The 112,931-nt window shown below is 73.8% G+C and carries 102 protein-coding genes, 3 tRNA genes, 1 rRNA gene and 1 other RNA gene (1 of these 107 running past the window's edge); 50 read left to right on the top strand and 57 right to left on the bottom strand.

Translation table 11 applies throughout. From position 1 onward, the window contains the following. The 5 genes from ACFY23_RS14000 to ACFY23_RS13980 all read right to left on the bottom strand — a co-directional run. On the bottom strand, positions 1-509 hold the 5' portion of the coding sequence (locus tag ACFY23_RS14000; RefSeq protein ID WP_350679304.1) for a CoA pyrophosphatase. The gene continues 184 nt to the left of window position 1, outside the view; only the first 509 of its 693 coding nucleotides appear in the window; its start codon is at positions 507-509; its stop codon lies off the left edge, out of view. Positions 510-573: 64 nt separating this feature from the next. After that, positions 574-1,200 carry a TlpA disulfide reductase family protein gene (locus tag ACFY23_RS13995; protein WP_350679387.1) on the bottom strand — a complete coding sequence of 209 codons (627 nt, stop codon included), beginning with the start codon at positions 1,198-1,200 and terminating at the stop codon, positions 574-576. Positions 1,201-1,306: 106 nt separating this feature from the next. Continuing rightward, the gene (nth, locus tag ACFY23_RS13990; RefSeq protein ID WP_350679306.1) at positions 1,307-2,095 is read right to left on the bottom strand and encodes an endonuclease III; all 789 of its coding nucleotides are present in this window, start codon (positions 2,093-2,095) and stop codon (positions 1,307-1,309) included. A gap of 61 nt (positions 2,096-2,156) precedes the next feature. Next, the gene (locus tag ACFY23_RS13985; RefSeq protein WP_350679308.1) at positions 2,157-3,311 is read right to left on the bottom strand and encodes a CapA family protein; all 1,155 of its coding nucleotides are present in this window, start codon (positions 3,309-3,311) and stop codon (positions 2,157-2,159) included. Between the two features lie 56 nt (positions 3,312-3,367). Beyond that, a complete protein-coding gene (locus ACFY23_RS13980) occupies positions 3,368-4,030 on the bottom strand; it encodes an adenosylcobinamide amidohydrolase (protein ID WP_350679310.1) in 663 nt (220 codons plus the stop codon). A 217-nt stretch (positions 4,031-4,247) separates the two neighbouring features. Between ACFY23_RS13980 and ACFY23_RS13975 the strand changes: the two genes are divergently transcribed. Both ACFY23_RS13975 and ACFY23_RS13970 read left to right on the top strand, forming a co-directional pair. After that, entirely contained in the window at positions 4,248-4,925 is a 678-nt protein-coding gene (locus ACFY23_RS13975) for a Crp/Fnr family transcriptional regulator (RefSeq protein ID WP_089003062.1), read from the top strand. Positions 4,926-5,109: 184 nt separating this feature from the next. Then, positions 5,110-5,853, top strand: coding sequence for a metallophosphoesterase family protein (locus tag ACFY23_RS13970; protein WP_350679312.1), 744 nt, complete (start codon positions 5,110-5,112; stop codon positions 5,851-5,853). 51 nt (positions 5,854-5,904) lie between these two features. On the opposite strand, the gene ACFY23_RS13965 is transcribed toward ACFY23_RS13970, so the two are convergent. Then, positions 5,905-6,108 carry a hypothetical protein gene (locus tag ACFY23_RS13965; RefSeq protein WP_350679314.1) on the bottom strand — a complete coding sequence of 68 codons (204 nt, stop codon included), beginning with the start codon at positions 6,106-6,108 and terminating at the stop codon, positions 5,905-5,907. Between the two features lie 173 nt (positions 6,109-6,281). On the opposite strand from ACFY23_RS13965, the gene ACFY23_RS13960 reads away from it, so the two are divergent. The 7 genes from ACFY23_RS13960 (at position 6,282) to ACFY23_RS13930 (ending at position 15,605) form a co-directional block, all read left to right on the top strand. Beyond that, a complete protein-coding gene (locus ACFY23_RS13960; protein WP_350679316.1) occupies positions 6,282-6,887 on the top strand; it encodes a TetR/AcrR family transcriptional regulator in 606 nt (201 codons plus the stop codon). A gap of 38 nt (positions 6,888-6,925) precedes the next feature. Then, the gene (locus tag ACFY23_RS13955; RefSeq protein WP_350679317.1) at positions 6,926-7,756 is read left to right on the top strand and encodes a TIGR03084 family metal-binding protein; all 831 of its coding nucleotides are present in this window, start codon (positions 6,926-6,928) and stop codon (positions 7,754-7,756) included. After that, positions 7,753-9,531, top strand: coding sequence for an acyclic terpene utilization AtuA family protein (locus ACFY23_RS13950; RefSeq protein ID WP_350679318.1), 1,779 nt, complete (start codon positions 7,753-7,755; stop codon positions 9,529-9,531). The genes ACFY23_RS13955 and ACFY23_RS13950 overlap by 4 nt, the downstream gene beginning before the upstream one ends. Beyond that, on the top strand, positions 9,528-10,667 hold the full coding sequence (locus tag ACFY23_RS13945) for an acyl-CoA dehydrogenase family protein (RefSeq protein ID WP_350679319.1): 1,140 nt from the start codon (positions 9,528-9,530) through the stop codon (positions 10,665-10,667). The genes ACFY23_RS13950 and ACFY23_RS13945 overlap by 4 nt, the downstream gene beginning before the upstream one ends. Positions 10,668-10,781: 114 nt before the next feature. Further along, a complete protein-coding gene (locus tag ACFY23_RS13940; RefSeq protein ID WP_350679320.1) occupies positions 10,782-12,383 on the top strand; it encodes a carboxyl transferase domain-containing protein in 1,602 nt (533 codons plus the stop codon). A 71-nt stretch (positions 12,384-12,454) separates the two neighbouring features. Continuing rightward, positions 12,455-14,425: a biotin carboxylase N-terminal domain-containing protein gene (locus ACFY23_RS13935; RefSeq protein WP_350819421.1), complete on the top strand. Its 1,971-nt coding sequence runs from the start codon at positions 12,455-12,457 to the stop codon at positions 14,423-14,425. Between the two features lie 16 nt (positions 14,426-14,441). Further along, positions 14,442-15,605 carry an acyl-CoA dehydrogenase family protein gene (locus ACFY23_RS13930; RefSeq protein ID WP_350679324.1) on the top strand — a complete coding sequence of 388 codons (1,164 nt, stop codon included), beginning with the start codon at positions 14,442-14,444 and terminating at the stop codon, positions 15,603-15,605. 20 nt (positions 15,606-15,625) lie between these two features. Here ACFY23_RS13930 and ACFY23_RS13925 read toward each other — a convergent pair whose 3' ends face one another. After that, positions 15,626-16,444, bottom strand: coding sequence for an alpha/beta hydrolase (locus tag ACFY23_RS13925; protein ID WP_350679326.1), 819 nt, complete (start codon positions 16,442-16,444; stop codon positions 15,626-15,628). Beyond that, positions 16,441-17,025 carry a TetR/AcrR family transcriptional regulator gene (locus ACFY23_RS13920; protein ID WP_350679328.1) on the bottom strand — a complete coding sequence of 195 codons (585 nt, stop codon included), beginning with the start codon at positions 17,023-17,025 and terminating at the stop codon, positions 16,441-16,443. Before ACFY23_RS13920 ends, ACFY23_RS13925 begins: the two co-directional genes overlap by 4 nt. A gap of 384 nt (positions 17,026-17,409) precedes the next feature. Here ACFY23_RS13920 and rsgA point away from each other — a divergent pair, with 384 nt between their 5' ends. Further along, a complete protein-coding gene (gene rsgA / locus ACFY23_RS13915; RefSeq protein ID WP_350679330.1) occupies positions 17,410-18,501 on the top strand; it encodes a ribosome small subunit-dependent GTPase A in 1,092 nt (363 codons plus the stop codon). Then, positions 18,498-19,067, top strand: coding sequence for an N-acetyltransferase (locus ACFY23_RS13910; RefSeq protein ID WP_350679332.1), 570 nt, complete (start codon positions 18,498-18,500; stop codon positions 19,065-19,067). The genes rsgA and ACFY23_RS13910 overlap by 4 nt, the downstream gene beginning before the upstream one ends. Positions 19,068-19,180: 113 nt before the next feature. Here ACFY23_RS13910 and ACFY23_RS13905 read toward each other — a convergent pair whose 3' ends face one another. Together ACFY23_RS13905 and ACFY23_RS13900 are read right to left on the bottom strand one after the other, a co-directional pair. Further along, positions 19,181-20,989, bottom strand: coding sequence for an alpha/beta hydrolase (locus tag ACFY23_RS13905; RefSeq protein ID WP_350679334.1), 1,809 nt, complete (start codon positions 20,987-20,989; stop codon positions 19,181-19,183). 209 nt (positions 20,990-21,198) lie between these two features. Beyond that, positions 21,199-21,654, bottom strand: coding sequence for a hypothetical protein (locus ACFY23_RS13900; RefSeq protein WP_350679336.1), 456 nt, complete (start codon positions 21,652-21,654; stop codon positions 21,199-21,201). A 101-nt stretch (positions 21,655-21,755) separates the two neighbouring features. On the opposite strand from ACFY23_RS13900, the gene ACFY23_RS13895 reads away from it, so the two are divergent. Then, a complete protein-coding gene (locus ACFY23_RS13895; RefSeq protein WP_350679338.1) occupies positions 21,756-22,100 on the top strand; it encodes a hypothetical protein in 345 nt (114 codons plus the stop codon). Here the strand turns inward: ACFY23_RS13895 and ACFY23_RS13890 are convergent. From ACFY23_RS13890 to ACFY23_RS13860, 7 genes are all read right to left on the bottom strand, one after another. Continuing rightward, a complete protein-coding gene (locus ACFY23_RS13890) occupies positions 22,077-23,585 on the bottom strand; it encodes a serine/threonine-protein kinase (RefSeq protein WP_350679340.1) in 1,509 nt (502 codons plus the stop codon). The genes ACFY23_RS13895 and ACFY23_RS13890 overlap by 24 nt on opposite strands. A 30-nt stretch (positions 23,586-23,615) precedes the next feature. After that, entirely contained in the window at positions 23,616-24,086 is a 471-nt protein-coding gene (locus ACFY23_RS13885) for a hypothetical protein (RefSeq protein ID WP_350679342.1), read from the bottom strand. Positions 24,087-24,224: 138 nt separating this feature from the next. Further along, positions 24,225-27,812: an adenylate/guanylate cyclase domain-containing protein gene (locus tag ACFY23_RS13880; RefSeq protein WP_350679344.1), complete on the bottom strand. Its 3,588-nt coding sequence runs from the start codon at positions 27,810-27,812 to the stop codon at positions 24,225-24,227. Next, positions 27,809-28,636: an MBL fold metallo-hydrolase gene (locus tag ACFY23_RS13875; RefSeq protein ID WP_350679346.1), complete on the bottom strand. Its 828-nt coding sequence runs from the start codon at positions 28,634-28,636 to the stop codon at positions 27,809-27,811. Before ACFY23_RS13875 ends, ACFY23_RS13880 begins: the two co-directional genes overlap by 4 nt. A 120-nt stretch (positions 28,637-28,756) precedes the next feature. Next, positions 28,757-29,218 (bottom strand): RidA family protein, encoded by a 462-nt coding sequence (locus ACFY23_RS13870; protein ID WP_350679348.1) that lies wholly within the window; start codon positions 29,216-29,218, stop codon positions 28,757-28,759. A gap of 5 nt (positions 29,219-29,223) precedes the next feature. Further along, entirely contained in the window at positions 29,224-29,379 is a 156-nt protein-coding gene (locus ACFY23_RS13865) for a DUF4177 domain-containing protein (RefSeq protein WP_013736319.1), read from the bottom strand. Positions 29,380-29,425: 46 nt separating this feature from the next. Beyond that, on the bottom strand, positions 29,426-29,914 hold the full coding sequence (locus ACFY23_RS13860) for a hypothetical protein (RefSeq protein ID WP_350679389.1): 489 nt from the start codon (positions 29,912-29,914) through the stop codon (positions 29,426-29,428). 311 nt (positions 29,915-30,225) lie between these two features. Here ACFY23_RS13860 and ACFY23_RS13855 point away from each other — a divergent pair, with 311 nt between their 5' ends. The 3 genes from ACFY23_RS13855 to ACFY23_RS13845 are packed head-to-tail and all read left to right on the top strand — an operon-like array spanning position 30,226 to position 33,083. Continuing rightward, the gene (locus ACFY23_RS13855) at positions 30,226-30,873 is read left to right on the top strand and encodes a hypothetical protein (protein ID WP_350679351.1); all 648 of its coding nucleotides are present in this window, start codon (positions 30,226-30,228) and stop codon (positions 30,871-30,873) included. Between the two features lie 26 nt (positions 30,874-30,899). After that, positions 30,900-31,877, top strand: coding sequence for an ArsA-related P-loop ATPase (locus ACFY23_RS13850; RefSeq protein ID WP_350679353.1), 978 nt, complete (start codon positions 30,900-30,902; stop codon positions 31,875-31,877). Positions 31,878-31,931: 54 nt separating this feature from the next. Continuing rightward, a complete protein-coding gene (locus ACFY23_RS13845) occupies positions 31,932-33,083 on the top strand; it encodes an ArsA-related P-loop ATPase (protein ID WP_350679355.1) in 1,152 nt (383 codons plus the stop codon). A 6-nt stretch (positions 33,084-33,089) separates the two neighbouring features. On the opposite strand, the gene ACFY23_RS13840 is transcribed toward ACFY23_RS13845, so the two are convergent. Next, positions 33,090-33,410 (bottom strand): WhiB family transcriptional regulator, encoded by a 321-nt coding sequence (locus ACFY23_RS13840; RefSeq protein WP_319460489.1) that lies wholly within the window; start codon positions 33,408-33,410, stop codon positions 33,090-33,092. Between the two features lie 403 nt (positions 33,411-33,813). On the opposite strand from ACFY23_RS13840, the gene ACFY23_RS13835 reads away from it, so the two are divergent. Beyond that, on the top strand, positions 33,814-36,249 hold the full coding sequence (locus ACFY23_RS13835) for a penicillin-binding protein (RefSeq protein ID WP_350679357.1): 2,436 nt from the start codon (positions 33,814-33,816) through the stop codon (positions 36,247-36,249). Between the two features lie 85 nt (positions 36,250-36,334). On the opposite strand, the gene ACFY23_RS13830 is transcribed toward ACFY23_RS13835, so the two are convergent. Further along, positions 36,335-36,790 (bottom strand): GatB/YqeY domain-containing protein, encoded by a 456-nt coding sequence (locus tag ACFY23_RS13830; protein WP_350679359.1) that lies wholly within the window; start codon positions 36,788-36,790, stop codon positions 36,335-36,337. A 25-nt stretch (positions 36,791-36,815) separates the two neighbouring features. Here ACFY23_RS13830 and ACFY23_RS13825 point away from each other — a divergent pair, with 25 nt between their 5' ends. The 4 genes from ACFY23_RS13825 (at position 36,816) to mraY (ending at position 39,475) form a co-directional block, all read left to right on the top strand. After that, entirely contained in the window at positions 36,816-37,709 is an 894-nt protein-coding gene (locus ACFY23_RS13825) for a metallophosphoesterase (protein WP_350679361.1), read from the top strand. 162 nt (positions 37,710-37,871) lie between these two features. Next, positions 37,872-37,948: transfer RNA gene (locus tag ACFY23_RS13820), tRNA-Pro, on the top strand. A 254-nt stretch (positions 37,949-38,202) separates the two neighbouring features. Further along, on the top strand, positions 38,203-38,343 hold the full coding sequence (locus ACFY23_RS13815) for a hypothetical protein (RefSeq protein WP_350679363.1): 141 nt from the start codon (positions 38,203-38,205) through the stop codon (positions 38,341-38,343). 28 nt (positions 38,344-38,371) lie between these two features. Continuing rightward, complete coding sequence (gene mraY, locus ACFY23_RS13810; RefSeq protein ID WP_350679365.1) at positions 38,372-39,475, top strand: phospho-N-acetylmuramoyl-pentapeptide-transferase; 1,104 nt, start codon at positions 38,372-38,374, stop codon at positions 39,473-39,475. 202 nt (positions 39,476-39,677) lie between these two features. Here the strand turns inward: mraY and ACFY23_RS13805 are convergent, their stop codons facing one another. Then, positions 39,678-42,590: a hypothetical protein gene (locus ACFY23_RS13805; protein WP_350819420.1), complete on the bottom strand. Its 2,913-nt coding sequence runs from the start codon at positions 42,588-42,590 to the stop codon at positions 39,678-39,680. 265 nt (positions 42,591-42,855) lie between these two features. Continuing rightward, positions 42,856-43,329, bottom strand: a complete 474-nt coding sequence (locus tag ACFY23_RS13800) for a hypothetical protein (RefSeq protein WP_350679369.1) — start codon at positions 43,327-43,329, stop codon at positions 42,856-42,858. Positions 43,330-43,491: 162 nt separating this feature from the next. Here ACFY23_RS13800 and ACFY23_RS13795 point away from each other — a divergent pair, with 162 nt between their 5' ends. Continuing rightward, a complete protein-coding gene (locus ACFY23_RS13795) occupies positions 43,492-44,775 on the top strand; it encodes an MFS transporter (protein WP_350679371.1) in 1,284 nt (427 codons plus the stop codon). Between the two features lie 462 nt (positions 44,776-45,237). On the opposite strand, the gene ACFY23_RS13790 is transcribed toward ACFY23_RS13795, so the two are convergent. After that, on the bottom strand, positions 45,238-46,950 hold the full coding sequence (locus tag ACFY23_RS13790) for a bifunctional metallophosphatase/5'-nucleotidase (RefSeq protein ID WP_350679373.1): 1,713 nt from the start codon (positions 46,948-46,950) through the stop codon (positions 45,238-45,240). A gap of 311 nt (positions 46,951-47,261) precedes the next feature. Between ACFY23_RS13790 and ACFY23_RS13785 the strand changes: the two genes are divergently transcribed. Together ACFY23_RS13785 and ACFY23_RS13780 are read left to right on the top strand one after the other, a co-directional pair. Next, positions 47,262-48,059, top strand: coding sequence for an alpha/beta hydrolase (locus ACFY23_RS13785; RefSeq protein WP_350679375.1), 798 nt, complete (start codon positions 47,262-47,264; stop codon positions 48,057-48,059). Between the two features lie 44 nt (positions 48,060-48,103). Then, positions 48,104-48,733: a hypothetical protein gene (locus ACFY23_RS13780; RefSeq protein ID WP_350679377.1), complete on the top strand. Its 630-nt coding sequence runs from the start codon at positions 48,104-48,106 to the stop codon at positions 48,731-48,733. Between the two features lie 15 nt (positions 48,734-48,748). On the opposite strand, the gene ACFY23_RS13775 is transcribed toward ACFY23_RS13780, so the two are convergent. Next, complete coding sequence (locus tag ACFY23_RS13775; RefSeq protein ID WP_350679379.1) at positions 48,749-49,531, bottom strand: phosphodiesterase; 783 nt, start codon at positions 49,529-49,531, stop codon at positions 48,749-48,751. 217 nt (positions 49,532-49,748) lie between these two features. On the opposite strand from ACFY23_RS13775, the gene ACFY23_RS13770 reads away from it, so the two are divergent. Further along, complete coding sequence (locus ACFY23_RS13770) at positions 49,749-51,170, top strand: diguanylate cyclase (protein ID WP_350679381.1); 1,422 nt, start codon at positions 49,749-49,751, stop codon at positions 51,168-51,170. 10 nt (positions 51,171-51,180) lie between these two features. Here the strand turns inward: ACFY23_RS13770 and ACFY23_RS13765 are convergent, their stop codons facing one another. Continuing rightward, the gene (locus tag ACFY23_RS13765) at positions 51,181-52,242 is read right to left on the bottom strand and encodes an aspartate-semialdehyde dehydrogenase (RefSeq protein WP_350679383.1); all 1,062 of its coding nucleotides are present in this window, start codon (positions 52,240-52,242) and stop codon (positions 51,181-51,183) included. Positions 52,243-52,246: 4 nt separating this feature from the next. Continuing rightward, positions 52,247-53,512 carry an aspartate kinase gene (locus ACFY23_RS13760; protein WP_350679385.1) on the bottom strand — a complete coding sequence of 422 codons (1,266 nt, stop codon included), beginning with the start codon at positions 53,510-53,512 and terminating at the stop codon, positions 52,247-52,249. A gap of 222 nt (positions 53,513-53,734) precedes the next feature. On the opposite strand from ACFY23_RS13760, the gene ACFY23_RS13755 reads away from it, so the two are divergent. The 3 genes from ACFY23_RS13755 (at position 53,735) to leuA (ending at position 57,247) form a co-directional block, all read left to right on the top strand. Then, positions 53,735-54,619, top strand: coding sequence for a hypothetical protein (locus ACFY23_RS13755; RefSeq protein ID WP_350819418.1), 885 nt, complete (start codon positions 53,735-53,737; stop codon positions 54,617-54,619). Between the two features lie 85 nt (positions 54,620-54,704). Further along, a complete protein-coding gene (locus ACFY23_RS13750; RefSeq protein ID WP_350683329.1) occupies positions 54,705-55,256 on the top strand; it encodes a nitroreductase family protein in 552 nt (183 codons plus the stop codon). 239 nt (positions 55,257-55,495) lie between these two features. Continuing rightward, on the top strand, positions 55,496-57,247 hold the full coding sequence (gene leuA, locus ACFY23_RS13745) for a 2-isopropylmalate synthase (protein WP_350683331.1): 1,752 nt from the start codon (positions 55,496-55,498) through the stop codon (positions 57,245-57,247). Positions 57,248-57,299: 52 nt separating this feature from the next. On the opposite strand, the gene ACFY23_RS13740 is transcribed toward leuA, so the two are convergent. Beyond that, complete coding sequence (locus ACFY23_RS13740) at positions 57,300-58,730, bottom strand: MFS transporter (RefSeq protein WP_350683333.1); 1,431 nt, start codon at positions 58,728-58,730, stop codon at positions 57,300-57,302. A 108-nt stretch (positions 58,731-58,838) separates the two neighbouring features. Between ACFY23_RS13740 and ACFY23_RS13735 the strand changes: the two genes are divergently transcribed. Then, positions 58,839-59,501, top strand: a complete 663-nt coding sequence (locus ACFY23_RS13735; protein WP_350683334.1) for an HNH endonuclease family protein — start codon at positions 58,839-58,841, stop codon at positions 59,499-59,501. Then, positions 59,483-59,938 (top strand): hypothetical protein, encoded by a 456-nt coding sequence (locus tag ACFY23_RS13730; protein WP_350683336.1) that lies wholly within the window; start codon positions 59,483-59,485, stop codon positions 59,936-59,938. Before ACFY23_RS13735 ends, ACFY23_RS13730 begins: the two co-directional genes overlap by 19 nt. 86 nt (positions 59,939-60,024) lie before the next feature. Here ACFY23_RS13730 and ACFY23_RS13725 read toward each other — a convergent pair whose 3' ends face one another. The 9 genes from ACFY23_RS13725 to ffs all read right to left on the bottom strand — a co-directional run bounded on the left by ACFY23_RS13725 (position 60,025) and on the right by ffs (position 70,311). After that, positions 60,025-61,128, bottom strand: a complete 1,104-nt coding sequence (locus ACFY23_RS13725; RefSeq protein ID WP_350683338.1) for an oligopeptide/dipeptide ABC transporter ATP-binding protein — start codon at positions 61,126-61,128, stop codon at positions 60,025-60,027. Next, positions 61,125-62,201, bottom strand: coding sequence for an ABC transporter ATP-binding protein (locus tag ACFY23_RS13720; protein WP_350683340.1), 1,077 nt, complete (start codon positions 62,199-62,201; stop codon positions 61,125-61,127). Before ACFY23_RS13720 ends, ACFY23_RS13725 begins: the two co-directional genes overlap by 4 nt. A gap of 68 nt (positions 62,202-62,269) precedes the next feature. Next, entirely contained in the window at positions 62,270-63,238 is a 969-nt protein-coding gene (locus ACFY23_RS13715; protein ID WP_350683342.1) for an ABC transporter permease, read from the bottom strand. After that, positions 63,235-64,239 (bottom strand): ABC transporter permease, encoded by a 1,005-nt coding sequence (locus tag ACFY23_RS13710; protein ID WP_350683344.1) that lies wholly within the window; start codon positions 64,237-64,239, stop codon positions 63,235-63,237. The genes ACFY23_RS13715 and ACFY23_RS13710 overlap by 4 nt, the downstream gene beginning before the upstream one ends. Before the next feature lie 77 nt (positions 64,240-64,316). Continuing rightward, entirely contained in the window at positions 64,317-65,981 is a 1,665-nt protein-coding gene (locus tag ACFY23_RS13705) for an ABC transporter substrate-binding protein (protein WP_350683346.1), read from the bottom strand. A 316-nt stretch (positions 65,982-66,297) separates the two neighbouring features. After that, positions 66,298-66,891, bottom strand: a complete 594-nt coding sequence (gene recR, locus ACFY23_RS13700) for a recombination mediator RecR (protein WP_350683348.1) — start codon at positions 66,889-66,891, stop codon at positions 66,298-66,300. A 7-nt stretch (positions 66,892-66,898) separates the two neighbouring features. Next, on the bottom strand, positions 66,899-67,207 hold the full coding sequence (locus tag ACFY23_RS13695; RefSeq protein WP_350683380.1) for a YbaB/EbfC family nucleoid-associated protein: 309 nt from the start codon (positions 67,205-67,207) through the stop codon (positions 66,899-66,901). Between the two features lie 295 nt (positions 67,208-67,502). Continuing rightward, the gene (locus ACFY23_RS13690; protein ID WP_350683350.1) at positions 67,503-70,112 is read right to left on the bottom strand and encodes a DNA polymerase III subunit gamma and tau; all 2,610 of its coding nucleotides are present in this window, start codon (positions 70,110-70,112) and stop codon (positions 67,503-67,505) included. A gap of 108 nt (positions 70,113-70,220) precedes the next feature. Next, positions 70,221-70,311: signal recognition particle sRNA small type (ffs, locus tag ACFY23_RS13685), an RNA gene on the bottom strand. A gap of 82 nt (positions 70,312-70,393) precedes the next feature. Here ffs and ACFY23_RS13680 point away from each other — a divergent pair. From ACFY23_RS13680 to ACFY23_RS13670, 3 genes are all read left to right on the top strand, one after another. Then, positions 70,394-70,478, top strand: a tRNA-Ser gene (locus ACFY23_RS13680). A 411-nt stretch (positions 70,479-70,889) separates the two neighbouring features. Then, a complete protein-coding gene (locus ACFY23_RS13675; RefSeq protein ID WP_350819416.1) occupies positions 70,890-71,846 on the top strand; it encodes a cyclase family protein in 957 nt (318 codons plus the stop codon). Positions 71,847-71,989: 143 nt separating this feature from the next. Beyond that, a complete protein-coding gene (locus ACFY23_RS13670) occupies positions 71,990-72,775 on the top strand; it encodes a sulfite exporter TauE/SafE family protein (RefSeq protein ID WP_350683354.1) in 786 nt (261 codons plus the stop codon). 106 nt (positions 72,776-72,881) lie between these two features. On the opposite strand, the gene ACFY23_RS13665 is transcribed toward ACFY23_RS13670, so the two are convergent. Further along, positions 72,882-73,271, bottom strand: a complete 390-nt coding sequence (locus tag ACFY23_RS13665) for a hypothetical protein (RefSeq protein ID WP_350683356.1) — start codon at positions 73,269-73,271, stop codon at positions 72,882-72,884. 49 nt (positions 73,272-73,320) lie between these two features. Here ACFY23_RS13665 and ACFY23_RS13660 point away from each other — a divergent pair, with 49 nt between their 5' ends. Next, entirely contained in the window at positions 73,321-74,034 is a 714-nt protein-coding gene (locus tag ACFY23_RS13660) for a helix-turn-helix transcriptional regulator (protein WP_350683382.1), read from the top strand. Here ACFY23_RS13660 and ACFY23_RS13655 read toward each other — a convergent pair. Together ACFY23_RS13655 and ACFY23_RS13650 are read right to left on the bottom strand one after the other, a co-directional pair. Beyond that, positions 73,949-74,524 (bottom strand): YdeI/OmpD-associated family protein, encoded by a 576-nt coding sequence (locus ACFY23_RS13655; protein WP_350683358.1) that lies wholly within the window; start codon positions 74,522-74,524, stop codon positions 73,949-73,951. The genes ACFY23_RS13660 and ACFY23_RS13655 overlap by 86 nt on opposite strands. Positions 74,525-74,526: 2 nt before the next feature. After that, positions 74,527-74,937 carry a VOC family protein gene (locus tag ACFY23_RS13650; RefSeq protein ID WP_350683360.1) on the bottom strand — a complete coding sequence of 137 codons (411 nt, stop codon included), beginning with the start codon at positions 74,935-74,937 and terminating at the stop codon, positions 74,527-74,529. A gap of 61 nt (positions 74,938-74,998) precedes the next feature. Here ACFY23_RS13650 and ACFY23_RS13645 point away from each other — a divergent pair, with 61 nt between their 5' ends. The 5 genes from ACFY23_RS13645 (at position 74,999) to ACFY23_RS13625 (ending at position 78,798) form a co-directional block, all read left to right on the top strand. Beyond that, the gene (locus tag ACFY23_RS13645) at positions 74,999-75,955 is read left to right on the top strand and encodes a YafY family protein (RefSeq protein ID WP_350683362.1); all 957 of its coding nucleotides are present in this window, start codon (positions 74,999-75,001) and stop codon (positions 75,953-75,955) included. 37 nt (positions 75,956-75,992) lie between these two features. Beyond that, entirely contained in the window at positions 75,993-76,805 is an 813-nt protein-coding gene (locus tag ACFY23_RS13640; RefSeq protein ID WP_350683364.1) for a permease-like cell division protein FtsX, read from the top strand. Between the two features lie 127 nt (positions 76,806-76,932). After that, a complete protein-coding gene (locus tag ACFY23_RS13635; protein ID WP_350683366.1) occupies positions 76,933-77,547 on the top strand; it encodes a hypothetical protein in 615 nt (204 codons plus the stop codon). Between the two features lie 32 nt (positions 77,548-77,579). Further along, entirely contained in the window at positions 77,580-78,074 is a 495-nt protein-coding gene (locus ACFY23_RS13630; RefSeq protein ID WP_350683384.1) for a hypothetical protein, read from the top strand. Positions 78,075-78,246: 172 nt separating this feature from the next. Next, on the top strand, positions 78,247-78,798 hold the full coding sequence (locus tag ACFY23_RS13625; protein ID WP_350683368.1) for a hypothetical protein: 552 nt from the start codon (positions 78,247-78,249) through the stop codon (positions 78,796-78,798). 69 nt (positions 78,799-78,867) lie between these two features. Here the strand turns inward: ACFY23_RS13625 and ACFY23_RS13620 are convergent, their stop codons facing one another. Together ACFY23_RS13620 and ACFY23_RS13615 are read right to left on the bottom strand one after the other, a co-directional pair. Next, entirely contained in the window at positions 78,868-79,302 is a 435-nt protein-coding gene (locus ACFY23_RS13620; RefSeq protein ID WP_350683370.1) for a hypothetical protein, read from the bottom strand. A gap of 152 nt (positions 79,303-79,454) precedes the next feature. Then, positions 79,455-79,541: transfer RNA gene (locus ACFY23_RS13615), tRNA-Ser, on the bottom strand. A gap of 75 nt (positions 79,542-79,616) precedes the next feature. On the opposite strand from ACFY23_RS13615, the gene deoD reads away from it, so the two are divergent. From deoD to ACFY23_RS13600, 3 genes are all read left to right on the top strand, one after another. Next, the gene (gene deoD / locus ACFY23_RS13610; RefSeq protein ID WP_350683372.1) at positions 79,617-80,324 is read left to right on the top strand and encodes a purine-nucleoside phosphorylase; all 708 of its coding nucleotides are present in this window, start codon (positions 79,617-79,619) and stop codon (positions 80,322-80,324) included. A 125-nt stretch (positions 80,325-80,449) separates the two neighbouring features. Continuing rightward, positions 80,450-81,088, top strand: a complete 639-nt coding sequence (locus tag ACFY23_RS13605; RefSeq protein WP_350683374.1) for a TetR/AcrR family transcriptional regulator — start codon at positions 80,450-80,452, stop codon at positions 81,086-81,088. After that, positions 81,085-81,552, top strand: coding sequence for a hotdog domain-containing protein (locus ACFY23_RS13600; RefSeq protein WP_350683376.1), 468 nt, complete (start codon positions 81,085-81,087; stop codon positions 81,550-81,552). The genes ACFY23_RS13605 and ACFY23_RS13600 overlap by 4 nt, the downstream gene beginning before the upstream one ends. Positions 81,553-81,664: 112 nt before the next feature. On the opposite strand, the gene ACFY23_RS13595 is transcribed toward ACFY23_RS13600, so the two are convergent. Genes ACFY23_RS13595 through ACFY23_RS13580 form a run of 4 tightly spaced genes read right to left on the bottom strand, consistent with a single transcriptional unit; the run spans position 81,665 to position 85,210 of the window. Then, complete coding sequence (locus ACFY23_RS13595) at positions 81,665-82,909, bottom strand: ABC transporter permease (protein WP_387035946.1); 1,245 nt, start codon at positions 82,907-82,909, stop codon at positions 81,665-81,667. Beyond that, on the bottom strand, positions 82,909-83,607 hold the full coding sequence (locus tag ACFY23_RS13590) for an ABC transporter ATP-binding protein (protein ID WP_350679047.1): 699 nt from the start codon (positions 83,605-83,607) through the stop codon (positions 82,909-82,911). The genes ACFY23_RS13595 and ACFY23_RS13590 overlap by 1 nt, the downstream gene beginning before the upstream one ends. After that, a complete protein-coding gene (locus ACFY23_RS13585; RefSeq protein WP_350679045.1) occupies positions 83,604-84,686 on the bottom strand; it encodes a peptidoglycan-binding protein in 1,083 nt (360 codons plus the stop codon). The genes ACFY23_RS13590 and ACFY23_RS13585 overlap by 4 nt, the downstream gene beginning before the upstream one ends. Further along, positions 84,683-85,210: a hypothetical protein gene (locus tag ACFY23_RS13580; protein ID WP_350679043.1), complete on the bottom strand. Its 528-nt coding sequence runs from the start codon at positions 85,208-85,210 to the stop codon at positions 84,683-84,685. The genes ACFY23_RS13585 and ACFY23_RS13580 overlap by 4 nt, the downstream gene beginning before the upstream one ends. A gap of 159 nt (positions 85,211-85,369) precedes the next feature. Between ACFY23_RS13580 and ACFY23_RS13575 the strand changes: the two genes are divergently transcribed. After that, complete coding sequence (locus ACFY23_RS13575) at positions 85,370-86,026, top strand: response regulator transcription factor (RefSeq protein WP_350679041.1); 657 nt, start codon at positions 85,370-85,372, stop codon at positions 86,024-86,026. Continuing rightward, positions 86,023-87,186: a HAMP domain-containing sensor histidine kinase gene (locus ACFY23_RS13570; protein WP_350679039.1), complete on the top strand. Its 1,164-nt coding sequence runs from the start codon at positions 86,023-86,025 to the stop codon at positions 87,184-87,186. The genes ACFY23_RS13575 and ACFY23_RS13570 overlap by 4 nt, the downstream gene beginning before the upstream one ends. A gap of 20 nt (positions 87,187-87,206) precedes the next feature. Here the strand turns inward: ACFY23_RS13570 and ACFY23_RS13565 are convergent, their stop codons facing one another. The 4 genes from ACFY23_RS13565 to ACFY23_RS13550 all read right to left on the bottom strand — a co-directional run bounded on the left by ACFY23_RS13565 (position 87,207) and on the right by ACFY23_RS13550 (position 89,161). Continuing rightward, positions 87,207-87,659 carry a nucleoside deaminase gene (locus tag ACFY23_RS13565; protein WP_350679082.1) on the bottom strand — a complete coding sequence of 151 codons (453 nt, stop codon included), beginning with the start codon at positions 87,657-87,659 and terminating at the stop codon, positions 87,207-87,209. Between the two features lie 193 nt (positions 87,660-87,852). After that, positions 87,853-88,380, bottom strand: a complete 528-nt coding sequence (locus ACFY23_RS13560) for a tRNA adenosine deaminase-associated protein (RefSeq protein ID WP_350679037.1) — start codon at positions 88,378-88,380, stop codon at positions 87,853-87,855. Positions 88,381-88,494: 114 nt separating this feature from the next. Continuing rightward, positions 88,495-88,662 (bottom strand): hypothetical protein, encoded by a 168-nt coding sequence (locus tag ACFY23_RS13555; RefSeq protein WP_176737346.1) that lies wholly within the window; start codon positions 88,660-88,662, stop codon positions 88,495-88,497. A 112-nt stretch (positions 88,663-88,774) separates the two neighbouring features. Further along, positions 88,775-89,161, bottom strand: a complete 387-nt coding sequence (locus ACFY23_RS13550) for a hypothetical protein (RefSeq protein ID WP_350679034.1) — start codon at positions 89,159-89,161, stop codon at positions 88,775-88,777. Positions 89,162-89,222: 61 nt separating this feature from the next. On the opposite strand from ACFY23_RS13550, the gene ACFY23_RS13545 reads away from it, so the two are divergent. Both ACFY23_RS13545 and ACFY23_RS13540 read left to right on the top strand, forming a co-directional pair. Continuing rightward, on the top strand, positions 89,223-89,972 hold the full coding sequence (locus ACFY23_RS13545) for a peptidoglycan DD-metalloendopeptidase family protein (protein ID WP_350679032.1): 750 nt from the start codon (positions 89,223-89,225) through the stop codon (positions 89,970-89,972). Between the two features lie 60 nt (positions 89,973-90,032). Then, positions 90,033-91,109, top strand: coding sequence for a PHP domain-containing protein (locus tag ACFY23_RS13540; RefSeq protein ID WP_350679030.1), 1,077 nt, complete (start codon positions 90,033-90,035; stop codon positions 91,107-91,109). A gap of 75 nt (positions 91,110-91,184) precedes the next feature. Here ACFY23_RS13540 and ACFY23_RS13535 read toward each other — a convergent pair whose 3' ends face one another. After that, positions 91,185-92,165, bottom strand: a complete 981-nt coding sequence (locus tag ACFY23_RS13535) for a DMT family transporter (RefSeq protein ID WP_350679028.1) — start codon at positions 92,163-92,165, stop codon at positions 91,185-91,187. 236 nt (positions 92,166-92,401) lie between these two features. On the opposite strand from ACFY23_RS13535, the gene ACFY23_RS13530 reads away from it, so the two are divergent. Beyond that, entirely contained in the window at positions 92,402-94,072 is a 1,671-nt protein-coding gene (locus ACFY23_RS13530) for a DUF885 domain-containing protein (protein ID WP_350679026.1), read from the top strand. Positions 94,073-94,129: 57 nt separating this feature from the next. Here ACFY23_RS13530 and ACFY23_RS13525 read toward each other — a convergent pair whose 3' ends face one another. From ACFY23_RS13525 to ACFY23_RS13510, 4 genes are all read right to left on the bottom strand, one after another. Continuing rightward, entirely contained in the window at positions 94,130-95,257 is a 1,128-nt protein-coding gene (locus tag ACFY23_RS13525) for a DUF3068 domain-containing protein (protein WP_350679024.1), read from the bottom strand. A gap of 90 nt (positions 95,258-95,347) precedes the next feature. Further along, on the bottom strand, positions 95,348-96,148 hold the full coding sequence (locus tag ACFY23_RS13520) for a class I SAM-dependent methyltransferase (protein WP_350679022.1): 801 nt from the start codon (positions 96,146-96,148) through the stop codon (positions 95,348-95,350). 73 nt (positions 96,149-96,221) lie between these two features. Then, positions 96,222-100,529 carry an alpha-(1->3)-arabinofuranosyltransferase gene (locus ACFY23_RS13515; protein ID WP_350679020.1) on the bottom strand — a complete coding sequence of 1,436 codons (4,308 nt, stop codon included), beginning with the start codon at positions 100,527-100,529 and terminating at the stop codon, positions 96,222-96,224. After that, complete coding sequence (locus tag ACFY23_RS13510) at positions 100,526-102,163, bottom strand: substrate-binding and VWA domain-containing protein (RefSeq protein WP_350679018.1); 1,638 nt, start codon at positions 102,161-102,163, stop codon at positions 100,526-100,528. The genes ACFY23_RS13515 and ACFY23_RS13510 overlap by 4 nt, the downstream gene beginning before the upstream one ends. Positions 102,164-102,448: 285 nt before the next feature. Here ACFY23_RS13510 and ACFY23_RS13505 point away from each other — a divergent pair, with 285 nt between their 5' ends. Further along, entirely contained in the window at positions 102,449-103,606 is a 1,158-nt protein-coding gene (locus tag ACFY23_RS13505; RefSeq protein WP_350679016.1) for a glycosyltransferase family 4 protein, read from the top strand. A 49-nt stretch (positions 103,607-103,655) separates the two neighbouring features. Here ACFY23_RS13505 and ACFY23_RS13500 read toward each other — a convergent pair whose 3' ends face one another. Then, positions 103,656-103,820 (bottom strand): hypothetical protein, encoded by a 165-nt coding sequence (locus ACFY23_RS13500; protein ID WP_350679014.1) that lies wholly within the window; start codon positions 103,818-103,820, stop codon positions 103,656-103,658. Continuing rightward, positions 103,817-105,535 (bottom strand): hypothetical protein, encoded by a 1,719-nt coding sequence (locus ACFY23_RS13495; protein ID WP_387035935.1) that lies wholly within the window; start codon positions 105,533-105,535, stop codon positions 103,817-103,819. The genes ACFY23_RS13500 and ACFY23_RS13495 overlap by 4 nt, the downstream gene beginning before the upstream one ends. A 132-nt stretch (positions 105,536-105,667) precedes the next feature. Here ACFY23_RS13495 and ACFY23_RS13490 point away from each other — a divergent pair, with 132 nt between their 5' ends. Together ACFY23_RS13490 and ACFY23_RS13485 are read left to right on the top strand one after the other, a co-directional pair. Further along, positions 105,668-107,635 carry a hypothetical protein gene (locus tag ACFY23_RS13490; RefSeq protein WP_350679012.1) on the top strand — a complete coding sequence of 656 codons (1,968 nt, stop codon included), beginning with the start codon at positions 105,668-105,670 and terminating at the stop codon, positions 107,633-107,635. A gap of 83 nt (positions 107,636-107,718) precedes the next feature. Next, positions 107,719-108,930: a polysaccharide biosynthesis protein gene (locus tag ACFY23_RS13485; RefSeq protein WP_350679080.1), complete on the top strand. Its 1,212-nt coding sequence runs from the start codon at positions 107,719-107,721 to the stop codon at positions 108,928-108,930. A 74-nt stretch (positions 108,931-109,004) separates the two neighbouring features. Here the strand turns inward: ACFY23_RS13485 and nudC are convergent, their stop codons facing one another. Next, positions 109,005-109,922: an NAD(+) diphosphatase gene (nudC, locus tag ACFY23_RS13480; RefSeq protein WP_350679010.1), complete on the bottom strand. Its 918-nt coding sequence runs from the start codon at positions 109,920-109,922 to the stop codon at positions 109,005-109,007. Between the two features lie 180 nt (positions 109,923-110,102). Between nudC and ACFY23_RS13475 the strand changes: the two genes are divergently transcribed. Continuing rightward, positions 110,103-111,920, top strand: coding sequence for a VanW family protein (locus ACFY23_RS13475; protein WP_350679008.1), 1,818 nt, complete (start codon positions 110,103-110,105; stop codon positions 111,918-111,920). A 746-nt stretch (positions 111,921-112,666) separates the two neighbouring features. On the opposite strand, the gene rrf is transcribed toward ACFY23_RS13475, so the two are convergent. Further along, positions 112,667-112,783, bottom strand: a 5S ribosomal RNA gene (gene rrf / locus ACFY23_RS13470). Positions 112,784-112,931 lie beyond the last annotated feature (148 nt).

Raw genomic sequence — 112,931 nt, 5'->3', positions numbered from 1 at the left:
GGGCCGATCCAGCCGCTCGGGTGGCGCACCCGCATCCGGTTCTCCGGGTCGACCAGCTCGCTGACCGGCAGCCGGGCCACATGCGCCACCTCGGCCGGCTCCCGGGGGTGCACCGGGTGCGGCGCGTGCCACCAGGCGAGCACGGGGGTGACCACGAAGTCGCTGACCGGGATCCAGAGCTTCGGCAGCTCGGCCAGGACGGTGACGCTGGCCGGGTCGAGACCGACCTCCTCGTTGGCCTCGCGCAGCGCGGTCGCCGGGGCGTCCGCGTCCTCCGGGTCGGCCGCGCCGCCCGGGAAGGCCGGCTGGCCGGCGTGGTTGCGCAGGTTGGCCGCCCGCTGGAGGATCAGCACGTCCGGGCCGGCGCCGGGCTCCTCGCCGAGCAGCACCAGCACGGCGCTCTCCCGCCCGCCGGTCTCCGGGGTGACGAGCCGGGTGAAGTCCTCGCTGCGCGCGCTGCCGAGCCGGGCGAGCAGCGGGTCGAGCCAGCCCGGCGGCTGTCGGCTCACGCCGGCACCCCCGCGCCCCACCGCGCCCGCCGGCGGCGCACTCCGGCCCCTGCCCGCCCGCGGCTCACGCCGGCACCGTCAGGCCGAGGTGCTGCCGGACCAGTTCCGCCAGGCGGGCGTCGTCGAGCGCGCCGGAGGTGTCGACGTGCCGGACGCGGCCCTGCCCGTCGACGAAGACGGTCAGCGGCATGGCGTTGCGGTTGAGCGCCCGCTTGAACGACTCGCCCTGGTCGAACAGGACGGGAAAGCGGATGCCGAAGTCCTCGCCGATGGACTGGGCGGACTCGCGGGCGTCCTGGCTGTTGACCCCGATCACCTGGAGCCGGCCGGCGGCGCGCTCGCTGAGCCGCTGGAAGGCGGGCAGCTCCTCCCGGCAGGGCGGGCACCAGGAAGCCCAGACGTTGACCACCGCCGGGCCGCGCAGGTCCCGGAGCGCGACCGGGGCACCGCCGGTGAAGCACTCCAGGGTCAGCTCGGGCAGCGCCTGCCCCGCGCCCCCGGAGGTCGACACCGGGGCGGCGGACGCGGGCGGGGTGCCGAGCGCCGAGCAGTCCTGGAACGGCGACGGCCGGTTCGCGGCGGCCTCCTGCCGGCCGGTCGGGCCGCGCTCCTCCTCGGTGCCGTCGTCGGCGGTGCACCCGCTTACGGCCAGCAGCACGGGTACGAGCAGGGCGGCGAGTCGGCGGTTCATCGTGGTTCGCGACTGCGGGGCTCGCGACATCGACTCACTCCTCGCGCTCATCGGTTCACCGTGGTTCGCGACTGCGGGGCTCGCAACACCGGCTCACTCCTCGCGCTCACGGTGCCTCCGCCACGACGGCCTGGACGGGCACCAGCTCCGGGTCGGCCCCGGCGGCCACCGCCAGGTCCCGGGCGCGGGGGCCCTTGAGCAGCCTCGCGGCCGCCGCCGGCTCGGTCGGCCCGGTCCCGTACGACGGGCAGAGCTTGGCCAGCGTGCACGTGCCGCAGGCCGGCTTGCGGGCGTGGCAGACCCGCCGGCCGTGGAAGATCACCCGGTGCGACAGCATGGTCCAGTCCCGGCGGGGGAAGAGGGCCCCGATCGCGTGCTCGACCTTCACCGGGTCGGTCTCGGCGGTCAGCCGCCAGCGCCCCGCCAGCCGCCCGAAGTGGGTGTCGACGGTGATCCCGGGCACACCGAAGGCGTTGCCGAGGATGACGTTGGCGGTCTTGCGGCCGATGCCGGGCAGCGTCACCAGGTCGGCGAGCCTGCCGGGGACCCGGCCGTCGTACCGCTCGACGAGGGCCTGGCCGAGCTTGATCAGGGAGTCGGTCTTGTTGCGGTAGAAGCCGGTGGGGCGGATCAGCTCCTCCATCTCCGTCCGGTCCGCCCCGGCGTAGTCGGCGGCGGTCGGGTAGCGGGCGAAGAGCTTCGGGGTGACCTCGTTGACCTTCTTGTCCGTGCACTGCGCGGAGAGGATCGTCGCGACGGCCAGCTCCAGGGGGCTGGAGTGGTCGAGTTCACAGTGCGCGTCGGGGTGGGTCGCGGTCAGCACCCGCCCGATCCGCCGGGCGCGGCGCGTACGCCCGAGGTCGGTCTCGGTGAAGCCGGAGGAGCTGGTGGTCACGCCGGCCAGCCTACGTCGCCGGTGTGACCGGACGCCGGGGCCACGCGCCGCGCCGCCCCGGTCAGCCGCCCTGCGGCGGGCTGATCGCCCCGGAGTCGTCGAACCGGGCGCCGGTCTCCGGGAAGTCGCTGCGGGTGAGCTGCTTCACGAGGCCCAGGCCGCGGTCGTCGCCGTCCATCGTCGGCTTGCCGGCGGAGTTCATGTACGTCGAGACGAACGAGCCCCCGGCCCAGCTGCCGTCCGGCTTCAGCGACACCTTGAGCACCCCGCCCCAGCCGAGCCGGCCGGCGTTGCTCAGCGAGTTGCCCCCGCCGGCGAAGTTGCCCAGGCTGTACGCGATCAGCCGGCCCTTGTAGAACTCCATGCCGCGCAGCACGTGGGGGCCGTGCCCGACGATCAGGTCCGCCCCGGCGTCGATCATCGCCTTGGAGAACTTGACGGGGTCGCCCCGGTTCTCGCCGAGGAACATCTCGGTGCCCGGCCGCACCCGGGTCTTGTCGGCCCCCTCGCCGCCCATGTGCACCTGCACCACGACCACGTCGGCCATGCCGGCCGCCTTGGTGATCACCTGCTTCGCCTCGGCGATGTCGGTGAGGCTGTTGGACCAGACGTACGACGAGAAGCCGGCGACGGCGACCTTGACCCCCTTGACGTCGACCACGGTGATCTGGTCGGGCGCCCCGGTGTGCGCGAGGTCGTACTTCTCCAGCGCCTTCTGGGTGTTCTCGTAGCCCTTAGGGCCGTAGTCGTAGCCGTGGTTGTTGGCCTGGTTGAGCAGGTCGAAGCCGGCGTCGCGCAGGTGCGCCGCGTAGTCCGGCGGGGCGCGGAACTGGAAGCAGCGGGTCGAGTTCGGGCCGCACTTGCCGGTGCCGGTGTCGACGGTCAGCGGCTCCTCCAGGTTGCCCATCACCAGGTCGGCGGCGAGCGCCTTCTCGACCGAGTCGAAGAAGCCCTTGCCGCCGTTGGCGGGCAGCCGGTTCGGCGCGTTGCCCATGATGATGTCGCCGGTCGCGGAGAGCGAGATCGCCTGCTCCGCGGGCTGCGCGGACTGGCTCGGCCGGACCGGGGCGCCGGTGCCGCCGGCACCCGTGCCGGGCTCCCAGACGGGGTCGCCCCCGGATCCGGGCTGGCCGCAGCCGGCGGCGAGCAGGACAGCGAGCAGCGCGCCCAGGGCGAGCGCGACCCGGCGGGGCGGAGGGGAGGCGGCAGCGTACATCGAGCGCGACCTTATCGGGTACGCATCGCCGGGACGAGACCCGATCGGATGGTTGTTCAGCCCGTCGGTCGATCGGACCACGGGACCACGGTGCCCGCCCCGCCGGCCGTCACGGCGGCGTGCACGGCCCGGGCCAGCGGGGCTCCCCAGGTGGAGCGCGGTCCGCCGTACGCCGACTCGGGGCCGTCGAGCGGGCAGAGCACGGTGACCGCGTCGGTCGGGGTGCCGGTGCCCGGCACGCCCAGCTCCGCGATCGCCTGCGCCTTCGCCTCGGTGGCGGTGGCCACCGCGTTGACCAGGGCGGCGTCGCCGAGCCGGGCCGGGACGTACACCACGATGTTGACCGTGCCGACGCGCTGGGCGGGCGCCGCCGGGGCGGGCTCGGCCGCCCACACCGGGGTGCCGAGGCCGACGGTGGCCCAGACCCGCACGCCGGTGTCCGTCCGGGCGACCACCTCGGCGACGTCCACCCCGGTCAGCAGGCCCACCCCGGGCCCGTCGAGGGCGAGCCCGCCGGCCAGTTCGGCCAGGTGGTCGGCGGGGTCGTCCCGGTCGTACGACATGGGTACGGTCGCGTTGACGACCCAGTGCCGGACGCCGATCCCGCCGCCCAGCGGCGCGGAGCTGACCGCGCGCAGCGGGCGGTCGGCGCGCCAGACCAGCAGCGGGACGTCCCGACCGTCCTCCCGACGGGCGGTCAGCACGGGTTCGCTCAGCACGGGGTGACCCTACGGTCCGGCACCCGCCGGCCCGCCGCCACCCGGGACGGGCGCGCGATCCTACTGCTTGCTCACGTCGGGCGGGTTACGCCCAACGATCAAGATTCCAGGGGTGCACCTCTGATTCCAGCTCACGTGCGCCTAGACTGGCCAGGCGCGCGGGATCAGCGGACGGCGGACCCGGCCGACGGACGGCACGCGCAGGTGGAGGTGCGCGATGGACGAGGTACTGGCTCGCAGCGGGATCTTCCAGGGCGTCGACCCGGAGGCTGCCGAGGCGCTCGCCAAGGAGATGGAGACGCTCGAGGTCCGCAAGGGCGAGATCGTCTTCAACGAGGGCGAGCCCGGAGACAGCCTCTACATCCTGCTGTCCGGCAAGATCAAGGTGGGTCGCCGGGCGGCCGACGGCCGGCAGAACCTGATCGCCGTGATGGGCCCGTCGGACATGGTGGGCGAGCTGTCACTCTTCGACCCCGGCCCGCGTACGGCGACGGCCACCGCGGTCACCGACACCCGGCTGGTGCGGCTGCGCAAGCAGGCCCTGCGCCCGTGGCTGAACAACCGGCCGGAGATCGCCGAGCAGCTGCTCCGGGTGCTCGCCCGCCGGCTGCGGCGGACGAACGACTCGCTGGCCGACCTGATCTTCACCGACGTGCCCGGTCGCGTCGCCAAGAACCTGCTCCAGATGGCCGGCCGCTTCGGCACCCGCGACGGCGGCGTGCTCCGGGTGACCCACGACCTCACCCAGGAGGAGATCGCCCAGCTCGTGGGCGCCTCCCGGGAGACCGTCAACAAGGCGCTGGCCGACTTCGCCTCGCGCGGCTGGCTGCGCCTGGACGGCAAGAGCATCATCATCCTCGACCCGGAGCGCCTGGCCCGCCGCGCCCGCGTCTGACCCACCGCGGCCGGGTTGCACCCGGCCGCCTCGGCACCATCGCACCGGTCCGGCCGCACGCCTGCGGCCGGGCCGGTTCGCGTTCCGGGGGCGCTCGGCCGCCGGAGCCCTCGTCTGCCCGTCTGCCCGTCTGCCCGGGGCAGAATCGCTGGACTCCGGCCGGGCCGGTGGGCATGGTGGAGCGATGCTGGACCGTGTCGCCGTCCTCTCCGACATCCACGGGGTGCTGCCCGCGCTGGAGGCCGTGCTGGCCGAGCCGGACGTCGCCGCCGCCGACCTGATCGTGCTCACCGGCGACATCGCCGCCGGACCGCAGCCGGTCGAGGTGCTCGACCTGCTCGCCGGCCTCGGCGACCGGGTCTGCTGGGTGCGCGGCAACGCCGACCGCGAGCTGGTCGAGGCGCGCGCCGGCCGCAAGTCGCCGATCGACGTCTCGAACTGGGCCGCCGAGCAGCTCCGCGCCGACCACCTCGCCCGGCTGGCGGCGTTGCCGCTGACGGTGACCCTGGAGGTCGCCGGCCTGGGTCCGGTGCTCTTCTGCCACGCCACGCCCCGCGACGACGAGGAGGTCGTGCTCGTCGACTCCCGGATGGAGCGCTGGGCGGAGGTGCTCGCCGGGGTGCCGGACGAGGTGGGGACGGTGGTCTGCGGGCACACCCACATGCCGTTCACCCGGCTGGCCGACCGGCGGCTGGTCGTCAACCCCGGCAGCGTCGGGATGCCCTACGGCGGACCCGGCGCTTTCTGGGCGCTGCTCGGGCCCGGGGTGCACCTGCGCCGTACCCGTTTCGACGTGGACGCCGCCTGCGCCCGGGTGGCTGCCGAGTCGGACTTCCCCGACGCCGCCGAGTGGGCGGACGAGTACCTGCGCTCCCGGCACAGCGACGCCGACGCGCTCGCGGTGTTCGCCCCCCGCGACGGCCGCTGACCGGCGCGCCCGGCGGCGCACCTCCGTCGCCGACGTCGCGGTCTGCGTTCCTCAGTTCCGGGGCGCAGAGATGAGACGCGGGTCCATGGCTCCGCTCAGCCAGGCACGCAGGACCCCGTTGAACACCAACCGGTCGGTGAGCGCCACCAGCTGTGGCTGCCACATCCGGTTCGCGACGTTGCCGCCGTGCAGCATCACCAGCGGACGCCCCGCCACGTCCGTCTCGGGACGGTGCACCTCGGGAAAGCCACTCATGCGATCTCCTCCTCGACGGCGTCGAGCCGGGCAGCGCAGAGCCCGACCGCGCTCGGGAGCCTCGGGCGCGTACCGCCGCTCCACCGACGCCGCCCTGGAGTGGGCCAGGCGGAAGGTGCGGTCCGCAAAAAGTCAGTCTTGACTGTTTGTTTCGGCGGCGGCACGCTGTCCCCGTGTCCGTCGCATCGACCCGCGTCCCTCAACAGGAGCGCAGCCGCGCCACCCGGACCCGGCTGTTGGAGGCGACCGTCGAGTGCCTGGTGGAGCACGGCTGGGCAGGCACCACCACCACCGTCGTCGCGGCCCGCGCCGGCGTCTCGCGCGGGGCCCAGCTCCACCACTACCCCACCAAGGCCGCGCTGGTCACCGCCGCCGTCGCACACCTGACCGAACGCCGGGCCGAGGAGCTGCGCACCGAGGCCGAGGCGCTGCCGCCCGGCCCGCAGCGCCTCGACCGGGTGATCGACCTGCTCGGCGCGGCCTTCACCGGCCCGCTCTTCGTCGCCGCCCTCGAGCTGTGGGTCGCCGCGCGCACCGACCGGGAGCTGCGCGAGGCGCTGGTGCCGCTGGAGGCCCGGGTCGGCCGCGAGATGCACCGGCTCACCGTCGCGCTGCTCGACGTGGACGAGCGCCGCCCGGGCGTACGCGAGGCGGTGCAGGCGACGCTGGACCTGCTCCGCGGGCTGGGCGTGGCCAACCTGCTCAGCGACGACTCGTCCCGCCGCACCGCCCTGCTGCACACCTGGAAGCGCCAACTCGCCGCCCTGCTCACGCCCTGACCGCCGCCCTGACCGGCCCGTCCCGCACCGGAGGCACCATGGTCGACCTCAAGGACCTGCTCGCGGATCTGGCCGACGAGGCCGAGCAGCTGGACGGCCTGGTGGGTGGCCTGTCGCCGGGCGACTGGGCACGCCCGACCCCGGCACCCGGCTGGAGCATCGCGCACCAGATCGCCCACCTCGCCTGGACCGACCGGGTGGCGCTGCTCGCCGCCACCGACCCCGAGGCGTTCTTCGCGTCCGTGGCCGCCGCCCCCGACCCGGCCCGGCTCGTCGACGCCGGCGCGGAGGAGTTCCTCGCCCCGCCGGCCGAGCTGCTGCCCCGCTGGCGTGCCGGTCGGGCCGCCCTCGCCGCCGCGCTGGCGGGCGTGCCGGAGGGCGGGAGGCTGCCCTGGTTCGGCACCCGGATGTCGCCCGCCTCGATGGCCACCGCCCGGATCATGGAGACCTGGGCGCACGGTACGGACGTGGCGGACGCGCTCGGCGTCACCCGCGCCGCCACGGCCCGGCTGCGGCACGTCGCGCACCTCGGCTTCCGCACCCTCGGGCACAGCTTCGCCGCCCACGGCCGGCCGGTGCCCGCGGCGCCGGTCCGGGTCGAGCTGGCCGCGCCCGACGGCGACACCTGGGCGTACGGGCCGGCGGATGCCACCGACCGGGTCACCGGCCCGGCGCTCGCCTTCTGCCTGCTGGTCACCCAGCGGCGGCACCGCGTCGACCTGACCCTGTCGGCGACCGGCCCGGTCGCCGACGAGTGGCTGGACGTCGCGCAGGCGTTCGCCGGCCCACCCGGCGCCGGCCGCCCGCCACAGGCCGCCACAGCAGGCGCGACCGAAACCACGGGCGGCGCGGGCCGGGTACCGGCATGAGCGGCGTGCTGCGCGTCGGCAACGCCTCCGGCTTCTACGGCGACCGGTTCAGCGCGTGGCGGGAGATGCTCGACGGCGGCGAACTCGACGTGCTGACCGGGGACTACCTGGCCGAGCTGACCATGCTGATCCTCGGCCGGGACCGGCTGCGTGACCCGTCCCTCGGTTACGCGAAGACCTTCCTGCGCCAGCTCGAGGGATGCCTCGGCAGCGCCCTGGACCGGGGCGTACGGATCGTCACCAACGCCGGCGGGCTGAACCCGGCCGGTCTGGCCGCCGCGATCGGGTCGCTCGCCGACCGGCTCGGCCTGACCGTACGCGTCGGCCACGTCGAGGGCGACGCCCTCCCCCGCCCGGACGCGCTCACGGCCAACGCCTACCTCGGGGCGTACGGCATCGCCGCCTGCCTGGACGGCGGGGCCGACGTGGTGGTCACGGGCCGGGTCAGCGACGCGTCCCTGGTGGTCGGGCCGGCCATCGCCCGGTTCGGCTGGGGGCGCGACGACCTGGACGCGCTGGCCGGGGCGACCGTCGCCGGCCACCTCGTCGAGTGCGGGGCACAGGTGACCGGGGGGAACTTCAGCTTCTTCACCGAGTTGCCCGACGGCGGGCACCGCCCCGGCTTCCCGGTCGCGGAGCTGCACCCGGACGGCTCCTGCGTGATCACCAAGCACCCCGGCACCGGCGGCGCGGTCACCGTGGAGACCGTCACCGCCCAACTGCTGTACGAGGTCGGCGGGCCGGCCTACCTCGGGCCGGACGTGGTGACCCGGCTCGACACGGTCGAGCTGAGCGCCGACGGGCCGGACCGGGTGCGGGTGAGCGGCGTCCGGGGCACCCCGCCGCCGGGGACGCTCAAGGTGGGCGTCAACAACCTCGGTGGCTTCCGCAACTCGATGACCTTCGTCCTCTGTGGGCTCGACATCCCCGCCAAGGCGGCCCTGGTCCGGGGCCAGGTGGAGGAGGCGGTCGGCAAGGAGGGGCTGGAGTTCACCCTGGCCCGCACCGACCACCCCGATGCCACCGACACCGAGGCCGCGAGCGCGCTGCTGCACGTACACCTGCGGGACGGCGACCGGGCGCGGGCCGGGCGGGCCTTCTCGGCGGCCGCGGTGGAACTGGCCCTGGCCTCCTACCCGGGCTGCACGCTGACCACGCTGCCCGGCGACGCGACGCCCTACGGGGTGTTCACCGCCGACACCGTGCCGCAGGACGCGGTGCCGCACGTCGCGGTGCTGCCCTCCGGGGAGCGGCTGCCGGTCCCGCCGCCGCCCCGCACCGCCGGCACGCCCGACGGGCCGGCGCCCGCCACCAATCCGCCGCCGCCCGCGTCGGCCGACCCGGCGGCGGCCGACGACCGACGCGGGGCCGACCCGGGGCGGCCCGCGGCCCCGGCCGACCGCCCGACCCGGCGCGCGCCGCTCGGCGAACTGGTCGGGGCCCGCTCCGGCGACAAGGGCGGCGACGCCAACCTCGGCGTCTGGGCCCGCACCGACGCGACGTGGTCGTGGCTGCGCGGCTGGCTCACCGAGGCCCGCCTGCGCGAGTTGCTGCCGGAGACCGCCCCGCTGGCCGTGGAGCGGTACGAGCTGCCGAACCTGCGGGCGGTCAACTTCGTCGTCCGGGGGCTGCTCGGGCAGGGGGTGGCCGCCTCCACCCGGTTCGACCCCCAGGCCAAGGCGCTCGGCGAGCTGCTCCGCTCCCGGGTCGTCGACCTGCCGGCGGACCTCGCACCCGGGGCGGCCGGCACGACCATCATCCGGGAGGAACCGTGACCATCGTCGACACCCCGGAACGGCGGCAGCTCCGCGAACTGACCCGGGCCTTCGTCACGCGGGAGGTGCTGCCGCACCTCGACGACTGGGAGCGGGCCGGCGAGGTGCCCCGCTCGCTGCACGAGACGGCCGCGAAGATCGGCCTGCTCGGCGTCGGCTTCCCGGAGGCGGTCGGCGGCAGCGGCGGCGACCTGCTCGACTCGATCATCGTCACGGAGGAGGTGATCCGCTCCGGCGGCTCGTCCGGGCTGATCGCCGCGCTGTTCACCCACGGCATCGCGCTGCCGCACATGGTGGCCTCCGGTGACGCCGACCTCGTCGACCGGTACGTCCGCCCCACCCTCGCCGGCACGATGATCGGCGCGCTGGCGATCACCGAACCGGACGGCGGCTCCGACGTACTGGCCATCCGCACCTGCGCCCGCCGGGACGGCGACCACTACGTGGTCAACGGGTCCAAGACCTACATCACCAGCGGCGTCCGCGCCGACTTCGTGACCACCGCCGTCTGCACCGACTTCCCCGGATCCGGGTCGCTCAACCTGCTGGTGATCGAGAAGGGCGCCCCGGGCTTCACCGTTGGGCGGCGGCTGGAGAAGCTGGGCTGGCACTGCTCGGACACGGCCGAGTTGTCCTTCGTGGACGTACGGGTGCCGGTCACCAACCGGATCGGTCCCGAGGACACGGCCTTCCTGGCGATCATGCAGAACTTCGCCAGCGAGCGCCTGTCGCTCGCCACGCAGGCGTACGCCACCGCGCAGCGCTGCGTCGAGCTGGCCACCCGCTGGTGCCGGGACCGGTCCACGTTCGGCCGTCCCCTGGCGAGCCGGCAGCTCGTCCGGCACCGGCTGGCCGAGATGCACACCCGCACCGAGGCGGCGCGGGCGTACGTGCACCAGGTGGCGGCGCGGGTGGCGGCCGGCGAGCCGGTGGTGACCGAGGTGGCGATGGCGAAGAACGTCGCCGTGGCGGCCTGCGCCGAGGTGGTCGACCAGGCGCTCCAACTGCACGGCGGCTTCGGCTACCTGCGCGACGCCGAGGTGGAGCGGCACTACCGGGACGCGCGGATCCTCGGCATCGGCGGCGGCACCACCGAGATCATGAACGAGATCATCGCGAAGGGCATGGGCCTGTGAGTGCGAGGAGTGAGCCGGGTTTGCGAGCCCCGCAGTCACGAACGAAGGACGCTCCGTGAGTGCGAGGAGTGAGCCGGGTTTGCGAGCCCCGCAGTCACGAACGAAGGAGGCTCCGTGACGACTCTGCGGAGCGCGGTCGACCCGTCCTCGCCCGGCCACCGGGCCAACCGGGAAGCCCTGCTGGAGCGCCTCGCCGAGCTGGAGGCCGCCCTCGACCAGGCCCGGGCCGGCGGCGGGGAGAAGTACGTGACCCGCCACCACCGGCGGGGCAAGCTGCTGCCCCGGGAACGGATCGAGCTGCTCCTCGACCGGGACAGCCCGTTCCTGGAGCTGTCCCCGGTGGCGGCGTACGGCACCGACTTCCCCGTCGGCGCGAGCGTGGTGACCGGCATCGGGGTGGTCGAGGGCGTCGAGTGCCTCGTCGTCGCCAACGACCCGACCGTACGCGGCGGCGCGGTGAACCCGTGGTCGCTGGCCAAGACCCGCCGGGCCGGCGAGATCGCCCTGGCCAACCGGCTGCCGATGGTGAACCTGGTCGAGTCGGCCGGCGCCGACCTGCCCACCCAGGCGGAGATCTTCATTCCGGGCGGCCGGGTGTTCCGCGACCTGACCCGGCTCTCCGCGGCGAGGATCCCCACGGTCAGCGTGGTCTTCGGCAACGCGACCGCCGGGGGCGCGTACGTGCCGGGGATGTCCGACCACGTGATCATGATTCGGGACCGGTCGCAGGTCTACCTGGCCGGGCCGCCGCTGGTGAGGATGGCCACCGGCGAGGTCACCGACGACGAGTCCCTCGGCGGGGCGGCGATGCACGCCACCACGTCCGGACTGGCGGACTTCCTGGCCGCCGACGAGCGGGACGGCATCCGGCTGGCCCGGCAGTGCGTACGCCGGCTCAACTGGCGCAAGCAGGGCCCGCCGCCGCGCAACCCGGCCCCGGCGTCCCCGAGATACGACCCCGAGGAGCTGCTCGGCATCGCCAGCGCCGACCTGAAGGTGCCGTTCGACCCGCGCGAGGTGCTGGCCCGGGTGCTGGACGGCAGCGAGTTCGACGAGTTCAAGCCCCACTACGGCACCGCCCTGGTCACCGGTTGGGGCGAGCTGCACGGCTGGCCCGTCGGGGTGCTGGCCAACGCACGGGGCGTGCTGTTCAGCGAGGAGGCGCAGAAGGCGGCGCAGTTCATCCAGCTCGCCAACACCGCCGACACCCCGCTGGTCTTCCTCCAGAACACCACCGGATTCATGGTGGGCACCGAGTACGAGCAGCGCGGCATCATCAAGCACGGCGCCCTGATGATCAACGCGGTGTCGAACTCGACCGTGCCGCACCTGACGGTGAACCTGGGCGCCTCCTACGGCGCCGGCAACTACGGCATGTGCGGCCGGGCGTACGAGCCCAGGTTCCTGTTCACCTGGCCGAACGCCAGGTCGGCGGTGATGGGCCCGGCGCAGCTCGCCGGCGTGCTGTCCATCGTGGCGCGGCAGGCCGCCGCCGCCCGGGGCCGGGACTACGACGAGGAGTCCGACACCGCGATGCGGATGATGGTCGAGCAGCAGATCGAGTCGCAGTCCGGCGCGCTGTTCCTCTCCGGCCGGCTCTACGACGACGGGGTGATCGACCCCCGCGACACCCGTACCGTCCTCGGGCTCTGCCTGTCGGCGGTCCACAACGCACCGGTGCGGGGCGCCGACGGCTTCGGCGTCTTCCGGATGTGACCCCCCGTGAGCGCGAGGAACGCAGCGGAGCGGAGTCCCGCAGTCGCGAACGAAAGGCAGGCGCCGCGCGAATGATCACCCGACTCCTCGTGGCCAACCGGGGCGAGATCGCCCGCCGGGTCTTCGCCACCTGCCGGGCGCTCGGCATCGACACGGTGGCCGTGCACTCCGACGCCGACGCCGACGCGCCGTTCGTCGCCGAGGCCGACCACGCCGTCCGGCTGCCCGGGAAGACGCCCGTCGAGACGTACCTGCGGATCGACCTGGTCCTCGACGCGGCCCGGCGGGCCGGCGCGGACGCCGTCCACCCCGGCTACGGCTTCCTCGCCGAGAACGCCGACTTCGCCCAGGCCGTGACCGACGCGGGGCTGACCTGGGTCGGCCCGCCGGCCAAGGCGATCGCCGCCATGGGCGACAAGGTGGAGGCGAAGGCGCTGCTCGCCGAGGCGGGCGTGCCGATCCTGCCCACCTGGACCGACGCCGACGAGATCACGGACTTCCCGGTGCTGGTCAAGGCGTCGGCCGGCGGCGGCGGGCGCGGCATGCGCGTCGTCCGCGACGCCGCCGACCTCGCCGAGGCCGTCGCCTCCGCGCGCCGCGAGGCGGCGGCGGCGTTCGGCGACGGCACGGTCTTCGTCGAGCGGTACGTCGAGCGGGGACGGCACGTCGAGGTGCAGATCTTCGGCGACCGGCACGGGACGGTGGTCGCCCTCGGCGAGCGGGAGTGCTCGATCCAGCGCCGGCACCAGAAGATCGTCGAGGAGGCCCCGGCGGTCGTCCCGGCCGACCTGCGCCGGCGGCTGCACGAGGCGGCCGTCGCGGCCGGTCGGGCGGTCGACTACGTCGGGGCGGGCACGGTGGAGTTCCTGCTCGCCCCGACCGGCGAGTTCTTCTTCCTGGAGATGAACACCCGCCTCCAGGTCGAACACCCGGTCACCGAGCTGGTCACGGGGCTCGACCTGGTCCGGTTGCAACTGCTGGTCGCCGAGGGCGAGCCGCTTCCGGAGGCGGCGGTGCACCCGATGACGCGCGGCCACGCGATCGAGGTACGCCTCTGCGCCGAGGACCCGGCGCGGGGCTGGCGACCGGCGACCGGCGCCCTGCACCGGTTCGCGGTGCCCGGGGTGGCCGCCGAGTTCGGCCCGCTGCCCGGCCCGGGCCTGCGGCTCGACTCCGGCGTGGTCGACGGCTCGACGGTCGGCGTGCACTACGACTCGATGCTGGCCAAGCTGGTCGCGTGGGGGCAGACCCGCGCCGAGGCGACCCGGGCGCTGGCGGGCGCGCTGGCCCGCGCCGAGCTGCACGGCGTCACCACCAACCGGGACCTGCTGGTGCGGGTGCTGCGCAGCCCCGCGTTCGGCGCGGCGGAGCTGGACACCGGCTTCCTCGACCGGCACCCGGAGGTCTTCGCCCCGCTGCTGCCGGCCGACGGGCTGCCGCTCGCGGCGCTGGCCGCGGCGCTCGCGGGCGCCGCCGGCCGCCGCGCCGCCGCGCCGGTGCTGGCCGGGCTCCCCTCCGGCTGGCGGAACGTGCCGGCGCTCCCCCAGGTCGCCCGCTTCGCCGGCCCCGGCGACGAGGAGATCGAGGTCCGCTACCGGCTGGACCGCGCGGGCACGCTCGCCGAGTGGTCCACGCGCCCCGCGACCGATGCCACGGTCGGCCTGGTCGAGGCCGCGCCCGACCGGGTGCTGCTCGACGTCGACGGCGTGCGGCGGGCGTACCGCGTACGCCGGGTGGGGTCGGCGGTCTTCGTGGACGGCCCGGACGGGGCGGCGGGCCTGGCCGAGCTGCCGCGCTTCCCGGAGCCCACCGCGGAGCTGGCGGCCGGGTCGCTGGTCGCGCCGCTGCCCGGCGCGGTGACCCGGGTGCACGTCGAGGTCGGCCAGCGGGTGGCGGCCGGCGACCTGCTGCTGACCCTGGAAGCGATGAAGCTCGAGCATCCCGTGCTCGCCCCGACCGACGGTGTGGTCGCCGAGCTGCCGGTGCCCGCCGGCGGGCAGGTCGACACGGGCGCCGTGCTGGCCGTGGTCGACCCCGAGTGACCCTGGAGGCCCCGCGATGAACTTCGACCTCACCCCCGAGCAGGACCAGCTCCGCGACGCGGTCCGCGCGCTGGGCCGGCGGTACGGCCACGACTACTTCGTCACCCGGGCCAAGGCCGGCCAGCACACCACCGAGCTGTGGGACGAGGCCGGCCGGCTGGGCTACCTGGGGGTCAACGTGCCCACCGAGTACGGCGGCGGCGGGGGCGGGATCACCGAGCTGGCCATCGTCTGCGAGGAGCTGGCGGCGGCCGGCTGCCCGCTCCTGCTGCTCGTGGTCTCCCCCGCCATCGCCGCCACGGTGATCACCAGGCACGGCACCGAGGAGCAGCGCAAGCGTTACCTGCCCGGCTTCGCCGACGGCTCGCTGAAGGTGGCCTTCGCCATCACCGAGCCGGAGGCCGGGTCGAACTTCCACCGGCTGGGCACGGTGGCCCGCCGCGACGGCGACGACTGGCTCGTCTCCGGCCGCAAGTGCTACATCTCGGGCGTCGACGAGGCGTCGTACGTGCTGGTGGTGGCGCGGACCGGGGGCTCGGCGACCGGGAGGCTGAAACCGGTGCTGTTCATGGTGCCGACCGACGCGCCGGGGCTGACCCGGTCCAAGCTGGACATGGAGATCGTGTCCCCGGAGAACCAGTTCCTGCTCTACCTCGACGACGTGCGGGTGCCCGCCGACGCGCTGGTCGGCGAGTCCCTGGACGCCGGCCTGCCGGCGCTGTTCGCCGGGCTCAACCCGGAGCGGATCACGGTCGCCGCGATGGGCGCCGGCACCGGCCGGTACGCCATCGAGCGGGCCTCGGAGTACGCCGCCGCCCGCACGGTCTGGGGCGGCCGGAGCATCGGCTCGCACCAGGGCGTCGCGCACCCGTTGGCGCACGCGGCCGTGCAGGTCGAGCTGGCCCGGCTGATGATCTACAAGGCGGCCACCCTCTACGACGCCGGCCGGGACCTGGAGGCCGGGGTGGCCGGCAACATGGCCAAGTACGCGGCCGGGGAGGCGGCGGCGCTGGCCGTCGACACCGCCGTCCAGGTGCACGGCGGGGCCGGCATGACCACCGAGTACGGGGTGGCGACGCTGCTCGGCGCGGTGCGGGCCGGCCGCATCGCCCCGGTCAGCCGGGAGATGATCCTCAACTTCGTCGCCCAGCACGTCCTCGGCCAGGACAAGTCGTACTGACCCCGGCATGTCGGGCCGGGCTACGCCGCGACCTCGGCGAGGAACTCGCGCAGCGCGTCGGCCACCAGGTCGGGGGCCGTCATCGTCGCGAAGTGCGACTGGCCTGGCCAGCTGACCCGGCGCGCCGCGGGAAGAGCCGCGGCCAGGGCGTTCATCGTGGTGGGCATCGGCTCCCAGGTGTCGGCGCCCTGCATCAGCAGTGTCGGGACGGTGATGGACGACCAGCGGGCCGCGTCCGGGCTGTCGTCGGCCAGCGCCTCGAGGTCGTGCAGCCAGCCGAGCGCCGAGCGCCGGGCCTCGATCGGGTCGGGCCGTTGGTCGCCCGCTGCGGCCGCGAACGCCGCGACGATCGGGGGCGGCACCCGGGTCACCTCGTTGAGCACCGCGAACATCTCGCCCGCGTCGTCCCGCCCGAAGGCCGCCTGATAGCGGGCGAGCAGCGGCGCGATCGACTCACCGGCCGCGAACAGCGGCGGCTCGAAGACGGCCAGCGAGCGCAGCCGGCCCGGCTCGGCTGCCGCGGCGTGCAGCGCCAGCGTGGCGCCGTAGGAGCCGCCGACCAGGTGCACCGGCTGCCCCGCCGCCTCGGTCACGGCCATCAGGTCGGCGACCTCGTCCTTGAACGACTTGCGGCCGGGCGGGACGTCGCTGGGGCCGTACCCGCGCCGGGCCGGCATCCACAGCTCGTACGACCCGGCGAGCCGCCCGGCGACCGGAGCCCAGGAGTGCAGGCCGCCGCCGGAGCCGTGCAGAAGGACCACGGGGTCGCCCGCGCCCGCCCGCCGGACCACCAGCCGGGTGCCGTCCACCGACCGGACTTCCTGGTCGTTGCTGTTCATGGTTGCGTTCCCTTGGTCGTGGGCCAGTTGTCGAGTGCCGTGTGGACGGCGTCGAGGACGCCGCGCCAGGACGCGTCGAGGTCGCGGGGGTGCCCGAACCCCTCGGCCCGCTCGAGCGTCGCGAACCCGTGGAGCGTGCTGCGCACGAACCGGATCGCATCGGTCAGGGCGGGCTCCTCGAGCCCGTACCCACGCAGCGTCGCGTAGCTCAGCTCGATCATGCGCAGGTGCCCGGCCGAGTTCCTGCCCACCTCGGGCGGCAGTTGGAGTTGGGTCGCGGCGTACTGCCCAGGGTGGGTCACGGCGAACGCCCGGTAGGCGTCGGCGAAGCCGATCAGTGCCTGGCGCCCGGAGCAGCCGGCCACCGCGAGCGCGAGACGGTCGGCGAACGCCGCCGCCGCCCGAACCGCGACCTGGTGCAGCAGCGCCTCCCGGCTGCGGACGTGCCCGTAGATGCTGGCGTCGGCGACCCCGAAGTGGCGGGCGACGGCCGCGACCGTGAGCCGCTCCAGCCCCAGCGAGTCGGCCAGCTCGGCTGCGGCCGCCGAGACGCGCTCGGTGGTCAGACCCTGTCGTGGCACGGCAATCCTTGGGGGACTCGGTTGAACCTAGGAGCCCTAGGATAACAGCCGTCGCCCGGCCGCGTCGGTGGCAACGCCAGGTAGCCGCGGCACCGCGCCTCGGCCGCTCACCCGGGGTCGTCGAACCGCCCGGAAAGGTGTGTCAGCCGGCCGATCGACCGTGGTAGCCTTCGGCCCGACATTGATGCGACACCGGATCGGTGGGGAGAAAGGGGGGTGAGGTTGATGACCGCGAAGGCGGCTGCTGCTGCGTGCAGCGCCCGGACCAATCTCGCGTCCCGGGCCTCGGCCTGACCCAGCTGATTTCCCGTTCGACGGGACGTTCGATCCCGACCGGGTTACGCCGGTGTCTGTCGGGGCCCCTCTTCCGAAGGGTCTCTTCCGTTGTCATCACCATCTTCCGCGCCGATCCCGTCCTCGAACGCGCTGCGTTCGTACGGGTGGGACGAGGCGTACGAACACGCTTTCGCCGAGCACCGGGCCGCCGGCTTGCGGCCCGCCCGCGTCGTGCTGGTCGACCGTGGCCAGGCCACGGTGGTCACCGCCACCGGCTCGGTGCGCGCCACCTGGTCGGCACACGCCGGCCCGGCGCCGGCCCTGCTCCCGTGTACCGGGGACTGGGCCGCCGTCACCACCGCCGCGCAGCCCGAGTTGGCTGCGTTGCTGCCCCGCCGGACCGCCATCGTGCGCTCCACGGCGTCGCGCACCTCCCGCCCGCAGGTCCTGGCCGCGAACGTCGACACGGTCGTCATCGCGGAGTCCGTCGCCACCCCCATCCCCGCGGGCCGGATCGAGCGGATGCTCGCGCTCGCCTGGGACAGCGGGGCGCTCCCGGTCGTCGTCCTGACCAAAGCCGACCTCGCCGAGCGCGACCCCGCCGAGGTACGCGAGGAGGTCGCCGCGCTGGCCCTCGGCGTCGACGTCCTGGTCACAAGCGTCGCCACAGGCGAGGGCCTGGACATCCTCGCCGCGGCGCTGACCGGGACGATCGTGCTGCTCGGGCCCTCCGGCGCGGGCAAGTCCTCGCTCGGCAACGCCCTGCTCGGCGCCGAACTGCTGGCCACCGGAGCGGTCCGCGCCGGTGACGGCAAGGGCCGGCACACCACCGTCCACCGCGAACTGCTTCCACTGCCGAACGGCGGCGTGCTCATCGACACCCCCGGCCTACGCGCGGTTGGCCTGCACGACACCGAAGACGGCATCCAGCAGGTCTTCGCCGAGATCGAGGAACTCGCCCGCGACTGCCGGTTCACCGACTGCCGGCACGTGAGCGAACCCGGTTGTGCGGTACGTGCGGCCATCGACGCGGGCACCCTGTCGCCGCGTCGGCTGGACAGCTACCGCAGACTCCAGCGCGAATCCGCCTGGGCGGCCTCGCGGGACGACGCACGACTGCGCGCGGAACGGGAGAACCACCGCAAGGCGGTCACCCGCCACCTCCGCGCAACCTACAGCTTCCGGGAGCAGCAGTCGTGACCGCCCGGCACACCGAGACGCACCCCCACGAGGAGTCGTACCCCGCCATGACCACCCGCATCTGGCACACCCGACTGGAAGCCGGACCGGACGACCGCGCCGCGATCCGCCGGATCAACCTGTCCGCGTTCCCCAGCCCGCTCGAGGCCGATCTGGTCGACGCGCTGCGCGAGGACCGGCAGGCGTGGCTGCCGTGGTCCTCGTGGCTCGCCGAGGACCCCGACGGCACCCCCGCCGGTTTCGCCCTGCTGACTCGATGCCACGTGGACGACGTACCGGCCCTGGCCCTCGGCCCGTGCGCGGTGCTGCCCGAACAGCAGCGCACGGGCGCCGGATCGGCGGCGATTCGCGCTGCTCTCGACGCCGCCCGGGCGGCGGGCGAGCACCTCGTCCTCGTCCTCGGTCACGCGCCCTACTACCCCCGGTTCGGCTTCACGCCCGCCTCCGGGTACGGAATCCGGCCGCCGTTCGACGTGCCGGACGAGAACATGATGGCGCTGGTACTCGACCCCGGTCGCCCTGTCCCGCGCGGAACCATCCGCTACGCGGCGGCCTTCGGCGTCTGACCTGCACCACCTCCGTCGGGCGCGGGGCGGGCCAACCGCCCCCACCCGACCAGGTCCGATCGGCACGGGCCGGGGTACGGCGGACGCCCGATCGTCCGCCGTACCCCGGGTCCTCAGCGGACGGTCAGCGAACCGACCGCCGGCAGCGGCGCGACCACCGGCGGGAGCCGCTTCGGCTCACCCCGGCCCGGCGCGCCCTCGGCCGCGAGGGCGCCCTTCGACGACTCCGCCCGTCGGGTGGCCGCCGGCTTCTCCGGCAGCTCGGCGAACGGCTGGATGTCGCCGGTGCAGACCGTGCCGTTCGCCGGCAGCGCGCCCCGGATCAGGTACGCGTCGACCGCCCCGGTCACGCAGGCCGAGGTCCCGTACGCGGTGTGCCCCCAGCTGTCGCTGCTCAGCAGGCGGCTGTTCGGCAGCAGCCGGGCCGTGCCCACCGCGCCCTGGTAGTTGGTCGACGGGTCCCAGTAGTTGCCGACCACCAGCACCGGGGCGGCGGTTCGCCGGTTGAACGGGCCCGGGTAGGCGTCCTCGTCGCGCACCGTCCACGTCTGCCGGGCGCAGGGCGAGGTGCCCCAGGTCCAGAGCCGACCGAAGTACGGGTCGCGCTTGTCGGCCTGCGCCGCCAGCGCCGGGAACGAGGCGGCGTCCGCCGGGTGGTAGGCGTCGGTGCAGTCCACCCCGAGGAAGGTCTCCAGCCCGTTGTTGTACGGGAAGTCGTAGCGGCGGGCCTGCTCGCGGGCCTTGGCGGCGAGCCGGGCCACGCCGGCGCGCGCCTGCCGGCGGGCGGCCGTGCCCGACGCCGGGTCGGTGAGCACGAGCAGTTCGGCGGTGAGGCCGACGAGCTGGTCGTAGCCGAAGGGGCTGTAGAGCGCGCCCAGGGTCGAGGAGACGAAGTCGGCGTAGGTGACCCGGACCGAGCCGAGGTCCGGGTCCTCGATCACCACCGGCTTGGCCCGCAGCCGCTTCGCCACCAGCTCGAACGACGCGAGGGGGTCGCCCTCGGCCAGCGGGCAGACCTCGGCGCCGGCCTTGTCGCAGCGCACGAGGATCTCGCGCAGCGCCTTGTACGACCCCTGGGCGCTGCGCAGCCGGTCCTCCTGGGACAGCGTGCGCGCCTTGCCCCGGCCGACCCACGCGTCCGCGTTGAGTACCCCGTCAATCGCCAGGGCACGGACCCGGTCCGGGAACATGTTGGCGTAGTACTGGCCGAGCGCGCTGCCGTAGCTGAACCCGAGAAAGGTGAGCTTCGGGTCGCCGACGGCGCGGCGCAGCACGTCCATGTCGCGGGCGACCTCGGCGGTCGACATCGCGCCGGTGAGCGGCCGGCCCGTGGTGGAGCAGCCCGTGCCGACGGCCTTCGAGGAGGCGACGTACGCCTTCTCCTCGGCCCTCGTCCACGGGAACGCCACGTTGAGCCCGGCGTACGCCCGGGTCTGTTCCTTGACCGACGGGAAGCACTTGACCTGCTGGCTCGCGCCGACGCCGCGCGGATCCACGCCGACGATGTCGAACCGGTCGAGCACCTCGTCTCCGAGGAAGTACGGCGCGGCGAGCGCGACGTCGGTGCCGGAGCCGCCGGGGCCGCCCGGGTTCAGGAAGAGGCTGCCGATCCTCCGCTGCTGGTCGCGGGCCTTCACCCGCAGCACGGCGATCTCGGTCGTCGGGCCGTTCGGCTTGTCGTAGTCCAGCGGGAGCTGGACGGTGGCGCACTCGGCGTAGTCGTAGCAGGCGTACCAGTCGAGGTCGGGCGTGGGCACCCGGTCGACCCGGCGTGCCTCCTCCGGGCTGGTCTGGTCGGACGTGACCGGGCGGCCCCAGCCGGTCAGGGTCGGTGTGGCGGCGGCAGCGGGCGCGACCGCCGATCCGGCGAGCATGACGCCGGCGATTCCCGCGGCGGCGAGGGACCGGGTTCGTCGTGGCATGTGGACCCTTCCGGTGGGCGACAGGACGGTCGGGGCGCGGCCCGACCCTTCGTCACTCTAGGGATCGCGGGCAATGAATACCGCCCGACAGGGGGCCACATATCCGACAATCCGCCGCCCGGTGTAACGAGTTTCCAACGCCCGGCGCTGTTGAAGCCTTGACGCGGCCCCGGTCGCGGCGGCGGACCCCGCCCGCTCCGCCGGCCCGGCTACCCGAGGCCGGCCATCCAGGCAGGTGCCGACGCGTCCACGCCGTCCGGCGCGTAGTCGTCCACCACCCGCCAGCCGTCGGCTCCACGGCGGAGCAGCAGGAAGCCGACGACCTCGCTGGCCGGGGCGCCCACTCCGTAGACCTCGCCGCCGTCCACAGTGGCCATTTTGATCGCGCAGACCGCGTCCGGGTCGGGTTTCGCCCGCTCGCACGGCCCGACGTAGCGGGCCCCCGAGGCGTCCGCGAGATGGCGGGCCACCGCCTGGTCGACGCTGGCGAATCCGCCCCCACCCGGGGACGACGCGCCGACCGCGGACGGCGACGCCACGGGCGCGGACGTGGTCACGGCGGGCGGCGCGGGCGTGGTCGCCGCCTCCGTCGGGCCGTCCGACCCGCAGGCGGCCAGCGCGCCCGACACCAGCACCGCGGCGACGAGCCGGGTAAACCGGGACACCGGCGCTCCTCTCCTCACACGAAACGATCTCCACAGGAGATCATCGCACCGGCGGCGGCGCCCCCGGTTGACAGCGGCCCCGGGGTGGACATGCTGGACGGGTGAGGTTTCCCAGGCCCGACGCGCGGACGAAGGCGGCCGTCGCGGCGCTGGCGGCGGTCTCGCTGCTGGCGACGCTGGTCGTGCGCGGTCGTCAGGATCTCTTCGGCGTGGTCCTGGCGCTGCTCTGCGTCCTGATGGTGATGATCGCGGCGGTGTCGGCGGCGGCGACCCGGCAGGGGGGCGGGCGGCAACGGGCGGTCCCGCCGACCGTCCCTGGGCAGCCGTCGGGCGGCCTGTACGGCATCGACGCGGACACGCTGGAGACGTTGGACGGCCGGGATGCGGTCCGCGCGATGCGCGAGCGCCACCGGGGGCGCGGCTCAGCGACCGGTGAGGGTGGGTGACGCGAGCGCGTCCAGCCCGCGCCCGGCCAGGCAGCGGTACGTCCGGTCGGCGCCGGCCCCGGTCGGGGGCAGCACCTCCAGGTTCCAGCCGTCGGCGTAGCTCATCCCGCTGGTGAGTCGGAAGGTGGTCTCGTTGCAGACCCGGCGCACCGCCGGGGCCTCGCTGACCCGGGCGTGGTCCGCGCCGACCAGGGTGTCGGGGAGCCTGCCCTCGGCGTAGCTCTCCCAGGTGTGGTCGCCGTCGCAGGGGACCCGGGCCGCACTGGCCCGCGCGCCGCGCACCTCCATCGGCCCGAAGCACTCCAGCTCGTCGGCGCAGCCCGCCCCGTCGGGCAACCCGGTGGCCGCGGCGCAGGCGGGCAGGACCCCGCTCGTCGCGGCCACGCCGGCCGTCGGGGACGGGGCCGGGGTGGACGCCGCCCCGGCGAGCCAGGCGCCGGCGCTGGCCGAGGCGGCCAGCGCGACCATGCCGGCGCCGCCGAGGAACCAGCGCCGCCGGCGCCGCCGGCCGGGGGTGGGCACCGTCGGGTGCATGTCCTCCACCGGCGGTCGGGGGGCGGGCCGGGCCGGGCGGCCGGCGGCGTACGGGCCGGAGGCGGCGGAACCGCCGCCGACCGGGTAACCGGGCGCCGGCGCGCCGCTGGCCGGCGGACCGGCCGGGTCGAGTGCCAGGCCGACCAGCAGGTCCCGCAGCTCGACGGCCGACGGGCGCTCCCCCGGGTCGTTGGACATGCCGACCCGGAGCACGTCGATCAGCTCGTCCGGCACGCCGGGCAGGCCGGGGACCGGCTGGTGGAACATCTCCAGCACCGTCACCAGGCTCGGATTGCGCTCGGACTGCCAGCGCGGCGGGCGGCCGTGCATGACCGCGTAGAGGGTCGCGCAGAGGGCGTAGACGTCGACGGCGGGAGACGGCGGCGCGTGGTTGAACATCTCCGGCGGCGCGTACGCCGGGGTGAGCACCTCCAGGGCGACCGAGGCGTCGCGCATCTCGGCCACCACGGCCAGCCCGAAGTCGGCCAGCACCGCCGAGTTGAAGTGCGAGTAGAGGATGTTCGCCGGCTTGACGTCGCGGTGCAGCACGCCGGCCGCGTGCGAGTGGGCGACCGCGTCGGCGATCTTGATGCCGAGGTCGCGGGCCTCGGCCGGCCCGAGCGGCGACGTCCGCATCCGCTCCGCGTACGAGCCGTCGCAGAGCTCCATGATCAGGTATGGGTGCTGGTCGACCGTGACCCCGACGTCGAAGAGGTCCACCACGTGCGGGTGGGACGACATCCGCCCGGCGGCCCGCGCCTCGCGCAGGAACCGGGCCTGGTCCCGCTCGCTGTCCAGGGTGCGATTCTCCACCTTGACCGCGACCTCGCGCCCCACCGAGATCTGGGTCGCCTTGTAGATCGTCGCGTAGCCTCCCCGGGCGAACACCTTCAAATCGGTCAGACCGGGCACGATGGGCAACGGCAGGGCGCCGGGCGGGGTCGCGGTCACAGTCAGAAAATACCCAACGGGACGGGCCGCTCAGTGCACCGCGTCGGGGGCCGGGGCGGCACCAGCGGAAAGAACGCTCCCGCCCCCGCCGGCCACCGGGCCCGCGCGCCGTGCGTCCCACCAGAGCCCGGCGGCGGTCGCCACCGCGCCGAGGCCCTCCCAGGCGGCCACCCCGAAGAACCGGCCGGGCGCGATGCCCGCCAGCACCCCGATGGTGAACACGGTGAACGTGACCAGCCGGAACACCACGGTGAAGCGGTAGAACGGGCGCCACTCGGTCGCGGTGGCAAGCAGGTAGTAGACCCCCATGTTGAACGAGGCCACCGAGGAGGCCAGGAGGAAGGCGCCGGTGTGGTCACCTGCCGCGCGGGTCGCCGGCACCTCGAAGCCGAGCAGGCGCAGCAGCGCCTCGGGCCAGAGCAGCCCGACCGCGCCCATGAGCAGGGCCAACACGCCGAAGACCGCGATCGTCCATCCCGCGGCCGAACGCGGCAACCTCATCCCGGCCCCTCCCAGACCCGGCGCGGTCGACATCGGACCGCCCCTCCGGCCTGACACGCTATCGACCACCCCCGACACGCCACATCACCGGAACCGCCAGACCTGCCCCGGCGCGTGCGCCGCCGACCCGGCCAGCGGTCAGCCGGTGGCGAGGCGGGCGCGGAGAGCGTCGGCGGCGGCGCGCTCGCTGCGCTGCTCGGTCCCGTACGCCAGGCGCACCGCCTCCTCGGCGGCGGCCAGCGCCTCCGCCGGTCGGCCGCACGCGGCCAGCGCCTCGGCGAGCACCATCGCGCCGACCACCTGGCTGCGCACGTCCTCGGCCGGGGCGGCGACCGCCCGCCGGGCCCAGTCCAGCGCCTGCTCGCGCTGGCCGTGGGCGAGCAGCGCGGCGGCGTACCGGGCCATCGTCTGGCGGCGGGAGAAGAGCAGCGAGGGCACGGTGGCGGCGACGGTGGCGACCGGGGCGAGCAGCCCGACCGCGGTGGCGGAGTCGCCCGCGGCCAGCCGGGCGGTGGCCAGCAGCACCCGGGGCGCCACCTGGGCGGGCGCCTGCGGGTTGTGCGGCTCGACGGCGGTCAGCACCGAGCGGGCGGCACGTTCGGCCGTGTCGTAGTCGCCCATGTCCAGCGCCACGAACCCCCGCAGCGTGCCGGCCATCCCGGTCAGCAGCGGGTGCGACGTGCGCTCGGCGTACCCCACCGCGTCGGTGAGCAGGTCGGCCGCGTGTTCCGGCTCGCCCAGCCCGCGCGCCACCACGCCCCGTACGACCAGCGCGAAGCCCTGCCCCCAGTCGTCGGAGGCGGCGGCGAACTCCCGGTACGCGCGGCGGGCCCCCCGGTCGGCCTCGCCCAGCTCGCCCAGCTCGGCGGTGGCGTACGCCTCCACCGCCCGCAGCGTGCCCACCGCCCACCCCTCGCCGACCCGCTCACCGAACGGCAGGAAGACCCGCGCCATCCGGCACGCCTCCCGCAGCCGACCCGCCAGCAGCCGGGCGAACGCGGTGGTGCCGCGCAGCCACGCCCGCCCGTACGGGTCCTTCAGCTCGGCGAAGAGCCGGGCGGCCCGGCCGAGCACCGCGTCCGTCCCGGCGAAGTCGCCCCGGGTGGTGGTGACCCAGGCCAGGTTCTGCAACGACCACGCCTGCCCCCGGCGGTCCTGCGCCTGGAGGCTCACCTGGTACGAGGCGGCGAGCCGGCTGCTCGCCTGCCCCAGCCGCCCGGCGACGAAGTCCGCCATGCCGAGGCGGCGCATCGCCGACGCGCGCAGGGTCGGCAGGCCGCCGTCCGTGGCCACCTGCAACGCCTCCTGCCAGCAGGCCGCCGCCCGCGCCCGGTCGCCCGTGGTCTGGTGGGCCTGCCCGGCGAGCAGCAGCGCGCTGGCCCGGACGGCCGACTCGTCGCCGGCGTTGGCCGCGATCTTCTCGGCGGAGGCGAGCGCGTCGGCGGGCCGTCCGATCTGGAGCAGCGCCCGGGCGTGCACCACCCGGTCGGCCGCCGGCACCCCGTCGCGGGCCAGCTCGGCGGCGCGTTCGGCGTACTCCACGGCGAGCGCGGGCTCGCCCGCCTGCAACGACCGGCGGGCGGCCCCGCCGAGCGCGGCGACGCCCAGCGGCACGACGGTCCGCGCCGGGGCGTCCGGCCGCAGCCGGACCACGTCGGCCAGCGCGGCGGCCCGCTCCACGTGCTGGGCCACGAAGACGTCCCGGGCCGCCTCGGTGAAGCCGCCCGGCGTGCCCGCCCCGGCCGGCGGGTCGGTCGCGGCCCAGCGGGCCAGTGCCGCGTGCCGCTCGGCCAGCTCGGCCTTGCTCACCCCGGCGTACGCGGCCTCCCGCATCAGCGGGGTGGCGAAGGCGTACCCGGTGCGGGTGCGGTGCAGCATCCGGCGTTGCAGCAACTCCTCGACGGCCCGCTCCAGCTCGACGGCAACCACCGCCGCCGGGCGGCCGTCCCGGCCGGCACGCTGCTCGCGCAGCGCCTCCAGTGCCCCGGCCGGCACGGTGTCGCCGACCACGGCCGCGTCCCGCAGCACCGAGCGGGCGTCGACGGGCAGCGCGTCGATACGCGCGGCGAGCACCGCCGCCAGGTCGCGGGAGAGCAGGCGGCTGCCGAGCGAGCCGGGCGCCAGCCGCCAGGCCCCCGGGCTCGGGGCGTTCCGGTCGGCGACGGCGGTCAGCGCGCCCCGCTCCATCAGCAGGGTGACCAACTCGGCCAGGTAGAACGGGTTGCCCTGGGCGGTGGCGAGCAGCCGGTCGGTGTCGGCCTGTGGCAGCTTGCCCCCGCCGAGATAGCTGGTGAGCAGCCGGGCCGCGTCGGCGCCGCGCAGCGGCGGCAGCGCGTGCACCTCGGCCTCCGACACCCGGGTCAGCGCCCCGGCGGTGCGCACCAGCTCCGGCCGGCCGAGCAGCAGCACCAGCACCGGGCCGGTGAGCCGGGACAGGGCGATCCCGAGTGCCCCGATGGTCTCCGCGGTCGCGTCGTGCAGGTCGTCGACGACGACCACCAGGGGCGCCTCCGCGGCGAGGGCGCTGAGCAGGTCCGCGACCGCGTTCGGCACGGCCTCGGCGTCGGCGGGCTGCTGGGCGGTGGCCCATTCGCCCTGGTCGGCCGGGCCGCTGCCGGGCAGTTCGGCGTAGCCGAGCAGGGCCAGCAACTGGTCGGTGGCGACCGGGGCCGGGTCGCCGGACCGGCTGAGCCGCTGGCCGACGCGGCGCAGCCGCTCCTCGACGGCCGGTCGGGTCAGCGCGGTGGCGGCGTCGTTGGGCAGGCCGACCGCCGCCCGGACCAGGTCGGCCAGGGGCGCGAGCCGGCGCCGCTCGCCGAACGCGGCGCAGCGCACCGACAGCACCCGGGCGCCGGTGTGCGCGGCGTACCGGCCGGCGCCCACGTCGTAGCCGGCGGCGAGGCGTTCCACCTCGGCGGCGAACCGGGACTTGCCGAGCCCGGCCTCGGCGGTCATCAGGAGCACCCGGGGCTCGCCGCGGTCGATCACCTCGGCCAGCCGGCCGGCGACCCGGCCGATCTCGGTCTCCCGGCCGACGAACGGGGCCTCGTCGCCGAGGCCGGACCGGGTGCCCGGCGCGTCCAGGAGGCCGAGCAGCTCGTACGCCTCGACCGGCTCGCGCTTGCCCTTGAGCCGCAGCGGCCGCAGCGCGCGCCAGGAGGCGACGTGCCGGGTGGCGGCGGAGGTGCGGGCCCCGGCGTAGACCGCGCCGACGGCGGCGGCGTCGGCCAGCCGGGCGGCGGTGTTCACGGTGTCGCCGATGACCGTGTACTCGATCGCGGCCTGGATGCCGGCGATCACGTCGCCGGTGTTCAGCCCGACCCGCAGGCCGAGCGGCGCGCCGCCGCCCCGCTCGTCGTCGAGCACCCGGCGGACCGCCCGCTGCATGGACAGCGCGGCGCGGACCGCCCGCTCGGCGTCGTCCTCGTGCGCCACCGGCGCGCCGAAGACCGCCATGATCCCGTCGCCGGTGAGCTTGTCGACATGCCCGCCGAACGTCTTGACCGCGCCGGCCAGGGCGGCGAGCACCCGGTCGGTGACCGCGCCGACCCGTTCCGGGTCGAGGTCCTCGGACCAGGAGGTGAAGTCCGACAGGTCGCCGAAGAGCACGGTGACCACGCGGCGCTCGGTCGCCGGCAGCGTCGCGGCGGCCGGCAGCGCGGCCCCGCAGTTGTGGCAGAACCGCGCGCCGGGAACGGCTACGGTTCCGCACACCGGGCAGGTCACGCTTGCTCCAACCCCGCGGTGCCCGCGCCGGATTCCCGCCCGAGGTGTTCCAGCTGGGCCCGCACCGACCACTCGGCCGCCCACCACAGCGACCGGTCGACGTCCGCGTAGACCTTCGCGACCACCTCGGCGGCGGTGGTGGCCCCCTCGGCGACCGCCGCCCGGACCTGGTCGAGCCGGGCCCGGCGGTGGGCGAGGTAGAACTCCGCGGCGGCGGCGCAGTCGGCCAGCGCCGGGCCGTGCCCCGGCAGCGCCGGGATCCCCCGGTACGTCGAGAGCAGCTCCAGGCTGGCCAGGTAGTCCCCGAGGTGCCCGTCGGGGTGGGCGACCACGGTGGTGCCCCGGCCCAGGATGGTGTCGCCGGTGAGCACGACCCGCTCGTCGCCGTGCGCGACGACGAAGCAGACCGAGTCGCCGGTGTGGCCGGGGGTCGGCAGGAGCCGGATGTCCAGGCCGGGGCCGCCGAGGCCCTCGCCGGGCGCGGCCAGCGGCTCCCCGCCGAGGGTGTGCGCCGGGTCGGCGGCGCGCACGGGCACCCCGCCGAGCAGGTCGTGCAGGCGGGGCGAGCCCTCGGTGTGGTCCGGGTGGCCGTGGGTGATCAGCACCAGCCCGATCGGCCCCCGCGCGGCGATCGCCGCCAGGTGCTCCTCGTCGGCCGGGCCAGGGTCGACCACGACGGCGTGCTCCTGGCCGGGGGCGCGCAGCAGCCAGGTGTTGGTGCCGTCGAGCGTCATCGGCCCCGGGTTCGGGGCACGCAGCAGCGTCACCCAACCCGGCAGCTGGTCGGCGAGCGCCGCCGCCGGCGCGGTGAAGTGCCCGGTCATGGCTGCGATCGTACGGCCCCCGCCGCCACTCCCCGCGATCTTGCAGTTTCCGCCCGGGATACGTCCCGCTTCACGGCTTTTGCCGAGGCGGTCGGTGCAAGATCGCGGGGTGGGCGCGGGTCAGGAGACCTCGACGATGACCTCGACCTCGACGGGGGCGTCGAGCGGAAGCTCGGCGACGCCGACGGCGCTGCGCGCGTGGCGGCCGGCCTCACCGAAGACCGCGCCGAACAGGTCGGAGGCGCCGTTGATCACGCCGGGCACGGCGGTGAAGCCGGGGGCGGCGGCGACGAAGCCGGTCACCTTGACGACCTTGACGACGTTCTCCAGGCCGACCAGCGAGTCGATCGCGGCCAGCGCGTTGAGCGCGCACCGCTCGGCCAGGTCCTTCGCCTGCTCGGCGGAGACGCCGGCACCGACCTTGCCGGTGGCGAGCAGCTTCCCCTCGGCCATCGGCAGTTGCCCGGAGACGTAGACGTGCTGCCCGGACTGCACGGCCGGCACGTAGCTGGCCACGGGCGGGACCACCTCGGGCAGCGCGTGCCCGAGCTCGGCGAGCTTCGCGTGGGGACCGTTGCCCATGCCGCTCACGCCTTCGGCCGCTTGAGGTACGCGACGAGCTGCTCCGGGTTCGGGCCGGGAACCACGGAGACGAGTTCCCACCCGTCCTCGCCCCAGTTGTCGAGGATCTGCTTGGTCGCGTGGACCAGCAGCGGGACCGTGGCGTATTCCCACTTCTGCATCGGTGGAGGGCTCCCTCGGATGGAGTACGACTCTTCGAGGCACAGCCTACGGTCCGGCGGCGGGTCGGGGCGCGGGACGCTGCTCCGGGGCGGTGGGCAGTTCCCCGCAGGCGCCACTGTGCTCGTACGGCTGCGGGCAGCGGGACCGGTCCGGCAGCAGCAGGTCGCAGAAGACCCGGTGGCGGTTGTTCTGGTCGTCGGCGGTGGACACGGTCGTCTCGCCCGCGTCCAGTTCCGGCAGGAAGCTCAGCGACGTGGCGACGGTGCCGGCCAGCGCGGTGGCCGACGCCAGGTCGGCGACCCGGATCGGCAGGTGGATGACGTACCCGGGCTCCTCCTCGTCCCGACCGCGCGCGCCGGGCCGGCCGGCCGTGCGCACCACCTCGACGGGATCGGCGAACCGCCGGTACGACCGCTCGTTGATCGGCAGGCCGCCGGCCACGCCCTCGGTCTCGCCGGAGGAGCCGGTCCCGGTTCGCCACGCCCGGTCACCCGCCGGGAACTGTGCTCGGGGGATGTTGTCCACGTCGCGCATGCCTTGCCTCCGGACGTCGTACCTGGTCACGTCATCGCCTTGCGGGCCCGGGCCCCGGTGCCCGGCCTTCCCCCGCGCCGGTGAGAACGTAGGACCGGAGGGAGAGTCCCGCCAACAGGACGCGCACGCCCGGTCACGCCGAGTCACATATGCGACACATCCCTGGTCAGCGACGCGCCCCCACCTGCCGCCCCGCGGAACGCCCGACCGACCGCTACCCTTCCGGTCGGACGGGCGCTCGCCGGCTCGCCGTCAGCTCGATCACGCTCGTCGCCGGGGCAGGCGGCGAGGTCGCACCCCCGGGGGAAGAGATGACCCAACCACCCAGCGGCGGCCCCACCGGATCTCCGGCCGGCCCGGCCGTTCCCGGCGCCGCCGTGCCGCCCGTGCCGGCAGCCGCCCCGGACCCGTCGATCCCGGCCGGGTACCAGCCGCCCGTGCCGGCAGCCGCCCCGGAAACGTCGATCCCGCCGTCCCCGGTCGGGTACCCGTCGTACCAGGCGCCCCCCGCACCGAAGAAGAAGCGCGGCGTGCTGATCGTCGCCATCGCCCTGGCCGTGATCATGCTGCTCTGCGCCGGTGGCGGCGTCGTCGCCTTCCTGACGCTGCGCGACGCCGAGAGCGGCGAGGGCGCCAAGGAACCGGCGGTCGCCGTGGACCAGTTCCTCACCGCCGTCTACAAGGACCGCGACGCGGGCCGGGCGACCGCCCTCGTCTGCTCCTCGTCCCGGGACGAGAAGAAGATCGCCGCCAAGGTCGCCGAGGTGGAGAAGTACGCCTCGGCCCACCAGAACCCCCGGTTCCGGTGGAGCAGCCCGAAGGTGGACAACCAGACCGGCGACCGCGCCACGGTCACCACCAAGGTCACCATGACCACCGCCGACGAGAAGGTCGCCGACCAGGACCTGCGGTTCACCGTGGTGAAGAAGACGGGTTGGTGGGTCTGCGAGGTCGCCTGAGCCCGGCCGCTGGATAGGCTCGACGGGTGCGAGCAGCAGAGCGGCCGGCCGACCCGGCCGGCACCCAGTGGCCGGCCCGCCTCCACGTCGTGACCGGCAAGGGCGGCACCGGCAAGACCAGCGTCGCGGCCGCCCTGGCCCTGACGCTGGCCGCCGGCGGCCGGCGCACGCTGCTGGTGGAGGTCGAGGGGCGGCAGGGCATCGCCCAACTCTTCGACGTCGACCCGCTGCCCTACGAGGAACGGCACCTGACCGACGCGCCGGGCGGCGGCGAGGTGCGGGCCCTCGCGGTGGACGCCGAGGAGGCCCTCCTCGAATACCTGGACATGTTCTACAAGCTCGGCGCGGCGGGCCGCGCCCTGCGCAAGCTCGGGGCGATCGACTTCGCCACCACCATCGCCCCGGGCCTGCGGGACGTCCTGCTGACCGGCAAGGTGAAGGAGGCGACCACCCGCACCGTCGACCAGCGGCGCGCGTACGACGCGGTGGTGCTGGACGCCCCGCCGACCGGGCGGATCGGCCGATTCCTGAACGTCACCGCCGAGACGGCCCGGCTGGCCAAGGTGGGCCCGATCAAGACCCAGAGCGAGGGGGTCGCGGCGCTGCTGCGTTCCCCGATCACCGCCGTGCACGTGGTGACCCTGCTGGAGGAGATGCCGGTCCAGGAGACGGTCGACGCGATCGCCGAGCTGACCTCGTTCGGCTTCCCGGTGGGCCGGGTGATCGTCAACGGCACCCGGCCGCCGCTGCCGGCGGGTCGCGCGGTGAGCCCGGCCGAGCTGGAGCGGGGGCTGCGCGCCGCCGGGCTCCCGGCGGACCGCGACACCGTCGCCGGGCTCACCCTGGAGGCGCGCGACCAGGCGATCCGCCGCGAACTGGAGGATTCGCTGCGGGCCGACCTGGTGGAGCTGGGGCTGCCGCTGACCGAGCTGCCGCTGCTGCCCGACGGGGTGGACCGCGCCGGGCTGGACCGGCTGGCCGAGGCTCTCCTCCGGGCGGATTGACTCACACCTGCCACCGGCACGGGCGCGGCGACCGACCCGGCCCGATACGCTCGATTGGTGCCTTCCGAAGACGCGGCGCCGCAGCTGGACGTCGACCAGATCCTCGCCGATCCCGGCGTGCGGATCGTGGTCTGCTGCGGGGCGGGCGGGGTGGGGAAGACGACCACGGCCGCGGCGCTCGCGCTGCGGGCCGCGGAGCAGCACGGCCGGCGGACGGTGGTGCTCACGATCGACCCGGCCCGCCGGCTGGCCCAGTCACTCGGGCTGACCGAGCTGGACAACACCCCCCGCCAGGTCAAGGGGATCGACGTCGAGGCCAGCGGCGGCGAGCTGCACGCCATGATGCTGGACATGAAGCGCACGTTCGACGACGTGGTGCTCCAGCACACCGACCAGGCGAAGGCGGCGGAGATCTTCGCCAATCCCTTCTACCAGGCGATGAGTTCGACCTTCGCCGGCACGCAGGAATACATGGCGATGGAGAAGCTGGGCCAGTTGCACGCCCGGGGCGAGTGGGACCTGATCGTGGTGGACACCCCGCCGTCCCGCTCGGCGCTGGACTTCCTGGACGCCCCGGCCCGGCTGTCCCGCTTCCTCGACGGGCGGATGCTGCGGCTGCTGCTCGCCCCGGCGCGCACCGGTGGGCGGAGCATGTTCAGCCTGGTCACCGCCTCGTTCGGGATGTTCTCCAAGGTCGTGCAGAAGGTGCTCGGCGCCCAGTTGCTGACCGACCTCTCCGGCTTCGTCGCCGCCCTCGACTCGATGTTCGGCGGGTTCCGGCAGCGCGCCGAGCAGACGTACCGCATCCTCCAGGCGCGGGAGACGGCGTTCCTGCTGGTCGCGGCGCCGGAGCCGGACGCGGTGCGGGAGGCCGCCTACTTCGCGGGCCGGCTGCGCGAGGAGCGGATGCCGCTGGCGGGCCTGGTGCTCAACCGGGTGCACCGGCCGGCCGTGCCCGGCCTCGGCGCGGCGGAGAGCCTGGCCGCCGCGGAGCGGCTGGCCGACCTGGGTGGACACGAGGGCACCGTCGACGTGCTGCGGGCGCACGCGGCCCTGGCCCAGCAGGCGGTACGCGAGCGGCAGGTGGCGGCCCGGTTCACGGAGGCGTTCCCGGCGGTGCCGGCGGTGTCGGTGACGGCACAGCCCGCCGACGTGCACGACGTCGACGGGCTGCGGACGATCGGCGCGGCGATCAGCCGGCCGTGACGGCGCTCAGCCGGCGGCGGTGACCAGGATCTTGTCCTTGCCGGCCTTGTCCTTGGCGTTCTTCTTCATCGCGGCCTCGAACATCTTGCGCCAGCTCGTCACCTGGGGGTGACGGCGCAGCAGCGCGCGGCGTTCGCGTTCGGTCATGCCACCCCACACGCCGAACTCGATCCGGTTGTCCAGCGCGTCGGCCAGGCACTCGTACCGGACTGGGCAGCTCCGGCAGATCCGCTTGGCCACGTTCTGTTCGGCGCCCTGTACGAACAACGCGTCCGGGTCCCCGTTCTGACACGCCGCCAGCGACGGCCAGTCAGTGATCATGCCCATGTGTACTCGTCCCCCCTTGCAGTACCTACCGACCCCGTCGCGGACCAGCCGGCATTCCCCCCGATCGCCCGGCGCGCCTTCCCCAAGGCGGCACGGACGACATGTGGCTCTGTCGCCGCCCCCATCATGCTCTGTAGTCGCCTGATTACGCAACGTTGTCGGCTAAATCCATCATTCCGGACACTCCCGGCTTCCCGGGCTTCGTGACCGCCGGTTACCCGGCCGGAGTCCGTGAAAACGCTGCGGGCCCCCTCGGGAAGGAGGGAGACTCGACGCCGGATTCACGCAACCACCCACCGGGGGTCGTGCGTTTAGCACAACGAGGTCGGCGCGCGCAGGAAATGGGGAAAGTAGCCCCAGCGCCCCTCGTTCCCTACTCGCGTACCCTGTCGAGGTGACCTGGATGCGGAAACGTGACCACAATGTGCTGACCAACGCCGCATCGCTACTCATATGTGGCCTGTTGGCCGGCGTGGTGGTCGCGGCGGCGGCCTTCCCCGCGGTGGCGATGTCCGGTCTTGCCGCCAAGGCCGGCGCCGAGACATTCGGCGCATTGCCCAAGGAACTGACCGTGGCCCGCGCGCCGCAGATCAGCTACCTGTACGCCTCGGACGGCAAGACCCCGCTGGCGACCATGTACGACGAGAACCGTCGCGACGTGAAGCTCAAGGACGTCGCGCCGATCATGCAGAAGGCGATCATCGCCGCCGAGGACCACGACTTCTACAAGCACAACGGCGTGGACCTCAACGGCATCGCCCGGGCGTTCGTCAACAACCAGTCCGGCGCGTCCAGCCAGCAGGGCGCCTCGACGCTGACCATGCAGTACGTCCGGTTGGCCATCGCCTACTCGGCGACCCACCCGGCCGACGTGGTCGCGGCCACCGAGGACACCAGCGCCCGCAAGCTCCGCGAGATGCGCTACGCCATCCAGATCGACAAGGAGCTCTCCAAGGACGAGATCCTGGAGCGCTACCTGAACATCGCCGCCTTCGGCAACGGCGCTTACGGCATCTACGCCGCCAGCCAGGTCTACTTCAACAAGCCGCCGAGCAAGCTCACGATCGAGGAAGCCGCCATGCTCGCCGGCATGGTGAAGGCGCCGAGCACCAACGACCCGACCACCAGGAGCGGCTACGCGGCCGCGGTCGAGCGGCGCGACTACGTCATCAAGAACATGGTCGAGATCGGCGCCATCACCCAGCAGGAAGCGGACGCCGCGATGGCCGTCAAGCTCAAGGTCACCGGCAAGCGGGCGCCCAACGGCTGCGTCTCGACCAACGAGAAGGGCTGGGGCTTCTTCTGCGACTACTTCTACCGCTGGTGGCTGCAGCAGGAGGAGTTCGGCTCGACCTCGTACGACCGTGAGCGGCGGCTGAAGAGCGGCGGCTACAGCATCATCACCACGCTCGACGCGCAGGCGCAGCGGGGCGCCGACAAGGCCGTCCGCAAGGCCAAGAGTGTGAACGCCAAGGAAGCCGCCATGGTGGCGGTGGTCGAGCCCGGCACCGGCCGGGTCCGGGCGCTGGCGGTCAACCGCAACTTCAAGATCGACGACCCGAACAAGCCCGCCAACAAGCCGCACAGCGAGCCGAAGCAGCGCAAGAAGGGCAAGCTCGGCAACTACCCGAACACCGTGAACCCGCTGCTCACCGGCGGCGACGGCATCACGGGCTACCAGGCCGGCTCGACCTTCAAGATCTTCACCATCGTGGCGGCGCTGGAGAAGGGCATCCCGCTCAGCTACACGATCAACGCTCCGCAGGTGTTCAGGTCGGAATACAGGATCCAGCCCGGTCCCGCCGCCTGTCCCGGGACCAACATCTACTGCCCGACCAACTCCGGCAAGAAGGCCGGCGGCGTGCAGAACATGTGGAGCGCCTTCGCCTCCTCCATCAACACCTACTTCGTCCCGCTGCAGCAGCAGGTCGGCGCGGAGAACGTGGTCGACGTGGCCAAGCGGCTCGGCATCCAGTTCCGGGTCGGCAAGGAAAACCAGTGGGCCAACGACAAGGAGGCCGCGCACGACTGGGGCTCGTTCACCCTGGGCGTCACGGACACCACCCCGCTGGAGTTGGCCAACGCCTACGCCACCCTCGCCGCGGACGGCAAGTACTGCGAGCCCATCCCCGTGCAGGAGATCAAGGACCCGGAGGGCAAGAAGCTCGACATCGCCAACCCGCGCTGCGAGAAGCGGGTCAGCACCGACGTCGCCCGCGCCGCCGTGGACGCGGCCCGTTGCCCGGTCGGTGACAACTCCTCCACCAGCAAGTGCGGCGGCACCCGTACGGCCGCGAACGTCAGGGGCATCGTCGACGCGCCGGTGGCCGGCAAGTCCGGCACCACCGACTCGGAGAAGACCGCCTCGCTGGTCGCGATGACCAAGCAGTACGCGGTGGCCGGCATCATGGCCGACCCGGACTGGCCGCAGACCAACGTGAAGATGAAGCACAACCAGCGCGACGGCATCAACCCGCCGGTCTACGAGACGCTGCGTGACGCCATGAAGGGCAAGGAGCGGATCAAATTCACGCCCCCGGGCCAGAAGATCTCCGAGGGCGACCAGCGCCGCATCCCCGACGTCAAGTGCCTGGACGTGGCGCAGGCGAAGTCCCGGATCGAGGCGGAGGGCTTCGAGGCGGTCGTCTCCGACAGCCGGGTCCCGTCGACCTGCGCCCCTGGCAAGGCCGCCGGCACCAGCCCCGACGGCCGGACCATCAAGGGCGGCGTGGTGACCATCCAGATCAGCGCCGGCGGCGGCACCACCACCCCGGGGAACGGGACCGGCAACGGCCAGCCGACCAACCCGGGTCGTCCGCCGGGCCGCAACGGCGGCTGAGCCGCCCCGGACCGACGAAACGGGCGGGCACCCCTCGTGGGGGTGCCCGCCCGTTTCGCGTACGCGGGTCGGCGAGAACGGCGGCTCAGAGGCCGAGCTGCCGGCGTACCTCCGCCGCCACCCGGCCACCCTCGGCCCGGCCGGCCACCGCGGCCTGGGCCGCCTTCATGGCCGGGCCCATCTGCGCCTTGCCGGTGAAGCCGCCCGCGGCGAGCGCCCCCGCCACCAGCTCGGCCAGCTCGGCCTCGGAGAGCTGCTTCGGCAGGTAGCGCTCCAGCACCTCGCCCTCGGCGGTCTCCTTCGTGGCCTGCTCGGTGCGGCCGGCGTCGGCGAAGGCGGTCGCGGCCTCCCGGCGCTTCTTCGCCTCCTTGGTCAGCACCGCGAGCACCTCGTCGTCGGTGAGCTCGCGCTTGGCCTTGCCGGCGACCTCAGCGGTGCCGACGGCGGCGAGCGCCATCCGCAGGGTGGAGGTGGTCAGCTCGTCGCGCGCCTTGAGGGCGGCGCGCATGTCGGCGGTCAGGCGGTCCTTCAGCGTGCTCATGGACGGTGAAACTACCCTGAACGCCATGCGAAAGCGCACACTATTCCGGCTTGCGGCCGGGACCGCCGCGTTGGGCGCGGCGACCCTGGCCTACGCGTCGCTCGTCGAGCGCAACATGTTCACCCTGCGGCGGTACGACGTGCCGGTGCTGCCGGCCGACGCCGAGCCGCTGCGCGTCCTGCACCTGTCCGACCTGCACATGATGCCCGACCAGGGGCGCAAGCAGCGCTGGGTGGCGTCGCTGGCCGCGCTCGACCCCGACCTGGTCGTGGTCACCGGGGACAACATGGCGCACCCCGGCGCCGTGCCCGGCGTGCTGCGCGCCCTCCAGCCGCTGCTCGACTACCCGGGAGCCTTCGTCTTCGGCTCCAACGACTACACCGGGCCGGTCTGGAAGAACCCGTTCACCTACTTCCTGCCCGACCGGGAGTACACCGAGGGCGTGGAGCTGCCGCACGAGGAGCTGCGCGACGTCTTCACCGGCGCCGGCTGGGCGGACCTGAACAACGCCCGCACCACCGTCAAGGCCGGCGGCCGGGCGGTCGAGCTGCTCGGGGTCGACGACCCGCACATCGAGCGGGACGACTACGACTCCGTCGCCGGGCCGGTGTCGCCCGCGGCCGACCTGTCGATCGCGCTGACCCACTCCCCCGAGCCGGCCGTGCTCGACCGGATGGCCGCCGACGGCTTCGGGCTGCTGCTCGCCGGGCACACCCACGGCGGCCAGGTCTGCGTGCCGGGATTCGGGGCGCTGGTCACCAACTGCGGCCTGCCCCGCTCCATGGCGCGCGGCCTGCACCGCTGGCCCGGGTCCGACTCCTGGCTGCACGTCTCCGCCGGGCTCGGCACCCACCCGACCGCGCCGGTCCGGTTCGCCTGCCCGCCGGAGGCGAGCGTGCTCACCCTGATCCCCCGCTGACCCGTACGCCGGCAGGCCGGGCCGGTTCCCCGGCCTGCCGGGACGGGGCTGCCGATCGCCCTGTCGAGCTGCCCCGTCCATCGGACCGGGCGGGCTCCCGGACCACCGGGGGTACCGAGTTTGACCCTCGGGGCGGGTGGGCTACTATTTGTCGGCACGCCTCGGGGTGTGGCGCAGCTTGGTAGCGCGCTTCGTTCGGGACGAAGAGGTCGTCGGTTCGAATCCGGCCACCCCGACCAGAGGTAACAGCAGGTCAAGGCCCCTCCACGGAGGGGCCTTGATTCGTTTTCCAGCGATCGCTGCCCTGCTGAGGCAACGAGAAGGCAGCGAACGACGCGAGCACGCCTGCGATCCCGGTCACGCGTGGACACAAGTTGAACCTCGGGCCTGGCGCCGCAAGACCGTCGTCGGATTCGTGTCGGCGAGTTACGAACCACGGCGCCGTGAGGTCCAGGGCTGCTCCGCCTGCCGTCGGATGGCAAGCTCGTGTCTCGTGATCGATGATTTCGCTGAGGACTATCTGCACGGCCAACTCAGGTCGATACGTCGGGCGCTGATCTGGAAGCTCGAAGCGGCCGGCGGCTCGCATCATGCCGACCTGTCCGACACGCATTGCCCGGTGGGGACGCCGTGAGAAATCCGGATCTCGTGGAGGTTCGCCCGTGAGGGCGGTCATCGTCGCGGCCGCGGTCGCGTTCATCATCTCCCTGTTCGGCACGCCGGTGGCGATTCGCGTCTTCACCGCGCTCAAGGCCGGCCAGCCGATCCGATCCATCGGGCTCGCCAGCAACCAGGGCAAGAAGGGCACGCCCACGATGGGCGGCGTCGTCTTCATCGTGGCGACCGTCTTCGCCTACGTCGCCGGGCACATCGCCCTGACCACCCTGCCCGAGCGGCAGATCGCGCAGGAGGGGCCGACCATGACGGCCCTGGTGCTGCTCGGGCTGTTCGTCTTCTGCGGCGCGGTCGGCTTCTTCGACGACTTCCTCAAGGTGCGCCGGCGCAACTCCGACGGACTGTCCGCCAAAGGCAAGCTGCTCGGCCAGGCGATCGTCGGCGGCGGGTTCGGCATCGCCGCGCTCTACGTGCCGAGCTCCAACGGCCAGACCGTGGCCAGCGAGCACATCTCGCTCATCCGCGACATCAGCTGGCTGGACGTCGGCAAGATCGGCGCGGTCATGGTCTTCGTCTTCGTGATCATGGCGATGTCGAACGGCGTGAACCTCACCGACGGCCTCGACGGCCTGGCCACCGGCGCGTCGATCCTGGTGCTCGGCGCGTACGCGCTGATCGGCTTCTGGCAGTACCGGCACTGGTGCGCCGACGACGCGTACGCCCGCGTGAACGACTACTGCTACCAGGCCCGGGATCCCCTGGAGATCGCCATGATCGCGGCGGCGGCGGCCGCTGCCTGCGTGGGCTTCCTGTGGTGGAACACGTCCCCGGCGCGGATCTTCATGGGTGACGTGGGCTCGCTCGGGCTCGGCGGCCTGATCGGCGGGCTCGCGGTGGCAACCCGCACCACGCTGCTTTCGATCATGATCGGCGGGCTCTTCGTCATCATCACGACGACCTGGGTGATCCAGATCGTCTCGTTCCGGACCACCGGTAGACGTGTCTTCCGGATGGTGCCGTTGCACCACCACTTCGAGTTGGCCGGATGGAGCGAGGTCAATATTGTGGTCCGGTTCTGGATCGTGGCCGGCGTCTGCGTGGCGGTCGGTCTGGGCCTGTTCTACTCGGATTTCTTGGCGGTCGTTGGATAGAAGCCACGCGACAAGCCTGTGTCGTGCCACCGACGGTGATCCGCCGGGCATCCTGGTTCCCCACCGGGGTGCCGTCTGGCAGCAGCATTGCCTGAGCCGGTCGCGGCCAGACCCTCGGTCGCTGTGCCAGCAAGGAGTCAGCAAGAAGCCGCTCGTGCGGTGGGCCGCCCCATCCGAGACGGCCCACCGCATCAAGCGCCTGTCAGGAGACGTTGACCAGGAAGTAGTAGTTCGTCGTGTCGGTCCACACCCCGTCGGCCGTGCGTCCGCGCACCCTCATGGTGTGCGAGCTCGTCGAGGTCGGGGTGTAGCTGGCGGTGGCGACCCCGGCGGCATTCGCCGGCACCATCACCGGCTCGCCGTCATCGACCCTGTACTCGAACTCCACCACACCCGGCCTGCCCTGCGTGAAGGTGAACTCACCCGGCACGCCCACGCCACCGGCCCACTCGCCGGACGGGTAGGTGGCCGACGACACCAGCGGTGCCGTGCCAACCAGGAAGGGGTAGTCCGTCTGTGGGGTGTACTCGCCGGCCGCGGTCCGGCCCCGCACCGAGAAGACGTTCTCGCCGTTGCGCTCCATAATCACCGAGATGTCGGTCACCAGCGCGTCGGGTGTCTTCGGCACACTCTGCCAGGCGCCGCCGTTGAGCTGGTACTCGAACGTCGTCACCTCGCTGATCTCGGTGTAGACACCGAACCTGCCGGTCGCGCCGATCCCGCCACGGGGCGTGTACTCGTCGTAGGCGCTGCTCACGTTCACGCGCGGGTCACGTACGCGGAAGTAGTACCGCCGCTCCGCGCTGGCCGTGCCATCGGCCGTCCGGCTGGTGACCGTCAACAGGGTGTACCCGGAATGCGTCGGCGTGATCTCGATCGTCGCCTTGCCGTCCGCTCCTGCGGCAACGACCTGCTCTTCGCCGCTGTACTCCAGCACGTAGCGGTACTCCACCACTCCGGAGCGGCCCGGGTTGAAGGTGAACCGACCCGGCTGGCCGGGCTGACCGGCGCTGCCGTTCTCGGGGTAGTCGCTGGACGACACCACCGGCGCGTCGCTGACCTCGAACGTGTAGGTCCGCGGTGGCGAGAAGGACCCGTCCAGGAAGCGCGTCCGTACCGTGAGCGTGTTGCTGCCGGAGCGGTCGGGCGCGAGCGTCACGTAAGCCCAGCTGTACTCCGGATCGGCGGTCTGCTCGGGCCCGTCGTTGAGCCGGTAGAGGTAGACGTCCACGTCCGGCATCGCCGTGTCGAAGGTGAACTCGCCGGGGATGCCCACGCCGCCCCACGCGCCGTGCTCGTAGTAGGTGCTGGAGTAGACGGTCGGCTTGGTGTCGATGACGTTGAACTCGTGCTGCGCGATCTCGGAGACGGTGCCGTCGGCACTGATGCTGCGCACGTTCAGCACGTACCAGTTCGGCTCCGTCGGCGTCCATCGCAGCACCGCGGTGCCGTCTGCTCCCGCCTCGATCCGCTGCCAGTCGTCGTAGAGGAACGCGTACTCGTACGCCACCACGCCGGGGCGGCCGGGCCGGAAGGTGAAGCTGCCCGGACGATCGACCACGCCGTCGTGGTCGGGGAACGCGAAGTCGGTCGACTCGATCAACGGGGTGTCGCGGACCCACACGTCCTCCGTGTGCGCGCCGACGAACTCGGTACCGACGTAGCTGCGCACCTGGAGCCTGATGGAACCAGCCTGCGGAAACACCACCGGGACCTCCGTGGTGCCAGCGGCGTTCGCCGGGACCCTGACCTCGTCGCCGTCACCGATCCGGTAGCCGAACTCGGTGACCCCCTCGACGTTCGTCCAGATCGCCAACTGGCTCGGCAGGCCGACACCGCCGACCGTCACCCGCACTCCCGGCGCGGTCGATCGCACGAGGAACTGGTACTCGGTCACCGCGGAGGAGTTCGACGCGCTGTCCACACTCCGCACGCTGAGATACTCGACGAACGAGGTCGGCGTGTATTCGAACGTCACGTCCGCGCCCGGTTCCGGCGCGGGGATGTAGTTGTACGTCTGGCCGAAGCGTCCCCAGTAGTAGCCGACCACGTCCGGCGATCCGTTCGCCTTCAACGTGAACGTGCCCGGAACTCCCGAGCCGCCATGCGGCAGGCCGTCATCCGGGTAAGTGGCCGAGGTGATGACGGGTGCGGCCGGCCGCTCCCCGTCCACCTTCACGTAGCACGGCTCGGCCCACTGCGAGTAGTCGTGACCGTCGTAGGCACGGGCGGTCCAGGCCACCACGGTGCCGTGCGGGTATCGCGACATGTCCCAGCCGACCTTGGAGAGAGTGCTGCCGTAACTCGACCCGAACCGTTCGGAACGCTGGTCCTCATGGCCCACCGGCCAGGCGGCGAACTGCCCGGTGAAATTGAAGTCGTTGCTGTCCGCGTCCGCGCCCCGGAGCATCAGGGTGTGGTTACGCGCCCCCACGGGCTGCGGGTCCTCCTTCGAACCGCACGACCAGGACGGAAACTCGAGCCCGATCTGCGCCACGGTCGGTGCGCGGTTGGCCTCGCTGCGGATCGTCGGGAACGGGCGGAACTTTCGGCCGTGGGAGAGCTTTCCTTCGAAGCCGTGCGGCACGCGGATCTCGACGGTGAGGGTCTGCTCGTCCTGGTTCGCCAGCTTCTGCAACGCGGGCATGATGTCCCACGCCAGGTAGCCGGGGCAGGTGGCCGCACCGCCGGCCTGGACGGTGCCGAGCAGCTCACGTCGGCGCGGCGTCGTCTCCCAGCTCGTGGTCGCCTTGATCGGATCGGTGCGCCAGAGCTCGACCGGCTGGGCCGACCCGCAGTCCGCCGCCGAGCGCTCCGCGATGACCAGGTCCGCCTTGTGGATGACGGCTCCACGGAAGCGCGAGATGTCGAAGGTGAAGTAGGACCGGGACTTGTGCTTGTTGCCATCCGCATCCGTCCAGGCACCGATCGGCGCGTCGCCGGCCGGGTTGACGAACGAGCGGTCGGGCAGATGCGAGTCGGTGTAGGCCCAGCCGGACCTGACGACGTCCCGCTGCTCGTAAGCCTGGGCCGGCATCGCGACGGCGCTGACCAGACCCGCACCAAGCATGATCCCGAGCGCTGCGGCCAGCAATCTTCGTGCGCGCGCGGACAATGCACCTCCCCCGCTGGACGATGGCGTGCCTCGCCATCGAGGTGCCCGAGCATATCGAGGTACGGCTACGTCTCACCGCCCCGATAGCGCGTTGACTCCGACCGTCGACGGCCCCGCCCGCGCATCGCCGGCCGCTCGGCGTAGTCACTGGCCGACCTACCGATCTCGCCCGCGCGAACCGTAGCGGCAACCACCGACAACCGCGGGACGCCCGCCGGTCAGCCGACGTAACGGCCGAACAGCTCGTAACGGAGCTTCGGCGCGCTCAGTCGTGGCGTTCGGTGCGCGCGATCTCGGCGAACGCGGCGGTCAGGTAGCTGTCGAGCGGCCGGCCGGTCGCGGCGAGCAGGTCGGCCACGAGCAGCGGCGCGTGCCGCGCCACGGCCGGCGGGTCGGGCGGGGACTCGTCGCCGTCCGGGTCGTAGACACCCAGGGCGCCAGCCAGCAGGACGAGCACCACGTGCGGGTCGACGTCGGGCCGCCACCGCGCCGCGCCCCGTACGCAACGTTCGAGCACCTGCCGGACGTCGTCGCCGTCCAGGCCGTCCGGGTGACCCTCCTCGAGCAGCAGCCGGACCACCGAGCCGAGGACCAGGCCGGACCGTTCGGCCGCGGCGAGCCGCGCCACCGCCACGTCGTACGCCTCGGGGTCGTGCTCACGCGCGGCGGCGACCGCGTCGACGGCGGCGGTGGCGATCTCGCGGGCGGGCGCGGGCAGGTGTCGCCAGGTCGTGGTCATCCCGACCAGCATCGCAGACGGGCCCGACAGCCAGCCGGCCCCGGCACGGCGGCGCGGCCCGGTCGGCGGGAACGTGGCCTTGGTCACCGGGCGGTGCCAGGCCACGCGGGGCGGGTCGTAAACGGCTCGCGGGCCGTCATACCCGGCGCACAGAATCGCGGCATGCTCAGTCGCGCCCTGCCCCGCCGTCCGGAAGCCCGGCGGATCCTCGTCGGCACCCTGCTGTCGGCGGTCGGGCGCGGCCTCACCCTGCCGTTCCTGTTCATCTACCTGACCGACGTCCGCGGTCTCACCGACGCCCGCGCCGGCCTGGTGATCGGCTGGTACGGCGCGGTCACCCTGGCCCTGTCGCCGCTCGGCGGCACGCTCATCGACCGGTTCGGCGCGCGCCGGGTCGTCATACCGTGCCTGCTCGTCGAGGCGGTCGGCACCGGCTCGCTGGCGCTGGTCGACTCGACCGCCTCGGCCTTCGGGGTGATGACGCTGATCGCGGTCGGCAGCTCGGCCATCTGGTCCGGGCAGAACACCATCCTCGCCTCGCTCACCGACGACGACGAGCGGCAGCGGGTCTTCGGGCTCAACTTCGCCCTGCTCAACCTCGGCATCGGCATCGGCGGCCTGACCTCCGGCGCGATCGTCGACACCGCCCGCCCGGTCACCTTCCAGGCGATCTACGTGCTCGACGCGATCAGCTACCTGATGCCCGCGCTGATCCTGCTGAGCCTGCCGCGGGTGGGTCACCGGCTCGCCGCCGGCCCGACCGGGGACCGGCCGCCGGCCGGCGGCTACCTCACGGTGCTGAAGGACCGGCCGTTCCGGCGGCTGGTCGTCTTCGGCCTGGTCCTGACCACCTGCGGCTACGCGCAGATCGAGGTGGGCTTCGCCGCGTACGCCGTGCGGGTGGTGGAGGTGTCGCCGCGCGTGGTCGCCTGGGCGCTGGCCGGCAACACGGTGATGATCGTGCTCTCCCAGCTGCTGGTCATCCGCCGGATGGAGGGACGCAGCCGGACGGGCGCGCTGGCCGTGGTGGGCGCGGTCTTCGCGACCGCCTGGCTGGTTCTCGGCGCCGCCGGCCTGGTCGGTACCGAGGACGCGCTGCTCGCGGCCCTCGGCGTGGTGGCCTGCTCGGCCATCTTCGGCTTCGGCGAGACGCTGCTGTCGCCGGTGATGCCCGCGCTGACCAACGCGCTCGCCACGGACGAGCTGCGCGGCCGCTACAACGCGATGAGCTCGATGATCTTCGGCATCAGCGGGGTGATCGGCCCGGTGACGGCGGGTCCCCTGATCGGGGCGGCCGACGGCCGGATCTGGGTCGCGGTGGTCGTCGGCGGCTGCCTGGTGGCCTCGCTGCTCGCGCTCTCCCTGCGCCCGCTGCTCACGGCGGTCCAGGACGGCCGCGTGCCGGCCACCCCGCCGGCCGCCGAGCCGGCCCCCGCGCACGCCTGATCCGGCACGCACCCCGCCGACCCGGTCCGGCCCGGTCCAGGGGGTCCGCGGGCTGCGGCGAGCCCCTCGGCGAGCGGACAGCCCTCGGTTCCGTCGGGGCGTCCCAACATCGGGAGCGTGGCCGACGCGCGGGGCGTCCCGGCACGGGGAGGGTGGCCGACGCGCGGGGCGTCCCGGCACCGGGAGCGTGGCGGACGCGTTTCAGAACGGCGATCCGGGGCAGCAGTGTCCGACGACAGTAGTTGACGCGCGGAACCGGGCAACGGCCTGCCGGCACCGGCGGCCCCGCCGCCGGACCCCGCAGCCGAGGCGACGCCCACGGCACCGGCCGGGTCGACGCCGTCGGCGACCGCCGGGCAGTCGCCGACGCCCTGACCCACCGGGGGCGATACGCGAAAGAGTGGCTGTTCGACAAGCGAACAGCCACTCTTTCCGTCGCGGTGGACCGGAGGTCTACCGCCGTCAGGCGGCGGGGGCCTCCGCGGTGGTGCGGATGCGGTCCAGGGCCGGCGCCGAGACCGGGGACTGCGCGCCCAGGTACGCCACGAAGGCGTCCAGGTCGATCATCCCGGTGGCCGCGTTCTTGCCGCCGGTGAGGACGCTGAAGCCGTCGCCGCCGCCGGAGAGGAAGTTGTTCACCGTGACCCGATAGGTGGCACCGGCGTCGACCGCCACACCACCGAAGCTGAGGCTGCCCCGGACCACCCGGGTGCCCGCGCACGGGTCCGCCGTGGTGCCGGTGGTGCCGGCCGGGTCGACGACGTAGCGGACGGTCGACGACGGGTAGAGCGTCCGGCCGGTGACGAACTGCTGCTCCAGCATGCAGTAGAGCTGCGCGCCGGTGAGGTCGAGCGTCACGAGGTTGTTGGCGAACGGCTGCACCGAGAACGCCTCCTCGTAGGTGACCGGGCCGGCGTTCAGGTCTTCGCGTACGCCACCGGGGTTCATGAAGGCGGCTACCGCGCCCTGCTCGTCGTCGGTCGCGGCGAGCTGCGCGTCGGCGATCAGGTTGCCCAGCGGGGACTCGCCCCTCACCGTGCCGAACAGGGTCTCCTGGGTCCGGTCGATCTTCTCGGTGGTCTGCCCGACCTCGCGGCCGGCCACCGGGCCGAGCACCGTCTTGTAGCGGTTGATCAGATCGGTCTGCGCCGGGTCCCTGTCGACGTTCCGGTTGACCACCACGTTCTCGGCCTTGGCGCTGATCACGTCGCCGGTGCGCCGGTCGATGGAGAGGTCGATGTCGGTGACCAGGCGGCCGAAGGAGCTGGCGCTGGTGACCAGCTTGCCGCTGATGTCGCAGTTGTACGCCTGGTGGGTGTGGCCGCTGACGACGACGTCGATCGACGGGTCCATCCGGTTGGCGATGTCCACGATCGGGCCGGAGATGCCCTTGCAGTCGTTGATGCCGCCGGTGGCGTCCTGGGTGCCGCCCTCGTGCAGCAGCACGACGATGGTCTCGACGCCCTTGGCACGCAGCTCGCGGGCGTACCGGTTGGCGGTCGCCGCCTCGTCGGCGAAGGTCAGGCCGGCGACGCCCTGCGGGCTGACGATCTGCGGGGTGCCCTCCAGGGTCATGCCGATGAAGCCGACCTTGACGCCCTGCACCTTGTGGATGGCGTACGGGGCGAGCAGCGGCTGCCCGGTGGCGGTCTTGAACGCGTTCGCCGAGAGGTACTGGAAGCCGGCGCCCTCGTACGGGGTGCCGTCGGCGCAGCCGTCGACGGGGTGGCAGCCGCCGTTCTGGATGCGCAGCAGCTCGTCGGCGCCCTCGTCGAACTCGTGGTTGCCGACGCTGGCGTAGTCGAGCCCGGCCAGCGACAGCGCCTCGATGGTCGGCTCGTCGTGGAACGCGGCGGAGAGCAGCGGGGAGGCGCCGATCAGGTCGCCGGCCGCCACGGTGATGGTGTTCTGCTCCTTGGCGGCGCGCTTGCGCAGCTCGGCGAGCTGGGTGGCGAGGTATTCGGCCCCGCCGGCGGGCTGCCCGGCGATGGTGCCGTTGGTGGTGCCGGTCGGCGGTTCGAGGTTGCCGTGGAAGTCGTTGAGGGCGAGCAGCTTGACGGCGACCGGCTTCGGGCCGGCGTCCGCCTGGTCGGGGGTGGTCGTGACCGCGCCGAACGCGGTCACGGCGAGCGCGGTCAGGCCGATGGTGGCCCGACGCATCCCGGGGATGGACATGGAACTCCTCGTGAGAAGCCGGCGCGGGCGCCCGGGCATTGCTGCACGCCCGTCGGGCCCCGCGCCGTCGGCGGGGTTCGGTCGCGGTGGCGGCGGTGGGGGACCGCCGCCGCGTCGGTGACAGCCTCTCATCGACGGCCGCCGTCGGTCGACCGGGGCGGGCCCGCAGACCTGGGATTACCCCGTCGACCGGGACAGGTCTGGACGGGCGTTTCCGACATGCCCGGCAGGCGATGGCCGGTCGTCGCGGTTGTCGGCGGGCTGGTCTAGAAAGGACCGGACGGACGGCGTACGACGGGAAGGATGATCGGATGAACGGGACCCCGGCGGTGGAGACGGTGCGGTCGGCCGACGGCACCCGGATCGCGTACGAGCGCGCGGGCGACGGGCCACCGATCATCCTGGTCGGCGGGGCCTTCAACGACCGGTCGACGACCCGGGCGCTGGCCGGGGCGCTCGCGCCGGACTTCACCGTCGTCGGCTACGACCGGCGCGGCCGGGGCGACAGCGGCGACACCGCGCCCTACGCGGTCGAGCGGGAGATCGAGGACATCGCCGCGCTGGTCGCCGCGGTCGGCGGCACGGTGCACCTCTACGGCGTCTCGTCCGGCGCGATCCTCGCCGCGCTCGCCACGGCGCACGGGCTGCCGGTCGGCGGGCTCGCCCTGTTCGAGCCGCCGTTCCAGGTCGGCCCGCACGCCGGCTCCCGGCCGGACGTCTCGGCCCGGACGGCCGAGCTGATCGCCGCCGGCGACCGGGCCGGGGCGGTCGAGGCGTTCATGCTCCACGCGGTGGGGCTGCCCGCCGAGGCGGTGGCCGGGATGCGCGGCGAACCGGTGTGGCCCTACCTGGAGTCCCTGGCCCACACCCTCCCGTACGACACGTCGGTCAGCGCCGGCGGCGTGCCGCCGGTCGACCGGCTGGCCACGATCACCGCCCGCACCGTGGTGGTGGACAGCACGGGCAGCCCGCAGTGGTTGCGCGACGGCGCCCGCGCGGCGGCCGAGGCGATTCCGGGCGCCCGCCACGTCAGCCTCGACGGCGGCTACCACGAGGTGCCGGCCGAGACGCTCGCCCCGGTGCTGCGCGACGCCCTGCTCCGCTATTGACGACCGCTGATACACCGGAGTGGGTGAGCTCCGGAGGAGGCAGGGTGTCGGAGGAGCAGAAGAACCGGGCCCTCGAGGCGGCCCTGGCGGACGCGGCGGCGATCCGGGCGACGATCGAACGCAAGGCCAACCACAACCAGGCACTCGTCGGGGTGAACCTGACCGCGGTCGCGGCGATCGCCGGCTTCGTCCTCTCGGAGAAGGCAGACCTGCGGATGTTCCTGCTCCTGCCGGTGCTCAGCACCGCCCTGGGGCTGAGCGTCGTCTCCCAGTACCGGGACATCCGCATCGCCGGTCAGTACATCGAGCAGGTGTTGCGCCCCGCCATCGCGCGCTACACCGGCGAGCCCAGCCTCTTCGGCTGGGAGGTCTTCTACTGGCGGCGCAAGCACGACGGGCACGTGGCGCAGGCGCTCGCCATGGGGGTGATCTTCCCGGGGGTGTCCACCCTCGCCCTGGCGGTCACGCTCCCCGGCATCCGCACGACCGCCGACAAGCTGGCCTGGGCCGTCGGGGCGGCGATGCTCCTGTTGCTGCTCGGCGCGTGGTCCAACCGTCTCCACGAGATGGTCCGCGCCCGTTGGGCCCGGTTCCGCCGCGCCTCGCCCCGCCGGGCGCCCGGCGGGGCGGCCCTGGCCGGCGACGACGGCACCCGCACGCCGACGGCGGTCTGACCGGCGGCCCCGCCCTCAGAATCCGCAGGTCTTGCCGGCGGCGTGGCTGACCTGCACCAGATGGGTGACGCAGCCGCCCCCGGCGACGCGGTGCAGCAGGAAGCCGGTCGGCTCGGTGACCCAGCCGAGCTGCTCGTCGGCGCTCATGGTGAGCGAACTCTGCCGCCAGGTGCTCGGCGCGGTGGTGAGCACCGTGCCGGCGAAGGTCACCGTGACCGGGCGGTGGACGTGCCCGGCGACCACCCGGGCGACGTGCGGGTGCCGGGCGATCACCTCGGCCAGCGCGTCCCCGTCGGTCAGCCGGATGTCGTCGGCGACGGGGATGCCGACCGGCGCCGGCGGGTGGTGCAGGCAGACCACGGCCGGCACCTCCGGCCGGCCGGCCAGCACCCCGTCCAGCCAGCCGAGCTGGTCCTCGCCGAGGCAGCCGGCGCCGTTCCCGGCCGGCATCAGCGAATCCAGCACCACGATCGTCGCCTCGGGGTGGTCGACGTGGTAGTAGGCCGAGAAGCCGCCACCGAGCCACGGCGTGCCGCCGAACGTGTCGAGCAGCGACTCCCGGTCGTCGTGGTTGCCGGCGACCAGGTGCACCGGCAGCGGGAACCGGCCGATGATCTCGCGCAGCGCGACGTACTCGTCGGGACGGCCGTGGTCGACGAGGTCGCCGGTGATGACCACGCAGTCCGGCCGGGGGTTCAGCGCCAGCGCCCGGCCGAGGGCGCGGTGCAGGCCGACGGCCGGTTCGGCGGCGAGCACGCCGGTGGTCACGTGCGGATCACTGAGCTGGGCGATGAGCATCCGTGCCTCCACTCGACCGGGACCCTCACGCTATCGCCGCGAGGCCCGCCGCGCGGCCCGCCCGAACCCACAGGCCGTGTCCACACCCTGTGGATAGCACATGTGTACGAAGGCTGTGGACGATCTTGCTCCCGGGCGGTACATCGCCTCGCTGAGTACCCTTGGTGCGGGCCCGCCCTCCGGCCGGCACCCCTCTCTACCTGGAACGACGTGCCCAGTGGATCACGAGCGAGTCATCCGTGACGTGACGGTCCGCCTCCCCATGGCGTCGACCGCCCTGGAGGCGTGCCAGTGGACCGTCACCGCGCTCGCCCGGCACGCGCCGGCCACCATCTCCGTCCTGCTCCAGGTGCACGACCGGCTCCGCTGCGTCGCGGCGACCGGCTCCTGGCAGGTCTTCTCGACCGTGCCGCCGAAGACCGGGATCGTCGGGCGGGTGTACGCCTCCGGCGAGACCGCCGTCGTGCCCGACGTCGCCGACGACCCCGACTACATCCCGGTGCGCCCCGACGTCACCGCCGAGGTCTGCGTACCGGTGCTGGACCCGGCGGGGCGGCCGATCGGCGTGCTGGACCTCCAGTGGCGCGGGCCGGCCGACCTGGCCCGCTGGGCGGAGATCGCCGAGCGGCTGGCCGCCCGGCTCGGCGCCCGGATCGTGGCGCTCGGCGGGCCGCCCGCGGAGAGCCGCAGCGAGAAACTGCTCCGGCACGCCACCGCGCTGACCTCCGCGTTGACGGATTGGGACCTGTTCGCCGCCGCGATCGCCGCGGCCCGGGACGTCTCCGCCCTCTCCGCCGCCGTGCTGGTGCTCGCCGGGCCGGAGGGCCCCCGCCTGGGTGCGCCCACGGCCGCCCCCGGCGAGTTCGAGTCCCGCATCCGGGCGGAGCTGACCGAGGCGGGCCCGGCCGCGCTGGGCCGGATGATCAGCCGCGCCCACCACCACGGCGTGGGGTACACGCTCGGCGAGGCGGGGCACCCGCCGGTCCCCGACCACCGGCCGCTGTCCCGGGCCGGCGTGCGCACCCTGGTCGCGGTGCCGGTCGGCCCACCCGGCGACGGCGGGGTGCTGCTGGTCGCCGACGAGCGGCTGCTGCGTCCCGACCCGACCACCGTCAGCCTGCTGGAGCTGCTGGCCGGCCAGGCGTGGAGCTGCCTGGACCGGCTGCGTACCCTCGCCCGGCTGCGCGAGCAGGCCAACTCCGACCCGCTGACCGGGCTGCGCCACACCGGCCCGTTCGGCCGGCGCATCGCCGTGGCCACCCCCGGTCGTACGGCCCTGCTGGCGATCGACGTGGACGGCTTCAAGAGCGTCAACGACACGTACGGCCACCAGGCCGGCGACCGGGTGCTGGTCCGGCTGGCCCGGGCCCTGGAGGGGGCGCTGCGGCAGGGCGACGAGCTGTACCGGATCGGCGGCGACGAGTTCGTGGCGGTGATCGAGGTGAACCGCCCCGACGAGGCCGTCCGGATCGCCGAGCGCCTCACCGAGGCGGCACGGCGGATCGGCCGCACGATCAGCGTGGGGGTGGCCCTGCCCCGCCCCGGCGAGTCCCCCGAACTCACCCTCCGCCGCGCCGACCAGGCGCTCTACGCGGTCAAGCGGCACGGCCGCGACGGCGTCCGCCTTGCCGCCGCCTGACCCGGTGGGGTCAGCGGGGGGTCAGTTCCTTGGCGAGGAGTTCGGCGATCTGGGCGGTGTTGAGGGCCGCGCCCTTGCGCAGGTTGTCGCCGGTGACGAAGAAGTCCAGGGCGCGCGGGTCGTCGACGGCGCGGCGGATCCGGCCCACCCAGGACGGGTCGGTGCCGACCGCGTCGATCGGCATCGGGAACTCGCCGGCGCCCGGGTCGTCGACCAGGATCACCCCGGGGGCGTTGCGCAGCACCTCGCGGGCGCCCTCGGCGTCCACCTCGGTGGCGAAGACCGCGTGCACCGCGATGGAGTGGCCGGTCACCACCGGCACCCGTACACAGGTGGCCGAGACCTTGAGGTCGGGCAGCCCGAGGATCTTGCGCGACTCGTTGCGCAGCTTCATCTCCTCGGACGACCAGCCCGCCTCGACCAGCGAGCCGGCCCAGGGCACCACGTTGAGCGCCAGCGGCGCCGGGAACGGGCCCAGCTCGTCGCCGACCGCCTGGCGTACGTCGCCGGGGCGGGAGCCCAGCGCCCGGTCGCCGGCGATCTTGGCGAGCTGGGTGTGCAGGGTGTCCACGCCGGCCTGACCACCGCCGGAGACCGCCTGGTAGGAGGCGAGGACCAGCTCGCGCAGCCCGTACTCGCGGTGCAGCGGGGCGACCGCGACGATCATCGCGAGCGTGGTGCAGTTGGCGTTGGCGATGATCCCCTTCGGCCGGTTGCGCACCTGCTCGGGGTTGATCTCCGGCACCACCAGCGGGACGTCGCGGTCCATCCGGAAGGCGCCGGAGTTGTCCACCACGACGGCGCCCCGGCCCACCGCGACCGGGGCCCACTGGGCGGAGACGTCGTCCGGCACGTCGAACATCGCCACGTCGACGCCGTCGAACGCCTCCGGGGTCAGCGCCTGGACGGTGAGCTCCTCGCCCCGGCAGCGCACCCGCCGCCCGACCGAGCGTTCGGAGGCGAGCAGCCGGATCTCTCCCCAGACGTTCTTGCGCCCGGTGAGCAGCTCGCACATCACGGTGCCGACGGCACCGGTCGCTCCGACCACGGCCAGGGTGGGCAGCGACGACACGGGGCTACCGTCCCGTCCCCGCGTAGACGACGGCCTCGGTGTCGCCGCCGAGGTCGAAGGCCTCGTGGATGGCGCGCACGGCGGCGTCCAGGTCGGTGTCGCGGCAGACCACGGAGACCCGGATCTCCGAGGTGGAGATCATCTCGATGTTCACCCCGGCCGCGCCGAGGGCGGCGAAGAAGCCGGCCGCGACGCCGGGGTGCGAACGCATGCCCGCCCCGATCAGCGACACCTTGCCGACGTGGTCGTCGTAGAGCAGGCCCTTGAACTTGACCGGCTCCTGGATCTTGCTGAGCGCGGCCATGGCCGTCGGGCCGTCGGTCTTGGGCAGGGTGAAGGAGATGTCCGTGCGCCCGGTGCCCTCGGTGGAGACGTTCTGCACGATCATGTCGATGTTGATCTCGGCGCCGGCCACGGTGTCGAAGATCCGCGCGGCGGCGCCCGGCTCGTCGGGCACCCCCACGATCGTGATCTTGGCTTCGCTGCGGTCGTGGGCGACCCCGGTGATCAGTGCTTGCTCCACAGGAAGGTCCTCCATCGATCCGGTGACCATCGTGCCGGTGTTGGTCGAGTATGACGAACGGACGTGGATCGGCAAGCCCGCCCGGCGGGCGTACTCCACGCTGCGCAGGTGCAGGACCTTGGCGCCGCAGGCGGCCAGCTCCAGCATCTCCTCGTAGGTGATCTGCTTGATGTGCCGGGCGTTGGGGACGATCCGCGGGTCGGCGCTGAAGACGCCGTCGACGTCGGTGTAGATCTCGCAGACGTCCGCGTGCAGGGCGGCGGCCAGCGCCACGGCGGTGGTGTCGGAACCGCCCCGGCCGAGCGTCGTGACGTCCTTGGTGTCCTGGGAGACGCCCTGGAAGCCGGCGACGATCACCACCGCGCCCTCGTCGAGCGCGCCCTTGAGCCGGCCCGGCGTGACGTCGATGATCCGCGCCCGGCCGTGCACCGACGTGGTGATCACGCCGGCCTGCGAACCGGTGAACGAGCGGGCCTCGTACCCCAGGTTGTGGATGGCCATGGCGAGCAGCGCCATGGAGATCCGCTCCCCGGCCGTGAGCAGCATGTCCAGCTCGCGGCCCGGCGGCAGCGGGCTGACCTGGTTGGCCAGGTCGAGCAGCTCGTCGGTGGTGTCCCCCATGGCGGAGACCACCACCACGACGTCGTCGCCGGCCTTGCGGGCGGCGACGATCCGCTCGGCCACGCGCTTGATCCGCTCGGCGTTGGCGACGGAGGACCCGCCGTACTTCTGCACCACGAGTGCCACGACGGTGCACTCCCTCCCAGCGACGACCCTGAGCGTGCCGACGCCGCCGGTCGGGGCCGGCGGCGCGTGTCAGACGCCTTCAGGGTATCGGTCGGCCGGCTCGACCGGGTCAGGTGATCCCACGATCCGGCCCGGCCGACGCGGGGGCGTGGCGCGCGACACGCCGGGCGGACGCGGCGGCATGGGTCCACGCGCGGCGTTCCCGGGCCGCAGAATGACCCGGTGCACGCCCACCTGAGTCCGGCCGGCCCCCGCGGGCGCGATGGTCGGCCCGCCCGGGCCGCGGAGGCCGCCGCCACGGAGCACCGCGCCCCCGCCGCCGGTCTCCGCCCCCTGGCGCGGCCGGCCCGACGCCTCGCCGGCCCGCTCGCGCTCGCCCTGCCGGCGCTCCTCGTCGCCTGTACCGCCGACGAGCCGGTCACGCCGCCGACCCCCACGTCGACGCCTGTCCCGGCGGGGCCGGACGCGGCGCGGGACGCGCTGGCCGCGCTCGCCGCGGCGGCGCAGGACCGGCACATGGTCGCCGGCTACACGCTGCGCAGCCCGGACGCCCCGGACCGCACGATCATGGTGACCAGCGCGAACGACGGCACCTGGCGGGTCGACGTCCCGGGCGGCGCGCTCGGCGGCGCGGCGGACGTCTCGTTCGCCGCCACCGCCGACGGGCTGTTCCAGTGCGCCCTACCGTCCGCCGCCCGGCCCGAGCCGGCGAGCTGCGTACGCCTCGGCGACCGGAACGACGCGGTGCCCCGGCGGCTGGACCCCCGGGTGCAGCACCCGTTCACCGACTGGCTGGACGTGCTGACCGACCGGCGGGCCCCGCTCGCCGTGTCACCCGCCCAGCCCCTGCCCGGGGCGTCGGGCACCTGCTACTCGGTCGAGACCACCTCGACCTCGATCAACGCCCCGCTGGACGTGGGCATCTACTGCTACGACGCCGACGGCACGCCCACCGCGGTGCGGACGGCGTTCGGCACCCTCACCCTGGTCGGGCCGCCCGGGCCGGCCCCGGCGACCGTGCAGCTCGCCGGCCCCGTGGTCGACGCCGAGCCACTCGGCACGGCCCCGCCCGAGCCGAGCGGCAGCCCGGGCGCGGGAACGTCCTGACCCAGCGGCACGTTACGGGTGCTTTTCACCACATTCGGACATCCCGTCCATAACTACTGAATCGCCCGTGCGGGACACTCGTCGCATGGTCGACCTCACCCCGCTGCTCGCGTTCCGCTGGAGCCCCCGGTCCTTCGACCCGACGGCGGAGCTGGCCCCCGACCACGCGTCGGCGCTGCTCGAGGCGGCCCGCTGGGCACCCTCGGCCGGCAACGTCCAGCCGTGGCGGTTCGTCCTCGGGCACCGCGACGACGAGACGTTCAAGCGGATCCTGGTGAACCTGCCGGAGCCGGACCAGCGATGGGCCCAGCGCGCCTCCGCCCTGCTGCTGGGCACCCACCTGACCGGGGCCGCCGGGCACCTCTACGACCTGGGCCAGGCGATCGCCCACCTCACCGTGCAGGCCACGGCGCTCGGCCTGCACGTACGCCAACTGCGCGGCCTGGACCCCGCCGGCCTGGCCACCGACCTCGACCTGCCGGCCGGCGTACGGCCGCACGTGGTGGTGGCCGTCGGACAGGTCGGCGACCCGCTCAGCCTGCCCGCCGACCTGCTCGGATCGGAGACCGGCCTGCGCCGCCGCCTCCCCCTGGCCGAGATCCTGCTGACCAGCCGGAATGCGAAGTGCGTCTCATAGTCCGGACCTTCCTTCCCGCGCCTCGTCCCACCACGTAGGGTTACCTGGTCATGTGGCGGGCGTACCTCCTCCTTGGTCGCCGCGACGAGGCCTGAAGGCCGGCACCTCGTCGCGGAGTCGAACCGCGCCGTCCAGCACATCCGAACTTCCCATCGGCACCGCCCGGGCACCGTCGCCCCGGCACCTGGCCGACACCTTCCGATTGCTGACGTCACATGTTTCAAGGGGAGCACTTCGTCATGGCTCAACCCGTCACCGACGCGGAGACCGATCCGATCGCCCGGCAGCGCCCCAGCCGGATGCCGTACCACCGCTACCAGCCCTACCAGCAGCAGTTCCGGATCGACCTGCCGGACCGCACCTGGCCCAGCCGGCACGTCGAGGTGGCCCCGCGCTGGTGCGCGGTGGACCTGCGCGACGGCAACCAGGCGCTCATCGACCCGATGTCGCCGGAGCGCAAGCGGCGGATGTTCCAGCTCCTGGTGCAGATGGGCTACAAGGAGATCGAGGTCGGCTTCCCCTCGGCCAGCCAGACCGACTACGACTTCGTCCGGCAGCTGATCGAGCAGGACCTGATCCCGGAGGACGTCACGATCCAGGTGCTCACCCAGTGCCGGGAGCACCTGATCGACCGCACCTTCGAGGCGTTGCGCGGCGCGCGGCGGGCGATCGTGCACTTCTACAACTCGACCTCCACGCTCCAGCGCCGGGTGGTCTTCGGGCTGGACCGCGACGGCATCGCGGACATCGCCACCCAGGGCGCGCGGCTCTGCCAGAAGTACGCGGAGATCCACACCCCGGACACCGACATCCACTACGAGTACTCGCCCGAGTCGTACACCGGCACGGAGCTGGAGTACGCGCTGGAGGTCTGCGCCAAGGTCATCGAGGTGGTCGACCCGACCCCGGACCGGAAGCTGATCGTCAACCTGCCCGCCACCGTCGAGATGGCGATGCCGAACGTCTACGCCGACTCGATCGAGTGGATGCACCGGCACCTGCCCCGGCGGGACAGCCTGGTGCTGAGCCTGCACCCGCACAACGACCGGGGCACCGGCGTGGCCGCCGCGGAGCTGGGCCTGCTGGCCGGCGCGGACCGGGTCGAGGGCTGCCTGTTCGGCAACGGCGAGCGCACCGGCAACGTCGACCTGGTGACGCTGGGCCTGAACCTGTTCTCCCAGGGCATCGACCCGATGATCGACTTCTCGAACATCGACGAGGTGAAGCGGGCCGTCGAGTACTGCAACCAGCTCCCGGTGCACGAGCGCCACCCGTACGCGGGCGACCTGGTCTACACCGCCTTCTCCGGCTCCCACCAGGACGCGATCAAGAAGGGCTTCGACGCCCTGACGGCGGACGCCGCGGCGGCCGGGGTGCCCGTCGACAACTTCACCTGGGCGGTGCCCTACCTGCCGGTCGACCCGAAGGATCTGGGCCGCACCTACGAGGCGGTCATCCGGGTCAACTCGCAGTCCGGCAAGGGCGGCGTCGCGTACATCATGAAGAGCGAGCACCAGCTCGACCTGCCGCGCCGGCTCCAGATCGAGTTCTCCGGCGTCGTCCAGCAGGTCACCGACCACGACGGCGGCGAGGTCGACCCGGGCACGATGTGGGAGATCTTCGCCGGGCACTACCTGCTCGACCACCAGGCCGACCCGGCGCTCACCCTGGACGGCTACGCCATCGGCACCGCCGAGGGCAAGGTCGAGATCGAGGCCCGCGTCGGCATGGGCGGCGCGGCCCACTCGCTGACCGCGGTCGGCAACGGCCCGATCGACGCGTACGTCAACGCGCTCCAGTCGGTGGGCGTGGCGGTACGGGTGCTCGACTACCACGAGCACGCGCTCTCCTCCGGCGGGGACGCGCAGGCCGCCGCGTACGTGGAGTGCGAGGTCGACGGCCGCACGGTGTGGGGCGTCGGCACCGACGCCAACATCGTCACCGCCTCGATCAAGGCCGTCACGAGCGCCGTCAACCGCGCCCGCGCCTGACGCGTTAGGAAGGGCACCCTGCTAACGCCTGGCGCATAGCAGGGGGCCCTTCCTAACGCCGGGGACGGTGGGTGAGCAGGGCGGCCAACGCCGCGCCGGCCAGCAGCAGGCCGGCGCACCAGAGCATCGCGTCCCGGTAGGCGCCGGTCAGCTCGCCCGCCTGCTCGTAGCCGGTGCCGGAGAGCCCGACCAGCAGCGGGAGCGCCGCCACCGCGAGCAGGCCGCCGGCCCGGGACGCCGCGTTGTTGAAGCCGCTCGCCACGCCGGCGAACCGGTCGTCGACCGCCGCCAGCACCGACGCGGTCAGCGGCGCCACCACCAGGGTCAGCCCGACCCCGAAGAGCGTCACCCCGGGCAGCACGTCCCGCCAGTACGACGCGTCCGGGCCGACGCCCCGCAGCAGCACCAGCCCGGCGGCGGCGACCACCGGCCCGACGGTCAGCGGCAGCCGGGGGCCGATCCGCGCCGACAGCGCGCCGGCGCGCGCCGAGCCGACCAGCAGCAGCACGGTCGTCGGCAGCATCGCCACCCCGGTGAGCAGCGCCGACCAGCCGGCCACGTTCTGCAGGTGGACGGCGAGGAAGAAGGTGAAGCCGCCGAGCGCCGCGTAGACCAGCACGGTGAAGACGTTCAGCACGGTGAAGAGCCGGCTGCCGAAGAGCCCGGTGGGCAGCATCGCGGTGTCGCCACGTCGCCGCTCGACGACCACGAAGGCCACGGCGGCGGCCACCCCGACCAGCGCCGCGACCAGCACCGGCGCCGAGTCGAAGCCGCGCGCCGGGGCGTCGATCAGCGCGTACGTGACGCCGGCCAGGGCGAGCGCGCCGAGCAGCGCGCCGGCCACGTCGAAGCGGCGGCGCCGGCCGGCCTCCCGGCTGCGGGAGGTGGCCTCGTCGCGGCTCTCCGGCACCCAGCGCAGCGCGGCGAGCACCACCAGCACCGCCAGCGGCAGGTTGAGGAAGAAGATCCACCGCCAGGAGAGCGCGTCGATCAGCCAGCCGCCGATGAACGGGCCGAGCGCGGTCGAGACGCCGGACAGCCCCGACCAGGCGCCGATCGCCCGCCCCCGGTCGTCCGGGTGGAAGCTGGCCTGGAGCACCGACAGCGAGCCCGGGGTCAGCAGCGCGCCGCCGGCGCCCTGGAGGAAACGTGCCGCGATCAGCCACTCGGTGCCCTGGGCCAGGCCGCAGAGCAGCGAGGCGGCGGTGAACCAGACCACCCCGAGCAGGAAGACCCGCCGCCGTCCGAAGCGGTCGCCTAGCGCGCCGCCGAGCAGAACGAAGGCGGCGAGCATCAGCAGGTACCCGTTGACCGTCCACTGGAGACCGGCGACGGTGGCGTCGAGTTCCGCGCCGAGCCGGGGCAGCGCCACGTTGACCACCGTGCTGTCCAGGAACACCATGCCGGAGGCGAGGACGGCGGCGAGCAGGGTGCCCCGACCGTGGGCGGTGCCCAGCCGGAGCGCGGGCGCGGATTCGGTCATGGCGTTCAATCTTCCTCGCACCATATGAGGAACGCCACGAAACGCCGAAACCATGCTTGGGTACTGTGCGGGATCGCCGGGAGCCCGCAAGCTGGAGAGGTGTCGTCTGTGCGTACCAGATCAGGACCGCGCGTCGCGGTGACGGCCGCGCTGGCCGCGGCGCTGGCGCTCGGCGCGACCGGCTGCGTCCCGGTCGACGAGCCGGACACCGCCCCGCCGAGCAGCAGCGCCGGCAATCCCGCACAGAAGCTGGCCCAGCTCAGCGTCGCCAGCGCGGGGTCGATGAAGGGCTACAGCCGGGAGCGTTTCCCGCACTGGCGGGACACCGGCAAGAACTGCGACGTGCGGGACAGCGTGCTGAAACGCGACGGGGAGGACATCGAACTCTCCGGCTGCAACGTGGTCGCCGGCCGGTGGGAGAGCGTGTACGACGACCGCGCCCTGACCGACCCGTCCGACGTGGACATCGACCACATGGTGCCGCTGGCGAACGCGTGGCGCTCCGGCGCCGACGAGTGGGACGACGCCAAGCGCGGCGACTTCGCCAACGACATGGACCGACCGCAGCTCATCGCGGTTTCCAAGACCTCCAACCGGGCAAAGGGTGATCAGGACCCGTCCCAGTGGAAGCCGGCGAACCGGTCGTTCTGGTGCCAATACGCCGAGAACTGGGTGACGGTCAAGCACCACTGGCGGCTCACGGTGACCAACGCCGAGAAGGCCGCCCTGGCCGACATGTTGGAGGGCTGCACATGGGCGAGCAAGCCGTGACGGGGTCCGGGGCGACCCCCGCCCCGGAACAGATGCCGGACGCCGCCGGGGAGGACGCGGCGGCGGCCACCGGCAGCGCGCCGGCCGGGCCGACCACGGCCGGCATGACGGCGGACGGCGCGGCCGGTACCCAGACCGCGGTGCCGGGGGCGGGCATGACCGCCGACGCCGGCGGCACGTCGACCGGCGCCCAGGAGCGTACGGCCGACATCGTGCCCGGCCCGGGCGGCGTGATGACCGACGAGGTGGGCGTGGTCACCGGCGAGCTGACCCTGCGCACCGGCTACGCCGACGGCCAGGTGACGCTGTCGGTGCAGTACCGGGACGCCGACGAGTGGTACGCGGTCACCGGCAGCAAGGCCACGCTGGCCGACCCGGCCGGGCTGGACGCGGTGCACGACATCGCGGTTGCCCTGCTGCACCGCCCCGAGGGCTGACCGCACCGCCACCGAGGAGGCTCCCGGTCCGGAGGCCGCTCGCGTCCGGGCGCGGCCCCTCGGTGGGGCCGCGCCCGGGACGCGGGTCAGACGTACGAGCCGGGCTCGCTGGGGGCGGAGACGGCGCGGGGCTCCTCGCCCTCGTCCATCGGGCGGGTGATCTGCACGCTGACCTTGTGCGGCCGCAGCTCGCCGCTGGCGATCCGCTCGGCGAAGTGGCAGGCGACCCGGCTCCCGCCGATCTCCCGCAGCACCGGCCGCTCGTCGGCGCAGCGGGTCGGCTGCGCCCACGGGCAGCGGGTGTGGAACCGGCAGCCGGCCGGCGGGTTGGCCGGCGAGGGCAGGTCGCCGGCGAGCAGGATGCGCTCCCGCCGGTCCTCCACGTCCGGGTCGGGCACCGGCACCGCCGACATCAGCGCCCGCGTGTAGGGGTGCAGCGGCTCGGTGTAGAGCCGGTCGCTCGGCGCCTCCTCGACCAGCGCGCCGAGATACATCACGCCGACCGTGTCGGAGATGTGCCGCACCACGGCGAGGTCGTGCGCGATCACCAGATAGGTCAGGCCGAGGTTGTCCTGCAACTCGTCGAGCAGGTTCACCACCTGGGCCTGGATCGACACGTCGAGCGCGGACACCGGCTCGTCGGCGACGATCAGGTCGGGCCCGAGCACCAGCGCCCGGGCGATGCCGATGCGCTGCCGCTGGCCGCCCGAGAACTCGTGCGGGTAGCGCGAGAGCGCCCAGCGGGGCAGGCCGACCTTGTCCAGCGTCTCGCTGATGATCCGCCGCCGTTCGTCACGGTTGCCGCCGATGCCGTGGGTCTGCAACCCCTCGGTGAGGATCGACTCGACGTTCTGCCGGGGGTCCAGGCTCGACATCGGGTCCTGGAAGATCATCTGCATCCGGCGGCGCATCGACCGCAGCTTGCCCGCCGGCAGCTTCGTCAGCTCGACGCCGTCGAAGACGACCTCGCCGCCGGTGGGCGGGGTGAGCTGGAGCAGCGCCCGGCCGAGCGTCGACTTGCCACACCCGGACTCGCCCACCAGGCCGTACGTCCTGCCGCGCGCGATGCGCAGGTCGACCCCGTCGACCGCCTTCACGTGCCCGACCGTGCGGTCGAAGATCACCCCCCGCCGGATCGGGAAGTGCACCTTCAGGTCGCGGACCTCGACGAGGATGTCGCTCTCGGTCACGGCTTCTCCTCCTCGCGCGGGGCGGGCACCGGGCCCGCGGTCGCCTCCGCCGCCGGGGCCTCTGCCGCCGGGGTGGTGGCCTGCGGGGGCACGGTGCCCGGCAGTGGCGCCGGGTTGACGCAGCGGTAGCTGCGCCCGTCGTGGGCGTGCACCAGTGCGGGCGGCTCGCCCACGCACTCGTCGACCCGCCGGGCGCAGCGCGGCGCGAACGCGCAGCCGTCCGGCCAGGGCAGCACGTCGCGGACCGAGCCGGGGATCGGGTTCAGCCGCTCCCCGCGCCCGGCGTCCAGACGGGGCACCGAGCCGAGCAGCCCCACGGTGTACGGGTGCCGGGGCTCGCGGAACAGCGGACGACGGCGGGCCGTCTCCACCACCCGGCCGGCGTAGAGCACGTTGATGGTGTCGCACATGCCGGCCACCACGCCCAGGTCGTGCGTGATCATGACGAGCGCGGTGCCGGAGTCGCGGACCAACTCCTTGAGCAGCTCCAGGATCTGCGCCTGGATGGTGACGTCCAGCGCCGTGGTCGGCTCGTCCGCGATCAGCAGCCGGGGCTTGCAGGCCACCGCCATCGCGATGAGGGCGCGCTGCCGCATGCCGCCGGAGAGCTGGTGCGGGTATTCCTTCAACCGCCGCTTCGGGTCGGGGATGCCGACCCGGTCCAGCAGCGTCGCCGCCTCCTTCTCGGCCGCCGCGCCCTTCATCCCCCGGTGGCGCGCGAGCACCTCGGTCACCTGCAAGCCGATCGGGATGACCGGGTTCAGGGAGGACAGCGGGTCCTGGAAGATCATCGCGACGTCGCGCCCGCGGATGTCCCGCCGGGACCGGTCGTCGAGCTGGAGCAGGTCGGTGCCGTCGAAGACCGCCTTGCCGCCGACACGCATGCCCGGCTGCTTGGGCAGCAGGCCCATGATCGCCAGCGAGGTGACGCTCTTGCCACAGCCGGACTCACCGACCAGGCCGACCACCTCGCCGGCGTCGACGGAGAAGGAGACCCCGTCGACGGCGTGCACGGTGCGCTGACCGCGCCGGGCGAAGGTGACGGAAAGGTCGTCCACTTCGAGCAGTGCCATCATCGACCTTCCGTTCGCGACTGCGGGGCTCGCAAGCTCACTCCTCGCGCTTCACACATTGAGGTGACCTACTTCCGCAGCTTCGGGTCGAGGGCCTCGCGCATCGCCTCACCGAGCAGGGTGAAGCCGAGCGCGGTGATGATGATCGCGACCGCCGGGTAGATCGCCAGCCCCGGCCGGATGCCAAGGTACGGCTGCGCGTCGGCGAGCATCACGCCCCACTCCGGCACGGCGGTGTCGGGGTTGCCGAGGCCGAGGAAGGAGAGCGCGGCGGCCTCGATGATCGCGGTGGCCAGGGTCAGCGTGGCCTGCACGATCACCGGGGCGAGCGAGTTCGGCACCACGTGGGTGATGGCGATCTTCGACTTCTTCACGCCCAGCGAGGTGGCCGCCAGCACGTAGTCGCTGTTGGCCTGGGAGATCATCGAGCCACGCAGCAGCCGGGCGAAGACCGGCACGGACACCACGCCGACCGCGATCATCACGGTGATCAGGCTCGCCCCGAGCAGGGCGGCGATGCTCACCGCCAGCAGCAGGCTGGGCAGCGCCAGCATCATGTCGATGACCCGCATGAGCGCGGTGTCGACGGCCCGGCCCCACCGGCCGCCCAGCCCGGCCGCCGCGCCGGCGACCCCACCGATCAGGGCGCCGACCGCCAGACCGATCAGCGTGGAGACCACGCCGACGAGCAGGGTCTGCCGGGCGCCGACGATCATCCGGCTGAACACGTCGCGGCCCTGGTGGTCGTAGCCGAACCAGTGGTCGGCGGAGGAGCCGGGGATGAGGCCCTGGCCCGACTTGACCACGCCCTCGCGGATGCCGATCGCGTCGGTCGGCCCGTACGGGACGAAGAACGGCCCGACCACCGCGACCAGGACGAAGAGCACCAGGATGACCGCGCCGATGATCGCCGCGGGGTTGCGCCGCAGCCGGCGGAACGCCTCCTGCCAGAGGCTGACGCCACGCTCGTCGTCGCGGGCCGCCAGCTCGGCGAGCCGGTCGATCTTTTCCTTCTTCTTGCCGGTGGTGATCGTCATCGGACCCTCACCCTCGGGTCGATCAGGCTGTAGGAGAGGTCGACCAGGAGGTTAACGAGCACGTACACCACCGCGATGATCATGATGAAGCCCATCAGCACCGGGTAGTCCCGCTGGCCGATGGCGTCGTAGATGAACGCCCCGATGCCGCTGAAGGCGAAGACGGTCTCGGTCAGCACCGCGCCGGAGAGCAGGCCGCCCGTGAGCAGGCCGATCGAGGTGACCACCGGCAGCATCGCGTTGCGCAGCACGTGCCGGCGGCGGACGGTCGGCTCGGTGAGGCCCTTCGCCTCGGCGGTGCGGACGAAGTCCTCGTTGAGCACCTCCAGCACGCTGGCCCGGGTGATCCGGACGATGATCGCGAGCGGGATGCTGGCCAGCGCGACGCCCGGCAGCACGAGGTGCCAGATCGCGTCGGCGGCGGCGTCCCACTCCCGGGTCATCAGCCCGTCGAGGATGAAGAAGTTGGTGATCCGGGTGGCGCCGAGCGTCGGGTCCTGCCGGCCGCTGGACGGGAACCAGCCGAGGTTCTCCGAGAAGATCGCCTTGAGCACGTAGGCCAGGAAGAAGACCGGGATGCAGATGCCGATCAGCGAGCCGCCGACGGAGAGGTGGTCGAGCAGCCGGCCGCGCCGGCGGGCGGCCAGGTAGCCGAGCGGGATGCCGAGCCCGATCGCGATCACCAGCGCCATGACGGTCAGCTCGACGGTGCCCGGGAAGCGCTCCAGGAACTCCGTGGTCACCGCGCGCTTGGTGGAGGTCGAGGTGCCGAGGTCGAGGCGGAGCAGCCGCCGCACGAAACGGCCGTACTGCACCAGGATCGGCTCGTCGAGGCCCATGTTGCGCCGGATCGCGGCACGCATCTCGGGCGTCCCGCGCTCGCCGAGGATGGCGGTCTCGGGGCCGCCGGGCAGTCGACGGAGCCAGATGAAGAGCAGGAGGGAGAGCCCGAACAGCGTGGGTATCAGCTGGAGCAGGCGTCTGACGATGAACCGGAACACGGTGGCCTCGAAAGGGGTACGGAGGGCCGCGGGCGGACGCTGTCGAAACAGCGCCCGCCCGCGGTCGGAGCGTCAGGTCAGGACTTGAACTCGGCCGTTTCAAGCCGCTCGTCGGTGAGCGGGCTGGCCTTGACCCCGGTCACGTCCTTGCCGAACACGATCGCCGGCGGCGAGTGCGACACCGGGACGCCGGGCAGGAACTCCATGATGGCCTTGTTGAGGGCCTTGTACTTCTCCACCCGGGCCGCCTGGTCGGCGGTGGTGTCGGCGTCCTTGAACTGGTCGAACAGGGCCTTGTTGGTGAAGCCCCACTCGTCCTTCGGCCGGTCGAAGAAGGTGCCGATGAAGTTGTAGGCGTCGCCGTAGTCACCGGTCCAGCCGAGGAAGTGGATGTCGTGCTTGCTGCCGGAGGTGGTGGCGTTGAGGTAGTCCGGGCTCCACTTGAGCGGGATGGCCTGGACGTTGATGCCGACCGCCTTGAGGTCCGCCGAGAGCAGCTCGAAGATGTCCTTCGGGTTCGGCATGTAGGGGCGGGTGACCTCGGTCGGGTAGTGGAACTTCAGGGTCAGGTTCGTCGCGCCGGCCTCGGCCAGCAGCTGCTTGGCCTTCTCCGGGTTGTACTCGTACTTGGCGACGTCGCCGTTCCAGCCCTCGACCGTGTCCGGCATGAAGTTCTCGGCGACCTTGGCGCCCGGGGGCAGCTTCGAGTCGACCAGCGCCTGCCGGTTCAGGGCGTGCGCGATGGCCTGCCGGACCTTGAGGTCGGCGAGCTTCGGGTTGCCCTTCTGGTTGATGGCCAGGTAGAGCACGTTGAACGCCGGGCGGGTCAGGACGTTGAAGCCCTCGCCCTTCAGCGGCTCGACGTCGGCCGGGCCGACCAGGTCGTAGCCCTGGATGTCGCCGGAGCGCAGCGCCTGCTTGCGCGCGTTCTCGTCCGAGATGGTCTTGAAGATGAGGGTCTTCAGCTTGGCCTTGTCGCCGGCGTAGTCCTCGTTGCGCTCCAGGGTCAGCGTCTTGTTGGCGACGTCCCAGGACTTGAACTTGAACGGCCCGGTGCCGGTCGGGTGCTCCATCGCGTACGCCGGGTACTTGATGTCCTCGGCGGTGCCGCCCACGTTGCTGGCGTCGTACTTCTCCAGCGCGGTCGGGCTGTGGATGGAGAACGACGGCAGCATCAGCGCGGCCGGGATCTTGCTGGAGACCCGGGTGAAGGCCAGGTCCACAGTGGTGGCGTCCTTGACGGTGCAGGACTTGAAGAGGCTCGGCGGCAGCTCCGCGTCCTCGTTCTTGGCGAAGCCGCCCATGACGTCCTGCCAGTACGCCGTCACGTCCGGGCTCTGCATGAGGCCCTTGGCGTTGTACCAGCGGTCGAAGTTCTTGCAGACCGCCTCGGCGTTGAAGTCGGTGCCGTCGTGGAACTTCACGCCGGAACGCAGCTTGAAGGTCCACGTCGTGCCGGCGGCGTCCGGAGTCCAGGACTCGGCCAGACCGGGGGTGATCTTCGTGCCCCCCTCCTCCGGCGTGACCAGCGTCTCGAAGATGCTGCGTGCGACGCGCAGCGACTCACCGTCGCTGGCGAAGCTCGGGTCGAGCACCTTCGGGTCTCCGGCTACGCCGAAGACGAGGGTGTCCTTCTTGCTACCGCTGGAACTGTCATCGCGGTTGCTCTCGGCGCAGCCTGCTACCGCGAGGGCCGCGACCGCGACGGCCGCGATAGCGACCTTCGGCCTGGATGCACGCATGGTGCTTCACCTCGTCCTTGGGGTTACGGACAACGTGGTGACAGGGGTCACCGATGGGCGTGACCTTAGCCCTCGTTCGGACCGCCGGGAAACCGTCGTCGAACTGGTTGGTACCGGATCGTGTCTTAACCGGTACGCCCCGCCCCTGAGACCCGCGGCAGACCGCCATCAATGGAGCGATATGCCCGGTTCGACCGATGCAAATTTGTTACATGGATTGACGCTCGCTCCGTCCACATGTCAGAACCACAGTGGAGCCGGAGGCGCGTACGACGGTGGCCGGCACCGGGATCCGGTGCCGGCCACGATCGCCGGATCAGACGGCGCGACGCCCCTCGAAGGCGCGGCCGAGGGTGATCTCGTCGGCGTACTCCAGGTCGCCGCCGACGGGCAGGCCGCTCGCCAGCCGGGTCACCGCGATGCCCATGGGCTTGACCATCAGCGCCAGGTAGGTGGCGGTGGCCTCGCCCTCGGTGTTCGGGTCCGTGGCCAGGATCAGCTCCCGCACCGCGCCCCCGCCCAGGCGGGTCATCAGCTCGCGGATGCGCAGGTTGTCGGGCCCGATCCCCTCCAGCGGGTTGATCGCCCCGCCGAGCACGTGGTAGCGGCCCCGGAACTCACCGGTCCGCTCGATCGCGACCACGTCCTTGGGCTCCTCGACCACGCAGAGCACCTCGTCGGTGCGGCGCGGGTCACGGCAGATCCGGCACTGGTCGGACTCGGCCACGTTGTAGCAACTGGTGCAGAACCGCACCAGCTCCTTGACCTTGCGCAGCGCGCCGGCCAGCCGGTTGACGTCGGCCGGGTCGGCCGACAGGACGTGGAACGCGATCCGCTGCGCGCTCTTCGGGCCGACGCCCGGCAGCCGCCCCAGCTCGTCGATCAGGTCCTGGATGGCGCCCTCGTACATCTGCCGCTCAGAAACCGGGCAGGCCGAGGCCGCCCATGCCGCCGGTGACCGGGCCCATCTTCTTCTCGGTCAGCTCGCGGGCCGCCTCGGCGGCGTTGTGCACGGCCGCGACGACCAGGTCCTCCAGGGTCTCCACGTCCTCCGGGTCGACCGCCTTGGGGTCGATCTTGATCGCCTTGAGCTCCCCGGTGCCGGCGACGGTCGCGGTCACCAGGCCGCCCCCGGCGGTGCCGGTCAGCTCGGCCTCGGCCAGCTCGGCCTGGGCCTTGGCGATCTGCTGCTGCATCTTCTGCGCCTGCTTCAGCATCTGCTGCATGTTCGGCTGTCCACCTGGGCGCACGGATGGCTCCTTCTCGCACTCGTCTGCTCGGCCGCCGCTCAGCCTATCCGCTGGGAGCGGCCCTGCCCCGCCCGGTGCTTCCCCGCCGGGCGGGTCCCGGGGGACGATCACGGGGTCGACCGGAGGGAGCCGGCGGATGTCCCGGGGAACATGCCGCGGCGGCCATGGAACGGCAGGCGCGGGCCGGCGCGACCATGGACGCCGGCCTCTACGCCGGCCTGCTGACGCGCGCCGCCGGTGACGTCCGGGCCAGCGTGTGCGGTGTGGTGCCCTATCGGGCGTCGACCTCGTCGATCTTCTCCGCGCCGAACGCCTCGCGCAGCAGCCGTACCGCCTGCTCCTCGCTGGACTCCCGCGCGGCCCGCTCGTCGAGCACCTCGTCCAGCGGCTCGTCGCCCGGGTCGAAGCCCTCGTAGGTCGGGCTCGCCGGCTGGGCGCCGCCGGGGCGTCCCCCGCCGCCGCGCACCGGCCCGTCGAAGTCCGGGTCGTACGGCGGCTCGCCGGCCCAGTCGGCGTCCGCGGTCTTCCGGGCCGCCTGGGCCGGACGCGGACCGCGTCCCGCCGCGGCCGCCCGCGCCGCCGCGATCGCGCTGCTCACCGGGGGGCCCGCGGGCGCGGTCTGCTGCGGCGGCGCCGAGGGACCGGCCGGCTTCGGTACGGCCGGCGCGGCAGTCGCCGCCACGCCGCCCATCGGCGCGCTGCCCGTCGCCGCGCCCGCCGTCGTGGTGGCCGACGTGCCGCCCGGCCGGGCCGGTTCCGGCCAGTCGTCGGCGTCCCCGGCCGCGCCACCCGGGCGTGCCGGTTCGGGCCAGTCCTCGCCCCCGCCGGCCGCGCCACCGGGCCGGGCCGGTTCGGGCCAGTCCTCGGCGTCGTCGGCGGAAGCGCCGCCGCCCCGCGCCGCACCCGCACCGGAGGCCGGACGAGTCGCCCCGCCCTGGCCGCCACCACGCGGCCCACCGGTCGCGCCATCGGGCCCGCCGGCTGCGCCGCTCGGGCCGCCCGGGGCCTGGTGGGCGGGGACGGCCGGCGGCAGGGAGGCCGGAGCCGTCGGCGGCGGGGAGGCCGGGCGGGCCGGGGCGGCGGGACGGGACGGGCCGCCGAGCGACGCGCCACCCCGCTCGCCGGCCACCTCGCAGCGGATCTGCCAGCGGCCGCCGAACTCCTCGTACAGCGCCTCGGCCAGCACCGAGGTGTGGTTGCCCATCATCTGCGCGAGCACCGGCGACTTGACGGTCAGCACCAGGGTGTCGCCGTCCACGTCGCGGACCACCGCGTCGCGCATCAGCGCGGCGGCCGGCTTCTTGATCCGGTTGACCTTGGCGACGATGTCCGGCCAGACCCGGCGCACCGCGACAGCGTCCAGCGTGCCCGTCGGAGCCGCGCCGGGGCGGGGCGGCTCCGGGGTGGCCGGGTCGGGCATCACCGCCGACGGCGGCACCGGACGGCGGGCGGAAGCATCGGCGGGCGGGCCACCGGCGGGCGCACCCACCGGGTCCGCGGCACCCGGGACTGCCTCCGCCGACCGGGAACCGGTGGCGGCCCCAGCCGCGACGCGGGCGGCGGCGAGACCGGACGGAGCGCCGGCAGCCGCCGGCGGGCCGGCGGTCCCCGGGTCGGGCGCGGCGGCAGCCGCGGTCGCGGCGGGAGTGTCAGGGCGTACCGGAGGGGCGGAGGTGACCGGCGCGGGGCCGGCGGCGGCCGACGGCGTGTCGGTGCCGACGAGGGTGAGCCGGCGCTCCATGCGCTCCAGGCGCTGGAGCAGGCCGCCGGTGGTGTCGTCGGCGCCGGGCAGCAGCATCCGGGCGCAGATCAGCTCCAGCAGCAGCCGGGGGGCGGTGGTGCCGCGCATCTCCACCAGGCCGTTGTGCACGATGTCGGCGCAGCGGGACAGGGTGCCCGGGCCGAGCCGCTGGGCCTGGGCGGCCATCCGCTCGATCTGGTCGGTCGGGCCGTCGATCAGGCCCTTGGCGGCGGCGTCCGGCACCTGCTGGAGCACGATCAGGTCGCGCAGCCGTTCCAGCAGGTCGGAGGCGAACCGGCGCGGGTCGTGCCCGGCCTCCGCCACCCGGTCGACGGTGGCGTACGCGGCCGCCCCGTCCCCGGCCGCCAGCGCGTCGCACATCTCGTCGATCAGGGCGGCGTCGGTGACGCCGAGCAGCGCGGCGGCCCGGGAGTAGGTGACCCCCTCCGGCCCGGCGCCGGCGATGAGCTGGTCGAGCACGGAGAGGCTGTCCCGGGCGCTGCCGCCGCCCGCGCGCACCACCAGCGGGAAGACCGCCGGCTCGACGGAGACCCCCTCGGCCTCGCAGAGCTGCTCCAGGTAGGGCCGGAGCACCTTCGGCGGAATGAGCCGGAACGGGTAGTGGTGGGTCCGCGACTTGATCGTGCCGAGGACCTTCTCCGGCTCGGTCGTCGCGAAGATGAACTTGAGGTACTCCGGGGGCTCCTCGACCAACTTGAGCAGGGCGTTGAAGCCGGCCGACGAGACCATGTGCGCCTCGTCGATGACGAAGATCCTGAAACGGCTCTTGGCGGGCGAGAAGATCGCCTTCTCGCGCAACTCGCGGGCGTCGTCGACGCCGCCGTGGCTGGCCGCGTCGATCTCGATGACGTCCATCGAGCCGGGGCCGTCGGTGGCCAGCGAGCGGCAGGACTCGCACTGCCCGCACGGCTCCGGGGTGGGACCCTGCTCACAGTTGAGCGAGCGGGCCAGGATCCGGGCGCTGGAGGTCTTGCCGCAGCCACGGGGGCCGGAGAAGAGGTACGCGTGGTTGAGCCGCCCGCTGCGCAGCGCCTGCGACAGCGGCTCGGTGACGTGCTCCTGCCCGATGACCTCGGCGAAGGTGCGTGGCCGGTACTTGCGGTAGAGCGCCAGTGCCACTCGTCCCGCCTCCTCTCGACCGAGCCATTCTGCGCCGGTCCGTCGCGGGTGACCACCCACCCCGCCGGTGACCTGACCCGCAGGGACGTTACCGGCGCCCGGAGACAGAAAGGCCCCCCGTGCACCCGTCAGAGCCCGCTTATCCTTGCTGCCTTCCGGCCCTGGGGAGGTTCACGAGATGCACGCCGCACGGGGGGTACCGCCAAGCCTACCCGACGTTGCGTCGATCTTCAGGGGGTGGTGGGGTGGCCCACCCGCCGGAGACCTGTATCCTCGTCTGCGGAGGATTCGCCTAGAGGCCTAGGGCGCACGCTTGGAAAGCGTGTTGGGTTAACACCCTCACGAGTTCGAATCTCGTATCCTCCGCTCATCTGAGCAGCACGAACACGAGGGACGGCCCCCACCGGGGATCCGTCCCTCGCGTCGTCTGTATGACTGTTCGTCCCGATCCTCGTCTCCTTCGCCGGTTCAAGGCCCCGCCGCCGACGGTCGGGGTGTGCGGGGCGCCTCGTCCGATTTCCTCCGGCCGGTCGCGTGGGGCAGCGCGGAGACGTAGCCGCGGCATGTCCGTCCGCGCGGTCGACGAAGTGGTCGAGCAGCTCCCGGTGCACGAAGATGTGGCCGTCGCCGACCTAACGGAGGAACAGGCACAGCGGCTGACCGCGAGGGCGGCGAACACGATGGTCAGATGCGCGTCGACCGAGGCATGTCAAGGAGAGGGCGGGATACCCTGCCTGCGGTGCCTCGAACCGCGTGACCCGAGGAGTCGATGCTGGGATGACGGCAGGGCGACCGATCCCCACACAGGACGACGTGCTCGGGTATTTCAACACGCTGTCGAACTGGGGTCGGTGGGGCGACGACGACGAGCTCGGGACTCTGAACCACATCACCGACGACGTCCGGCTGGCGGCGGCGCGGGCCGTGCGCCACGGCAGGAGCGTGTCGTGCGCCTGGGAGGTTGCCGCACCGGAAGAGATGGAGCGGTCGACGACGACGTGCCCGTGCGCCGCCGACATGCCGGGTGCCGAGGACATGCCGGCGCCCGGATTCCGCGCCGACCGGCGGTGGGGCTTTTCGTCCGAGCGGCTGGGCATCACGTTCCACGGCAACACCGTCACCCACGTCGATTCGCCGTGTCACATCTTCTGGGACGGCACGATGTACAACGGGCGGTCGCACTCGTTGGTCGACTCGGCGACGGGATCGGGGTGGGCGGCCGTCACGGCGGCGGCGAACGGGATCGTCACACGTGGTGTCCTGCTGGACATTGCGAGGGTCCGTGATGTGCCGTGGTTGGAACCGGGGCAGGCCGTGTTTCCCGACGATCTGGAGGAGGCCGAGCGTCGCCAGGGTGTGCGGGTGCGATCCGGCGATGCGGTACTCCTGCGGACCGGCTATGGCCGCGTCCGGCACGAGGCCGGTGCGGCCAGCGGTTTCACGCAGGCCGGCTGGCACGCGTCCTGCCTGCCGTGGCTGCATGAACGGGAGGTCGCGCTGATCGGCGCTGACACCCCCCAGGACGTTCAGCCGTCGGGGTACGAAGACGTGTTGATGCCGGTTCACGCCGTGAGCCTCGTCGCGATGGGTCTGTGGCTGCTCGACAACTGCGACCTGGAGGTGTGCGCGGCGACGGCTGCCGAGCTCGGCCAGTGGGACTTCCACCTCGCAGTCGCGCCGGTCCGCTTCGCCGGTACGTCCGGCAGCCCGGTCAACCCGATCGCCACATTCTGACCCTGGGTCGGGAGGTGATCTCCGACGCAGGCCGGCCGACCGGCGATGCCCGGCCCCTACGCTGGCAGCCGCATTCGACAGCGAGGTAACCGGGCGGCGGCGACCTGAGGGCGACGACCGGCCCGGAGAAGGCGCGGACACAGATGAACACGATGCTGAACGCCACCGAGATGCTGGCCGTACTGGCCGCCGGGGTCGCGGCCGGCGCCATCAACGCGGTGGTGGGCTCGGGCACGCTGGTGACCTTCCCGGTCCTGCTCTCCCTGGGCTTTCCGCCGGTGGTGGCGAACGTGTCGAACACGGTCGGGCTGGTGCCGGGGTCGTTCTCCGGGGCGTACGCCTATCGGAAGGATCTGGCGGGGCACGGCCGGCTGCTGGCGCGGCTGGGCGTCGCCGGCGTGCTCGGCGGGGTCACCGGGGGCGTACTGCTGCTGCGCCTGCCGCCGGGAGCGTTCCGCGCCATCGTGCCGGCGCTGATCGGGCTGGCGCTGGTGCTGGTGGTGGTGCAGCCGCAACTGGCCCGGGCGCTGGCCCGCCGGCAGGGCCGGGACGGCGGCGACCCGTCCGCCGGGGTCCGGCACGCCGGGCCGCTCCTGCTCCTCGGCGTGTTCGGCACCGGGGTGTACGGCGGGTACTTCGGCGCCGCCCAGGGCGTGCTGCTGCTGGGGCTGCTCGGGGTGCTGCTCTCCACCGACCTGCGCTGGGTCAACGGGGTCAAGAACGTGCTCGCCGGGCTGGTGAACGGGGTCGCGGCGGTCCTGTTCGTCGCCCTGGGCACGGTGGCGTGGCAGCCGGCCCTGCTGATCGCCGCGGGTTCCGTGGTGGGTGGCCTGATCGGCGGCCGCTGGGGACGCCGGCTGCCGCCGGTGGCGCTGCGCGCCGCGATCGTGGTCGTCGGGCTCGCCGCCCTGGTCAACCTGCTGTCCTGAGCGGCGCCGGCCGGTGCCGACCAGCGCGCCCGGGGCCGGCGATACAACGCGGCTGCGACGGCGGGGGTGCTGGCAGTGGCGGCGAGTTGACGCAGGTGCGGCGTCGTCAGCCGCGTGCGCGGGCCCAGGAGATGAAGCGGTCGGCCAGCTCGGCGGGGTTCACGTCGTGGTCCAGCCCGGCGAGTTGCTCGGCGGCCTCGGCCTGGAGGGTCGCCAGGTAGACGGTCAGCGCGGCCCGGTCGTGCCGGTACTCGCCGAGCAGCCGCAGCTTCGCCGCCGAGCAGGGCCAGGCGATGCCGCATGCCCGACAGCGCCAGGTGGGCCGGGCCGGGACGTGCTCGCGGCGTCGATTCATCGCGACGACGCCCCCGCCGCCCCCGGCCGCCCCCGTGCCGACGGAGACCGGCCCGGCCGCATCGGCGGCGACCGGAACCGGGCCGGCCGGCTCGGCAACCACCGGGACCGACCCGGCCGGCTCGGGGCCGGTGGAGAGCACCCTGGCCCGGTCGACGCGGACGAAGGCGAAGCGCGCGCGGGCGCGGAGGGTGCCGTCCGGGGTGACCTCCGAATCCCTCGCCGAGAAGGTCGGGGTCGACCCGAAGACGGTCGGCCGCTGGCTGACCGAGGATCGCATCCCGCACCCCCGACATCGGTTGGCGGCGGCGGAGGCCCTCCACCGGGACGTGTCGGACATCTGGCCGGACACTTCGAGACGTCGTGACCCGATCTGGTTTCGTCCGTGGCAGGAGATCGAGCGCGAGGCGGTGTCGCTGCGGTCGTACGAGTCGGTGGTGCTGCCCGGGCTGCTCCGGACCGAGGCGTACGCCCGGGCCGTGCTGACCGGCGGCGGCCTGTTCCCCCGGGGCGACGTCGAGCGGCACCTGGCGGCCCGGCTCGCCCGGCAGGGCATCCTCCGGCAGGACGAGCCGCCGCAGTTCACGGCCGTCGTCGACGAGGCGGCGCTGCGCCGCCCGGTCGGCGGCCCGGCCACCATGCGCGAGCAGCTCCGGGCCCTGGTCACCGCCTGCGCCGAGCCGCACGTCCGGCGGCGTGGCGCGTGTTCGTCGACCGGATCACCGAGCGCCCCTGACCCAGGCGGCGGCGACCGAGCGGCGGCGACCCGGGTCGGTATCCGGGGCCGCGGGAAGCTCTCCGCGGCCCCGGACGACCCGGTCACCCCGCCGGCGCCGGCGTGGCCTCCAGGGTCGCCAGCGCCCGCCGCAGCGCGCCGGCCCGCCCCGCCGGCGTGCGCGCCTTGAGCAGCGGCAGGAAGATCCCGTACCGGTCGCTGCGGCTGAGCGCCTCGAACGCCTCGCGGGCACGGTCGCGGTCCGCGAGCGCGGCGACGAGCTCCTCGGGTACGGCGGCGCTGCGCTGCGGGGCGTACGCCGTCACCCATCGGCCGTCGGCCTTCGCGGCCTCGACCTGCGCGCGGCCGGCGGGGCGCATCCGGCCGGCCGCCTCCAGAGCCGCGACGCGGTCGACGTTGACCCGCGACCACGGGCTGCCGGGCCGACGCGGCGAATAGCGCTGGAGGAAGTGCGTCTCGTCCAGGCGACGGCGGTGGCTGTCGATCCAGCCGTGGCAGATGGCGACGTCGCCGGCCTGGTCGGCGGTCATGCCGACCGCACCTGAGCCCTTCTTGGCGATGGTCAGCCAGGCGGCGGTTCGGGTCGCGCCGTGCTCGGCGAGCCAACGGTCCCACTCGTCGATGTCCGCACAGTGGATGGTCTCGTCCTCGTCCACCATGGTCAGCCCTGCCCGGCGAGGGTCTCGACGTAGTGCGGGTTGTACATGACGCCCAGCAGGTTGCCGAACGGGTCGACCACGGTGGCGGTCACGAAGCCGCTGCCGCGATCCTGCGGCGGCTCGTGCGCGGTGGCGCCCAGGGCGAGCAGCCGCGCGAACATGCCGTGCACGTCGTCGACGTGCCAGTACAGGACGACGCCGCCCGGTCCGGACGCCGCGCCCGGCGGCCGGTAGCGGCTGTCGATGAGGCCCAGTTCGTCCTGGTGGTCGCCGAGGCGCCATTCCGCGTAGCCGTCGCGCAGGAAGTACGGCTCGAAGCCGATGAGTTCGGTGTACCAGCCCTTCGCCGCCTGCCAGTCCGCCGCCCAGTAGCTGACGTTGGCCATGCCGCGCAGTCTCGGTGTCTCCGTCATGACCCCACGCTAGGACGGGTTGAGGAACATAAGGTTCCTCAACCTCGGGCAGAATCGAAAAATGCTGGAAACCTCGGTACGGCTCCTGCGGCTCCTCTCGCTCCTCCAGCAGCGGCGTGACTGGTCCGGCGCCGACCTGGCGGCCCGGCTGGCGGTCACCACGCGGACGATCCGCAACGACGTCGACCGGCTCCGGCAGCTCGGCTACCAGGTGGACTCGACCACCGGCCCGGCCGGCGGCTACCGGCTCGGCGCCGGCACCGCGCTGCCGCCGCTGCTGCTCGACGACGACGAGGCGGTGGCGGTCGCGGTCGGCTTGCGGGCGGCCGCGGCGGGCTCGGTCACCGGCATCGAGGACGTGTCGCTGCGGGCGCTGACCAAGCTGGAGCGGACCCTGCCGGCACGGCTGCGCCCGCGCGTCGACGCCCTGCGCGCCACCACGGTCTCGGCGGCCGGCGGCGGGCCGACCGTCGACGCCGACACGCTGTCCACCGTCGCCGCCGCGGCGCACCGACACGAACGGCTGCGGTTCGAGTACGCCGGCCACGACGGGCGTGCCAGCGTGCGCGACGTCGAGCCGCACACCCTCGTCTACACCGGCCGCCGCTGGTACCTGCTGGCCTGGGACACCGACCGGCGGGACTGGCGCACCTTCCGGGCCGACCGGGTGCGCCCGCTGCCGCCGACCGGGCCACGGTTCGTGCCGCGCGAACCGCCGGGCGGCGACGCCGCGGCGCACGTGCTGCGCGGCGTCCGCTCGCTGGTCTGGCCGTACCGGGCGCGCATCCGGTTCCAGGCGCCGGCCGCCGTGGTGGCCGAGCGGAGCACCCCCACCTCCGGCGAGATCATCCCGCTCGACGACGCGACGTGCGAGCTGGTCACCGGCACCGACTCGCTGCACGACCTGGCCACGTACCTGAGCAAGTTCGACGTCCCGTTCACGGTTCTGGATCCCCCCGAACTCCGCGACCTCCTCCGCACCCTCGCGACCCGCTACCTGGCCGCCCTCCCCGACTGACCCCACGGCGGGGCGCGGGTTCGTTAGGGTGCTCGGAATGCGTAGATCGGCTGCCGCACTGGCAGTGCTCCTGGTTGCTGCCGCGCAGTTGTCCGCCTGCACTCGAGAGGTGCCGCCGGAGGACCGGCCGGAGAACCTGCTGGTAAGCGTGTTCCTCGACGCCGACGCCACCCCGGCGCAGAGCAAGGCCGTCGAGGACCGGCTGCGGGCGGTGCCCGACATCGTCGACCTCAGCTTCGTCAGCCGGCAGGCGGCGTACGAGAAAATCAAGGCGGACACGGCGGACCGGCCCGATCTGTTGGAGTCCGTCAAGCCCGAGCACATGCCGGAGTCCTGGGCGCTCACGGTGGCGAGCCGTCCCGCCTTCGAGCGCCTCTACCGCGGGCCGCTCCGCGGCGACCTGCGGCAGCTCGACGGCGTCGACTCGGTCGTCTTCCGGGGCAAGAAGGCGCAGGCGTCGGTGGCCGAATGCGTCATGACGACCCGGACGATGGCGAATCCGGCACCCCAGCTCGACATCGCCGTCTTCCTCACCATGGACACCTCCGGGGAGGAGAAGCAGGCGATCGAGTCGCGGCTGCGGGCCGTGCCCGGCGCGAGCGACGTCCGGCTCCGCAGCCGCGAGGAGGGGTACGAGATCCTCAAGAAGACGTACCGGGACATCGCCCCCGGCATCGCGGCCTCGGCCGGCCCGGAGGACCTGCCAGAGGTGCTGGTGCTGACGATGGTCGACCGTCCGGCGGTCTTCCGGGCCAACGACGACCGGGTCGACGAGCAGATCTGCCGGATGGCCGGCGTCGACCGGGTCATCGTCCCGCCCAAGCCACTGGCCAGCCGCGCCACCTCGTGACCGGGGTCGGCACTCGTGACCGGGTGGCCGGCGGCGGGCGGGCGGGTACCGTGCGGATGATCGGCGGCGGAGCCGGATCCGTCGTACACATGTTCCATCCACAGGCTGTGGACGGCGGAGGGCTCCGATGGCTTACCAGCTCAGCGCGGTCGTCGCGGACGCCGAGCTGCTCCGCGAGCAGACCGCCGACCTCGACCACGCGGTCCTCGGCGAGCTGCGCCAGGACTTCGCGCTGCTGCCGGTCACCCCGCAACTGGTCGAGGAACTGACCGGGGCGCTGCCCGACTTCTCCGTGGCGGAACGGTCGCCGGCGGAGCCGTTCCACCTGGTGCTCTCGGCCGCCCTCGCCGGGGTCCTCGCGGGCTGGTCGCGGTCGGGTCCGGTGGCGTACCTGGAGGCGGAGTTCGCCGGTGGCGCCGGCTACCAGTCGGCGGTGGTGTGGCTCGGCGGCGGGGTGAGCTGGGGGCCGCGCGTCGACCGCCTCTTCGACGGGCCGCGGTCGGAGTGGCCGCTCAACGCCGCGCTCGCCCGGCTCGGCGCGGAGCCCGGCGCGTGGATCGATCCGTTCGCCGAGCTGGGCCTGCACGTCGAGCGGAGCACCGCCGGGTGGCTGGCGCACGGCCGCCGGCGGCTGAGCGCCGACTACTGGGACGAGCTGGCCGAGGAGTGGGAAAACCGGCAATCTGAGGACGAGCAGCAACCTGAGCGCCCCGGGCCCGTTGGGGACTGGGGGATTCCATGAAATTGCGACAATTCGCCTTCATCGCGGCGCTGCTGACGGCTGCCTCGATCGCGGGCAGTGGTGCGCGCCCGCCGCTGCCCGAAGTGGACGGTCGGCCCGCCGGGGCCGTCGACGTGGTCGGCCTGCACGGGCTCGGCAACGTCGAGTTCGGCGACACCGAGGACGAGCTGACCCGGCGCGGCATCCTGCGTACCGACGTCGACGCCTGCGGCCCGTCCCTCGCCGGGCACGACACGACCAGCCCGATCTTCGTCGAGGACCGGCTCGTGCTGCTCTGGCTCGGCGACGCGACGCGCACCCCGGAGGGCGTTACCGCCGGCAGCCCGGTCGACGAGGTCTGGAGCCGCTACCCGTCGGTGCGCGAGCTGGCGGCTCCACACGGGACACACCGGTTCGACGGGCTGCTCGCCCGGCAGGGCGATCGCGCGTACCTGTTCCTGCACGACGGGCGCGCGGTCCGCAAAATCATCGTCGGGTACGCCGAGTGGGCCCAGCGCCTCTTCGAGGAGGGCCACAGCCCCTGCTGAACACCCGCACCTCGGACACGGACCGGCCGGGCGTTTCCACGATGCGTCACCCGATTCGGGGCATCCTGGCACTCGCCGCCACGACCCTCTTCGTGCGGACCTCCCGGGCACAGACCGGGCCGCCCGTGACCCTCACGGATTGGGCCGTGGAGTGCCGGGTAACCGGCCGTCCATGGCGCGGTACACGAAGCCCGAGCTCAGAGAGCAGCTCAAGGAAGAGATCATGGCTTCCGACAAGGGCGGCAGGCCGGGGCAGTGGTCGGCGCGCAAGTCGCAACGGCTCACCAAGGAGTACCAGAAACGCGGCGGGGGCTACGAGGGCCCGAAGGACGAGCGGCAGAAGTCCCTGCAACGTTGGGGCGGCGAGCACTGGCAGACCAGGGAGGGCGACACCCGGGCGCGTCACGGCGACGAGACGAGTCGTTACCTGCCCGAAAAGGCCTGGGAGCAGCTCTCCGACGAGGATCGGCGCGCGACCGACGCCAAGAAGCGGAAGGCGTCGAAGTCCGGCAGGCAGTACGTCGCCAACACCGAGCCGGCGAAGCGGGCGCGCCGGGACGCCACGTCGGTCGGGCGGCTGTCGGAGCTGCCGGTCGCCGAGGCGGCCAAGCTCGTCCGGGGCCTCGACACGGGCCAGCTCAGGGCGGCACTGCGGAACGAACGCGACGGCAAGGGTCGCAAGACGCTCATCCAGCGGCTGGAGTCGGAACTCGATCGGCGCTGACCGACGAATGGCGGCATGCATCCGCGGACCGTGGGCGCCCGGCGACTTGCCAGGTCCGGTCGGTTCCCGCTACGTCCGGCGCCGGTTGGCGATCGCGTGGACCAGGATGGCCACCCAGCCGATCGCGGCAAGCGCGCCGGCCACGGCGAGCCCGGTGAAGAGCAGCCAACTGCTGCCGCCCTGGGCGGCGAAGACACCCCTGCGGGCGCCGGTGTCGCGGGCAGCCACGGTGGCCCCCGAGGTCAACCCTTCCGGCCCGTCGTAGACGATGACGTCGTTACGCGGCGTCCCGCCCCCGTCCGGGACGAAGTCGCCGTGCCAGGTGCAGTTGCGGCCGCACTTCTCGTAACGCGCGGTGAATGTGCCCGCCGTGCCGTCACCGGACTTCGCCTGCCAGGCCGGAGCGACGTCGGGCACGGCGAGGGCCAGTCCGAGGAGGGCGAGGAGAGGAAGCCCGGCCCAGAGCAGGAACTTCATCCCCCAGCCAGCTGTCCCATTCGCCACGAGCACACCGTAACGAGATCGGTCCAGCGGCCTCTGCTCCGGGACACCCCGACGGAAAAGCCGAAACCGGCCCCTTGAGCACCAACTGGGACCACAAGCGGAACGCCCGCCCGATCCTCGCGGATCGACCGGGCGTTCTCGCTTGTCACGAGCGGTGGCGGCGGGATTTGAACCCGCGGAGGGCGTAAACCCTCACACGCTTTCGAGGCGTGCTCCTTAGGCCACTCGGACACGCCACCGCCGACGAGGGTACAGGACCGCGGGTCTGGATGCCGAACCGGTATCCCCGCCTCCGGCCTGGCAGGATCTTCGCCATGAGTACGCACATCGGCGCGAAGCCGGGAGAGATCGCCGAGCGGGTCCTGATGCCGGGCGACCCGCTGCGGGCCAAGTGGATCGCGGAGACCTACCTCGAGGACGCCAAGTGCTACTCGACGGTCCGGGGCATGCTGGGCTTCACCGGCCGCTGGAACGGCGTGGAGGTCTCCGTCCAGGGCTCCGGCATGGGCATGCCCTCCGCCTCCATCTACGCCCACGAGCTGGTCAACGAGTACGGCGTGAAGAGCCTGATCCGGGTCGGCTCCTGTGGCGCCCTGACCGAGGACCTGCGGCTGCGCGACGTGATCGCCGCGATCGGCTCCTCCACCGACTCGAACATGAACCGGATGCGCTTCGACGGGCTGATCGACTACGCCCCGGTCGCGGACTTCGGGCTGCTGCGTACGTCGGTCGAGGTGGCCGACCGGCGCGGCATCGCCATGCGGGTGGGCCCGATCCTGGCGGCGGACGCCTTCTACACCGACCGCCCGGACCTCTACGACACCCTCGCCGACTACGGCGTGCTGGCGGTGGAGATGGAGTCGGCGGCGCTCTACACCATCGCGGCCCGGTTCAAGGCCCGCGCGCTGACCCTGCTGACGGTCAGCGACCACATCAAGACGGGCGAGAAGACGACCTCCGAGGAGCGCGAGCAGACCTTCAGCCAGATGGTCGAGATCGCCCTGGACACGATCGTCGCCTGATCCCCTCTCCTTCGGCACCCGCCGCCCCGTCGTCCCCTGGACGGCGGGGCGGCGTCGTTTGAGCGTGACCACCGTCACGCGGCAAAACTATACGACCGGTCGTGCTTATTTATTAGCCTCTGCCCATGACACTCGACGGACGGGTCGCGCGGGGCGACCGGACCCGCACGGCCGCGCTGGACGCCGCCGTGGTGCTGGCCACCGAGGTCGGCCTGCACGGGCTCTCCCTCGCCCAGCTCGCCGACACGCTCGGGGTCAGCAAGTCCGGGCTGTTCGCGCACTGGCGCTCCAAGGAGGCGCTCCAGCTCGCCACCATCGACCGGGCCGTGGAGCAGTGGCAGGAGCGGATCGTCGCCCCGGCCCTGCGCGCCCCCGGCGGCGTACGGCGGCTCTGGGCGTTGCACCAGGCCCGGATCGACTTCTACGCCGCCCGGGTGCTCCCCGGCGGCTGCTTCTTCGCCAGCACCGACTTCGAGTACAACGCCCGCCCCGGCCCCGTCCGGGACCGGCTCGCCGAGGTGTTCGGCCGCTGGGCCGCGTTCCTCGAACGGCTCGTCCGGGAGGCCGTCGACGCCGGCGAGCTGCCCGCCGACACCGACGTCCCGCAGTTGGCGTACGAAATCGACGCGCTCGGGATCACCGCCGCGCTGCGCTCCCGGCTGCTGGACCCCGACACCGCCTACCGGCACGCCCGCGAGGGCCTGCTGAACCGCCTACGGGCGCTGTGCCCCGACCCCACCCTGCTACCGGAAGGCCGCTCATGAGCCACGCCATCGCCGACCAGCCCGCCGTCGAGTTCGGTCACGTCGAGCCCGTCCCGGTGCACTTCGACGACCTCGACGCCCTCGGCCTCCTGCACAACGCCCGGTACGCGGTGCTGCTGGAACGGGCGCTGACGGCGTACTGGGCCGCCCGCGGCGTCTCGTTCCAGGGCGCGCAGCGCAGCGCCCCCGACGTGTTCCACGCGGTACGCGAGTTCACCATCACCTACCGCGCCCCCATCACCGGCACCGGGCCCGTGGCGGTGCACTTCTGGCTCGAACACTTCGGCACCAGCAGCGCCGAGTACGCCTACCAGTTCCGATCTGTCGACGGCCGGGTGGTGCACGCCGAGGGCCGGCGGGCGATCGTCCGGCTCGACCCGGCCACTCTGCGCCCGGCGCCGTGGACCGAGACCGCGAGGGCGGTGGCCGCCACCCTGCTCCGCCCCGCCCCGAGCCCCGCCTGACGCGGTTCGGGTGCGTCCGCCGGTCGCGCGGGCGACCACGGACGCACCCGAACCGTCAGGCCAGCGCCTCGGGAGCGAGCCGGGCGCCGCCACCACGGCCGCACCCGAACCGTCAGGCCAGCGCCTCCGTGGGGGCGAGCCGGGCGGCGCGGACGGCCGGATACAGGCCGGCGCCACCGCCGATCACCAGAGTCGCGGCCACGCCACCGACCACCGCCCAGGCCGGCACCACGGTCGGCCACCCCTGGGAGAGCGCGTAGCCGGCGGTGACCAGGATGCCGAGCAGCACCCCGCCCGCCCCGCCCAACGCGGAGAGCAACAGCGACTCGGCCAGGAACTGGGTACGAACCTGCCCCCGGGTGGCGCCCAGCGAGCGCCGCAGCCCGATCTCGGCGCGCCGCTCCAGCACCGAGATGACCATGGTGTTGGCCACCCCGACCCCGCCGACCAGCAACGCCACCGCGCCGAGGCCGAGCAGCAGGCCGGTGAACGCCTCGTCGGTGGCCTCCGCGGCCGCCAGCGCTTCCGACGGCCTGGACACCTCCACCTCGTTCGGCGCCTCCGGGTTCGCGGTCGCGCCGAGCACCGACCGGACCGCCTCCACCGACGCCTCCCGCGACCGGGTGTAGACGGTCGTCGGGTGCCCGTCGAAGCCCAGGTACGTCTCTGCGGCCGGCCAGCCGACCAGCGCCGAGCCGTCCAACTCGGGGGCGAGCGGGGCCGGCGCCAGGATGCCGACCACGGTGAACCAGTGCCCGCCGAGGTGCACCTGCACGTCCGGGCCGGCCGCGCCGAGCCCGAGCCGCCGGGCGGCGGCGTCGCCGAGCACCACGGCCGGGTACCGCTCGGTGGCCGCGTTCAGCCAGGTGCCGCTGCGTACGGTCGCGCCGACGGTGTCGACCAGCCCGAGCTGGGCGGCCCGGGTGGCGATGCCGCCCGTCTCGCCCGACGGGATGCGGTCGGAGCGGTAGACCGGGGTCTCCGGCACCTGCCCGGTGGCGGCCACCGCGGTCACCGGCCCGATCCGGCCGATCATGGCGACCGACTCCACCGGTAGCCGCGCCTGCTCGCCGAAGAGCGTGCTGCCCGGGGCCACGGTGAGCAGGTTGGTGCCGAGCCGGTCCAGGGTGCGGTCCAGGTCGGCGCGGGACGACGACGAGATGCCGACCACCGCCACCATCGCCGCGATGCCGATCGCGATGCCCAGGGCGGAGAGGAACGCGCGCAGCGGCCGGGTCCGCAGCCCCACCCCGCCGACCCGGAGCACGTCGGCCGGCCCCAGCCGGGCCGGCACCAGCCGCGGCCGGGTCTCCACCAGCATCAGCCCACGCCGGTCGCGCCGGGTGTCCACCGCCATCAGCACACCCCCTCGGAGACCAGCGCCGCCGGGTCGGCCACCACCCGGCCGTCCCGCATCCGCACCTGCCGCGGCAGCCCGTCGGCGATCTCCCGGTCGTGCGTGATCACCACGACCGTGGTCCCCGCCGCGTGCAACTCGCGCAGCAGCGTCAGCACCCCGGCGCCGGCCGCCGAGTCGAGGTTGCCGGTCGGCTCGTCGGCGAGCAGCACCGCCGGCTCCCCGACCACCGCCCGGGCCACCGCGACCCGCTGCCGCTCGCCGCCGGAGAGCTCGTGCGGCCGGTGCGTCAGCCGGTGCCCGAGCCCCACCCGGTCGAGCGCGGCCTCCGCGCGCCGCCGCCGCTCCCGCCGGGGTACGCCGGCGTAGAGCAGCCCGTCCGCGACGTTGTCCAGCACGGGCGTGCCGGCGGCGAGGTGGAACTGCTGGAAGACGAAGCCGATCCGACGGGCCCGCAGCGCGGCCAGCTGGCGGTCCGGCAGGGTCGCCACGTCGTACCCGTCGATCCGGACCCGGCCGGCGGACGGGCGGTCCAACGTGCCGATCAGGTGCAGCATGGTGGACTTGCCCGACCCCGACGGGCCGACGATCGCCAGGAGTTCGCCGTACCGGATCCGCAGCGACACCTCGCGCAGCGCCACCACCCCGCCCGGGTACGTCCGGCTCACCCCGTCCAGCACGACGGCGTCGGCGGTCATGCCGGCATCCCCACGGTCATGCCCTCGGCGACGTCCGGGCCGCTGATCTCGACCCGGCCGGCGGCGAAGAGCCCGGTCGTGACCGCGACGATCCGACTCCGCCCCGCGTCGACCACCTCCACCCCGTAGCCGCCCTCGGCGAGGGCGAGCAGCGCCGCCACCGGCACGGTGAGCACGTCGGGCCGCTCGGCCGCGGTGAAGGTGACCTCCACGGACGCCTGGTCGTAGCCGGCGAGCTTCGCCGGGTCGGCCACCGACACGGTGACCTCGATCTTCGTCTCGGCCTCGCTGTCCTGCCCCGCCGCGCCGCCGGTGCCGGCGTCGATCACCGTCTGCACGGTCTCGACCTTCCCGTCGACCGGCCCACCGTCGGGCAGGCTGACGGAGACCGCGCCGCCCTTCTTCGCCAGCCGCTGGTCGTCGACCTCCATCTCGACGGTGACCAACCGGCTGGTGCCCGTGTACGTCAACACCGCCTGGCCCGGCTGGGCCGCGTCCCCGGGCGCCGCCTGCTGGCTCTCCACCCGGACCGCGCCGGCCGCGTAGACGATCCGGCCCGGCTCGACCCGGCCGGTCTCGGGCAACCCCAGCTTCTCCTGCCACTGCCGGACCGTGTCGGCGGTGCTGCCGGTGTACTCGTCGTCGACCGTGAAGCCGTCGTGGCCGAGCGCGCGCAGGTTCCGCTCGAACTGCGCGACGTCCGCCCCCTCCACGCCGGGTTCGAGCACCCGGTATGCGGGCAGCGACCCGTAGAGCAGCACCACCGGGTCGTTGTCCACGGCGTAGAGCCGCCCGCCCCGCTTCACCGTCGCACCGGTGTCCGGCACCGCGGTGATCGTCCCGCTCAGCCGGGCGGAGGCGGTGCGGGTGGTGCCGTACCCCAACTCGCCGTCGACGGTCTGGGCGTCGGTCAGCGTCTGCCGGGTGACCGTGGCGGTGGCCGGCGGGGCGGTGTCGGCGGCGGCGGTGCTGCGGTCGGTCCCGTCGAAGCCCACGGCGGCGGCGACACCGACGGCGGCCGCGACCACGACGGCGACGGCCAGCGCGACCGTCCGGAGCCGGAACCGGCGAGCCCTCACCGCGCGGCTCCGGCGAACTTCGGCGCGTACTGCCGGCACTTCTCCATCGCGGCCTTCATCTGCTGGTCGTCGACGTTCATCGAGTCGAGCCGCAGTTGGATGCCGCCGTCCGCGGAGGGGTCCGGGAACTCGGGCACGCCGTTCTCGCGCATGCAGGCGGCCAACTTGCGCATCCGCTCCACCTGCTCCGGGTCGAGCTTCGGCCTCTCCCCGCCGTTCGGCAGGTGCTGCCGGCACTTCTCCATGGCCACCTGCACCTTCCCCGGGTCGGTCTTCTCGTCGAACCGGAACAGCCGGGCGCCGCCCGGCTCCGGGTCCGGCACCTCCACCCCGTTCTCCCGCATGCACTCGGAGAATCTGAGCTGCCGCTCCTCGTCGCTGAGCTGGGTGTCGGCGGAGGCCGACACCGGTTCGGCACCGCCGCCTCCGCCCGCCGTCGCCACCGCCGGCCCGTCGCCCGACCCGCCGCAGCCGGCAACGGCCAGGGCGACCAGCAGCGACACCGCGAGTAGTCCTCGTCGCATGACACGCTTCCTCTCCGGGCCCGGCGGACGTCGCCGGGCACCCCCCGTTCGGCCCGGCGCTGCACCGGGCGTCCCGACCAGTCGACGGCAGGGGGCGTATCCGGGGCGTAACCGGCGGCGTTAACGGCGGCGTTATCCGGGGCGCGGCACCATTGGCGGGTGAGGGTGCTGGTGGTGGAGGACGAGAGCCTGCTCGCGGAGAGCATCGCCGAGTGGCTGCGCCGGGAGGCGTTCGCGGTCGACGTCGCGTACGACGGCGACGCGGCGCTGGAGCGGCTCGGCGTCAACGACTACGACGTGGTCGTCCTCGACCGGGACCTGCCGCTCGTGCACGGCGACGAGGTGTGCCGGGCGATCGTGGACGGCGGCGGGGAGACGCGGGTGCTGATGCTCACCGCGGCGGCGGCCGTCCGGGAGCGGGTGGCCGGTCTGGCGCTCGGCGCCGACGACTACCTGACCAAGCCGTTCGCCCTGGTCGAACTCTCCGCCCGGGTGCACGCGCTGAGCCGGCGGGCCCGCCCAGCCGCACCGCCCACGCTGGCCCGGGCCGGCATCGTGGTCGACCCCGGCCGCCGCGAGGTGCACCGGGACGGCCGGTACGTGCCGCTGTCGCGCAAGGAGTTCGCGGTGCTGGTCGAGCTGCTGCGCGCCGACGGCTCGGTGGTCTCCGCCGAGGAGCTGCTGGAGCGGGCCTGGGACGAGCACATCGACCCGTTCACCAACGTCGTCCGGGTCACCGTGATGAAGCTGCGCCGCAAGCTGGGCGACCCGCCGGTGGTCGAGACCGTGCCCGGTGTGGGATACCGGATCTCGTGAAGCGCCTCTCCCTCCGGGCCCGGCTGACCCTGATCTACGGCGGCCTCTTCCTGGTCGCCGGGTTGGTCCTGCTCGCGGTCACCTACGTACTGGTCGACCAGCGCACGACGCAGCCGTTCGGGATGGCGCTGCGCGACGCCAAGCCGGTCGTCCAGGGGGTGGAGCCGAAGATCGACGAAGCCCAGGCCGAACAGCTGCGGGTGCTGGTCACCAGGGCGCAGGACGACGCCCGGGACCAGACCCTGTACTCGCTGCTCACCCAGGGCGGCATCGCGCTGGCCCTGGTCTCCGTGGTGGCCATCGCGTTCGGCTGGCTGGTCGCCGGCCGGGCGCTGCAACCGCTGCACCAGATCACCGGGACCGCCCGACGGATCGCCGGCGCCGACGTGGCGGGACGCGGGCTGCACGAACGCATCTCGCTCTCCGGGCCACGGGACGAGGTCCGGGAGCTGGCGGACACCTTCGACGACATGGTGGAGCGGCTCGACCGCTCGTTCGACGGGCAGCGCCGGTTCGTCGCGAACGCCTCGCACGAACTGCGCACCCCGCTGGCGCTCAACCGTTCGCTGATCGAGCTGGCCGTCACCCGGCCGGGCGCGTCCGAGGACGTCCGCCGGCTGGGCGAGTTGCTGCTCTCGGTGAACGAGCGGCACGAGCGGCTGATCGACGGTCTGCTCACCCTGGCCGACTCGGAGAACGAACTCACCGCCCGGTCCCGGGTGGACCTGGCCGAGGTGGCCGCGCACGTCGTCGACCAGGCGGTCCGGGCGGGCGCCGGGCCGGTGGTGGACCGGGAGCTGGCGGCGGCGCCGGTCACCGGCGATCCGGTGCTGCTGGAACGGATCACCACCAACCTGGTGGAGAACGCGCTGCGGCACAACCTGCCGACCGGCGGGTGGGTCGGGATCCGCACCAGCGCGGTGGCGGGGCGGTCGACGCTGACCGTGAGCAACACCGGCCCGGTCGTGCCCGGCTACGAGATGGCGGCCATCTTCGAGCCGTTCCGCCGGCTCTCCGGCGAGCGGGTCGGCGGTGGCCGCGGATTCGGCCTCGGATTGTCCATCGTCCGGGCGGCGACCCGGGCGCACGGCGGCACGGTGACGGCCCGGCCCCGCGACGGCGGCGGGCTGGACGTCACGGTCGAGCTGCCGCCCGCCTGACTCGCGACCGGCCGTCTCCCTCAGCGGAAGAAGGCGCGCAGCAGCGCGGCGCTCTCCGACTCCAGGACACCGCCGTAGACCTCCGGCCGGTGGTTGAGCCGACGGTCACGCAGCACGTCCCAGAGCGAGCCGGCGGCTCCGGTCTTCGGCTCCCAGGCCCCGAACACCACTGTGGACACCCGGGCCAGCACGAGCGCGCCCGCGCACATCGTGCAGGGTTCCAGCGTGACCACCAGCGTGCAGCCGTCGAGCCGCCAGCGGCCCAACCGCTCCGCCGCCCGGCGCAGCGCCAGCACCTCGGCGTGCGCCGTCGGGTCGCCGGTCAGCTCCCGCTCGTTGCGCCCGATCGCCAGCTCGGCGCCGTCCGGCCCGTAGAGCACGGCACCGACGGGGATGTCGTCGGAGCCGTCCTGGCCCGCGCCGCCGGGGGGCTCCGCCGGCCCGGTGACGGCGACCTCCAGCGCCCGGCGCATCCACAGCTCGTGCCACTGTCGCCGGCCGGCGCCGTCCGGGTCGGCCAGCCCCTCGTGCGCGCCGGGCCCGACGCGGCCGACCGAGCCCGGGGTCGGCTGCCCCGGCCGTACGGTCTCCAGCGCCGGATCGGTGGCGTCGGACGGCTCCCCGCCGCCGGCCCCCGACCGGCCCGGCCCGACGGAACCGGACGGGTCAGACCTCACGCAGTTCCTCGACCTCGTCGGCGCAGCCGAGCATCAGGCACACCTCGGCGGTCACGTCGGCGGGCATCATGCCCTCCTGCGCGCACAGGTTGAGCAGCTTCTGCGCGGGGATGCCCAGGTCGGCCAGGATGTCGGCGTCGCCGACCGGGTCGGCCTCGGGGTCCACGGCGGGCTGCTCGGCCTCCTCGTCGCCGGAGGGGGCCGGACGCGCCTCGTCGGTGTCGTCCACCCCCGTCACCGAGGTCTTGAGGTCCCCCACCAGCAGGGCGCCCAGCCGGGACTCCTCCGCGTACGCCGAGTCGGAGCCGAAGACCCGCAGGTCCTCCCCCTCGTCCAGGCGCAGGATCACCAGGTACGCGTCGTCCGCCTCGACGAAGAGCAGCGACAGGTCGGCGTCCTGGTCGACGTCGCGCAGCCGGTCGGCGACGTCGTCGACGTCGGTGACGCCCCGCAGGTTCACCTCGGCCGCGGTCCAACCGCTGTCGTCACGCACGACCGCCGCAGCGAAGTACGACACGGTCCCCCCAAAAGCCTCGGCACGCCGACCCGTTACGCGTGCACGTTAGCCGGTCGGGTCGGCAGGCGACCGGTCAACGCCCCGAAGCGCCGGTCAATCCTGCGGAAACTCTCGTCAGCCGGCAATGCGACGGCGCGTGGCGATGAGCTCCCGCAGCCGCTCGCTCCGCACCCGCTGCGGCCGCTCGCGCTGGCGGACCGCCCGGGCACCCGCCAACTCGGCGAGGAGCTGCTGGCGGCGACGGCTGCGCTCGGGATCGAGCCGCGGAGTGGTCCAGGCCATACCGCCGAGGGTGCCGAGTCCCGGCGGCCACGTCAAGACGGGATTCGCTGCGCAGCCGGCCCGCGACGCAGCGCAGCCGCGCCCGCCGCCCCGGACCCACCCGTGACCGGGCCTACCAGAGCGGCCAGTTCCCGCTCGACGCCCAGCGCAGCGCCACGAGGGCGGCGGCGATGCTCCACCCGCCGGCCGTGACGATCGCGACCCCGGTGGCCACCCCCCGGTCGCCGGCGCGGACCAGCAGCAGCGCCGCCAGCCAGGCCAGGCCGCCGGCCACCGCCGTCCACCAGGCGTACTCGGACACGCTGCGGCCGAGCAGGCCGAACAGGAGCAGCCAGACGGCCGTCGCGCCGCCGCCCACGGCGACGCCCACGCCGGTGACCGGGTGCGGCTCGCGGTAGGTGGGCCGCGACGGCGGCCCGGCGGGGAAGAGCCCCGAGGGGGCACGCGGCACCGGGCGGAAGTCCGGGTCGGGCGGGAAGGCGTACTGACCGGTTGTCACCTGTCCCTCCCCTCTGCCGTGTGGCCTCGTCCCACCGTACCGACTCTGTCAGGATGTCCGGATGCCCTCGCCGACGATCCGACGCCGCCGCGCGCGTCCGGCGTACCCGGTCCTGCTGCTGCTCGTGCCGGCGCTGGCCGCCGGCTGCGCGACGAGCCGGCCCGGGACGGCACCCGGCACCCCCCGCCCGAGCCTGCCGGCCACGGCCGGGCAGCCGGCGCCGTCGTCCGCCGCCCCGACCGACGCCGCCCCGACCGGCCCGTCGGCGGCGCCGACCCGTGCCGGGCTGCCGCACGTCTTTCCGGTACGCGCGGCGGACGTCGCCTACCACCCGACCCACTCGGCCTACCCCGGGACGGACATCTTCGCCGACTGTGGCGAGCCGGTGGTGGCGGTGACCGACGGCGTCGTCCTGGAGGTCAGCCGGGTGGACCGGTTCGACAGGCGGGGGCCGCGGGGGCCCTACAACGGCGGGCTGTCGGTCTCGCTGCTCGGCGACGACGGGGTGCGCTACTACGGCTCGCACCTGCGCCGGATCGCCGACGGGATCGACGCCGGCGTGCGGGTACGGGCGGGGCAGCGGCTCGGCGAGGTCGGCCGGACGGGCAACGCCAACAACGTCTGCCACCTGCACTTCGGCATCTCCCCGCCCTGCACCGGCCGGGACGGCTGGTGGATCCGGCGCGGCGTGGTCTGGCCGGCGCCCTACCTGGACTCGTGGCGGCGCAACGGCAACCGCGAGCCGGCCGCCGAGGTGGCCGCGTGGCACCGCCGGCACGGCTGCCCGAAGGCCCCGGCGACGACCGGCTGACCCGTCACGCGCCGCCGACCGTCCCTGCGACCGGCGGCACGGAGGCGTATTTTGCATGGAATGAGCGCCCGGGACCCGATCGCCGATCTCCGCCGGATCGCATTCCTCTTGGAGCGGGCGAACGAAGCGACCTACCGGGTCCGGGCGTTCCGGTCGGCGGCCACGGCCCTCGCCGCGCTGCCGGCGAGGGAGGTGGCCGAGCGGGCCCGCACCGGCAAGCTCACCGAGCTGTCCGGGGTCGGCGACGTCACCGCCCGCTGCGTCGCCGAGTCGCTCGCCGGCGAGGAGCCGGTCTACCTGCGCCGGCTGGTCGCCACCGAGGGCACCGACCTGGACGCGGCGGCGACCGCCCTGCGCACCGCGCTGCGCGGCGACTGCCACACCCACTCCGACTGGTCCGACGGCGGCTCCCCCATCGAGGAGATGGCGCTCGCCGCGGTCGAGCTGGGCCACGAGTACATGGTGCTGACCGACCACTCGCCCCGGCTGAAGGTGGCCCGGGGCCTGACCGCCGACCGCCTGCGCCGCCAGCTCGACCACGTGGCGAAGGTCAACGAGGCGCTGCCGGAGGGCTTCCGGATCCTGACCGGCATCGAGGTCGACATCCTCGCCGACGGTTCGCTGGACCAGGACGAGAAGCTGCTGGCCCGCCTCGACGTGGTGGTCGGCTCGGTGCACAGCGGCCTGAACGACGAGCGGGCGAAGATGACCCGGCGGATGCTGGCCGCGATCGCGAACCCGCACCTGGACATCCTGGGCCACTGCACCGGGCGGATGGTGTCGTCCCGGCCCGCCGGCGTGAAGGGGCCGGGCGACCGGGCGCACCGGCCGCGTACCCGGTCGGAGAGCGACTTCGACGCGGACGCCGTCTTCGCCGCGTGCGCCGAGCGCGGGGTGGCCATCGAGATCAACTCCCGGCCGGAGCGGCAGGACCCGCCGAAGCGGCTGATCCGCCGGGCTCTGGAGGCCGGCTGCGACTTCGCCATCAACACCGACGCGCACGCCCCCGGGCAGCTCGACTGGCAGCGGTTCGGCTGCGAGCGCGCCGCCCTCTGCGGGGTGCCCGCCGACCGGGTGGTCAACACGTGGGACGCCGACCGGCTAATCGACTGGGCGCGCGAGCACGCCGCGCGCTGAGCGTCGCCTCGCCGGCCAACCCGGCCCTGGTCCGGGTGCCCGCCGGCAGGGGCGGTGCGGGGCGGCCGGGACCGCTCAGCGGTGGGTGGCCGGCACGGTGGCCGGGGCGGGCGGCGCGGCGACATCGGCCGCCGCCGGCCGACGGCGGCCGACCAGGCCCTGCGAGACGGCGACGCCGAGCAGCACGACCAGCGCACCGACCGGCTGGTGCCAGGTGAGCCGCTCGCCGAGGGCGAGGGCGCCGATCAGCACCGCGAAGACCGGGATCAGGTAGGTCACGGTGGAGGCGGTGCTCGCCCCGGCGACCCGGATGTTGCGCATGTTGATCACGAAGGCGAGCCCGGTGCCGAGCGCGCCGAGCGCCAGCACGCTGGCGACCACCTCGGGCGAGAGGCCGGTCGGCACCGGGGGCGCTCCGGCGACGATCGGCGCGACGATCGCGAGCTGGGCCGCCGCCACCAACAACTGCGCCGCCGAGAGCGAGAGCCCGGAGTGCGCGCTGCCGGCGATGAACTTCTTCTGGTACGGGATGGCGACGCCGTAACAGGCGGCCGCGCCGAAGCACATCAACTGCCCGACGAAGTGCGCCCCGCCCACGCCCTGCCAGACGCCGAGCACCACCAGCACGCCGACGAAGCCCAGCGCCAACCCGACCGCCCGGCGTACGGTCAGCCGCTCGGTGCGGAACACCAGCACCGCCAGCGGCAGCACGATCAGCGGGGTGGTCGCGTTCCAGATGCCGGCCAGCATCGACTCGACCCGCTGCTCGCCGTAGCCGAAGAGGGTGAACGGCACGGCCACGCCGAACGCGGCGACCACGGTCAGGTGCGCCCAGACCCGGGGCTCGGTGGGCAGCCGGTCACGGAACACGGCGAGCACCACCAGCAGCGTCACCGCGCCGGCGCCGACCCGGTAGAGGGTGAGGTGCAGCGGATGCAGCTCCTCGACGCCGACCTTGATGAACAGGAAGCTGGAACCCCAGATCGCCGCCAACGCGACGAACCCGGGCAGCCAGCTCCGCAGCGCCGCCCGGTCAGGGGTGATATCCGCTGTCACTCCTGACACTCTGCCGCAGCCGTCCGACAATGTCCCGCAACTTTCTCCACGCCGTGTCCACCACCACAGCGACCGTCCTACCGGTCGGGATCGCGCCGGTCGGCACCGCCGCCGGGGCGTCCTCGCGGGCGCCGGGCCGGCGCGCCGCCATCTGTCCGGACCGACCGCGCGACCGCCGCCCTGAACACCGCAAACACGCTCGACAACCCGGCGGCCGCGTCGCGTAGGGTCGCAGCGTGGGACGAATCGATGACCTCGCGAACCGGTACGTGGCCGAGTGGGCGCCCCTGAGCCCGACCGGCGCCACCTACGTCGGCATCGCCGGCTACGACGGCCAGCTCGACGACCTGTCTCCGGACGGGTACGCGGCCCGGGCCGGGCTGATCCGACAGACCCTGGCCGACCTGGACGTGACCGAGCCGGAATCAGAGTCGGAACGGACCGCCAAGGAGGCCATGCAGGAGCGGCTCGGCCTCGACCTCGCCCGCTACGAGGCGGGCGAGACGACCAGCGAGGTGAACGTGATCGCCAGCGGCCTGCACGAGGTCCGCATGGTGTTCGACCTGATGCCCACCGAGGGCGACGACGCCAGGGCCAACATCGCCGCCCGGCTGAACGGCTTCGCGGGCGCGCTGGAGGGCTACAAGGCGACCCTGCGCGAGGCGGCCGCCGCCGGCCACGTCAGCTCCCGGGCGCAGTTGGTCGAGGTCGCCAAGCAGTGCGACATCTGGACCGACCCGAACGGCGACAACTTCTTCCACGGTCTGGTCGAGCGGCTGGGCGCCGACGGCAGCCTCGGCGCGGAGCTGCGCCGGGGCGCGGCGGCGGCGACGGGGGCGACCGCCGAGTTCGGGCAGTTCCTCCGCACCGAGCTGGCCCCGCTGGGCCGGGAGAAGCAGGCCGCCGGCCGCGAGCGCTACGAGCTGGCCTCGCAGTACTTCCTGGGCGCCAAGGTCGACCTCGACGAGACGTACGCCTGGGGCTTCGAGGAGCTGGCCCGGCTGGAGGCCGACATGCGGGCGGTGGCCGCCCGGATCGTCGGCCCCGGCGCGACCATCGACGAGGCGGTGGCGGCGCTGGACGCCGACCCGGCCCGCACCATCCAGGGCAAGGAGGCGTTCCGGGACTGGATGCAGGCACTCGCCGACAAGGCGATCAGCGACCTGCACGGCACCCACTTCGACATCCCGGAGCAGGTCCGCCGCATCGAGTGCTGCCTCGCCCCGACCAGCGACGGCGCGATCTACTACACCGGCCCGAGCGAGGACTTCTCCCGGCCCGGTCGCATGTGGTGGGCGGTGCCGCAGGGCGTCACGGACTTCTCCACCTGGCGTGAGGTGACCACCGTCTACCACGAGGGCGTGCCGGGTCACCACCTCCAGGTCGCCCAGACCGCCGTCCGCGCCGAACTGCTCAACCGCTGGCAGCGGCTGCTCTGCTGGGTCTCCGGGCACGGCGAGGGCTGGGCGCTCTACTCGGAGCGGCTGATGGACGAGCTGGGCTACCTGGACGACCCGGGCGACAAGCTCGGCATGCTGGACGGGCAGGCGTTCCGGGCCGCCCGGGTGATCGTCGACATCGGCATGCACCTGGAGCTGGAGATCCCGAAGGACAACCCGTTCGGCTTCCACCCGGGCGAGCGCTGGACGCCGGAGCTGGGCTGGGAGTTCATGCGGGCGCACTGCCGGGTGCCGGACGAGAACCTGCGCTTCGAGCTGAACCGCTACCTCGGCTGGCCGGGGCAGGCCCCCTCGTACAAGGTGGGCGAGCGGATCTGGCTCCAGGCCCGCGACGAGGCGAAGGCCCGCAAGGGCGCCGACTTCGACCTGAAGGAGTTCCACCGCCAGGCGCTCGACCTGGGCTCGCTCGGGCTCGACCCGCTGCGCCGGGCGCTCGCCCGCCTCTGACACGGACGGGGGTGGACCGGTCCGGCCCACCCCCGTCGCGTACCGCTCGGCGCGCTGTCAGCGCTGGTCCACCTCGCCCGGCGCCGGGCGCTGACCCGGCACCGACGGATCGTTGCCGCGCCAGTTCGTCGATGCCGGCGGGATCTCGTCGCTCAGCAGCCCGCCCTCGCCGTGGGCGACGGTCGGCTGCTCGGCGGTCGCGTCGGCCCGGTGACGCGCCTCCGCGGCCGGCCGGGCCGCGCCCCGCCGGGCCACCAGCAGACCGGCCGCCGCCAGCACCAGGCCCAGCAGCACGAGGCCGATCGGCGCGTACACGCCGAGGATCGTCAGCTTCTGCCGGCTGTCCTGCGCCCGCTTCACCGAGGCGGCGACGGTCTCCTCGTTGTACGAGAAGTCGGCGTCCAGCAGCGTGGTCGGCGCGCCGACGTCCGGCACCAGGGTCTTGCGCTGCACCTCGCGCACCTTCAGGAAGGAGCCGGTCACCGGGTCGATCCAGACGGTCCGGGTGTTGCTGTAGACGACCTTGCCGGTGGTCGCGCCCGGCGCCAGCGCGCCGAGCAGCAGCTTGACCCGGTCCTCCGCCAGGTTGAGCTGCTCGTCGGTGATCACCTGCTCGTAGCGGTAGGACTCGATGCCCTCGATGTCCTCGGTGCCCTTGAACTCCGCCGGCCGGACGTTCCGCAGGTCACGGTCGAAGATCTCGTGGGTCTCCTTCTCCGCGCCGAACGGGAACTTGTACATCTGGCCGGAGAACTGCACCTTCTCCCGCGTACCGGTGTCGTCGAGGTACTGGTTGTTCCAGTCCAGTGCGGCACCGGAGACCCGGTCGAGGGCCAGCGCGGCACCGTACGCGCTGACCAGCTCCTTGGTGTCCGTCCGCTCCACGGTCTGCCCGACCTGCCAGACGACGGCCTTGCCGTCGAGGTCGCCGGAGAGCTCGCCGGTCGTCTTCGCGTCGGGCGAGACGCGGACGGTGGACTTCAGATCGGCGCGGTTGATGGCGATGTTGCCGTTGGTGATCTGGAGGAAGGTCGCACCCCTCGCCTCGGCGACCGAAGTCGACGCGTCCAGATCGTAGGGCAGCTTGGCCATCGCGGGCTTGACGACGAACACGAGCCCGGCGGCAAGCGCCAAGAGCAGTACGCCGCCGCCGAACAGCACGGCACCTATGGCGCGGTGCTTCATGTTTCCTCCCCAGAGGAGCTAAGTTTCGCCGCTGTCGATGAAAGATGGCCGCGAGGTTACTCCTTGGTCACATAGCAACGCGACCCCCGGTCAGCCCTGTTTTTCCCGCCTCGCCGCCGGTTCCGTCCCGGCCCGGCGCAGGACGAGGAGGAAGTTCCACGCCGCGACCTCCCGGACGCCGGGAAGCCGGATGACCCACCGCCCCCACCAGGGGTGGTAGCGGGGCAGGGCGTCCAGCAGCTCGACCTCGGCGTTGCCCCGGGCCCAGCGCAGCGTCTCCGCGATCGAGGTCGGGAAGAGCGTCTCGCGGAACCGGTTCTTCGGCGGGCGACCGTTGCGACGCTGGTAGCGCCGGCGGGCCCGGTCGCCGCCGAGGTAGTGCCACGGCGCGGTCTCGTGCCCGCCCCACGGCGAGAACCACGGCGTGAACGACACGAAGAGCACGCCGCCCGGGCGGGTCACCCGGACCATCTCGTCGAGCATCCGGGTCGGCTCCGAGACGTGCTCCAGCACATTGGACGAGAACGCCACGTCCACCGCGGCGGAACGGACCGGCAGGGCGGTGCCGCTGCCCCGCAGCATGCCGGCCACCGAATCCCCGGCCGCCGAGAAGTCGCCCACATCGGGGTCGAGCCCGACGTAGTGCGCCCCGGCGGCGCGGAAGGCCGCCGCGAAGTAGCCCGGACCGCCACCGACGTCGAGCACGGTCCGTCCGGCGAGCGGCGTGTAGCCCGACACCTGGCGTACGGAGTCCTCGGCCAGCAGCCCGTAGAAGTGGTCCGGGTCGGTCTGCTCGACCAGGAAGGCCCGGAACAGGGCCACCGACCGGCCCAGCGTGGCGAACCGGCGACGGGCCGCCCGCGCACCGGCCCCGTCGTGTGCTGCGCTCATCGCGCCACCGTCCCGTCGTCGTCCCGACCCGGGGGCTGCGGCCGGCCGCCCGCCCTCCGTGTCCGGCGTCAGATCATCCACCTCCGTCACTCCCGTCGGCGCGCGGGGGCACCACCGTGACCGGCGCGCCGGCCTGTGCGGCGGACGTCGTGGCCGGCACGTCGGAGGCGGCGGCGTCGGACCCGGTGACCGGCGGGACGCCGGCCTCCGGCGGGACGCCGGGCACGGGAAGCACCGCGGCGACCACCGCCCCGACGGCGACCAGCATCGCCCCCTGCACCCACGCGCCGTACGCCCACTCCTGGCCGTGGCCCTGCAACCGCCCGGTCACCGCCGCCACCGTGGCGGCGGTCAGCGCGCCGAACACCACCACCGGAAGTGCCCGGCGGGCGAACTGTCGCAGCAGCATCGCGGCCAGCGCGATCGCCACCGGCAGCACCCCGCCGAGCGCGGCGAGCAGCACCACCAGCGGGACGCCGGCGACCCAGGCGCGGCCCTCCGCCGGGAGCACCCCCGACGGGGACGGCCCGGAACCGGTTGCCGCGCGTCGCCGCACCGGCAGCACCGCCAGCAGCAGCACCCCGATCGCGGTCACCGCCCCGGCCGCCAGCCCGCCCCGGTACGTCCGGTCCGGCGCGAACGTCAGGTGGACCTCCCCGCCCGCACCGGCGGGCAGCACCCATGCCTGCTGCCAACCGTCGACCCGGGTGGCGGCCAGCACCCGACCGTCCACCGTCGCCGTCCAGCCGGCGTTCGAGTTCTCCGGCACCACCAGCAGCGCCGCGCCGCCGGCGGCGACCCGCACCCGCCGGTCCGTCGGATTCCAGTCCAGCACGGTCACCTCACGGTGCCGGGGCGCGGCGGCCGCCGCCTCCGGACGCAGTACGGCGTCCTGCACGACGAAGGCGGCCGACGGCGAGGTCGACAGGTGGTGTCCGCCGGCCCGGAGGTCCACGACCGCGCCGGCGCCACCGCAGACGGTGACCGGCAGCGGCCGACCGGCGAGCACGTCGGCGAGGGTGCCGGCGACGGACGTGTCGTAGCGGAGCCCGTCCAGCTCGACGACCGGCCCCGAGCCGCACGGCTCGACGACCCGGGTCGTGCCGGCGAGCGGACGGAGCAGGTCGTCCAGCCCGGGGATCCGCACCTCGGCGATGCCGGGGGTCGCGGTCCAGCCGTTGCCCCGCCGGTCGGCCACCCGCTCGGTAAACTCCCGCACGACGATCTCGACCCGGTCCGTGCGCACCGCCGGGAAACGGACGACGCCGTCCGCCCCGACCGGCACCACCCGGCTGACGCCCGGCGTACGCACCTCGACCGATTTGGGCAGCGAGCCGACCGGGAGGTCCGCGGGACGCAGGCGCAACTCGGCGATCCGGCGTTGCCCCGACCAGCTCAACCGCAGGGTGGGCCGCAGGTCCCCCGTGTCGGCCAGCCAGGCCGTCCCCGGATCACCGTCGACCGCCGCGTACCCGGCGACGGCCGGGTCGCCGGCCAGATACGAGGAGGCGGCCGCCGTCACCGGCATGCCGGACAGCGTCAACCGGCCGCCCGGCCGGGGCACGGCGGTGAGGGCCAGCCGGTACGTCCCCGGCGTCGCGCTGTGGAACAGCCGGTCCACTCCGAGCGGCTCCTCGCCGACCCGGGCCAGGAACCGGTCGCACCGGACCACCGTCCCGGCGGGCCGGGTGCCGGGACCGGCCGTCGGCACGGCGTCCGAGCCGGATCCGGCGGCCGCGACCGGGAAGCAGGCGGACCGGTCGGCCGGCCCCCGGCTGAACGACCAGGCGACCGGGCCGGCGAAGCCGGCCGGCACGTCGGCGGGGGTGCGCAGCGCGCGGCGGGGGGTCGTGTCGGGAATGGACAGCTCACGGATGCCGACCCCGCCGTCGAGCCGGTCGCCGGCCACCGCCAGCACGGTGACCCGCACCCTGCTGGTGGACCCGGGCAGCGTGTAGTAGGGGTGGGCGCCCAGCGTTGCGGCGACCTCGTGGTCGACCGAGCCCCGGTCCGTGGTGAGCCGGAACCGGGTCACCGGCCAACCCACCCCGAGGTCGTCGACGAAGGCGAGCGTCACGCTCTCGACCTCGCGGGGGGTGTCCAGGTCCACCTCGAGCCACTGGCCGACCGGCCCGGCCAGGGCAGCGGAGCGCCAGGCGGTGCGGTCGTCGCCGTCGACCGCCGCGAAGGGCAGGTGCGACGGGTCGGCGGGGGCGAGGTTGTCCACGAAACTGGCCGCGGTCGAGGCGGTCACCTCGCGTACGCCCTGGTAGGTGGCGACCGTCTGGTGCCGGTCGCCGGAGAACGGCAGCAGGTCCAGGGCGACCCGGCCCTGCCGGCCCGCCTCGGCCGCGGTCAACGTCTGGCTGAGGTTGTCCCGGACCCGGCCGATGTCGCGCTCCCGGCGGCGCAGCCCGTCGGTCACGATCCACGACCCGTCGCCGCCGTCGGCGCGGAAGCCGGCCCGGTCGCCGGCCAGCACCACCGGCCGGTCCCGCTCCACCAAACCCTGCTCCAGCAGGGGCAGCAGCGATTCCGGGCCGCCGCTCACCGTCGGCACGTCGGCGGCGAGCACCGCCGAGGCGGCCGGCACCGGCCGCTGCACCTCGTAGACCTCGACCGCCGGCAGCGGACCGGCGTCGTCGTCGACGGGGCTGCCGGGCGTACGGCCGAAGGTGCTGGTGCCGCCGAAGGTCGCCACCCGCGCGATGCCCGGCGACGCGGCGAGCGCCCGGCGCAGCACCGCCACCGGCGGCGCGTCCACCTGCGTACGGTCGATGTCGTTGCGCAGCAGCAGGTGCCGGAAGCCGGACCGGGCCAGGAAGTCCGCCAGGCCGGCCGAACCCCGGCCGTGGGACAGGACGGCTTCGACCGTGTCCATCATCCGGGTGTTGCCGGCCGAACCCAGCGGGATCTGGTGGCGCACCGCCCAGGGCGCCCCGGCCAGGGCCTGGAGCGGTTCGTCGACCGACCGCCCCCACTCGTACTGGCCGAAGCTCGAGCCGGGCACCACCAGGGTGCGGGCCAGCGCGTCCCGCTCGGCCAGCCAGGTCGCCGCCGCCCGCCAGTGCGGCGGCAGGTCCGACCAGCCCGGCCCGGGCCGCAACTGGCCCAGCCACGCCGGCGCGGCAGCCCCCAGGACCAGCAGCAGCACCGGCACGAACATCAGCGGGCGCAGCCGGAGGGCGGGGCGGCGCCGGGCGGTGGCCCGGTGCAGTCGGGTGACCCACGCGTCGACGCCGTGCGCGAAGCCGAGCATCAGCGGCAGCCGCAGCACCGGATCCAGCTTGTGCACGTTGCGGAACGGCGCCAGTGGACCGTCCAGCAGGTCCCGCACCTGCGCGGAGAGCGGACTGTCCAGGCTGCCGACGTAGCCCATGGTGAGCAGGGTCAGCCCGGTGAGGAAGCCGAGCACCAGGAAGCGGCGCTCGGGCAGCAGGTTGCCGGCCAGCCCGGCCAGGCCGATCAACGCCACCACGGCGGTGAGCGCCATCAGCACCGGGTTGTCGATCAGCAGCCAGCCCGCCGGCCACCACGGGTCGCCCTGCACGATGTACGCGACCCACTGGTTGGTGCCGCGCACCGCTTGGAAGAGCGAGGCCACCGCCGTCGTCGTGGTCGAGGACTCGATGTAGTCGAGGAACGGCAGGCTGTACTCGCCGAGCAGCAGCAGCGGCACGATCCACCAGAGGCAGACCCCCACGACGCAGAGGCACCACCAGCCCACCAGCCGCAGGTGCTCCCGATCCCAGCGGCGGGTGAGCAGCCAGACCCCGGGCAGCAGCAGGGCGAGCAGCACCACCGCCGCGTTGATCCCGCCCATGCCGAGCACGGCCAGCCCGGAGAGCGCGGCGGCGCGGCGTGGCGACCCGATCCGGCGCACCAGGACCAGCGGCAGCAGCACCCAGGGCAGCAGCGCGGCGGCGAGCGTCTCGGAGGAGAGCGCGCCGATCTCGGTGAGGATCCGGGGGGCCAGCGCGTAGCCGAGCGCGGCCGCGAAGCGGGTCGGCTCGGTGCCGATGCCCAGTGCCCGGGCCAGCCGCAGCACGCCGTAGAACGCGGCGGCGAGCAGCAGCGCGGTCCACACCCGCTGGGTGATCCACGGCGGTACGCCCAGCAACTGCCCCCCGGCGAAGAACGGCCCCATCGGGAACAGGTAGCCGTACGCCTGGTTCTGCAGCTCGCCGGAGGTCGCCTCGGGGTTCCACAGGTGCAGCGCCCGGGCCAGGAAGTGCGCCGGGTTCGCGGCGAGGTCGAGCTTGGTGTCGAAGGTGACCTGCCCGGGCCGCTGCACGAAGGCGATCACGGTGAGCAGCAGCAGGGACAGGGCGGTGTGCGGCGCCTCGCGTACGGGCCGGACGACCCGGCGCCCCAGGGTCACCGCCGGCACTCCGGGGGCAGGCAGCTCAGGTCGGCGAGCGCGGAGAAGAAGATCTGCCTGATGCCGCTGGGCTGGTCGGTGCGGAACACCCGCCCGCCGGTGATCTGGGCGATCGACGTCAGCTCGTCCGCGTCGACGTCCCTGCCCAGCCCGATGAAGACGATCGGTAGCGGCCGACGGGGATCCTGCAACCCGGCCAGCTCGGCGAGGAACCGGGACCGGCCGATGCTGTCCTCGTCCTCGTCGCGTCCGTCGGTCATGACCAGCACCAGGTTGATCCGGCCGGGCGTCCAGTGCCGCCGGGCGTCCCGGTACGCGGCCAGCGTCGTGTCGTAGAGCCCGGTGCCGCCCTCGGGCTTCACCCGGACGGCGGCCAACCGTTGGGCGAGCCGCTCCCGCTGCGTGCGCAGCGGACCGACCGGCAGGATCTCCCGATAGTCCCGGTCGCCGTCGACCTTCGTGGAGAAGACCCACACCCCGAGTTCGCTGTTGTCCAGCAGCAGGCCGGAACCCTCCCTGGCCGCCTTGAGCGTGGCCCCGAGCCGGGTCTCGTCGGAGCCGGGCACGCGGGCCGACATCGAGCCGGAGATGTCCAGCACGGTGAGGATGCGGGCGCTGCGCTGCACGCCGCTCCAGCCGGTCAGCGCCTCGGTGACGGTCTCCTCGGCGGGCAGCGGCGCCGGCTCGCGTACCTCCACCGACAGCCGGCCGTCGCGGGGCATCGCCGGCGGGAAGCCGGCGGCGGTACGGAAGCCGTGTCCGCTGAGCGTGTCGCGGGCCTCGACCGTGAGCAGGTTGGCGAGAAAGCGGGCCGCGGCCTCCCGGGCCGGGCCGTGGGCGCCGGGCAGCACCACGTACGGCAGGTCCAGCGAGGGGACCGCGACCTCGGGGTACGCGGCCACCAGCTTGTCGGCGCCGGCCAGCGCGTTGTGCGTGAGCACCGCCTGCTCGCTGGTCGCCACGGCGTCGGCCCGCCCGGACCGACCCGTCCCGCCGGCCGGCAGCGGGCTCCCGGCTCCGTCGGGGGCGAACGTCCGGTCGGCGAGCCGGCGCAGCACCGCCGCCGCCGACCCCGCGGGGTCCTGTTCCCCGGCGGCCAGTCCGCGTACGCCGAGCACCGCCCCCACGCCGGCCGGGTCGGCGGCCGGGTCGGGCAGCCCCACCGCGACGGCGCGGGCCTTCGGGCCGATCAGGGACCGCCACGTCAGCGGCTTCGCCGGCCAGCCCAGCCGGCGCGCCGCCGGCTCCGCCACCGCCAGCACGACCGGTGTGCTCGCCACGGACGTGCCCTGGCTGGGCACCTCGAAGGCGCCGGCGGCGCGGGCCCGGCGTAGCCAGAACGTGGACTCCGGCACCCAGGCGTCGGCGACGTCCGCGCCGTTGGCCACCTCCGCGGCGACGGCGGCGGACTCCCGGGCCTGGATCGCGATCGAGACGCAGGGTTGGGTCCCGACGCTGGCCCGGACGATCCGGTCCAGGGCGGGCGCGACCACCGGGGGCGCCGCCACCCGCAACCGGACCCGCTCGACGCACTCCGGCACGCCCCGGTCCGACCGCACGTACGCCACCGTGGCCCAACCGGCCAGCAGCAGCGCGAGCGCGCCGCTGAGCAGCACCACCGGCGACCGCCGCAAGGGATGTCGAACCGTAGTGGGACCGTGGCGCAACACCGCCCGGTCACCTCCTCGTCGTCGCCGGACCGGGCCGCCCGGCCGCACGTCGTGCCGCACGCCGGCGGCCGAATCCCGGCCACCGTGCGGGGTTGCGTTGCACACCCTGCCAAGGTTTTCCGTTGCCGGCAAACCCCCGATCGTCCGGCCGTGGCGGAGCCACGACCGCCGGAGCGACCCATTGCGAATGTGACGCACGTCGCCCTAGGGTGGCGCGATCGTGCTCACTTACTCGCCGGTAGGAGCAGCGTGGACAACTCCGACACCCCCTCGCGCCACGTCCTGTTCCTCAACTGGCGCGACACGACCAACCCCGAGGGCGGCGGCTCCGAGGTCTACATCGAGCGCATCGCCGCCGAACTCGTCGCCGCGGGCCACCGGGCCACCCTGCTCTGCGCCGCGCACGGCAACGCCGGACCGGCCGACACCACGCCCGAGGGCGTACGCGTGCTGCGCCGCGGCTCCCGGATCACGGTCTACGCCCGGGCGGCCCTGACCTGCCTGGCCGGCCGGATCGGGTTCGGTCCGCTGAGCCGGCGGCGTCTCGGCCGGCCGGACCTGGTCGTCGACGTCTGCAACGGGGTGCCGTTCTTCGCCCCGCTCTACGTCGGTCGCCCGGTGCTCGCCCTGGTGCACCACGTGCACCGGGAGCAGTGGCCGGTGATCTTCGGCCCCTGGGCGGCCCGGCTGGGCTGGTGGATCGAGTCGTGGCTGGCGGTCCGGCTCTACCGCCGCTGCCGTTACGTGACGGTGTCCGAGGCGAGCCGGGCGGAGCTGGCCACGCTCGGGGTGGACGCGGAACGGATCGACGTGGTGCCCAACGGGACGCCGCCGGTGACCGGACCGCCGCTGCCCCGTACACCGCACCCGTCGCTGCTGGTGCTCGGCCGGCTGGTGCCGCACAAGCGGGTGGAGATCGCGCTGCGCACGGTGGCGGAGCTGGTCGGCGAGCTGCCCGACCTGGAGCTGGTGGTGGCCGGCCAGGGCTGGTGGGAGCAGCCGCTGCGGGAGCTGTCCGAATCACTCGGCATCGCCGGCCACGTCCGGTTCACCGGTTTCATCAGCGAGGAGGAGAAGCACGCCGTGCTCTCCTCGGCGTGGCTCGCGCTCACCCCCTCGCTCAAGGAGGGCTGGGGACTGACCATCGTGGAGGCCGCCGCCCGGAGCACCCCGACCGTCGCGTTCCGCTACGCCGGCGGCGTCGCCGAGGCGATGGTCGACACCGAGACCGGACTGCTCGTCGACGACGAGCCGGGATTCACCGCCGTCGTCCGTGGACTGCTCGCCGACGACGTGCGGCGCAAGGCGATGGGCGAGGCCGCGCTGGTCCACGCGTCCCGCTTCACCTGGGCGGCGACAGGGGAACGGTTCGCCCGCCTGGTGACGCAGGTGGCCGCCCGGCCCTGAACACGACGGAGGGCACCCGCGACGCGGGTGCCCTCCGTGCGTTCGTGGTTCAGCGGGTGCCGTACAGCGGAGCCTCGGTCCCCTGCTCACTCACCTTGGTGTTGGCGACCTCCTTGGCGGACGGGCTGAGCACATTCGCCAGCCCGACGCTCCCGAGCAGGCCGAGCACGACCCCGAGTACCCCGACGGCGACGAACGCGGGCAGGTTCCTCATCCACCTTCTCCTTCCGCGGGACTCGCGTGCCGGGACGCTACCACGCGGTAGCGTCCCTGCGCAGCGCCCGAAAAAACGATCCCCATCACCACCGTTCCGGCCAACACGTGGGCCAGTCCCACCGGGCCCGGCCCTGCCGGCGCGGCCGGCGGCGACCAGGCCGGGTTCTCGTAGAGCGTCAACTCGGGTCCGGTGTGGACGGTCCGCAGCCCGGCCAGTGCCGCCGGGGCCGGGGCCGGGCCGGCCGCCCGCTGCACCAGCACCCACCGGGCGCCGGTCGTCGACAGCGGCGCGCCGGCGGCGAGCCCCTCCCGCACCCGCGCGGCGCGCGGGTCCTCGCCGGCCACCGCGAGCCCACCCACCCGTAGCGTGTCGTCGATCAGCACCGGCACGGCGAGGTACCGGGGCGCCGGGTCGATCACCACCTGGCCGTGGTTCCAGGAGTGGCTCTGGTACTCCTGGAAGGGCAGTGAGACCACCTCCCCGGGCCGCTCGGCGGTCAGCCGGGCCACCGTCGCCCAGTCCGCCGGCCAGCTCACCGGCCGGAGCCGGCCGGCCCCGCCGAAGGCGAGGTCGGGCAGGAGCGCCACCGGCAGCAGCGCCGCACCCACCAGCACCACCCCGGCGGTCGCCGCGTCGAAGCGGGCCGCCAGCCGGTCCGCGAGTCGTTCCGCGCCGAGCGCGCCGGCCACCGCCAGCGCCAGCGCGTACGGCACCAGCAGTTTCTGACCGTCCCGGACCAGGCCGGCGCCGGGCACGGTCGCGACCAACCAGCCGAGCAGGGCCGCGCCGCCGGGCAGCACCCCGAGCGCCGCCGCCAGCCACGACGCGGCGGCGAGCAGGCCGAACCGGTTGGCGACCGACGGGGGCCAGCGCCGGCGCAGCAGCGGTACGCCGTACCCGGCGACGGCCAGCAGCAGCGCGGTGGCCAGTGGGACCAGCACCACGCCCCGCGACGCGGGGGTGGTCTGCGCGTTCCAGATGCCGCCCGTGCCCGCCAGCGCCGCCAGCGGACCGGCCCAGTTCTCCGCGCGCGCGGCGAACGCCGCCACCCCGGCCGGGTCGGAGCGACCGGCGCCGCCGCTGGCGACGCCCGCCACCAGCCACGGCGCGTTGAGCAGCACCGTCAACCCCACGCCCAGCGACGCCGACCGGACGGCCGCCGGATACCGCCCGGGCAGCAGCACCGCGACCGCGACCAGGGCGAGCACCCCACCGGTCGGCGTGATCGCGGACGCCGCCGCCGCGAGCAGCAACCGGGGCAGCGCGCCCCGCCGGGCCGCCCGCACGTCGAGCGCCGCCCGCACCAGCCAGGGCAGCGCGGCGTACGCGACCAGCAGCCCCCACTGCCCGACGAGCAGCCGCTCGGCCAGGTACGGCGTCCAGGCGTACCCGACGGCGGCCACCACCCGGACCGCGACCCGGTCGGTCGGCACCAGCCGGGCGGCGCCCAGCGCGGCGAGATACAGGATCGCCCCCAGCACCAGCCGTTGCAGCAGCCAACCGGGCACCACCTGGCTGGCGAGCGCCACCACCGCGTCCTGCGGCACGGCCCGGGGCAGCGCCGAGGCCGGGGCGATCGCCTCCCAGCTCAACGCCTGCCGGGGAACGAAGACCATGTCGTAGCGGAGCACGTACCCGGGCAGGACCAGCGGGGCGAGCACCACCGCCGTCACGGCGGCGGCCACGCCGTGCGGCACCAGCCGTTCGCGCATCCCTCGACCTCACCACTGCCGGGCACGACGGTCGCCGCGCTGGTGGCGGCCACTGTACGCGGGCCCGCGCGGCCCCCGAACCAACCGTTGACCTGATGGGTCACCGGTCGGGGGTGTGGCAGTCTTCCCGCCATGGCATCGACAGGAACCGAGGTGCGCGAGGCGCCCGACGGCACCGGCGACACCGGCGGAGCCGGCGGAGTGGTACGCGCCGACCCGATCCGGTCCGTCGCCCTCGCGTTGATCGCGCTCAGCGTGCTGTGGCGGGCGCACATCGCCTCCCGCGGCTACCTGGCGGCCGACGACTACGTGCTGATCACGCAGTCCACCGAGTCGAGCCTGACCCCGGGCTTTTTGCTCACCCTGTACAACAACCACTTCATGCCGGGCGGCCGGCTGCTGACCTGGCTGGTGACCGATGCCGTCGGGCTCACCTACTGGCCGTACGTGCTGCTGATGGCGGCCGGCCAGGCGATCCTCAGCGTGGCCTTCTACCGACTGCTCCGGACACTGCTCCGGCCGAGCCGGCTGCTGCTCGTCCCGCTCGGGATGTTCCTGTTCAGCCCGCTGACGCTGGAGGCGACCTCCTGGTGGGCGGTCGGCGCGAACATGCTGCCCATGCAGCTCGCCATGGTGCTCGCCCTCGGCGCACAGCTCAAGTACGTCCGCACCGGCCGGAGGCGGCACCTGCTGTCGCTGGCCCTGTCCGTCCTGCTCGGACTGCTCTTCTTCGAGAAGACGCTGCTGGTCGTACCGCTGGTCTTCCTCTTCACGGTCTGCTTCTTCGCCGACGGCGGCCCGGTACGCGCCACGCTGACCACGCTTCGCCGGTGGTGGCCCTCCTGGCTGACGCTGACCGCGTTGGTCGGCGCCTTCGCCGCGGTGTACCTCGTCCGCTCCGAGTCGTCCCTGCGCCGGCCGGAGTCGGTGGGCGAACTCCTGTCCTTCCTCACCCAACTGTTCGGCTCGACCCTCGTGCCGGGGCTGCTCGGCGGTCCGTGGGGATGGCTGGGCGCCGGCGACGGCGCGCCGGTGGTCGCCCCGCCCGAGTTGGGCCGGTGGATCGCCTGGGTCGCCTTCGGCGCGCTGGTCGTGCTGACCGTCCGGCGGGACCGCACGGCCGGGCGGGCGTGGGTGCTGCTGGGTGCCTACCTGATCCTCGTCGCCGCGCTGCTCGGCGCCACCCGCCTCGGCTCGGTCTTCAGCGCCGTGGCCGGCGGCGTGCCCCGGTACGTCAGCGACGTGGTGGTGGTCGCCGCGATCTGCGTCGGCATCGCCCTGGTGGGAATCGCCCGGCCGACACCGGCCGACCCGGACCCGGAGCCGCCGGGGCAGCCCGCCCGGCCGGCGCCGGCCGACCCGGACCCGGAGCCGCCCACCCGACCGGACCCGACGACCGAGCCGGCTCCCCCGCAGCCCGACTGGCTGGGCCCGGTGCCCGCGCGCTACCGCGAGGTGGTCACCGCCGGTCTCCTGCTGCTCCTGGTGGCGGCCATGTTCGGGACGGCCTGGACCACCTCCCGCTACAGCGACGAGTGGGCGCTCAAGTACGGTCGCTCCTATCTCGACACCGCCCGCATCGAGCTCGCCAGCGCCCCGCCCGGCACGGTCTTCTTCGACGCGCCGGTCCCTGGCGGTGTGGTGCCGAACCTGTCGTGGCCGTACAACCTCCAGTCCCGGTTCTTCGCCGCCGCCGGCGCCCGACCCGAGTTCGTGCACGAGACGGAGAACGCGTCGGTGCTGGACGGCCTCGGACGGATCCAGGTGGCGACCATCCAGGGCAGCAGCATCAGGCCCGGCCCCCAGGAGGGCTGCGGCTACCTGGTCGCCGCCGGCCAGACGGTGCGGATGCCACTGGACTCGCCCCGGGACGACTGGTTCTGGGTCGTGCGCATCGGCTACCTCAGCTCCGCCGACGGCACCGCCACGCTGCGGCTCGGCCAGGGCAGCCACACCTTCCCGGTGACGAAGGGGCTGAACCAGCGGTTCTTCGAGATCAGCGGCGGCGGTGACGCGGTGGAGCTGACCGTGACCGGCACGGACATGACGCTCTGCACGAACGAGATCGCGATCGGCAACCCCGCCCCGAAGCCCGAGTGACTCCCGACGAGCGGCGGACAGCGGCGGAGCCGACGCAGCCCGGCACCGCGGGCGGTTCACGCGGCGGCGTCGGCGCCGTCCGGTTGGGCGCGGCGGGAGCCGCCGTCACCGCCGCCAGCATGCTGACCAACGGGCTGGCGTACCTGGTGCCGGTGCTGGGGGCCCGCCGGCTGGCCGCCGCCGAGCTGGGCGCGCTGGCCACCGTGCTCGGCCTCGCCGCCATCGCGGCGGTGCCCGGCTTCGGCCTGCAGATCGCCGTGGCCGCCCACCGGGCCCGTTGGGGCGCCACCGGCACCGCCCGGCTCGCGCTGCGCACGGCCGCGGTCACCGCCGGGGTCACGGTGCTGGCCGCGCCGGCGGTCAGCGTGGCACTCCGGCTGCCGCTGGCGTTGGCCCTGCTGCTGGCGGCAACCACCTTCGCCACCGTGCTGGCCGGCCGGTGGCTCGGCGAACTCCAGGGCGACCAGCGGTTCCTGCGCCTCGCCACCGCGATGACCGTGCTCGCCGCCGGCCGCTACGGCGGGCTCGTCGTCGGGCTGGCCCTCGGCCGAGGGCCGGTCGCCTGTCTGCTGCTCGCCTCGTTCACCGGGCTGGCCGTCCTGCCCCTGCTGGCCCACCTCGCCCGCCCGCGACCGCCCACCGCGCCGGCCCCACCCGCCGCGCGCACCCCGGCCGCCGGGGTGGACGGCGAGCTGACCGCCCGGCACGTCATGACGGCGTGCGGCGCGTCGCTGGCGATGCTCACCGTCTCGTACGCCGACCTGATCCTAGCCCGCCAGCTCCTCCCCGGCGACGCCTCGGGCGGGTACGCCGTCGGGTCGGTGCTCACCAAGGGCGCGCTCTGGGCGCCGCAGGTGGTCACCGTGCTGGTGCTGCCCCGGCTCGCCCGGGGCGACCGCCGGGCCCGGGTGGCCGCGCTGGCGCTGATCCTGGCCTGCGGCGCGGCCCTCGTGGGCGCCTCCGCGTTCGCCGGCGACCTGGCGATCCGCCTCGCCGGTGGCGCGGGCTACCTGCACCTGGCCGGCGCGGCCCCCCTCTTCGCCGCCGTCGGCGCCCTGTACGCGGTGGTGTTCATGCTGGCCAACGACCGGGTGGCGACGGGCGCCCGATGGCCCGCCGCGCCGCTCTGGGCGGCCACCGCCGGCCTCACCGTGGCGGCCCTGCTCGTCGCCCCCCGCACGGTCGAGGGCGTTCTCGTCTGCGCGCTCGCCACCGCCGTCCTGACGGCAGCCGTCATGGCCTGGCTGACCTTCCGCGGCGCCACGCGCACCCGTCCCTCGACCGGCGCCCGCTGACGGCACCGCCGCCGGCACCCCGGCCCTGCCTCCCGGGCCGGGCCGGCACGTCACTGGAACCGGTCGGGCCCTGGTCAGCCCTCGGCCAGCCAGCCGCGCAGGAGGTGGTGGTCGATCGAGTCGACCCGGCCGAGCGGCCGTCCGGCGGCCACCCGCGCGCGCAGCTCGTCCCGGGTGAACCAGCGCGCCTCCAGCAGTTCCTCGCCGTCCACCCGCACCTCCTCGGACGCGGCGGTGGCCCGGAAGCCCACCATCAGCCCCGCCGGGAACGGCCACGCCTGCGACCCCACGTACGTCAGGTCGGTCACCGTCACCCCGGCCTCCTCGGCCATCTCCCGCCGGACGGCGTCCTCCAGGCTCTCGCCCACCTCCACGAAGCCGGCGAGCGTCGAGTACGCCCCCTCGCGCGCGCCCGCGTGCCGGGCCAGCAGGCAGCGGTCCGGTGGTCCGGGCGCCTCGACCAGCACGATGACCGCCGGTTCGATCCGGGGGAAGAGGAGCCGGCCGCACTCCGCCCGGGTGCAGGACCTGACGTGTCCCCCGCTCCGGGCCACGGTCGACGCCCCGCAGGCGCCGCAGAAACGCTGCTGCCGGTGCCAGTGCAGCAGCCCCCGCGCGTACGCCTGGACGGCCGCCTCCGCCGGACCGAGCCGGCCGACCAACGCCCGGACGTCCACGGCGGCGCCCGCCCCGGCCGCCTCCACGGCGGCAGCCTCAGGAAGGCCGGAGAGGTCCGCCGCGAAGACGGGCGACGTGTCGTCCATGCCCAGGAAGGCGGTCTCGTCGGCGACGGCGAGCACCGCGGCCGCCCGGTCGCCGGTCAGCCGCACCGGCACGTCCTCGGCGGCCAGGCAACGGTCCCGCCACAGCGGCAGGACGACGCCGGCCGGGTCGGCCAGCAGCGCGGCCATCCGCTCCGGGTCGGCGCGCAACTCCCCCGCCCGGTCCAGCCAACCGCCGCCGTACGCCAGGACCGCCTCGTCTGCTCGCATGCCCCTACCGTGCCACGGCCGCCGGCGCGACCCGCGCCCGGGCGGCCCGCCGCGACACGCCGCGACACGCGCTGCCGCAACGGGTGGGGCGCAGACTGCCGCCGCGCCGGGCCGCCGGTTACGGTAGGTGTCTTCCGGGCGGGGGCGAACGCTCCCCCCTTGTGGCACGCCCTTATCGAGGTGACCGTGACGCTGTACGGCGAGAAGAATCCACCCGCCGACGACCGGCCCACCGTGCGGGTCACCGCGGTGACCTGGCCGGGTGACGAGCCGGCACCCGTCGTGCCCGCCGGACGGCCGGGCGGGGGGCCCCGGTCCCGCCGGGTCCGCCTGCTGCTCGCCGCCGGGATCGCCACGGCGGTGCTGGCCTCCGTGGCGGGGGTGGGCGCCTACGCGTACGCCGGTGACGTGCCCCGCGGCACGACGGTGCTCGGGGCGGAGCTCGGCGGCCGGAGCCGCGCGGACGCCGCCCGCGAGCTGCGGGCGGAGCTGGACCGTCGCGCCGCCGAACTCGCGGCCCCCCTGCCGGTACGCGTCGGCGAGCAGACCGCCGAGATCGTCCCGGCCGACGTCGGCCTGGCGGTCGACGTCGACGCCACCGTGGCGGCGGCGGTCGAGGCGGACGCGCACGCGGTCGACCGGCTCGTCGGCTCCCGCGCGGTGCAGCCGGTCGTGACCGTGGACGTCGCCAAGCTCGACGCCGCCCTGCAGAAGGTGGTCGGTGACCAGGGCCGGAAGATGACCATGCCGGCGATCACCTGGAAGGGCACCACTCCGAAGGCGGTGCACCCGAAGCCGAGCCTCGCGCTGGATCCGGAGCGCTCCGCGCAGGTGGTGCGGGAGGGCTGGCTGAGCCGCCAGCCGGTGACCGTGCCGCTGGTCGAGACGCACCCGGCGACCACCGCCGAGGAGGTGGACCGGCTGGTCGACGAGCTGGCGAAGCCGGCCGTCGCCGCGCCGGTCACGCTCACCACCGACAAGGGCTCCGTGCAGATCCCGCCGAAGGCGATCGCGAGGAGCCTGCGGTTCACCGCCGACAAGGCCGGCAAGCTGACCCCGCAGGTCGACGTGAAGCGGCTGCGCGCCGCGCTCGGCGGCGACCTGGCGAAGATCGAGGTGCCGCCGAAGGACGCCCGGATGACCATCTCCGGAGGCAAGCCGAAGGTCGTCGACGGCAAGCCGGGGCAGCAGCTCGACAGCGCCGCCCTCGGCCGCGACCTGCTGGCCGTCCTGCCGAAGGCGGAGGACCGGAAGGTCACCGGCGAGCTGAAGCCGGCCGAGCCGGAGCTGACCGCCGAGAAGCTGGCCGGGCTCGGCATCAAGGAGCGGGTGTCCACGTTCACCACCCGGTTCACCGGAGGGCTCTCCTCGCCGCGCAGCCAGAACATCATCACGATCGCCAAGGACGTGGACGGCACGGTGGTGCTGCCCGGCGAGACGTTCTCGCTCAACGGGCACACCGGCGAGCGCGGCTACGCCCAGGGCTACCGGGACGCCCCGGTCATCCTCAACGGCAAGCTGGTGCCGGGCGTCGGCGGCGGCACCTCGCAGTTCACCACCACGCTGTTCAACGCGACCTACTACGCGGGCCTGGAGGACGTCGAGCACAAGCCGCACTCCTACTGGTTCAGCCGGTACCCGGCGGTCATCGAGTCGACCATCTTCTGGCCGGACCTGGACTTCAAGTTCCGCAACAACACCGAGTACGGCGTCCTGATCGACACCTCGTACACGTCCAGTTCCATCACGGTGTCGATCTGGAGCACCAAGATCTGGGACAGCGTGAAGACCGAGTACAGCCCGCGGCGCAACATCACCCAGCCGAAGACGGTCTACCTGGAGCCGGGCCCCACCTGCATCCCCGCCAGCGGCAGCCAGGGCTTCACCCAGGACGCCTTCCGGGTCATCAAGAAGGACGGCAAGGTCGTCAAGCGGGAGAAGTTCACCTGGCGCTACGACGCCGAGCCGCGCTTCATCTGCGGGCCCGAACCGTCCTGACCGCCGCCCCACTCCCGCACGTCGCTGCCCCGCCGGCCCCGCCGGCGGGGCGCTTCCATTCCGGCGTACGCAACAGCCGCCCGGGCTCTGTGGCGGGTTACCAGAACGGTCGGGATCACGGCCGGATGCGCTGATTGGCCGGGCGTGTGGTCCTGCCTGAGCCCGTTTTCCGGTCGGGGGTGGGTTTGGGGCCCCGCGTGCGGTCGTGTCCCGTTGGTGTGCTGCCTGAAGGGTCGGTTGGGCGCTGCCCCGGGTGCGCCTCCCTTTTGTGGTGTCCGTGGCTTGGGCGCTGCGCCGGGGTCGTGCCCTTGTTGCGATGTTAGGCGCTACCCCGTGTCCCTTGCGGTCCGTGTGGGGTGGGGGTGGGCCCGCCGTGCCCGGCTCCGGGCGGTCAGGCTTGATCCCTGCGCCGGGCACGGCGGGCCCCATCCCCGTCGAGGTCACCCACCACCCGTGCCTTCCCGGCCGTAGAACGAGGCACAGCATCGACGTCTTCGTGGCCGGCGGCGACGAAGGTGTCCGTCGCGGACGGCGACGGATGGGCACGTGTCAAGCCCGCCCGCGCTGGACCCCGCCCGATCACTACCCCGACCCGAACACCTCCTGAAAGGCGCGGCCGGAACGTGCGGCTCACCCACAGCCTTGGCCGAGACGATGCTCGGTAGAGGCGGTACGGGCTCGGCAAAAAAGGTCCGGGAAACGCGTTCAGGGCCACCCCCAATGGGGTGGCCCTGAACGGAAAGATTGTCCGGCGGTGTCCTACTCTCCCACACCCTCCCGAGTGCAGTACCATCGGCGCTGGAGGGCTTAGCTTCCGGGTTCGGAATGTAACCGGGCGTTTCCCCTCCGCCATGACCGCCGTAACTCTATCGACATATCAAACAACACCCAACCGGGTCTGTTGTTCGTTTGCCGGGAGTTGCACAGTGGACGCGTAGCAGCTTAGTAGTCAAGTCCTCGGCCTATTAGTACCGGTCAACTGAACCCGTTACCGAGCTTACATTTCCGGCC

It is taken from the genome of Micromonospora sp. NPDC000121 (genome assembly GCF_042899165.1).
Lineage (GTDB): Bacteria > Actinomycetota > Actinomycetes > Mycobacteriales > Micromonosporaceae > Micromonospora.
Note: the sequence above shows the minus strand (reverse complement) of the source record. Positions and strands in the feature narration are given on the sequence as shown.

Excerpts from the sequence above, each read along its gene's own strand:
- ACFY23_RS13995 (WP_350679387.1), bottom strand. The coding sequence starts at position 1,200 with ATGAACCGCCGACTCGCCGCCCTGCTCGTACCCGTGCTGCTGGCCGTA.
- ACFY23_RS13985 (WP_350679308.1), bottom strand. The coding sequence starts at position 3,311 with ATGTACGCTGCCGCCTCCCCTCCGCCCCGCCGGGTCGCGCTCGCCCTG.
- ACFY23_RS13975 (WP_089003062.1), top strand. The coding sequence starts at position 4,248 with ATGGACGAGGTACTGGCTCGCAGCGGGATCTTCCAGGGCGTCGACCCG.
- ACFY23_RS13970 (WP_350679312.1), top strand. The coding sequence starts at position 5,110 with ATGCTGGACCGTGTCGCCGTCCTCTCCGACATCCACGGGGTGCTGCCC.
- ACFY23_RS13965 (WP_350679314.1), bottom strand. The coding sequence starts at position 6,108 with ATGAGTGGCTTTCCCGAGGTGCACCGTCCCGAGACGGACGTGGCGGGG.
- ACFY23_RS13955 (WP_350679317.1), top strand. The coding sequence starts at position 6,926 with ATGGTCGACCTCAAGGACCTGCTCGCGGATCTGGCCGACGAGGCCGAG.
- ACFY23_RS13950 (WP_350679318.1), top strand. The coding sequence starts at position 7,753 with ATGAGCGGCGTGCTGCGCGTCGGCAACGCCTCCGGCTTCTACGGCGAC.
- ACFY23_RS13935 (WP_350819421.1), top strand. The coding sequence starts at position 12,455 with ATGATCACCCGACTCCTCGTGGCCAACCGGGGCGAGATCGCCCGCCGG.
- ACFY23_RS13930 (WP_350679324.1), top strand. The coding sequence starts at position 14,442 with ATGAACTTCGACCTCACCCCCGAGCAGGACCAGCTCCGCGACGCGGTC.
- ACFY23_RS13925 (WP_350679326.1), bottom strand. The coding sequence starts at position 16,444 with ATGAACAGCAACGACCAGGAAGTCCGGTCGGTGGACGGCACCCGGCTG.
- ACFY23_RS13905 (WP_350679334.1), bottom strand. The coding sequence starts at position 20,989 with ATGCCACGACGAACCCGGTCCCTCGCCGCCGCGGGAATCGCCGGCGTC.
- ACFY23_RS13885 (WP_350679342.1), bottom strand. The coding sequence starts at position 24,086 with ATGAGGTTGCCGCGTTCGGCCGCGGGATGGACGATCGCGGTCTTCGGC.
- ACFY23_RS13875 (WP_350679346.1), bottom strand. The coding sequence starts at position 28,636 with ATGACCGGGCACTTCACCGCGCCGGCGGCGGCGCTCGCCGACCAGCTG.
- ACFY23_RS13870 (WP_350679348.1), bottom strand. The coding sequence starts at position 29,218 with ATGGGCAACGGTCCCCACGCGAAGCTCGCCGAGCTCGGGCACGCGCTG.
- ACFY23_RS13865 (WP_013736319.1), bottom strand. The coding sequence starts at position 29,379 with ATGCAGAAGTGGGAATACGCCACGGTCCCGCTGCTGGTCCACGCGACC.
- ACFY23_RS13860 (WP_350679389.1), bottom strand. The coding sequence starts at position 29,914 with ATGCGCGACGTGGACAACATCCCCCGAGCACAGTTCCCGGCGGGTGAC.
- ACFY23_RS13855 (WP_350679351.1), top strand. The coding sequence starts at position 30,226 with ATGACCCAACCACCCAGCGGCGGCCCCACCGGATCTCCGGCCGGCCCG.
- ACFY23_RS13840 (WP_319460489.1), bottom strand. The coding sequence starts at position 33,410 with ATGGGCATGATCACTGACTGGCCGTCGCTGGCGGCGTGTCAGAACGGG.
- ACFY23_RS13835 (WP_350679357.1), top strand. The coding sequence starts at position 33,814 with ATGCGGAAACGTGACCACAATGTGCTGACCAACGCCGCATCGCTACTC.
- ACFY23_RS13830 (WP_350679359.1), bottom strand. The coding sequence starts at position 36,790 with ATGAGCACGCTGAAGGACCGCCTGACCGCCGACATGCGCGCCGCCCTC.
- ACFY23_RS13825 (WP_350679361.1), top strand. The coding sequence starts at position 36,816 with ATGCGAAAGCGCACACTATTCCGGCTTGCGGCCGGGACCGCCGCGTTG.
- ACFY23_RS13800 (WP_350679369.1), bottom strand. The coding sequence starts at position 43,329 with ATGACCACGACCTGGCGACACCTGCCCGCGCCCGCCCGCGAGATCGCC.
- ACFY23_RS13795 (WP_350679371.1), top strand. The coding sequence starts at position 43,492 with ATGCTCAGTCGCGCCCTGCCCCGCCGTCCGGAAGCCCGGCGGATCCTC.
- ACFY23_RS13790 (WP_350679373.1), bottom strand. The coding sequence starts at position 46,950 with ATGTCCATCCCCGGGATGCGTCGGGCCACCATCGGCCTGACCGCGCTC.
- ACFY23_RS13785 (WP_350679375.1), top strand. The coding sequence starts at position 47,262 with ATGAACGGGACCCCGGCGGTGGAGACGGTGCGGTCGGCCGACGGCACC.
- ACFY23_RS13775 (WP_350679379.1), bottom strand. The coding sequence starts at position 49,531 with ATGCTCATCGCCCAGCTCAGTGATCCGCACGTGACCACCGGCGTGCTC.
- ACFY23_RS13750 (WP_350683329.1), top strand. The coding sequence starts at position 54,705 with ATGGTCGACCTCACCCCGCTGCTCGCGTTCCGCTGGAGCCCCCGGTCC.
- leuA (WP_350683331.1), top strand. The coding sequence starts at position 55,496 with ATGGCTCAACCCGTCACCGACGCGGAGACCGATCCGATCGCCCGGCAG.
- ACFY23_RS13740 (WP_350683333.1), bottom strand. The coding sequence starts at position 58,730 with ATGACCGAATCCGCGCCCGCGCTCCGGCTGGGCACCGCCCACGGTCGG.
- ACFY23_RS13730 (WP_350683336.1), top strand. The coding sequence starts at position 59,483 with ATGGGCGAGCAAGCCGTGACGGGGTCCGGGGCGACCCCCGCCCCGGAA.
- ACFY23_RS13720 (WP_350683340.1), bottom strand. The coding sequence starts at position 62,201 with ATGGCACTGCTCGAAGTGGACGACCTTTCCGTCACCTTCGCCCGGCGC.
- ACFY23_RS13715 (WP_350683342.1), bottom strand. The coding sequence starts at position 63,238 with ATGACGATCACCACCGGCAAGAAGAAGGAAAAGATCGACCGGCTCGCC.
- ACFY23_RS13705 (WP_350683346.1), bottom strand. The coding sequence starts at position 65,981 with ATGCGTGCATCCAGGCCGAAGGTCGCTATCGCGGCCGTCGCGGTCGCG.
- recR (WP_350683348.1), bottom strand. The coding sequence starts at position 66,891 with ATGTACGAGGGCGCCATCCAGGACCTGATCGACGAGCTGGGGCGGCTG.
- ACFY23_RS13695 (WP_350683380.1), bottom strand. The coding sequence starts at position 67,207 with ATGCAGCAGATGCTGAAGCAGGCGCAGAAGATGCAGCAGCAGATCGCC.
- ACFY23_RS13675 (WP_350819416.1), top strand. The coding sequence starts at position 70,890 with ATGACGGCAGGGCGACCGATCCCCACACAGGACGACGTGCTCGGGTAT.
- ACFY23_RS13670 (WP_350683354.1), top strand. The coding sequence starts at position 71,990 with ATGAACACGATGCTGAACGCCACCGAGATGCTGGCCGTACTGGCCGCC.
- ACFY23_RS13655 (WP_350683358.1), bottom strand. The coding sequence starts at position 74,524 with ATGGTGGACGAGGACGAGACCATCCACTGTGCGGACATCGACGAGTGG.
- ACFY23_RS13650 (WP_350683360.1), bottom strand. The coding sequence starts at position 74,937 with ATGACGGAGACACCGAGACTGCGCGGCATGGCCAACGTCAGCTACTGG.
- ACFY23_RS13645 (WP_350683362.1), top strand. The coding sequence starts at position 74,999 with ATGCTGGAAACCTCGGTACGGCTCCTGCGGCTCCTCTCGCTCCTCCAG.
- ACFY23_RS13640 (WP_350683364.1), top strand. The coding sequence starts at position 75,993 with ATGCGTAGATCGGCTGCCGCACTGGCAGTGCTCCTGGTTGCTGCCGCG.
- ACFY23_RS13635 (WP_350683366.1), top strand. The coding sequence starts at position 76,933 with ATGGCTTACCAGCTCAGCGCGGTCGTCGCGGACGCCGAGCTGCTCCGC.
- ACFY23_RS13625 (WP_350683368.1), top strand. The coding sequence starts at position 78,247 with ATGGCGCGGTACACGAAGCCCGAGCTCAGAGAGCAGCTCAAGGAAGAG.
- deoD (WP_350683372.1), top strand. The coding sequence starts at position 79,617 with ATGAGTACGCACATCGGCGCGAAGCCGGGAGAGATCGCCGAGCGGGTC.
- ACFY23_RS13605 (WP_350683374.1), top strand. The coding sequence starts at position 80,450 with ATGACACTCGACGGACGGGTCGCGCGGGGCGACCGGACCCGCACGGCC.
- ACFY23_RS13600 (WP_350683376.1), top strand. The coding sequence starts at position 81,085 with ATGAGCCACGCCATCGCCGACCAGCCCGCCGTCGAGTTCGGTCACGTC.
- ACFY23_RS13595 (WP_387035946.1), bottom strand. The coding sequence starts at position 82,909 with ATGGCGGTGGACACCCGGCGCGACCGGCGTGGGCTGATGCTGGTGGAG.
- ACFY23_RS13590 (WP_350679047.1), bottom strand. The coding sequence starts at position 83,607 with ATGACCGCCGACGCCGTCGTGCTGGACGGGGTGAGCCGGACGTACCCG.
- ACFY23_RS13580 (WP_350679043.1), bottom strand. The coding sequence starts at position 85,210 with ATGCGACGAGGACTACTCGCGGTGTCGCTGCTGGTCGCCCTGGCCGTT.
- ACFY23_RS13565 (WP_350679082.1), bottom strand. The coding sequence starts at position 87,659 with ATGCGCCGGGCGCTGGAGGTCGCCGTCACCGGGCCGGCGGAGCCCCCC.
- ACFY23_RS13555 (WP_176737346.1), bottom strand. The coding sequence starts at position 88,662 with ATGGCCTGGACCACTCCGCGGCTCGATCCCGAGCGCAGCCGTCGCCGC.
- ACFY23_RS13545 (WP_350679032.1), top strand. The coding sequence starts at position 89,223 with ATGCCCTCGCCGACGATCCGACGCCGCCGCGCGCGTCCGGCGTACCCG.
- ACFY23_RS13540 (WP_350679030.1), top strand. The coding sequence starts at position 90,033 with ATGAGCGCCCGGGACCCGATCGCCGATCTCCGCCGGATCGCATTCCTC.
- ACFY23_RS13525 (WP_350679024.1), bottom strand. The coding sequence starts at position 95,257 with ATGAAGCACCGCGCCATAGGTGCCGTGCTGTTCGGCGGCGGCGTACTG.
- ACFY23_RS13520 (WP_350679022.1), bottom strand. The coding sequence starts at position 96,148 with ATGAGCGCAGCACACGACGGGGCCGGTGCGCGGGCGGCCCGTCGCCGG.
- ACFY23_RS13500 (WP_350679014.1), bottom strand. The coding sequence starts at position 103,820 with ATGAGGAACCTGCCCGCGTTCGTCGCCGTCGGGGTACTCGGGGTCGTG.
- ACFY23_RS13495 (WP_387035935.1), bottom strand. The coding sequence starts at position 105,535 with ATGCGCGAACGGCTGGTGCCGCACGGCGTGGCCGCCGCCGTGACGGCG.
- ACFY23_RS13490 (WP_350679012.1), top strand. The coding sequence starts at position 105,668 with ATGGCATCGACAGGAACCGAGGTGCGCGAGGCGCCCGACGGCACCGGC.
- nudC (WP_350679010.1), bottom strand. The coding sequence starts at position 109,922 with ATGCGAGCAGACGAGGCGGTCCTGGCGTACGGCGGCGGTTGGCTGGAC.